This is a genomic window from Pseudomonas sp. 1176_21, assembly GCF_052850635.1.
The window spans coordinates 56,626-168,842 of the sequence record NZ_VXCV01000010.1; the positions used below are offsets into that span (position 1 = coordinate 56,626).

Annotated in this window: 106 protein-coding genes and 1 pseudogene (1 of these 107 running past the window's edge); 35 read left to right on the forward strand and 72 right to left on the reverse strand. The window is 64.7% G+C overall.

The window, feature by feature from the left end:
* The 3 genes from pvdM to FW760_RS20785 all read left to right on the forward strand — a co-directional run.
* Positions 1-202: the final stretch of a pyoverdine-tailoring dipeptidase-like protein PvdM gene (gene pvdM, locus FW760_RS20775; RefSeq protein ID WP_116053421.1), read on the forward strand. Its footprint begins 1,151 nt before the window's first position; only the last 202 of its 1,353 coding nucleotides appear in the window; the start codon falls outside the window, past its left edge; the stop codon is at positions 200-202.
* An 18-nt stretch (positions 203-220) separates the two neighbouring features.
* A complete protein-coding gene (gene pvdN / locus FW760_RS20780; RefSeq protein WP_116053418.1) occupies positions 221-1,504 on the forward strand; it encodes a pyoverdine-tailoring periplasmic protein PvdN in 1,284 nt (427 codons plus the stop codon).
* Between the two features lie 160 nt (positions 1,505-1,664).
* Positions 1,665-2,999: a lysine N(6)-hydroxylase/L-ornithine N(5)-oxygenase family protein gene (locus FW760_RS20785; protein WP_104572292.1), complete on the forward strand. Its 1,335-nt coding sequence runs from the start codon at positions 1,665-1,667 to the stop codon at positions 2,997-2,999.
* A gap of 15 nt (positions 3,000-3,014) precedes the next feature.
* Here the strand turns inward: FW760_RS20785 and FW760_RS20790 are convergent, their stop codons facing one another.
* The 8 genes from FW760_RS20790 to FW760_RS20825 all read right to left on the reverse strand — a co-directional run bounded on the left by FW760_RS20790 (position 3,015) and on the right by FW760_RS20825 (position 9,378).
* Complete coding sequence (locus tag FW760_RS20790; protein WP_116053415.1) at positions 3,015-4,094, reverse strand: DUF1615 domain-containing protein; 1,080 nt, start codon at positions 4,092-4,094, stop codon at positions 3,015-3,017.
* Between the two features lie 63 nt (positions 4,095-4,157).
* Entirely contained in the window at positions 4,158-4,826 is a 669-nt protein-coding gene (locus tag FW760_RS20795) for a hypothetical protein (protein ID WP_104572290.1), read from the reverse strand.
* Positions 4,827-4,904: 78 nt separating this feature from the next.
* Positions 4,905-5,399 carry a DUF1543 domain-containing protein gene (locus FW760_RS20800; RefSeq protein WP_116053412.1) on the reverse strand — a complete coding sequence of 165 codons (495 nt, stop codon included), beginning with the start codon at positions 5,397-5,399 and terminating at the stop codon, positions 4,905-4,907.
* 13 nt (positions 5,400-5,412) lie between these two features.
* The gene (locus tag FW760_RS20805) at positions 5,413-5,964 is read right to left on the reverse strand and encodes a hydrolase (RefSeq protein WP_446443935.1); all 552 of its coding nucleotides are present in this window, start codon (positions 5,962-5,964) and stop codon (positions 5,413-5,415) included.
* Between the two features lie 117 nt (positions 5,965-6,081).
* Positions 6,082-6,801: a thioesterase II family protein gene (locus FW760_RS20810; RefSeq protein WP_043863047.1), complete on the reverse strand. Its 720-nt coding sequence runs from the start codon at positions 6,799-6,801 to the stop codon at positions 6,082-6,084.
* Positions 6,802-6,811: 10 nt separating this feature from the next.
* Positions 6,812-7,036: an MbtH family protein gene (locus FW760_RS20815; RefSeq protein ID WP_043863048.1), complete on the reverse strand. Its 225-nt coding sequence runs from the start codon at positions 7,034-7,036 to the stop codon at positions 6,812-6,814.
* Positions 7,037-7,158: 122 nt separating this feature from the next.
* Complete coding sequence (locus tag FW760_RS20820; RefSeq protein WP_054915704.1) at positions 7,159-8,505, reverse strand: endonuclease/exonuclease/phosphatase family protein; 1,347 nt, start codon at positions 8,503-8,505, stop codon at positions 7,159-7,161.
* A gap of 18 nt (positions 8,506-8,523) precedes the next feature.
* Complete coding sequence (locus tag FW760_RS20825) at positions 8,524-9,378, reverse strand: hypothetical protein (protein WP_116053409.1); 855 nt, start codon at positions 9,376-9,378, stop codon at positions 8,524-8,526.
* A 247-nt stretch (positions 9,379-9,625) separates the two neighbouring features.
* On the opposite strand from FW760_RS20825, the gene FW760_RS20830 reads away from it, so the two are divergent.
* The 4 genes from FW760_RS20830 (at position 9,626) to FW760_RS20845 (ending at position 14,068) form a co-directional block, all read left to right on the forward strand.
* Entirely contained in the window at positions 9,626-10,240 is a 615-nt protein-coding gene (locus tag FW760_RS20830; RefSeq protein WP_043863051.1) for a LysE family transporter, read from the forward strand.
* Positions 10,241-10,301: 61 nt separating this feature from the next.
* Positions 10,302-11,312 (forward strand): ABC transporter substrate-binding protein, encoded by a 1,011-nt coding sequence (locus tag FW760_RS20835; RefSeq protein ID WP_116053406.1) that lies wholly within the window; start codon positions 10,302-10,304, stop codon positions 11,310-11,312.
* Positions 11,309-12,154 (forward strand): ABC transporter permease, encoded by an 846-nt coding sequence (locus FW760_RS20840; RefSeq protein WP_043863053.1) that lies wholly within the window; start codon positions 11,309-11,311, stop codon positions 12,152-12,154. Before FW760_RS20835 ends, FW760_RS20840 begins: the two co-directional genes overlap by 4 nt.
* A gap of 240 nt (positions 12,155-12,394) precedes the next feature.
* Positions 12,395-14,068, forward strand: coding sequence for an ABC-F family ATP-binding cassette domain-containing protein (locus tag FW760_RS20845; protein WP_116053400.1), 1,674 nt, complete (start codon positions 12,395-12,397; stop codon positions 14,066-14,068).
* Here FW760_RS20845 and FW760_RS20850 read toward each other — a convergent pair.
* Positions 13,979-14,509 (reverse strand): cysteine hydrolase family protein, encoded by a 531-nt coding sequence (locus tag FW760_RS20850; protein WP_043863055.1) that lies wholly within the window; start codon positions 14,507-14,509, stop codon positions 13,979-13,981. The genes FW760_RS20845 and FW760_RS20850 overlap by 90 nt on opposite strands.
* A 375-nt stretch (positions 14,510-14,884) precedes the next feature.
* Between FW760_RS20850 and FW760_RS20855 the strand changes: the two genes are divergently transcribed.
* From FW760_RS20855 to FW760_RS20865, 3 genes are all read left to right on the forward strand, one after another.
* The gene (locus tag FW760_RS20855; RefSeq protein WP_043863056.1) at positions 14,885-15,904 is read left to right on the forward strand and encodes a branched-chain amino acid aminotransferase; all 1,020 of its coding nucleotides are present in this window, start codon (positions 14,885-14,887) and stop codon (positions 15,902-15,904) included.
* A gap of 170 nt (positions 15,905-16,074) precedes the next feature.
* The gene (locus FW760_RS20860) at positions 16,075-16,755 is read left to right on the forward strand and encodes a response regulator transcription factor (RefSeq protein ID WP_043863057.1); all 681 of its coding nucleotides are present in this window, start codon (positions 16,075-16,077) and stop codon (positions 16,753-16,755) included.
* Positions 16,733-18,121: a sensor histidine kinase gene (locus tag FW760_RS20865; RefSeq protein ID WP_054915700.1), complete on the forward strand. Its 1,389-nt coding sequence runs from the start codon at positions 16,733-16,735 to the stop codon at positions 18,119-18,121. Before FW760_RS20860 ends, FW760_RS20865 begins: the two co-directional genes overlap by 23 nt.
* Positions 18,122-18,224: 103 nt before the next feature.
* On the opposite strand, the gene cysS is transcribed toward FW760_RS20865, so the two are convergent.
* Both cysS and FW760_RS20875 read right to left on the reverse strand, forming a co-directional pair.
* On the reverse strand, positions 18,225-19,607 hold the full coding sequence (cysS, locus tag FW760_RS20870) for a cysteine--tRNA ligase (RefSeq protein WP_043863059.1): 1,383 nt from the start codon (positions 19,605-19,607) through the stop codon (positions 18,225-18,227).
* Positions 19,608-19,617: 10 nt separating this feature from the next.
* Positions 19,618-21,321, reverse strand: a complete 1,704-nt coding sequence (locus FW760_RS20875; protein ID WP_043863060.1) for a glutamine--tRNA ligase/YqeY domain fusion protein — start codon at positions 21,319-21,321, stop codon at positions 19,618-19,620.
* 236 nt (positions 21,322-21,557) lie between these two features.
* On the opposite strand from FW760_RS20875, the gene FW760_RS20880 reads away from it, so the two are divergent.
* Positions 21,558-22,061: a peptidylprolyl isomerase gene (locus FW760_RS20880; protein ID WP_043863061.1), complete on the forward strand. Its 504-nt coding sequence runs from the start codon at positions 21,558-21,560 to the stop codon at positions 22,059-22,061.
* Positions 22,058-22,780, forward strand: coding sequence for a UDP-2,3-diacylglucosamine diphosphatase (lpxH, locus tag FW760_RS20885; RefSeq protein ID WP_043863062.1), 723 nt, complete (start codon positions 22,058-22,060; stop codon positions 22,778-22,780). Before FW760_RS20880 ends, lpxH begins: the two co-directional genes overlap by 4 nt.
* 127 nt (positions 22,781-22,907) lie before the next feature.
* Here the strand turns inward: lpxH and FW760_RS20890 are convergent, their stop codons facing one another.
* The 5 genes from FW760_RS20890 to miaE form a co-directional block, all read right to left on the reverse strand.
* Positions 22,908-24,437, reverse strand: coding sequence for a DHA2 family efflux MFS transporter permease subunit (locus FW760_RS20890; protein ID WP_043863063.1), 1,530 nt, complete (start codon positions 24,435-24,437; stop codon positions 22,908-22,910).
* Positions 24,434-25,636 (reverse strand): HlyD family secretion protein, encoded by a 1,203-nt coding sequence (locus tag FW760_RS20895; RefSeq protein WP_043863064.1) that lies wholly within the window; start codon positions 25,634-25,636, stop codon positions 24,434-24,436. Before FW760_RS20895 ends, FW760_RS20890 begins: the two co-directional genes overlap by 4 nt.
* A gap of 18 nt (positions 25,637-25,654) precedes the next feature.
* A complete protein-coding gene (locus tag FW760_RS20900; protein WP_088515681.1) occupies positions 25,655-27,121 on the reverse strand; it encodes an efflux transporter outer membrane subunit in 1,467 nt (488 codons plus the stop codon).
* Positions 27,118-27,591, reverse strand: coding sequence for a MarR family winged helix-turn-helix transcriptional regulator (locus FW760_RS20905; protein WP_116053394.1), 474 nt, complete (start codon positions 27,589-27,591; stop codon positions 27,118-27,120). The genes FW760_RS20900 and FW760_RS20905 overlap by 4 nt, the downstream gene beginning before the upstream one ends.
* A gap of 190 nt (positions 27,592-27,781) precedes the next feature.
* Complete coding sequence (gene miaE / locus FW760_RS20910) at positions 27,782-28,387, reverse strand: tRNA-(ms[2]io[6]A)-hydroxylase (RefSeq protein WP_043863067.1); 606 nt, start codon at positions 28,385-28,387, stop codon at positions 27,782-27,784.
* Between the two features lie 159 nt (positions 28,388-28,546).
* On the opposite strand from miaE, the gene FW760_RS20915 reads away from it, so the two are divergent.
* A complete protein-coding gene (locus FW760_RS20915) occupies positions 28,547-29,413 on the forward strand; it encodes a universal stress protein (protein ID WP_043863068.1) in 867 nt (288 codons plus the stop codon).
* Positions 29,414-29,497: 84 nt separating this feature from the next.
* Here FW760_RS20915 and FW760_RS20920 read toward each other — a convergent pair whose 3' ends face one another.
* Positions 29,498-29,965 carry a DUF1289 domain-containing protein gene (locus FW760_RS20920; protein ID WP_043863069.1) on the reverse strand — a complete coding sequence of 156 codons (468 nt, stop codon included), beginning with the start codon at positions 29,963-29,965 and terminating at the stop codon, positions 29,498-29,500.
* A 406-nt stretch (positions 29,966-30,371) separates the two neighbouring features.
* On the opposite strand from FW760_RS20920, the gene acnB reads away from it, so the two are divergent.
* A complete protein-coding gene (gene acnB, locus FW760_RS20925; RefSeq protein WP_054915695.1) occupies positions 30,372-32,981 on the forward strand; it encodes a bifunctional aconitate hydratase 2/2-methylisocitrate dehydratase in 2,610 nt (869 codons plus the stop codon).
* A gap of 71 nt (positions 32,982-33,052) precedes the next feature.
* Here acnB and prpD read toward each other — a convergent pair whose 3' ends face one another.
* The 6 genes from prpD to FW760_RS20955 form a co-directional block, all read right to left on the reverse strand.
* Positions 33,053-34,537: a 2-methylcitrate dehydratase gene (gene prpD / locus FW760_RS20930; protein WP_116053392.1), complete on the reverse strand. Its 1,485-nt coding sequence runs from the start codon at positions 34,535-34,537 to the stop codon at positions 33,053-33,055.
* Positions 34,538-34,588: 51 nt separating this feature from the next.
* On the reverse strand, positions 34,589-35,779 hold the full coding sequence (prpF, locus tag FW760_RS20935) for a 2-methylaconitate cis-trans isomerase PrpF (protein WP_104572282.1): 1,191 nt from the start codon (positions 35,777-35,779) through the stop codon (positions 34,589-34,591).
* 148 nt (positions 35,780-35,927) lie between these two features.
* Entirely contained in the window at positions 35,928-38,516 is a 2,589-nt protein-coding gene (acnD, locus tag FW760_RS20940) for a Fe/S-dependent 2-methylisocitrate dehydratase AcnD (RefSeq protein ID WP_116053389.1), read from the reverse strand.
* 193 nt (positions 38,517-38,709) lie between these two features.
* Positions 38,710-39,837: a bifunctional 2-methylcitrate synthase/citrate synthase gene (gene prpC / locus FW760_RS20945; protein WP_043863074.1), complete on the reverse strand. Its 1,128-nt coding sequence runs from the start codon at positions 39,835-39,837 to the stop codon at positions 38,710-38,712.
* Between the two features lie 56 nt (positions 39,838-39,893).
* Complete coding sequence (gene prpB, locus FW760_RS20950; protein WP_043863075.1) at positions 39,894-40,784, reverse strand: methylisocitrate lyase; 891 nt, start codon at positions 40,782-40,784, stop codon at positions 39,894-39,896.
* Positions 40,781-41,497 (reverse strand): GntR family transcriptional regulator, encoded by a 717-nt coding sequence (locus FW760_RS20955; RefSeq protein WP_043863076.1) that lies wholly within the window; start codon positions 41,495-41,497, stop codon positions 40,781-40,783. The genes prpB and FW760_RS20955 overlap by 4 nt, the downstream gene beginning before the upstream one ends.
* Before the next feature lie 210 nt (positions 41,498-41,707).
* Between FW760_RS20955 and rloA the strand changes: the two genes are divergently transcribed.
* The 4 genes from rloA (at position 41,708) to pabB (ending at position 46,214) form a co-directional block, all read left to right on the forward strand.
* Entirely contained in the window at positions 41,708-42,244 is a 537-nt protein-coding gene (gene rloA / locus FW760_RS20960; protein WP_043863077.1) for a retropepsin-like aspartic peptidase RloA, read from the forward strand.
* Between the two features lie 5 nt (positions 42,245-42,249).
* Complete coding sequence (gene rloB, locus FW760_RS20965) at positions 42,250-43,782, forward strand: osmotic stress tolerance membrane protein RloB (RefSeq protein ID WP_043863078.1); 1,533 nt, start codon at positions 42,250-42,252, stop codon at positions 43,780-43,782.
* Complete coding sequence (locus FW760_RS20970) at positions 43,782-44,762, forward strand: alpha-L-glutamate ligase-like protein (protein WP_043863079.1); 981 nt, start codon at positions 43,782-43,784, stop codon at positions 44,760-44,762. Before rloB ends, FW760_RS20970 begins: the two co-directional genes overlap by 1 nt.
* Positions 44,763-44,870: 108 nt before the next feature.
* The gene (pabB, locus tag FW760_RS20975; RefSeq protein ID WP_116053386.1) at positions 44,871-46,214 is read left to right on the forward strand and encodes an aminodeoxychorismate synthase component I; all 1,344 of its coding nucleotides are present in this window, start codon (positions 44,871-44,873) and stop codon (positions 46,212-46,214) included.
* Positions 46,215-46,279: 65 nt separating this feature from the next.
* Here pabB and thrH read toward each other — a convergent pair whose 3' ends face one another.
* Positions 46,280-46,897, reverse strand: a complete 618-nt coding sequence (gene thrH / locus FW760_RS20980) for a bifunctional phosphoserine phosphatase/homoserine phosphotransferase ThrH (protein WP_043863081.1) — start codon at positions 46,895-46,897, stop codon at positions 46,280-46,282.
* A gap of 128 nt (positions 46,898-47,025) precedes the next feature.
* Between thrH and FW760_RS20985 the strand changes: the two genes are divergently transcribed.
* The gene (locus FW760_RS20985; protein WP_116053384.1) at positions 47,026-47,760 is read left to right on the forward strand and encodes a phosphoadenylyl-sulfate reductase; all 735 of its coding nucleotides are present in this window, start codon (positions 47,026-47,028) and stop codon (positions 47,758-47,760) included.
* Between the two features lie 156 nt (positions 47,761-47,916).
* On the opposite strand, the gene cysB is transcribed toward FW760_RS20985, so the two are convergent.
* The 3 genes from cysB to FW760_RS21000 all read right to left on the reverse strand — a co-directional run bounded on the left by cysB (position 47,917) and on the right by FW760_RS21000 (position 50,513).
* Entirely contained in the window at positions 47,917-48,891 is a 975-nt protein-coding gene (gene cysB, locus FW760_RS20990) for an HTH-type transcriptional regulator CysB (RefSeq protein WP_043863083.1), read from the reverse strand.
* A gap of 124 nt (positions 48,892-49,015) precedes the next feature.
* Complete coding sequence (locus tag FW760_RS20995) at positions 49,016-49,513, reverse strand: universal stress protein (protein ID WP_043863084.1); 498 nt, start codon at positions 49,511-49,513, stop codon at positions 49,016-49,018.
* Between the two features lie 91 nt (positions 49,514-49,604).
* Positions 49,605-50,513: a 5'-nucleotidase gene (locus FW760_RS21000; RefSeq protein WP_043863085.1), complete on the reverse strand. Its 909-nt coding sequence runs from the start codon at positions 50,511-50,513 to the stop codon at positions 49,605-49,607.
* 283 nt (positions 50,514-50,796) lie between these two features.
* Between FW760_RS21000 and FW760_RS21005 the strand changes: the two genes are divergently transcribed.
* A complete protein-coding gene (locus FW760_RS21005; RefSeq protein ID WP_043863086.1) occupies positions 50,797-51,873 on the forward strand; it encodes a 3-deoxy-7-phosphoheptulonate synthase in 1,077 nt (358 codons plus the stop codon).
* A gap of 64 nt (positions 51,874-51,937) precedes the next feature.
* Here FW760_RS21005 and FW760_RS21010 read toward each other — a convergent pair whose 3' ends face one another.
* Entirely contained in the window at positions 51,938-52,219 is a 282-nt protein-coding gene (locus tag FW760_RS21010; protein ID WP_043863087.1) for a GNAT family N-acetyltransferase, read from the reverse strand.
* A 509-nt stretch (positions 52,220-52,728) separates the two neighbouring features.
* On the opposite strand from FW760_RS21010, the gene oprI reads away from it, so the two are divergent.
* Positions 52,729-52,980, forward strand: coding sequence for an outer membrane lipoprotei OprI (oprI, locus tag FW760_RS21015; protein WP_037058464.1), 252 nt, complete (start codon positions 52,729-52,731; stop codon positions 52,978-52,980).
* A 122-nt stretch (positions 52,981-53,102) separates the two neighbouring features.
* On the opposite strand, the gene FW760_RS21020 is transcribed toward oprI, so the two are convergent.
* The 3 genes from FW760_RS21020 to FW760_RS21030 all read right to left on the reverse strand — a co-directional run bounded on the left by FW760_RS21020 (position 53,103) and on the right by FW760_RS21030 (position 55,137).
* Positions 53,103-54,074, reverse strand: coding sequence for a L,D-transpeptidase family protein (locus tag FW760_RS21020; protein ID WP_043863088.1), 972 nt, complete (start codon positions 54,072-54,074; stop codon positions 53,103-53,105).
* 113 nt (positions 54,075-54,187) lie between these two features.
* The gene (locus tag FW760_RS21025; RefSeq protein ID WP_043863089.1) at positions 54,188-54,475 is read right to left on the reverse strand and encodes a hypothetical protein; all 288 of its coding nucleotides are present in this window, start codon (positions 54,473-54,475) and stop codon (positions 54,188-54,190) included.
* 56 nt (positions 54,476-54,531) lie between these two features.
* Positions 54,532-55,137, reverse strand: a complete 606-nt coding sequence (locus FW760_RS21030) for an arylesterase (RefSeq protein WP_043863090.1) — start codon at positions 55,135-55,137, stop codon at positions 54,532-54,534.
* 10 nt (positions 55,138-55,147) lie between these two features.
* Here FW760_RS21030 and FW760_RS21035 point away from each other — a divergent pair, with 10 nt between their 5' ends.
* From FW760_RS21035 to greB, 3 genes are read left to right on the forward strand one after another with little or no spacing between them, the layout of a single operon-like run.
* Entirely contained in the window at positions 55,148-55,831 is a 684-nt protein-coding gene (locus tag FW760_RS21035) for an ABC transporter ATP-binding protein (protein WP_043863091.1), read from the forward strand.
* Positions 55,832-58,339, forward strand: coding sequence for an ABC transporter permease (locus FW760_RS21040; RefSeq protein WP_116053381.1), 2,508 nt, complete (start codon positions 55,832-55,834; stop codon positions 58,337-58,339).
* 36 nt (positions 58,340-58,375) lie between these two features.
* Positions 58,376-58,873 carry a transcription elongation factor GreB gene (greB, locus tag FW760_RS21045; RefSeq protein WP_043863093.1) on the forward strand — a complete coding sequence of 166 codons (498 nt, stop codon included), beginning with the start codon at positions 58,376-58,378 and terminating at the stop codon, positions 58,871-58,873.
* 4 nt (positions 58,874-58,877) lie between these two features.
* On the opposite strand, the gene FW760_RS21050 is transcribed toward greB, so the two are convergent.
* The 3 genes from FW760_RS21050 to FW760_RS21060 all read right to left on the reverse strand — a co-directional run bounded on the left by FW760_RS21050 (position 58,878) and on the right by FW760_RS21060 (position 61,507).
* A complete protein-coding gene (locus FW760_RS21050) occupies positions 58,878-59,186 on the reverse strand; it encodes a hypothetical protein (RefSeq protein ID WP_054915688.1) in 309 nt (102 codons plus the stop codon).
* A 361-nt stretch (positions 59,187-59,547) separates the two neighbouring features.
* Entirely contained in the window at positions 59,548-59,979 is a 432-nt protein-coding gene (locus tag FW760_RS21055) for a DoxX family protein (RefSeq protein WP_043863095.1), read from the reverse strand.
* A gap of 106 nt (positions 59,980-60,085) precedes the next feature.
* Positions 60,086-61,507: a transglycosylase SLT domain-containing protein gene (locus FW760_RS21060; RefSeq protein ID WP_043863096.1), complete on the reverse strand. Its 1,422-nt coding sequence runs from the start codon at positions 61,505-61,507 to the stop codon at positions 60,086-60,088.
* A 164-nt stretch (positions 61,508-61,671) separates the two neighbouring features.
* Between FW760_RS21060 and FW760_RS21065 the strand changes: the two genes are divergently transcribed.
* The 3 genes from FW760_RS21065 (at position 61,672) to FW760_RS21075 (ending at position 64,334) form a co-directional block, all read left to right on the forward strand.
* Entirely contained in the window at positions 61,672-62,478 is an 807-nt protein-coding gene (locus FW760_RS21065; RefSeq protein ID WP_446443936.1) for a TatD family hydrolase, read from the forward strand.
* 86 nt (positions 62,479-62,564) lie between these two features.
* Positions 62,565-64,043: a methyl-accepting chemotaxis protein gene (locus tag FW760_RS21070; protein ID WP_054915686.1), complete on the forward strand. Its 1,479-nt coding sequence runs from the start codon at positions 62,565-62,567 to the stop codon at positions 64,041-64,043.
* Positions 64,044-64,127: 84 nt separating this feature from the next.
* Positions 64,128-64,334: a hypothetical protein gene (locus tag FW760_RS21075; protein WP_052504289.1), complete on the forward strand. Its 207-nt coding sequence runs from the start codon at positions 64,128-64,130 to the stop codon at positions 64,332-64,334.
* Between the two features lies 1 nt (position 64,335).
* Here the strand turns inward: FW760_RS21075 and FW760_RS21080 are convergent, their stop codons facing one another.
* From FW760_RS21080 to FW760_RS21090, 3 genes are all read right to left on the reverse strand, one after another.
* Positions 64,336-65,139, reverse strand: a complete 804-nt coding sequence (locus FW760_RS21080) for an acyl-CoA thioesterase (RefSeq protein ID WP_043863099.1) — start codon at positions 65,137-65,139, stop codon at positions 64,336-64,338.
* 84 nt (positions 65,140-65,223) lie between these two features.
* Positions 65,224-65,991, reverse strand: a complete 768-nt coding sequence (locus FW760_RS21085) for a CHAD domain-containing protein (protein ID WP_043863100.1) — start codon at positions 65,989-65,991, stop codon at positions 65,224-65,226.
* A gap of 14 nt (positions 65,992-66,005) precedes the next feature.
* Entirely contained in the window at positions 66,006-66,284 is a 279-nt protein-coding gene (locus FW760_RS21090) for a hypothetical protein (protein WP_043863101.1), read from the reverse strand.
* Between the two features lie 160 nt (positions 66,285-66,444).
* Between FW760_RS21090 and FW760_RS21095 the strand changes: the two genes are divergently transcribed.
* Positions 66,445-67,464, forward strand: coding sequence for a patatin-like phospholipase family protein (locus FW760_RS21095; protein ID WP_078480475.1), 1,020 nt, complete (start codon positions 66,445-66,447; stop codon positions 67,462-67,464).
* 16 nt (positions 67,465-67,480) lie between these two features.
* Here FW760_RS21095 and FW760_RS21100 read toward each other — a convergent pair whose 3' ends face one another.
* The 15 genes from FW760_RS21100 to FW760_RS21170 form a co-directional block, all read right to left on the reverse strand.
* Complete coding sequence (locus FW760_RS21100; protein WP_043863103.1) at positions 67,481-68,179, reverse strand: response regulator; 699 nt, start codon at positions 68,177-68,179, stop codon at positions 67,481-67,483.
* Positions 68,176-70,830 (reverse strand): sensor histidine kinase, encoded by a 2,655-nt coding sequence (locus FW760_RS21105; RefSeq protein WP_043863104.1) that lies wholly within the window; start codon positions 70,828-70,830, stop codon positions 68,176-68,178. The genes FW760_RS21100 and FW760_RS21105 overlap by 4 nt, the downstream gene beginning before the upstream one ends.
* 15 nt (positions 70,831-70,845) lie before the next feature.
* Complete coding sequence (gene kdpC / locus FW760_RS21110; protein ID WP_054915735.1) at positions 70,846-71,406, reverse strand: potassium-transporting ATPase subunit KdpC; 561 nt, start codon at positions 71,404-71,406, stop codon at positions 70,846-70,848.
* 14 nt (positions 71,407-71,420) lie between these two features.
* A complete protein-coding gene (gene kdpB / locus FW760_RS21115) occupies positions 71,421-73,472 on the reverse strand; it encodes a potassium-transporting ATPase subunit KdpB (protein WP_043863105.1) in 2,052 nt (683 codons plus the stop codon).
* A 10-nt stretch (positions 73,473-73,482) separates the two neighbouring features.
* Positions 73,483-75,177, reverse strand: a complete 1,695-nt coding sequence (kdpA, locus tag FW760_RS21120) for a potassium-transporting ATPase subunit KdpA (protein WP_054915683.1) — start codon at positions 75,175-75,177, stop codon at positions 73,483-73,485.
* Between the two features lie 8 nt (positions 75,178-75,185).
* Complete coding sequence (kdpF, locus tag FW760_RS21125) at positions 75,186-75,275, reverse strand: K(+)-transporting ATPase subunit F (protein ID WP_043863107.1); 90 nt, start codon at positions 75,273-75,275, stop codon at positions 75,186-75,188.
* 193 nt (positions 75,276-75,468) lie between these two features.
* Complete coding sequence (locus FW760_RS21130; protein WP_043863108.1) at positions 75,469-76,521, reverse strand: AI-2E family transporter; 1,053 nt, start codon at positions 76,519-76,521, stop codon at positions 75,469-75,471.
* An 11-nt stretch (positions 76,522-76,532) separates the two neighbouring features.
* Entirely contained in the window at positions 76,533-77,342 is an 810-nt protein-coding gene (locus tag FW760_RS21135) for a DUF4892 domain-containing protein (protein ID WP_116053364.1), read from the reverse strand.
* A 115-nt stretch (positions 77,343-77,457) separates the two neighbouring features.
* A complete protein-coding gene (locus FW760_RS21140) occupies positions 77,458-78,309 on the reverse strand; it encodes an alpha/beta hydrolase (protein WP_058541868.1) in 852 nt (283 codons plus the stop codon).
* Positions 78,306-79,100, reverse strand: a complete 795-nt coding sequence (locus FW760_RS21145) for an alpha/beta fold hydrolase (RefSeq protein WP_054915681.1) — start codon at positions 79,098-79,100, stop codon at positions 78,306-78,308. Before FW760_RS21145 ends, FW760_RS21140 begins: the two co-directional genes overlap by 4 nt.
* Positions 79,101-79,192: 92 nt before the next feature.
* Complete coding sequence (locus FW760_RS21150) at positions 79,193-79,540, reverse strand: hypothetical protein (protein WP_043863112.1); 348 nt, start codon at positions 79,538-79,540, stop codon at positions 79,193-79,195.
* An 81-nt stretch (positions 79,541-79,621) separates the two neighbouring features.
* Positions 79,622-80,065 carry a hotdog fold thioesterase gene (locus FW760_RS21155; protein WP_043863113.1) on the reverse strand — a complete coding sequence of 148 codons (444 nt, stop codon included), beginning with the start codon at positions 80,063-80,065 and terminating at the stop codon, positions 79,622-79,624.
* 26 nt (positions 80,066-80,091) lie between these two features.
* On the reverse strand, positions 80,092-80,547 hold the full coding sequence (sixA, locus tag FW760_RS21160) for a phosphohistidine phosphatase SixA (protein ID WP_078480469.1): 456 nt from the start codon (positions 80,545-80,547) through the stop codon (positions 80,092-80,094).
* The gene (locus tag FW760_RS21165; protein WP_043863115.1) at positions 80,544-80,891 is read right to left on the reverse strand and encodes a DUF4389 domain-containing protein; all 348 of its coding nucleotides are present in this window, start codon (positions 80,889-80,891) and stop codon (positions 80,544-80,546) included. The genes sixA and FW760_RS21165 overlap by 4 nt, the downstream gene beginning before the upstream one ends.
* Positions 80,892-80,907: 16 nt before the next feature.
* The gene (locus tag FW760_RS21170) at positions 80,908-81,933 is read right to left on the reverse strand and encodes an NAD(P)H-dependent glycerol-3-phosphate dehydrogenase (RefSeq protein ID WP_043863116.1); all 1,026 of its coding nucleotides are present in this window, start codon (positions 81,931-81,933) and stop codon (positions 80,908-80,910) included.
* 170 nt (positions 81,934-82,103) lie between these two features.
* Between FW760_RS21170 and FW760_RS21175 the strand changes: the two genes are divergently transcribed.
* The 5 genes from FW760_RS21175 to fabB all read left to right on the forward strand — a co-directional run bounded on the left by FW760_RS21175 (position 82,104) and on the right by fabB (position 88,983).
* On the forward strand, positions 82,104-84,215 hold the full coding sequence (locus FW760_RS21175; RefSeq protein ID WP_278929799.1) for a TonB-dependent receptor plug domain-containing protein: 2,112 nt from the start codon (positions 82,104-82,106) through the stop codon (positions 84,213-84,215).
* Positions 84,215-85,108 carry an ABC transporter substrate-binding protein gene (locus FW760_RS21180; RefSeq protein ID WP_043863118.1) on the forward strand — a complete coding sequence of 298 codons (894 nt, stop codon included), beginning with the start codon at positions 84,215-84,217 and terminating at the stop codon, positions 85,106-85,108. The genes FW760_RS21175 and FW760_RS21180 overlap by 1 nt, the downstream gene beginning before the upstream one ends.
* Complete coding sequence (locus FW760_RS21185; protein ID WP_116053358.1) at positions 85,105-87,030, forward strand: ATP-binding protein; 1,926 nt, start codon at positions 85,105-85,107, stop codon at positions 87,028-87,030. The genes FW760_RS21180 and FW760_RS21185 overlap by 4 nt, the downstream gene beginning before the upstream one ends.
* A gap of 205 nt (positions 87,031-87,235) precedes the next feature.
* Positions 87,236-87,751, forward strand: coding sequence for a 3-hydroxyacyl-[acyl-carrier-protein] dehydratase FabA (gene fabA / locus FW760_RS21190; protein WP_043863120.1), 516 nt, complete (start codon positions 87,236-87,238; stop codon positions 87,749-87,751).
* A gap of 11 nt (positions 87,752-87,762) precedes the next feature.
* On the forward strand, positions 87,763-88,983 hold the full coding sequence (gene fabB / locus FW760_RS21195) for a beta-ketoacyl-ACP synthase I (protein ID WP_054915677.1): 1,221 nt from the start codon (positions 87,763-87,765) through the stop codon (positions 88,981-88,983).
* A 141-nt stretch (positions 88,984-89,124) separates the two neighbouring features.
* On the opposite strand, the gene FW760_RS21200 is transcribed toward fabB, so the two are convergent.
* The 4 genes and pseudogenes from FW760_RS21200 to FW760_RS21215 all read right to left on the reverse strand — a co-directional run bounded on the left by FW760_RS21200 (position 89,125) and on the right by FW760_RS21215 (position 92,419).
* Positions 89,125-90,201, reverse strand: a complete 1,077-nt coding sequence (locus tag FW760_RS21200; protein WP_445009203.1) for a methyl-accepting chemotaxis protein — start codon at positions 90,199-90,201, stop codon at positions 89,125-89,127.
* 75 nt (positions 90,202-90,276) lie between these two features.
* Positions 90,277-90,750, reverse strand: a pseudogene (locus tag FW760_RS21205) (MCP four helix bundle domain-containing protein); the annotation flags it as partial.
* Positions 90,751-90,890: 140 nt separating this feature from the next.
* A complete protein-coding gene (locus FW760_RS21210; protein ID WP_078480459.1) occupies positions 90,891-91,355 on the reverse strand; it encodes a DUF3859 domain-containing protein in 465 nt (154 codons plus the stop codon).
* Between the two features lie 59 nt (positions 91,356-91,414).
* On the reverse strand, positions 91,415-92,419 hold the full coding sequence (locus FW760_RS21215) for an amidohydrolase family protein (protein WP_043863124.1): 1,005 nt from the start codon (positions 92,417-92,419) through the stop codon (positions 91,415-91,417).
* 113 nt (positions 92,420-92,532) lie between these two features.
* Between FW760_RS21215 and FW760_RS21220 the strand changes: the two genes are divergently transcribed.
* Positions 92,533-93,393, forward strand: coding sequence for a pirin family protein (locus tag FW760_RS21220; protein WP_054915674.1), 861 nt, complete (start codon positions 92,533-92,535; stop codon positions 93,391-93,393).
* A gap of 60 nt (positions 93,394-93,453) precedes the next feature.
* Here FW760_RS21220 and FW760_RS21225 read toward each other — a convergent pair whose 3' ends face one another.
* The 4 genes from FW760_RS21225 to FW760_RS21240 form a co-directional block, all read right to left on the reverse strand.
* Positions 93,454-94,179: a dienelactone hydrolase family protein gene (locus FW760_RS21225; RefSeq protein WP_116053355.1), complete on the reverse strand. Its 726-nt coding sequence runs from the start codon at positions 94,177-94,179 to the stop codon at positions 93,454-93,456.
* Between the two features lie 56 nt (positions 94,180-94,235).
* Positions 94,236-96,140, reverse strand: a complete 1,905-nt coding sequence (htpG, locus tag FW760_RS21230; protein ID WP_043863127.1) for a molecular chaperone HtpG — start codon at positions 96,138-96,140, stop codon at positions 94,236-94,238.
* A 109-nt stretch (positions 96,141-96,249) separates the two neighbouring features.
* The gene (locus FW760_RS21235; RefSeq protein ID WP_043863128.1) at positions 96,250-96,711 is read right to left on the reverse strand and encodes a PaaI family thioesterase; all 462 of its coding nucleotides are present in this window, start codon (positions 96,709-96,711) and stop codon (positions 96,250-96,252) included.
* On the reverse strand, positions 96,708-97,166 hold the full coding sequence (locus tag FW760_RS21240) for a PaaI family thioesterase (RefSeq protein WP_116053352.1): 459 nt from the start codon (positions 97,164-97,166) through the stop codon (positions 96,708-96,710). Before FW760_RS21240 ends, FW760_RS21235 begins: the two co-directional genes overlap by 4 nt.
* Before the next feature lie 177 nt (positions 97,167-97,343).
* Between FW760_RS21240 and FW760_RS21245 the strand changes: the two genes are divergently transcribed.
* On the forward strand, positions 97,344-97,625 hold the full coding sequence (locus FW760_RS21245; RefSeq protein WP_043863130.1) for a hypothetical protein: 282 nt from the start codon (positions 97,344-97,346) through the stop codon (positions 97,623-97,625).
* 49 nt (positions 97,626-97,674) lie between these two features.
* Here FW760_RS21245 and FW760_RS21250 read toward each other — a convergent pair whose 3' ends face one another.
* The 12 genes from FW760_RS21250 to sdhC all read right to left on the reverse strand — a co-directional run bounded on the left by FW760_RS21250 (position 97,675) and on the right by sdhC (position 111,990).
* Positions 97,675-98,076: an MAPEG family protein gene (locus tag FW760_RS21250; protein WP_054915670.1), complete on the reverse strand. Its 402-nt coding sequence runs from the start codon at positions 98,074-98,076 to the stop codon at positions 97,675-97,677.
* Positions 98,073-98,813, reverse strand: coding sequence for a DUF599 domain-containing protein (locus FW760_RS21255; RefSeq protein WP_054915669.1), 741 nt, complete (start codon positions 98,811-98,813; stop codon positions 98,073-98,075). The genes FW760_RS21250 and FW760_RS21255 overlap by 4 nt, the downstream gene beginning before the upstream one ends.
* Positions 98,814-98,991: 178 nt before the next feature.
* Positions 98,992-100,305: a branched-chain amino acid transport system II carrier protein gene (brnQ, locus tag FW760_RS21260; protein ID WP_043863133.1), complete on the reverse strand. Its 1,314-nt coding sequence runs from the start codon at positions 100,303-100,305 to the stop codon at positions 98,992-98,994.
* Between the two features lie 351 nt (positions 100,306-100,656).
* Positions 100,657-101,541 carry a succinate--CoA ligase subunit alpha gene (gene sucD / locus FW760_RS21265; protein WP_038613108.1) on the reverse strand — a complete coding sequence of 295 codons (885 nt, stop codon included), beginning with the start codon at positions 101,539-101,541 and terminating at the stop codon, positions 100,657-100,659.
* Positions 101,541-102,707 carry an ADP-forming succinate--CoA ligase subunit beta gene (gene sucC, locus FW760_RS21270; RefSeq protein ID WP_043863134.1) on the reverse strand — a complete coding sequence of 389 codons (1,167 nt, stop codon included), beginning with the start codon at positions 102,705-102,707 and terminating at the stop codon, positions 101,541-101,543. The genes sucD and sucC overlap by 1 nt, the downstream gene beginning before the upstream one ends.
* A 175-nt stretch (positions 102,708-102,882) precedes the next feature.
* Complete coding sequence (gene lpdA, locus FW760_RS21275) at positions 102,883-104,319, reverse strand: dihydrolipoyl dehydrogenase (RefSeq protein WP_043863135.1); 1,437 nt, start codon at positions 104,317-104,319, stop codon at positions 102,883-102,885.
* Between the two features lie 94 nt (positions 104,320-104,413).
* Positions 104,414-105,631 carry a 2-oxoglutarate dehydrogenase complex dihydrolipoyllysine-residue succinyltransferase gene (gene odhB / locus FW760_RS21280; RefSeq protein WP_043863136.1) on the reverse strand — a complete coding sequence of 406 codons (1,218 nt, stop codon included), beginning with the start codon at positions 105,629-105,631 and terminating at the stop codon, positions 104,414-104,416.
* A 42-nt stretch (positions 105,632-105,673) separates the two neighbouring features.
* Positions 105,674-108,505 (reverse strand): 2-oxoglutarate dehydrogenase E1 component, encoded by a 2,832-nt coding sequence (locus FW760_RS21285; RefSeq protein WP_043863137.1) that lies wholly within the window; start codon positions 108,503-108,505, stop codon positions 105,674-105,676.
* Positions 108,506-108,749: 244 nt separating this feature from the next.
* Positions 108,750-109,454, reverse strand: a complete 705-nt coding sequence (locus tag FW760_RS21290) for a succinate dehydrogenase iron-sulfur subunit (RefSeq protein ID WP_043863138.1) — start codon at positions 109,452-109,454, stop codon at positions 108,750-108,752.
* An 11-nt stretch (positions 109,455-109,465) separates the two neighbouring features.
* Entirely contained in the window at positions 109,466-111,238 is a 1,773-nt protein-coding gene (gene sdhA, locus FW760_RS21295; protein WP_043863139.1) for a succinate dehydrogenase flavoprotein subunit, read from the reverse strand.
* A gap of 3 nt (positions 111,239-111,241) precedes the next feature.
* Complete coding sequence (sdhD, locus tag FW760_RS21300; protein WP_043863140.1) at positions 111,242-111,610, reverse strand: succinate dehydrogenase, hydrophobic membrane anchor protein; 369 nt, start codon at positions 111,608-111,610, stop codon at positions 111,242-111,244.
* Positions 111,604-111,990, reverse strand: coding sequence for a succinate dehydrogenase, cytochrome b556 subunit (sdhC, locus tag FW760_RS21305; protein ID WP_088515660.1), 387 nt, complete (start codon positions 111,988-111,990; stop codon positions 111,604-111,606). The genes sdhD and sdhC overlap by 7 nt, the downstream gene beginning before the upstream one ends.
* Positions 111,991-112,217: the final 227 nt, after the last annotated feature.

Consider the following 112,217-nt stretch of genomic DNA (forward strand, 5'->3'; position numbering starts at 1 on the left):
TGTGGGCATCAGCTCGGACTTTAACGACGGTGGCGGCCTGGACGGCTGGAAGGACGCCAGCGAAACCCGCAACGTGACTGCCGAACTGCTCAGCCGCGGCTACTCCGAAGCAGACATCGCCAAGCTGTGGGGTGGCAACTTCCTGCGCGTGTGGGCCCAGGTGCAGAAAGCCGCACAACCCGTTGCCACGCTAGCCCCCTGACCCTTATCGAGCGCCGACATGACCGACCGTCGTACATTCCTCAAGCAGGCCGGGGTACTTGCCGCCAGCCTGCCGCTAGGCACCAGCCTGCTGCCTGCCGCCCAGGCGGCCCCTACCGCGCAGCTAAACGGCCCGGACAAATGGCGAAACCTGCGTCAACTGTTCCCGCTGGACCCGAATGTGGCCCACTTCGCCAACTTCCTGGTCACCGCCCACCCCAGGCCGGTACAGGAGGCCATCGATCGGTTTCGTGCCGAAGTCGATCTCAATCCCGCCGAGCAGATGGACTGGGAAAGCCAGAACGAGTGGAAGCGTGAAGGCGAAGTGCGCAACTGGGCGGCCCGTTATCTGGAGGTCAAGCCCCGCCAGATCGCCCTTACCGGCAGTACCACCGAAGGGCTGGGCATGATCTACGGTGGCTTGCAGGTGGGCCCCGGGCAAGAGATCCTGACCACCGAGCACGAGCATTACTCCACGCATAAATGCCTGGCCTTCCGCCACCAGCGCCAGGGCACGTCCGTGCGCAAACTGCGCCTGTTCGAGCAGCCCTGGCAGGTGTCCACCGACCAGGTGCTGAGCACAATCGACCAGAATATCCGCCCCAACACCCGCGTGCTCGGCATGACCTGGGTGCACTCGGGCAGCGGGGTCAAGTTGCCGGTGGGCGAGATCGGCGCTCTGGTGCGCCGCCACAATCGCGAACGCAGCGAGCAGGACCGCATCCTGTATGTGATCGACGGCGTGCACGGGTTCGGCGTGGACAACCAGCACTTCGACGACTTCAACTGCGACTATTTCATCGCTGGCACCCACAAGTGGATGTTCGGTCCGCGGGGTACGGGAATCATCTGCGCCGCCTCGGAAAAAATGCAGCATCTGGTGCCCACCTTCGCGACCTTCTCCGAGGATGAGGACTTCGCCACCATCATGACCCCCGGGGGCTACCACGCCTTCGAGCATCGATGGGCACTGGGCAAGGCCTTCGAACTGCACCTGCAACTGGGCAAGGCGCAGGTGCAGGCACGCATCCACCAGCTCAACACCGCGCTCAAACAGCGCCTGCTCGAACACAAGGCGATCGAGCTGGTGACACCGTTGAGCACCGAGTACTCCGCCGGGTTTACTTTCCTGCGCATCAAGGACCACGACGCCCGCGCCGTGGCCGCCCATCTGGTACGCAACCGCGTGATGGTCGATGCCGTCTCCCGCGATGCCGGGCCGGTGATCCGCTTCGCACCCGGCCTGCTCAACGACGAACAGCAGATCGATCGGGCCATGGCCCTGCTGACCCAATACCTCTGACAGAGCCCGTTTCCAGCCCTGCCGCCGGGCGGCAGGGCTCCCTGAAGCAGGGTCAGCGGTAAATTCCAAGCCTCACAGCTCGTTCTATCGGAGTACCTGAGCAGGATCAGGGGCGCAAAAAACTGGCGCCCCACCTCGACCACACACGGGAGCCGCACCCATGAACCAGCCCTCAACATCCGAAACAATCCACGACCTGATCGGCGTCGGCTTCGGCCCCTCCAACCTGGCCCTGGCCATCGCCCTGGAAGAACTCGCCCAGACCAACGGCCATGCCCTCGATGCGCTGTTCATCGACAAGCAGAGCGACTACCGCTGGCACGGCAACACCCTGGCCACCCAGAGCGAACTGCAGATTTCCTTCCTCAAGGACCTGGTGTCCCTGCGCAACCCCACCAGCCCCTACAGCTTCGTCAACTACCTGCACCAGAAGAAGCGCCTGGCCGACTTCATCAACCTGGGCACCTTCTACCCCTGCCGCCTGGAGTACAACGACTACCTGCGCTGGGCCGCCGAGCACTTCGCCACCCAGGCGGTGTATGGCGAGGAGATCCTGCGCGTGGAACCTGAACTGCTGGACGGGCGTATCGACCACCTGCGCGTGATCTCCCGCAGCGCCCAGGGCCATGAACGCCTGCGCCGGGCACGCTCGGTGGTGGTGGGCAGTGGGGGCACGCCGAAGATCCCGCCGGTATTCGCGCCCTTCAAGGACGATCCGCGCGTGTTCCACCACTCCCAGTACCTGAACAGCCTGGAACAACTGCCGTGCACCCAGGGCAAGCCCATGCGTATCGCGATCATCGGCTCGGGGCAAAGCGCCGCCGAGGCCCTGATCGACCTGAACGACAGCTACCCGTCGGTCAAGGCCGACATGATCCTGCGTGGCTCGGCACTCAAGCCGGCCGATGACAGCCCGTTCGTCAACGAGGTCTTCACCCCCGACTACACCGACCTGGTGTTCAACCAACCCCAGGCCGAGCGTGCCAAGCTGATCTCCGAGTACCACAACACCAACTACTCGGTAGTGGACATCGACCTGATCGAACGCATCTACGGCATGCTCTACCGTCAGAAAGTCGCCCATCAGTACCGTCACGCCGTTCTGTGCCGACGCAACATCGAGGCCGCCGTCAGCACCGACAAGGGCATCGAGCTGACCCTGCGCGACCTGGCCACCGGCATTCAGCAGACCCACGTGTACGACGCGGTGATTCTTGCCACCGGCTATGAGCGCCGCTCCCATCGCGAGCTGCTGGCGCCACTGCAACAGCACCTCAAGGACTTCGAAGTGGACCGCGACTATCGCGTGCTGGCCAGCCCGGAGCTCAACGCGGCGGTCTACCTGCAGGGCTTCTGCGAAGCGTCACACGGCCTGAGCGATACCCTGCTGTCGGTACTGCCGGTGCGCGCAGCCGAGATCGGCCAGTCGCTGTACCAGAGCCTGGGCCAGCGCGCCAGCAACGCCCGCGCCAGCGCGACCCTGGCCAGCGCCTGAGCCTGCCCCGTGCTATCAGCGCTGCATGCAGCGCCGATAGCGCTCATCCACCCGTTTGGCAAACCATGCCGTGGTCAGCTTTCGGGTGATCTTGGGGCTCTTGAGTTCGATGCCTGGCAACTGCGCCCGCGGCAACGGCTTGCCCGCAGCCGCCTCGGCCAGTGCATACACCCGCTGATACAGCCGCGTGCGCTCGAATGCCAGGCTGTCCCCCTCCTCCAGCTGACTGCGAATGGTCGGGTTGCGCAGGCCGAGCCTGTCACCCAGGCGCCGTACCGCCTGTTCGGTGGCACCCGGAAAAATCGCCCCTGGCGCGATCAGGTCGCCATCCAGCGCCAGTTCCACGCCCGACGCCTGGCTGACCGCATGCTGGAACGCCGCGTTGCGGCTTGCGTACCAGCCTGCATTGAAGTCGGCAAACCGATACAGCGGCTGCTCGTAGCTGGCTGGGTAACCCAGCAGATGGGCGATGCCGAAATACAGCCCGCCGCGCCGAGTGAACACTTCCTGGCGCAGGGTGCCGCTGTAGGCATAGGGGTAGTCCTGGGCGTGGCGTTCGGCGAACGCGATGCTGACCTGCATCGGCCCCCCAGTGCGCACCGGGTTCAGGTCGCCGAGCAAGGTACGCCCAAGCGGCAGCGAACCGATCAGGTCGTCGAACAGTGCACTCAGCTGCTTCTCGCTGCGCACCGCCGCCAGTCGCTGGCTGTAGGTTCTGCCATCGGGCGAGTGGGTTTGCAGCGCGGCCTCCACCAGCCGCTGCGGTACATGCAGACGCGCCGCACGCCGGTCGATCTCGACGCGGGCAATGCGCCCCAGGCCGGGCACCTGCGGGTCGGTCTGGTAGGTCGACTCCTGCTCGGTCACCGCCAGCACCGCGCACAGGTTGCTGCGGCTGGGGTCGAGCTTCTGTGCGGCAAACGCCGTCTGAATGTCCGCCGCCCACCCTTCACGGTCGCCAGTGGCGGCTGGCATCAGTGCAACCACCGTGGCGCGCACCTGGGCCGGCGTGGCCTGTTGCGCTCCACGCTGGCCGGCGCACCCCTGCAACAGCAGCGCCAGCGTGGCCAGCACCATCCATCCGCGTAAAGGCATACAGCCCCCGGCTATCGGTCGAGGGCCCCACAGTACACAGCCGGGGCCGGCCCGTGCAAACCGTCAGCAGCCCGGCTTGGTCAACTCGGTGCCGATGGTGACCGCATTGACCTTGACCTTGTCGAAGCTGGCCTGCGCAACTTCATCGAAGGTGCGCTCGCAGTTGAAGCGGGTGTCCACCACAAAGTCGTCACCCTTGGCCTTCTGCATGGCCTCGCTCCAGTGACCGGCCGCCGCGCTGGCCTCATCATCCACCAGCACCACCTCCAGCAGCACTTCGGTAAACCCCACTGCCCGCGGTCCTTGCCAGAGCGCGTACACCGACGGGTCGGCGGCATTGCCGCACATGCTCAGGCAACTGGCGTAGAACTCCAGCCCGCCTCCCGAAGACCTGGCCATTGCACCAAACGTCAGGGGCTGCGCGGGCGGCGGCGCAAAGTCGCCGATGAACGTGCTCAGGTCTGCCTTGCAGGTGGGCGAGAGCTCCATGCGCAGCTCGCTGACCGTGCCGCCGCCGGCCGTGGCGGTGATTTCGCAGCCTTGCACCTTGTAAGTATGGGTGTCGCCGAACGAGGTACGCGCAACACCGGCTACCGACTCGAAGAAACGCAGGTTGGTGCCCAGCATCTCGCCATTGAACACCTGGGCCACCGTGGCCTGGGCCAGGGCCAGATTCGGCAGAGCGCTGAGGGTGAGTGCGCAGCAGAAGCCAGACAGTGCACGTGAACGCATCGGAACATCCTGTAAGGGCAGAAAATGAAGCGCGTACTGTAATCCAGGCTAACGGCAAATAGCCATCAAGCTCGCCCATCAGCCCAGCACGATGTAGTCGCTGCGCTGCACCAGCGGGGCATGCTCGCCTGCAATCAGGCGCACGTATCGGCCACCGAGCTGGTCGATGGCGATACAGTCATCCACGTCCATCACTGCATCGGTGTGCGCCTGGCTCCAGTGACGTGCCATGCGTTGCCTGCCGATGGCCTTGGCCTGGGCCTTGCTGGTGGCCACCACCAACAGGTACTGGTGCGCCTCGCCGAACGCACCGGGCTCATAGCCGCCCAGGTTGATGAAATACAGACGTGGCTCGCCGGCAGCCGGCTGCATGTCCGACCAGTGCAGCTTGTAGCCGTCGACCCCGTCGACCTCCAGCCAGGAATCGATATGCACGCCCCTGGCGCTGCCGAACCATTGCTCGCGCAATTGCGGGTAGGCCGCTTCGAGGGTCGGGGCCACCACGAACACCACATCGTGCACTTCGATGCGGGCCCGGGGGTGTTTGCCCCCCAGCATCACCACGAACAACATGATCCGCCCACCCTCAAGGTTGCTCGCCAACCAGGAAGGTCTTGCTGATGTGGCGAAATTTCTCGTGGCCGGCGCTGCCCAGCAGCTCGAACACCACCATCTCGCGGGTCACGATCTGCGCGCCGGCATCACGCATGCGCTGCAGGCCGGCGCTCTTGCTGGGCAGGCTGCGGCTGTCGCAGGCGTCCTCCACCACGAACACCTGCCTGCCCAGCGCCAGCAGGCCGAGCACTGTCTGCAGCACGCACACGTGGGTTTCCATGCCGCACACAATCACCTGGTGGCGGGCCAGCAGGCTGGCGGGCAGGCAGTCGGCAGCCACGCAGGAAAAGTGCACCTTTTCCACCACCTCGGCAGCGGGCGCCGCCTCGAGCAGCGCACCGACGGTGTGCCCGAGGCCCTTGGGATATTGTTCGGAAATCACCGTGGGCAACCCCAGTTCGGCCGTCGCCGCCAGCAACCAGCGGGTGCGGGCCAGCGTGCCGGCAGGGTCGCTGACCGCGCCGATGAGTTTTTCCTGAACGTCGATGACCAGCAGCGTGGCCTGGGTAGGGTCGATCAGCATTGCGTGCGCTCCATGGCGGGCGCCGGGGCGATGGGTGTCACCGCCAGGCGGCTTGCGGACAGAAACCCGGGCAGCGCGATGGCTGCCCGGGCCCGGTCGGATGCTACCACGCGAGGCTCATGCGGTCAGGCGGTGCGGCTCCAGGGCCTGGCTGAGCACGCCCAGCACCTGCTCTTCATGCTCATGGATGAAGAAGTGCCCGCCGGGGAAGAGCGCCAGCGAGAAATCACCCTGGCTCTCCTGACGCCAGGCCAGCAACTGTTCCTGGGTCGCGCGATCCTCCTCGCCCCCGAGCACATGCAGCGGGCAACGCAGTGCCGGGCGCTGCCGATAGGCGTAGCGTCCGCACAACAGAAAGTCTGCGCGCAACACCGGCAGGGTCAGGCTCATCAGTTCCTCGTTGCCCAGCACTTCCTCCGAAGTACCGCCCAGGGTGCGCAACTCTTCGATCAGTTGCGGGTCGCTCTTGGGTTCGCGCCAGCTTTCATCGTCGTAGCCTTCTCGACGGGTCGGCGCCGCCGTACCGCTGGCAAACAATGCCACCGGCGGCGGGCAGCCCAGCGCCTGCAGCTCGTGCACCAGCTCGAACGCCAGCAGCGCCCCCAGGCTGTGCCCCAGCACCGCGTAGGGCTGGTGGGCGACAAGGCTCTGTTCGGCGGCCAGTTGCCGGGCCAGGGCCTGCATGTCGGTGTACAACGGCTCGCCAAGGCGTGCACCCCGCCCTGGCAGCTCCACCGGGCGCACGTTCAACCAGGCGGGCACCTTGCGCCGCCAGCGGCTGAAGACCATGGCGCTGGCACCCGAGTACGGCAGGCACAACAGGGTCAGTGACGACACGTGCCGCCCCTCACTGCGCCGCAGCGGTTTCGGCCATCTTCTGGCGCAGGCTCAGCGGGCGCATGTCGGTCCATACCTCATCGATGTACGCCAGGCACTCAGCCTTCAAACCGCTCTTGCCGACGGTGCGCCAGCCGTTGGGGATAGCCTTGTAGTCCGGCCAGATGGAGTACTGTTCCTCGTGGTTGACCACAACCTGGAACACGATATCGTCGCGATCGAATACGGAAGTCATTGCCTGTCTCCTTGGTTGAATGAGGCTCGTGGCGCGGGAGGCGTACGGGCGCTACTGGAGGAGACGAAGCGGCGTGCGGATAAATTAGCGACGCTGGGAAAATCCCGCGGCACCTGCCGGCGCTAGCAGTTGAAGGTCAGGTTGTAATGCACCGAGCGGTGGTCCGATGCCCCCGGCGCAGAGACGTTCCCCGGCGCCGGCACCTGCGAGGTGCCATTGGTCACCGCATAGTCCAGCATGTTGCTCGGCGCCACGCTGGGGTGGGTACTGCCGCCCGCCAGCTCGATACGGGCGATGTCTTCGGGCGACACCCAGTTGCCACGCGTCGGCACCGGGGGAGTGGTCGGTCGCGGATCGCGGTTGAAATCCCCCAGCAGCGCGAACGGCGTATCGGTGTGCCAGCTGATCTCCCTCAACATGCGCGCGGCGTTGACGCCCCCGCCGGAAATGGCATGCAGGTTGAAGATCGCCAGCTCCGGCGTGTTGCCCGCCAGCGCTCGTCGCCTCACACGCACCCCCATGGCCGGGCGGTAAAGGGGCGGGCCCGCCACCGGCAATTGCCCGTCCGAGATGATGGCCAGTTGGCTGACCATGAACTCGCCGGGGTCAGGCATCACGATCGCCAGGTTCACCCGCAACCGCTGCACATCGAGGAAGTAGATCAGGTAGCGCTCGGGCCGGCTGCGGGTGCCGGCCTGCCAGCTGTAGACATGGATGTCGTGGTGACTGCCGAACTGGTCGGCCACCCGTTCGGTGCGGCTGAACACCGCAGAATGCGGGGCAACGCCGACCTCCTGCAGAACCACCACATCGTTGCTGCGCAACAGCGGCAGGACCCCGGTCAACCATTTGCTCTCGGTGCTGACCGATGCGCCCTGCAGGTTCCAGGTGGCCACCCGTATCGGCACCTCAGTGCGCGCGCTGCGACCTATTTCGATCTGTGCCGAGGGCCCTGCAGTGTTCAATCGGCTGTGGTAGTAATCACGAATGCGCCCATGCAGGCGAATGTGCGCATGCCACGGGCCGAAGATGGCCATGACCCCGTGCTGGAGCATGCGCAAGGGGTCGCCAGGATCCAGCAGGTGTGGCCCCTGTACGCTCCTTAGGCCATTCATGACCAGGGCATGGTGCACACGGTAGAGCCCGATCATCACGCCATGACGATACAGCCCTGGCGAGGCCTGAAGATGCTGCAACACCGTGGTGTCGCTGTACCAGCGGCGCAACAGGGTGGTCATGCATGCCCCATAGCCGGCCTGTGCCTCATGGTTGCTGCTGCGTATCAGGCGTGCCGAAACGATGTAGTTCAGGTAGACCAGGGTATGCACGCAGTCCCGGGGCCTGGCGGCGGCGAGCAGCGCCACCGCGTCCATGAACACCACGTCGACCTGCTCTTCGAACGCAACGGCCGGCATGTCGGGCACCAGGTTGTTGTCGATGTACAGGCCAATGACACGGTCAACGGGCATGGGAACACCTCCACCGGGTCAGGCCTTCTGGAACAGCGCAAACAGCTCGCCATCGAGCACGCCCAGCCCCACCCGCTCGGTAGCGGCCAGGTTGCTGCTGACCGTTGCCGGGCTGAGGGCATTGCCGTCATAGGCGTATTGATAGAGCGCGCGACCGTCGGCATTGGCAATGCTGCGGGTGAAGGCGAGTTTGAGCAGCCCCGCGTGAACCGTCACACCCGGCATGAACGGGTAGGCCTGCTCGATGAACACCCGTGGCTCTGTCCAGGCCTGCTTGCCGTCGTACTTCACCAACAGGGTCCGACCATCGCCATCCTTGTAGAACAGGTGGATCAGGCCCTGGTAGACAATGGCGATCGGGTCGTCGGGGGTGGTCACCGCTACCCCCCTGGCCCTGAGCACCGGGCCATTGCCCCAGTTTTCCAGGTCTTCACTGCTCAGGCACTCGATCTGCCTCGTGTGGCCGTGCCGATAGAAGGCGTGCAACCGCCCTTGAAACTCCACCAGCGACGGCGAGCCGTGCATGGGCTGACTCAACGTCATGGGCTCGAACCCCATGAGCGTGTCGTTGTAGGAGGCCAGGGTGTATTCACCCTGGTCATCGCTTCGAAACGCATGGACCTTGTCCTTGAACACAAACAGCGCCAGTGACCTGCTCGGGGTCACCATCAGTGGCAGCACCGTCGGCGTCGTCCATACGTCGATGCCACTCACTTTCGCGACGAATTCGGCCACGTTGCCGTCGGCGTTGTAGGCGCAATAGAGCACGCCCCGGTGTACGACTACCCGGCAACCGCCAGCCACAGGCTGCGACTCGGTAGGGAAAGCACGGTTGAAGATGCCGTGCACGTTGGCTGCGTAACAAAGTTGCATCGCCTGCTCCAGAGGTACAAAGAGCCCCCAGTAGAACAGCGCAGCCCGGCCGGATCAGCCGGGCAAAGCCCAGCGTGTACGTGAGAAACCGGAAGTTGCACGGGCCCGGGTGTGACCTGCCGGGCTGGCAGCAGGCGCACATCGCTGTGCGATTGTTCGGGCCAGATGCACAACACGGGGTTCGCACCGGCGCAGCGCAGGCGTATCGTATGCACTCGAATCCTGATAGGTAACACGGAGTTTCCCCATGCTTGGCGTAACGGACTACGGTGCCTTCGTGATTGCCTTCCTGGTGCTGCTGGCGATCCCGGGGCCGGGCAATTTCGCGCTGATCACTGCCACCGGCAAGGGCGGCATCAAAGGCGGCCTGGGCGCCACCTTCGGCGTCATCCTGGGTGACCAGGTGCTGTTGTGGCTGGCCGTGGCCGGTGTGGCAGCGCTGCTCACCACCTACCCGGCAGCGTTCCATACCGTGCAATGGCTGGGTGCAGCGTACCTGGCCTACCTGGGCCTGCGCATGGCCCTGGCCAAACCCGGCAGCACGCCGGTACGGCCGATGAAGTCCAAGCACTACCTGCGCCAGACCATGATGATCACCCTGCTCAACCCCAAGGCGATCATGTTCTACATGGCGTTCTTTCCGCTGTTCGTCGACCCGGTCCGGCATCAGGGCTTCGTGACGTTCGGCTTCATGGCGGTGACCATTGCCGTGCTGACCTTCCTGTATGGCCTGGTGGCCGTGCTGCTGACCCACAACCTGGCCGCCCGCCTGCGCGCCAACCCCAAGGTCTCGAACCTGCTCGAACGCCTGGCCGGCATGTGCCTGGTGGGCTTCAGCATCAAGTTGGCGGTACTGCGCTAAACCCCTGGCGCGGGTCTACTACACTTGCCTGACCTTGAAGCGGCGCGGCAAGTGAGACGACATGAAGCGACTGACACAATTGATCGGCGGCGCCCTGCTGGCACTGGGCCTAGCCTCCCAGAGCCTGGCGGCGCCCGCTGCGGCCCCCATCCACTTTGGCGACATCGCCTGGGAAAGCGGCAGCCTGACCACGCAACTGCTGCGCTTTATCGTCGAGAAAGGCTACGGCTACCCCACCGACACCCTGCCCGGCAGCACCGTGAGCATGGAGGTGGCGCTGGCGCGCAACGACATCCAGGTGATCGCCGAGGAATGGGCTGGCCGCAGCCCGGCCTGGACCAGGGCCGAGCAGGCCGGCCAGGTGTTCAGCATCGGGGACACGGTCAAGGGCGCCGACGAAGGCTGGTACGTGCCCGCCTACGTGATCAAGGGCGATGAACAGCGCGGCCTCAAGGCACTGGCCCCGGACTTGCGTTCCGTCCAGGACCTCAAGCGCCATGCCCCACTGTTCAAGGACCCCGAGTCACCCGACAAGGGCCGCTTTCTCAACAGCCCCAGCGGCTGGACCTCCGAGACCGTCAACAGCCAGAAGCTCAAGGCCTACGGGCTGGACGGGCAGTACGTGAACTTTCGCAGCGGCTCGGGCGCGGCGCTGGACGCCGAAATCACCTCCGCCATCCGCCGTGGCAAGCCGGTGCTGTTCTACTACTGGTCGCCCACCCCGCTGATGGGCCGCTACGAGCTGGTGCGCCTTGAAGAGCCGCCATTCGACGCCCAGGCCTGGGCCACCCTCACCGACCCCAGCAACCCCGAGCCCAAAGGCACCCGCTCGCTGCCGGCCAGGCTGTCGATCGGCGTATCGGCGCCGTTTCGCCAGCAATACCCGGAGCTGGTGGCATTCTTCGCCAAGGTCGATCTGCCGATCGCCACCCTCAACAGCGCCCTGGCAACGATGAGCGAGCAGCGCCAGGCACCGGACGCTGCAGCGCAGGCCTTTCTGAAGGCGAACCCGAGCATCTGGAAGGCCTGGCTGCCCGCCGAGGTGGCGACCAGGGTCGAGTCGGCCCTGTGAGTACGGGCTTTCCCGAGGCGCTGCACGTTTCGTTCGCAGACAGCGTCAATCGCTTCGTCGACTGGCTGGTGCTGGCCTACGGCGACCAGCTTCGGGCGGTCTCGGACGGCCTGCTGCAACTGCTGGTAGGGTTGGAAAACCTGCTGCGCGCCACGCCGTGGTGGTTGCTGCTGGCGCTGGTGGCACTGCTGACCTGGCACGCCACGCGCAGTGTGCGGCGGGCGCTGCTGCTGAGCGGCCTGCTGTTTCTGATCGGGGTGGTCGGCCTGTGGGACAAGCTGCTGCAGACCTGCGCGCTGGTGCTGGTGAGTACCGGCCTGTGCCTCCTGATCGGCATTCCGTTCGGCATTTTGCTGGCCAGCCGGCCACTGGCGCGCCGGTTGCTGATGCCGGTGCTGGACGTGATGCAGACCCTGCCCAGTTTCGTGTACCTGATCCCGGTGCTGATGCTGTTCGGGCTGGGCAAGGTGCCGGCGATCTTCGCCACCCTGGTGTATGCCCTGCCGCCGCTGGTACGCCTCACCGAACTGGGCCTGTCGCAGGTGGACCCGTCGCTGACCCAGGCCGCCCAGGGGCTGGGCGCCAACCGCTGGCAGCGCTTGCGCCGGGTGGCGTTGCCGTTGGCGCTGCCGAGCATCCTGGCCGGCCTGAACCAGTCGGTGATGATGGCGCTGTCGATGGTGGTGGTGGCCTCGATGATCGGCGCGCGCGGCCTGGGTGAGGACGTGCTGGCCGGCATCCAGACACTGAACGTGGGCAAGGGGGTCGAGGCCGGGCTGGCCATCGTTGCGCTGGCGATCGTGATCGACCGCATCACCCAGGCGTATGGCAAGCCGCGTTAAACCTGCTGTAGCCAGACAAACGGACAATCGGCAGTGTCCATGCTCATCGCGAATTGCGCAGCCGCGAGCGGTGCTGAAAAGATGGCCCTCTTTACCTGCGCCAGATCCCCCCTTAGACTACAGGCCTTTTCCCGCATCCCGAGGTATTCGTCCAATGCGCCATTGATGCCACCGTCGTTTCAGACGGCCCGTCTTCAGCCCCGTCACCGGGGGAAGCACCAGGCATCCTTGGAGGTTCGCATGACGAACACGTCATCCCTGACGCTGGACAGCGTCACCTATGCACTGCCAGACGGCAGGCTGCTGTTTTCCAACCTCACCGAACGTTTCGACCAGCGTCGCACCGGCCTTGTGGGGCGTAACGGCGTGGGCAAATCCATACTCGCACGCCTGATGGCCGGTCAGCTCGAGCCCAGCGATGGCCGCTGCCTGCGCCAGGGGCGCGTGCACTACCTCGCTCAACAGCCGATCACCTCCCGCACCACGGTCGCCGACCTGGCCCAGGTACGCCAGGTGATAGAAGCGCTCCAACGCATCGAGGCTGGCAGTACCGCCGCGAGCGACTTCGAGACTGTCGGCGAACGCTGGAACATACGCGAGCAACTGCACAGCCACCTGGCCCGCGAGCAGCTCGGCATGCTGCGCTGGGATCGCCCCGCCGAAACGCTGAGCGGCGGCCAGGCCATGCGCGTGGCACTGCTGGGTGCGTTTCTCGGCGACGCCGACTACCTGATTCTCGACGAGCCCACCAACCACCTGGACGCCCCCAGCCGCGCCGCCCTGATGATCATGCTCGAACGCTGGAGCAAGGGGCTGCTGGTCATCAGCCACGACCGCACGCTGCTCGCCAGCATGCAGCGCATCGTCGAGCTGTCGCCCTCGGGCCTGCACAGCTACGGGGGCGACTACAGCGCATTCACCGCTTGCAAGGCCCGCGACACCGAACTGGCCGAGCGCAATCTCGAACGCTTGAAGCTCGAACGCCAGCGCCAGGCCCGCGACCTGCAGCGTCAACACGAGCGCCTCGAACGCCACCAGGCCAGGGCCGGCCACGAGGCCAAGCACAGCAACCAGGCGAAGATCCTGCTCGACCGTCAACAGCAACGCAGCGAGGCCACCGCAGGCAGGCAGCAGCGCAACCACCTGGCCACGCGCCAGGCCATGGACACCCAGGTGCGTGAAGCCGCTCAACGCCTGGACCCGCAGCAGCCGGTGGTACTGCACGCGCCGGCACGTCAGTTGCCGCCAGGCAGCCAGATCGCCTGGCTGCGTGACCTTGAGCTACCCCACATCGAGCATCCGCACGCGCTCGACCTGGTGCTGTACGTCGGCCAGCGCCTTGCCCTCACCGGCGCCAACGGCAGCGGCAAATCCACGTTGCTCAAGGTGCTGGCCGGGCAACTGCCGCCTAGAAAGGGTGAATGCGAGACCCGCGCCAGCGTGGCGTACCTGGACCAGCAGTGCAGCCTGCTCGACCCGAGCGTATGCGTGCTGGAGCATGTGCGCGAGGCGTGCCGTGAACTCGACCAGAGCAGCGTGCGCACCCGATTGGCGCAACTGGGCCTGGATGCAGACCGCATCACCCTGCCCAGCGGCCTGCTCAGTGGCGGCGAACGGCTCAAGGCAGCGCTGGCCGCGGTACTCTACAGCGACCAGCCAGCGCAATTGCTGTTGCTCGACGAACCCAGCAACCACCTCGACCTGCCATCGTTGCAGGCCCTGGAACAGATGCTCTGCCAGTATCAGGGGACCCTGCTGGTGGCGTCCCATGACCTGGTGTTCCTGCAACACCTGCAGTTGCAGGGGCAGCTGTGCATGCCGCAATCAGAACTGCACGGCTTCGGTGACGCACAAGGTGGCAAAACCACTGCCCAGGGTGAGGTTGTGATGGGCGACGATGGCCTCGGCGCCTAGGCCGGGGGTATCCATGCAGGTGTGCGCGTCGCTGACCAGTACCGGGCGCACGCCCAGCTCGGCAGCAACGCGGCAATTGGTATCGACGCAGTACTGGGTTTTCATGCCGACCACCACCAGTTCTTCAACGCCCGCCTGCTGCAGCCACTCACGCAGCGGCGTGTTCCAGAAGGCACTGGGCCGGAACTTGTCGAACACACGGTCGTATTGCTCGTCTACCTCCAGCGCCGGGAGCAGTTGCCAGGGTGTGCTGCCGGCCTCGATCGGCGAACCCTGCGGGCCGGTGTGGCGCGCGACGAATATCGGCGCCCGTGCCGCCCGTGCGGTGCCGATCAGGCGGTTGATGTTGGCCAGTATCCGCTCGCCCTGCCAGGGCTGTTCGGGGCCATGGAACAGGCCGACCTGCATATCCAGAATCAGTAACGCGCGCCGTACGGGCATGGTGTCTCTCCTTAAGATGCCAGCCGGACGCGCCAACCAAAAGGCCCCGTCCATTGCTGGCGGGGCCTTGGGTGACCTGCTGCGTTCGCTTTACACAGCCACCCATCGCCCGCCGATGGCGATCGTGGTGGTGCGGGTCGAGGTCAACAGGTCGATACTCATGTCACGCACAATGCTCCACGAGCCCTGCGTCGGTCAAGCCCATGGCGGCGCGACCACTCACGCTCGTCACGCCGGACCTGAAGCGCTGGCGGCCGGGCACCGGCGCAATCGGCATCTGCCCGTTTCCGATCTGCACGGGATGTATTATCGTGGCTGCTTGCGCAATATGCGTGGCCTGACCATACAGGCATTTGCCAACCGATCGAGGGTGCCATGAGTAACGAGAGCATTAACTGGGACAAGCTGGGCTTTGACTACATCAAGACCGACAAGCGCTACCTTTCCTACTTCCGTGATGGCGAGTGGGACAAGGGCACCCTGACCGAAGACAACGTACTGCACATCAGCGAAGGCTCCACCGCGCTGCACTACGGCCAGCAATGCTTCGAAGGCATGAAGGCCTACCGCTGCAAGGATGGCTCGATCAACCTGTTCCGCCCCGACCAGAACGCCCTGCGCATGCAGCGCAGCTGCGATCGCCTGCTGATGCCGCGGGTGCCGACCGAACAGTTCATCGAGGCCTGCAAGCAGGTGGTCCAGGCCAACGAACGCTTCGTACCGCCGCACGGCAAGGGCGCCCTGTACCTGCGTCCGTTCGTGATCGGCGTGGGTGACAACATCGGCGTACGCACCGCGCCGGAGTTCATCTTCTCGATCTTCGCCATCCCGGTTGGCTCGTACTTCAAGGGCGGCATGACCCCGCACAAGTTCCTGATCTCCGATTTCGACCGTGCCGCGCCCCAGGGCACCGGCGCCGCCAAGGTCGGTGGCAACTACGCAGCCAGCTTGCAACCAGGCTATGAGGCCAAGAAGGCCGGCTTTGCCGACTGCATCTACCTCGACCCGCTGACCCACAGCAAGATCGAGGAAGTGGGTTCGGCCAACTTCTTCGGCATCACCGCCAACAACGAGTTCGTGACCCCGAAATCCGCCTCGGTGCTGCCGGGCATCACCCGCCTGTCGCTGATGCAACTGGCCGAATCGCGCCTGGGCCTGAAGGTGATCGAGGGCGACGTGCTGATCAACCAGCTGGACCGCTTCATCGAAGCCGGTGCCTGCGGCACCGCTGCGGTGATCACCCCGATCGGCGGCATCCAGTACAACGGCAAGCTGCACGTGTTCCACAGCGAGACCGAAGTCGGTCCGGTGACCCAGAAGCTCTACGCCGAGCTGACCGGTATCCAGAGCGGTGACGTCGAAGCGCCAGCGGGCTGGATCGTCAAGGTCGCCTGAATGCATCGCGGGTCAAGCCCGCTCCCACAGGTTCATCGCAACCCTGTGGGAGCGGGCTCGACCCGTGACTGGCTGCCCAGCAGCCCTTTTTCAAGATGAATTTTTCTTTAACCCGGGCACCGCCTATTCTTTGGCACAATCGAGTCTCCACACGCCGCCCAGGTAAGAGCATGCCCCGCGTACTGACTATCGAAGACGATGCCGTCACCGGCCAGGAAATCGTCGCCGAACTCTCCAGCCACGGCCTTGAGGTCGACTGGGCCGACAACGGTCGTGAAGGCCTGGCCAAGGCAATCGCCGGCGGCTATGACCTGATCACCCTCGACCGCATGCTGCCCGAAGTCGACGGCCTGACCATCGTCACCACCCTGCGCAACCTCAAGATCGCCACGCCGATCCTGATGATCAGCGCCCTCTCCGATGTCGACGAACGCGTGCGCGGCCTGCGCGCCGGTGGTGACGACTACCTGACCAAGCCGTTTGCCTCCGACGAGATGGCGGCGCGCGTGGAAGTGCTGCTGCGCCGCAACAGCGTGCCGATGGCCCAGACCCGCCTGCAGGTCGCCGACCTGGAGCTGGACCTGATAAGCCACGAGGCCCGGCGCGGCGAGCAGACCCTCAACCTGCTGCCCACCGAGTACAAGCTGCTGGAATTCCTGATGCGCCACGCCGGCCAGGTCATCACCCGCATGATGATCTTCGAGGAAGTCTGGGGGTACCACTTCGACCCCGGCACCAACCTGATCGACGTGCACATCGGGCGTCTGCGCAAGAAGATCGACGCCGCCGGGCAAACCCCGCTGATTCGCACCGTGCGGGGCTCCGGCTATGCCATTGCCGAACCCGTCTAAGGGCTGGAGTTCGTCCACCAGCCGCCTGCTGGCGCTGTACAGCTTTCTGTTCGTGGCCTGGAGCAGCATCCTCATGGGGGTGCTGTACTTCGAGGTGTCCGGCTACCTGAACAAGCTCACCCGCCATTCCCTGTTGCAGCGCCAGCATCTGTTCGCACACATGAGCGGCAAGCAGCTCGACGACGCCCTGATCGCCAGCCAGGCCTTCGACGAACGCAGCTTCGATGCCTACGGGCTGTTCGACGCGCAGTTCAACCCACTGGGCGGGCAGATCCGCCAGATCCCGCCCGAGCTGGGCCTGGATGGAAGGATCCACGAGCTCAGCCGCTGCCTGGATGCCGATGACCCGCGCATGCCAAAAGACAGCTGTGATGCCGTAGCGCTCAAGGTGCGCGATGGCCGCTGGCTGGTGCTGGTACGCGACAACGGTTCGCTGTTCGTGGTCACGCGGATCATTCTGCATGCGTTGCTGTGGGGGCTGTCGCTGACCATCATTCCCGGCATCGCCGGCTGGTACCTGCTGCGTCGCCGCCCGCTCAAGCGCATAAGGGCGATCCAGGCCAGTGCCGAGCTGATCGTGGCCGGCGACCTCACCCACCGTCTGCCGCTGTCGTCACGCCGTGACGAACTGGACATGCTGGCAGCCATCGTCAACGCCATGCTCGACCGCATCGAGCGGCTGATGCATGAGGTCAAAGGCGTGTGCGACAACATTGCCCACGACCTGCGCACCCCGCTGACGCGCCTGCGGGCCCAGCTGTACCGGATCCGCCAGCAGGTCGGCGACGACTCGATCCAGGCCGACCAGATGGACCAGGCCATCAGCGAAACCGACACCCTGATGGCGCGTTTTCGCGGGTTGCTGCGCATCAGCGAACTGGAAGACCGCCAGCGCCGTGCCGGCTTCGTCGAACTGGACCCGCGTGCCCTGCTGGTGGAGCTGCATGACTTCTACCTGCCGCTGGCCGAGGACGGCGAAATTCGCCTGACCCTGGTGCTGCCCGACCAGTTGCCGGCGCTCAAGGGCGACCGCGAGCTGCTGTTCGAGGCCCTGGCCAACCTGCTGGGCAATGCCATCAAGTTCACCCCGGCCGGTGGTCAGGTGCGGATGCGAGCCCGTGAAGACGCCCAGGGCGTGCTGATCGAGGTGGAGGACAGCGGGCCGGGGATTCCGGCGGACGAGCGCGAGGCCGTGCTCAAGCGGTTCTACCGCAGCGAGGAAGGTCATCGGCACAACGGGTTCGGGCTGGGGCTTTCGATCGTTGCAGCGATCGTCGACCTGCATGGGTTTGAGCTGGAGGTAGGAGACAGCGAATTGGGCGGGGCGCGGCTGGTGTTGCAGTGTCGGCCGAAGGTGGCCAGTTAGGGCCTCATCGCGGGTCGAGCCCGCTCCCACAGGTTGATCACTGATCTAGAGCACAGTGATCAACCTGTGGGAGCGGGCTCGACCCGCGATGAGGGCAGCGCGATCAGTCAGCCAGGCGCCAGGTCGTCGTGCCCTTGCCGTCTTCCAGCACCACGCCCATGGCGGTCAGCTGGTCGCGGATGCGGTCCGATTCGGCCCAGTTCTTGTCGGTACGTGCCTGCAGACGCGCCTGGATCAACGCCTCCACTTCAGCCGCATCGACCTTGCCTTCGGCGCCCGCCTGCAGGAAGTCGTCGGCCTCCAGCTGCAACACGCCCAGCAGTTCGGCCAGCTCGCGCAAGCGGCCCGCCAGGCCAGCGGCCACCTCAGGCTCGGCCTCGCGCACGCGGTTGATCTCGCGCACCAGGTCGAACAGCACCGCACAGGCTTCAGGCGTGCCGAAGTCGTCGTTCATGGCCGCGGCAAAACGCTCGACATACGCCTCGCCACCTTGCGCGGCCACGCGCGGCAAGCCGCGCAGCGCATGGTAGAAGCGTTCCAGCGCGCCCTTGGCTTCGCGCAGGCTGTCCTCGGAGTAGTTGATCGAGCTGCGGTAGTGGCTCGACACCAGCAGGTAGCGCACCACCTCCGGGTGATACTTGTCGAGCACGTCGCGAATGGTGAAGAAGTTGTTCAACGACTTGGACATCTTCTCGCCATTGATACGGATCATGCCGCAATGCATCCACGCCTTGGCGTACTGCTTGCCGGTGGCCGCCTCGCTCTGGGCAATCTCGTTCTCGTGGTGCGGGAACTCCAGGTCGTTGCCGCCACCGTGAATGTCGAAGCTCTCGCCCAGGCAGCAGGTCGACATCACCGAGCACTCGATGTGCCAGCCCGGACGGCCCGGGCCCCACGGCGATTCCCAGCTCGGCTCGCCGGGCTTGACGCCCTTCCACAGCACGAAGTCGAGCGGGTCCTGCTTGGCCTCGTCGACCTCGATGCGGGCACCGATGCGCAGGTCTTCGATCTTCTTGCGCGACAGCTTGCCGTAGCCGACGAACTTGCCGACGCGGTAGTACACGTCGCCGTTGCCCGGCGCGTAGGCATAACCCTTGTCGATCAGGGTCTGGATCATCGCGTGCATGCCGGCGATGTGGTCGGTGGCACGCGGCTCCTGGTCCGGCGGCAGGATGTTCAGACGGCGCTCGTCCTCGTGCATCGCGTCGATCATGCGCGCGGTCAGCGCTTCGAACGATTCGCCGTTCTGGTTGGCGCGGTTGATGATCTTGTCGTCGATGTCGGTGATGTTGCGCACATAGGTCAGGTCGTAGCCGCTGTAGCGCAGCCAGCGCGTGACCAGGTCGAACGCGACCATGCTGCGCCCATGGCCCAGGTGGCAGAAGTCGTACACGGTCATGCCGCACACGTACATGCGAACCTTGTTGCCATCGAGCGGAACGAAAACTTCCTTGGTCTTGCTCAGGGTGTTGTAGATGCTTAGCACGTAGAGTTCCTTAGCTGCCCCACGAATCGCGCAGGGTCACGGTGCGGTTGAACACCGGCTTACCCGGCGTGGAGTCTTTCAGGTCGACGCAGAAGTAGCCTTCGCGCTCGAACTGGAAGCGGTCTTCGGGCTGGGCCTGGCCCAGCGAAGGTTCCGCACGACAACCGCTCAGCACCTGCAGCGAATCGGGATTGATGTTGTCAAGGAAGCTGCCGCCGTCGTCGGTCTTCTCGGGGTTGGCCGAACGGAACAGGCGGTCATACAGACGTACTTCGCACTCGACGCTGGCCGCGGCCGGCACCCAGTGGATCACACCCTTGACCTTGCGGCCCTCGGGGTTCTTGCCCAGGGTGTCGGGGTCGTACGAGCAGCGCAGCTCGACGATGTTGCCCTCGGCATCCTTGATCGCCTCGTCGGCGCGGATCACGTAGCTGCCACGCAGGCGCACTTCACCGGCCGGCTCCAGGCGCTTGTAGCCCTTGGGCGGCTCTTCCATGAAGTCGTCGCGGTCGATGTAGATCTCGCGGGCGAACGGCAGTGCACGCACGCCCATGTCTTCCTTGGGGTGACGCGGCAGTTCGAGCTGCTCGACCTGGCCTTCGGGGTAGTTGGTGATGACTACCTTCAGCGGGCGCAGTACGCACATGGCCCGTGGCGCGGTGCGGTCCAGGTCGTCACGGATGCTGAATTCGAGCATCGACATGTCGACCACGCCGTCGGAACGGTTGGTGCCGACCATCTCGCAGAAATTGCGGATAGACGCCGGGGTGTAGCCACGACGGCGGAAGCCCGACAGCGTGGACATGCGCGGGTCGTCCCAGCCCTGTACGTGCTGCTCGTCCACCAGTTGCTTGAGCTTGCGCTTGCTGGTGATGGTGTAGTTCAGGTTCAGGCGGCTGAACTCGTACTGGCGCGGCTTGCACGGCACCGGCAGGTGGTCGAGGAACCACTCGTACAACGGACGATGGCTTTCGAACTCCAGGGTGCAGATCGAGTGGGTGATGCCCTCGATGGCGTCCGACTGGCCATGGGTGAAGTCGTAGATCGGGTAGATGCACCAGGTGTCGCCGGTCTGGTGATGATGGGCATGGCGGATGCGGTACAGGATCGGGTCGCGCAGGTTCATGTTCGGCGAGGCCATGTCGATCTTGGCGCGCAGCACGCGCTCGCCATCCTGGAACTCGCCGGCCTTCATGCGCGCGAACAGGTCGAGGTTTTCCTCGACGCTGCGCTCGCGGAACGGGCTGTTCTTGCCCGGCTCGGTCAGGTTGCCGCGGTACTCGCGGGCCTGCTCCGGGGTCAGGTCGCACACATAGGCATTGCCCGACTTGATCAGGTCGACCGCCCACGCGTGCAACTGCTCGAAGTACTGCGAGGCATAGCGCACCGGGCCGGTCCACTCGAAGCCCAGCCACTTGACGTCACGCTGGATGGCGTCGATGTACTCCTGGTCCTCTTTGGCCGGGTTGGTGTCATCGAAGCGCAGGTGACAGGCACCGCCGAATTCCTGGGCCAGGCCGAAGTTCACGCAGATCGACTTGGCGTGACCAATGTGCAGGTAGCCGTTGGGCTCCGGCGGGAAACGGGTGACGATGCTGGTGTGCTTGCCCGAATCCAGGTCGGCCTGCACGATCGGACGCAGGAAGTTCACAGGGACGGCGGGCGCGCCTTTGGCAGCGGCGTTGGGAGCGTTGTCAGCGGTGGGCTTGCTCATAGGATCCTTGAAATACCGGTACACGGCCCGGGTAGGCCGACTGAATCAAAGCGCTTATCATAGCCCAAGCGCCCGAGCTGCCGACAGGGCAGCGCCGACAAACTGGCGCTATATTCGGCTGGCCGGGCAAAAAAACTGCCGTGACGTGCGTATCGTGGCCTGTAAACTGTGCGTCAGGGTTACTACGCGATCCTGCGCACCCATTTCTTGAATGCCTGAAAAGCGAGAATTTGAGCATGACCCAAGTCAAACTGACCACCAATCACGGTGACATCGTCATCGAGCTGAACGCCGAGAAAGCCCCGATCACCGTGGCCAACTTCATCGAGTACGTCAAAGCCGGTCACTACGAGAACACCGTGTTCCACCGCGTCATCGGCAACTTCATGATCCAGGGCGGCGGTTTCGAGCCGGGCATGAAAGAGAAGAAAGACAAGCGCCCGAGCATCCAGAACGAAGCCGACAACGGCCTGAGCAACGACAAGTACACCATCGCCATGGCCCGTACCATGGAGCCGCATTCGGCCTCGGCGCAGTTCTTCATCAACGTCGCCGACAACAGCTTCCTCAACCACAGCGGCAAGAACGTGCAGGGCTGGGGTTATGCGGTGTTCGGCAAAGTCACCGAAGGCACCGACGTGGTCGACAAGATCAAGGCCGTTGCCACCGGTTCCAAAGCCGGCCACCAGGACGTGCCAGCCGAAGACGTGATCATCGAGAAAGCCGAGATCATTGGGTGATACTGCTGATCTCCGATCTGCACCTGCAAGAAGAACGCCCGGACATTACCCGGGCGTTTCTTGATCTGCTGGCCACCCGTGCCCGCAGCGCGCAAGCGCTGTACATTCTCGGGGACTTTTTCGAGGCCTGGATCGGCGACGATGCCATGACGCCCTACCAGGCGTCGATCTGCCAGGCCTTGCGTGCGCTGAGCGACACGGGCACCCAGGTGTTCCTGATGCACGGCAACCGCGACTTCCTCATCGGCCAGGCGTTCTGCAAGGCCGCAGGCGCCACCCTGCTACCCGACCCCAGCGTGGTCGAGCTGGGCGGCGAGCCGGTGCTGCTGATGCATGGCGACAGCCTGTGCACCCGTGACGAAGGCTACATGAAGCTGCGCCGTTACCTGCGCAACCCCGTGAGCCTGTGGGTGCTGCGCCACCTGCCGTTGCGCACGCGGCACAAGCTTGCGCGCAAGCTGCGCAGCGAAAGCCGCGCGCAGACGCGCATGAAGGCCAATGACATTGTCGATGTGACGCCCGAGGAGGTACCGCGGGTGATGCAACAGCATGGCGTGCGCACCCTGGTGCATGGGCACACCCATCGCCCGGCGATCCACAAGCTGATGGTGGGCGATGCGCCGGCGCGGCGTATCGTGCTGGGCGACTGGGATCGCCAGGGGTGGGCGCTGCAGGTGGATGAACAAGGGTTCCAGCTGGCACCCTTCGACTTTGCCTGAAGGCCGTGCGGGCCCTATCGCGGGTCAAGCCCGCTCCCACAGGTAGATCATTGCTCTGATGATCATTGATGTACCTGTGGGAGCGGGCTTGACCCGCGATGTCAGCGCAGCGCGCTGACGCTGTGCCTCAGTGCCCCGCCGATGCCGGCCCGGCCTTGGCCGCGAACGGCGGCTTGGCCAGCCACACCAGCAGCACCAGCCCGACGAACACCCAGCCCATCAACGTGAAGTAATCCACCGTCGACATCATGTACGCCTGGCTGTTGAGCATCTGCTCCAGCTGCGCATACGACTGCCCGTTCGCCCCGCCCAGGTGGCCGAGCATGTCACGGGTGGCCGGCTCATAGGTACTGATGCTTTCGCTCAGGTACGCATGGTGCTGGTCGGCCCGGCGAATCCAGATCCAGGTGGTCAGCGACGCGGCAAAGCTGCCGCCCAGGGTCCGCAGGAAGGTCGCCAGCCCCGAGCCGTCGGCGATCTGCTGCGGCGGCAGGTCCGAAAGCAGGATGCTCAAGGTGGGCATGAAGAACAGCGCCACGCCGATACCCATGAACAGCTGCACCAGGGCGATGTGCTGGAAGTCCACCTCGTTGGTGAACCCTGCCCGCATGAAGCAGCTGGCACCGATTGCCACGAACGCCAGCCCCGCCAGCACACGCAGGTCGAACTTGTGCGCGTACTTGCCCACGAACGGCGACATCAGCACCGGCAGCAGGCCGATCGGCGCCACCGCCAGCCCCGCCCAGGTGGCGGTGTAGCCCATCTGGGTCTGCAGCCATTGCGGCAGGATCAGGTTGATGCCGAAGAATCCCGCATACCCGCCCACCAGCACGATGGTGCCGATGCGAAAGTTGCGGTGGGCGAACAGGCGCAGGTTCACCACCGGGTGCTTGTCGGTCAGTTCCCAGATGATGAACACCGCCAGGAACACCACCGAAATCAGGCTGCCGATGACGATGAAACTGGATTCGAACCAGTCCAGGTCATTGCCCTTGTCGAGCACGATCTGCAATGCCCCCACCCCGACGATCAGGCTCAGCAGCCCGATGTAGTCCATCGGCTGGCGGCTGGTGCTCACCGGCCGGGTACGCATCTGCTGACGCACCACGGCGGCGGCGAACAGGCCGATCGGTACGTTGATGAAGAAGATCCACGGCCAGCTGTAGCTGTCGGTGATCCAGCCACCGAGTATCGGCCCGGCAATCGGCGCCACCACCGTGACCATCGCCAGCAGCGCCAGGGCCATACCCCGCTTGGCCGGGGGGTACACCGCAATCAGCAGGGTCTGGGTCATGGGGTACAACGGCCCGGCCACCACGCCCTGCAACACGCGAAAGCCGACCAGCTCGGGCATCGATTGCGAGATACCGCACAGGAACGACGCCAGCACGAACAGCAGCGTGGCCCAGATGAACAGCTTCACCTCGCCGAAGCGCCGGCTCAGCCAGCCGGTCAGCGGCAAGGCTATCGCGTTGCTCACCGCGAACGAGGTGATGACCCAGGTGCCCTGCTCCGAACTCACCCCCAGGTTGCCGGAGATGGTAGGCAGGGCGACGTTGGCGATGGTGGTGTCGAGCACCTGCATGAACGTCGCCAGCGACAGGCCGATGGTGGTCAGCAGCAGGCTTGGCGGGGTGAACGAAGCCTGCCCGCTCATCGCTGCGCAGTCTTGCCGCTGGCGGCGCTGTTGTCATGGATCAGGCGCGCGATCAGGGTATCGGCCTCCACCAGCTGGCGGTCGTACACCTGGGTGGCGAACGAGGCTTTCTGCGGCGGCTGTTGCGCCAGCACCGGGCCGCTCTGGTCGTGCAGGTCGACGTCGACCTGGGTCGACAGGCCGATCCGCAGTGGGTGTTCGGCCAGTTGCTCGGGGTTGATGTGGATCCGCACAGGCACGCGCTGGACGATCTTGATCCAGTTGCCGGTGGCGTTCTGCGCCGGCAGCAGGGCGAAGGCGCTGCCGGTACCGGCGCCCAGGCTGTCGATGGTGCCGCTGTACTTCACGTCGCTGCCGTACAGGTCGGCAACGATGTCCACCGGCTGACCGATACGCATGTTGCGCAGCTGGGTTTCCTTGAAGTTGGCGTCGATCCACAGCTGATCCAGCGGAATCACCGCCATGGTCGCGGTGCCCGGCTGCAGGCGCTGGCCCAGTTGCACCGTGCGCTTGGCCACATAACCGGTGACCGGCGCCACCAGGGTGGTGCGGGCATTGTCCAGGTAGGCCTGGCGCAGGTCGGCGGCGGCAGCCTGCACTTCGGGGTGCGAGGAGACCACGGTGTCGTCGACCAGCGCGGTGGTGGTGTTGAGCTGCTGCTGGGCATTGCTCAGCGCGCTTTGTGCCGATGCCAGGTCGTCACGGGCGTGGGACAGCTCCTCCTGCGAGATCGCCCCGCCGGCGGCCAGGGTCTTGCGTCGGTTGTAGTTTTCCTGGGCCTTCTGCAGCTCGGCCTTGCGCGCCGCCACCTGGGCCTTCTGCCCGTCGACGTTGCTGTAAAGCCCACGCACCTGGCGCACGGCGCGGGCCAGCTTGGCCTCGGCGCTCTGCAGGCCGACCTCGGTGTCGCTCGGGTCGAACTGGATCAGCACCTGGCCGGCGTGCACCAGGTCGCCATCGTCGGCGCCGATGCTGGTGACGGTGCCGGTGACCAGCGGGGTGATTTCCACCACGTTGCCGTTCACATAGGCGTCGTCGGTGTTTTCGCTCCAGCGCCCGTAGAGCTCGTGCCAGGCCCACACACCGGCGCCAAGCACGAGTACGAGCACCAGCAGCCCGAGCAGCAGCGTCTTGCGCTTGCGCTGATTGTTGAGGTCCTGCTCGGTAGGGGCAGTGTCCGGGGAGGATGCAGTGGCCATGAGAAATACCTTGGCGTTTTATTGATTGCGGGAAGTCGAGGGCAATGCGGCGGCCTGGGTGTCGGCCTGGTAGCCGCCCCCCAGCGCCTGCATCAACTGGATCGACAGGTCGATCTGTTCGGCGTTCAGTTCGGCCAGCTGACGCTGCGACTGCAGCAGCTGCTGTTCGATGCTCAGCACATCCAGGTAGTTGCCGATGCCGGAGCCATAGCGCTGCATCACGGTGTCGTAGGACTGCTGGGCGATGTCGGTGGCACGTTGCTTGGCTGCAATCTGCTGGCCCAGTGCATGCAGCTGGTCGATGCTGTCGCTGACCTCGCCCAGTGCACGCACCAGGCTCTTGTTGTATTGCGCCACGGCCAGGTCGTAGTCGGCATCACGGGCATCGAGGTCGGCGCGCAGGCGCCCGCCGTCGAAAATCGGCAGCGACACGGTCGGTGCGATGTTGAAGAAGCGGCTCGGCGCGCCGAAGATCGCATCGCCCAGCAGTGCCTGGGTGCCGGCGGCGGCGCTCAGGTTGAGGTTGGGGTAGAAGCGTGTCTTGCTCGCATCGATCGACTTGCTCGCCGCCTCGACCCGCCAGCGCGCGGCCACCAGGTCCGGACGCCGGCCCAGCAACTCGGCCGGCAGCACCGAGGGCAGCGCCACCGCAGCAGGCTTGAGCACATTGGGGCGAGCGATCTGCTGGCCACGGTCGGGGCCCTTGCCCAGCAGCACCGCCAGCGCGATCTGCGCGCTGCGCAGCTGCTTCTGGGCATTGATGGCCTGCTCCTGGGAGCTGGCCTCCAGGCTTTCGGTCTGCTGCAGCTGGTACTGGCTGTCGATACCCGAGGCCAGCCGGCGCTGGCTGAGTTCGAGCATCTGGCGGGTACGCTTGAGGTCTTCCTGGGTCAGGTCGTTGACGATGTGCGCCTGGCCCAGCTGGCTGTAGGCACGGGCAACGTCGGCGGCCAGGGTCAGTTGTGCGGCCTGGCGGTCCACCTCGGCGGCACGGGCCTGGCCCAGGGCGGCTTCCCAGGCATCGCGTTGCCCACCCCAGAGATCGAAGGTGTAGTTGAAGGTCGCGCTCAGGCTGCGCAGGGTGGAGTAGCTGCCGCCCTGCCCCGTCGGGTCCTGGTCACGGGCCAGGCGCGAGCGGCTGACCCCGGCGCTGGCATCCAGCGTGGGCATGCGCTCGGCGTCGGCAGCGTAGGCCGCGGCGCTGGCCTGATGGGCACGGGCGCTGGCAACCTGCATGTCGGGGCTGTCGCGCAAGGCCTCGCCGATCAGGCTGTCCAGTTGCGGGTCGCCAAGGCGGGTCCACCAGTCGCCCTTGGGCCAGGCCGCAGGCGACAGGGCTACGCCGCCGAGGGTCTTGCCAGCCTGCAGGTCGGCGGCGCCGAGGCGCCGGCCCTGGGTATCGAGGCCACTGTAGTTGGCGCAACCGGCCAGGCTCAGGGCAAGCACCAGCAGGCTTGCACCGGCACGCAGGGCTCGTGGTTTCATTGGGCCTCCACGCGCAGAGCGGTGACGGCATCGCCGGCCGCCAGCAGCACCTTGGTCAGGATCTTTTCCAGGGTCTTGAGCTCGTGCGGGGCCAGCACGCCAACCAGCTCGTTCATCGCCGAGGCACCGATCTGGGGCAACTGGCCGGCCAGCACATCGCCATCGGCGGTGAGCTCCAGGCGTACCTGGCGGCGGTCCTGCGGGCAGCGGCTGCGGGCGATCAGGCCCTTCTGCTCCAGACGATCGAGCATGCGCGTCATCGACCCGCTGTCCAGGCTGAGGAAACGGCACAGTTCGGCGGGGGTATCGACCCCGTACTGGGACACGATGATCAGCACCTTGAACTGCGCGGCGGTGACGCCGAAGTCCTGCAGGTGGCTGTCCAGAATGCGGTCCTTCACCAGTGCGGCGCGCCCCAGGAGCATGCCGATGGTGCAGGACTGGAAGTTTTCGGGAGTGAAGTGCTGCATGAAGGGAGATACCTGCTTAGGCAGTGGATGCCGCAGATATTACTGCTCAGGCAGCGAATGGCCAAGCATTAATTAGCTTGCTTTCTATTTTGTCGACAAAAGGAGGTATTGCGGCGCCCGTATCGCGGGCCAAGCCCGCTCCCACAGGATGGGTCATCAGCCTGTGGGCGCGGGCTTGGCCCGCGATGCTTCAGGCCGGCACGCCGCTATGGAAGCGAAACTCCACGTCCGGCGTGGTGATCAGTTCGGCTTCCACCTCGCGCACCCGCTCCACGGTGCGCTCCACATCCGCCGCCTCGCCATACTGATACGCCAGCTTCAGGTACCCCTGGTAATGGCGCGCCTCGCTCTTGAGCAGCCCGTGGTAGAACTTGCCCAGTTCCTCGTCCAGGTGCGGCACCACCGCAGCAAAGCGCTCGCAGCTGCGCGCCTCGATGAACGCGCCGACCACCAGCGTGTCCACCAGCTTCACCGGCTCGTGCGCGCGCACCACCTTGCGCAGCCCCGAGGCATAGCGCCCTGCCGACAATGGGCGCAAGGCCACCTTGCGCTTCTTCATCAGGCGCAGCACCTGCTCGTGATGCACCAGCTCCTCGCGGGCCAGGCGCGACATCATGTTGATCAGGTCGACATGCGTGTTGTACTTGGCAATCAGGCTCAGCGCCGTGCTGGCGGCCTTGAACTCGCAGTTCTTGTGGTCGATCAGCATCGTCTCCTGGTCGGCCAGGGCGGCATCGACCCAGGCATCCGGGGTGCGGCAGGCGAGGAAGGCTTCGATTTCGGGAATAAGGGACATAGGCTCACAAACGGGCATGGGGTGTCGACAAGACCGGCGATTATACCGGCGGCAGTGGCGATCACCAGTGACTATGCTTGATGCATATCAACATCCACCGCATCCGGGGCGCCGACTATAGTCAGGCATCGCATGCCATTGTCGAAGGAGTTCTCCCTCATGCTTTTAGAAGTTCGCAGCATCCTGGTGGTGCTCGACCCCGACCACGCCCACAGCAAGGCCCTGACCCGCGCCAAGCTGATCGCCGGCGTCACCAAGGCACGCCTGCACCTGCTGATGTGCGACAAGAAGCAGGACCACAGTGCCCTGCTCAGCCTGCTCGCCAGCCAGTTGCACGACGATGGCTACGACAATGTCACCTATGAGCAGGCCTGGCACGACACCCTGCACGAGTCGATCATCGACGTGCAGAAAGCCGAAGGCTGTGAGCTGGTGATCAAGGAACACCGGCCGGAAAACGCGCTGAAGAAGTTCCTGCTGACGCCTTCGGACTGGAAACTGCTGCGCCAGTGCCCGTGCGCGGTGCTGATGGTCAAGACCGAGCGCCCCTGGACCGGTGGCGTGATTCTGGCGGCGGTGGACGTGGGCAACGACGATCAGGAGCATCGCAAGCTGCACGCCAGCATCATCGACCACGGCTATGCCATTGCCAGCGTTGCCAAGGGCAACCTGCACGTGATCAGCGCCCACCCCTCGCCCATGCTCTCGGCGGCGGACCCGGTGTACCAGCTCAAGGACACCATCGAGAAGAAGTACCGCGACGAATGCGCTGCGTTCCAGGCCGAATTCGATATCGCCGACGATCGCCTGCATGTGGCCGAAGGCCCGGCGGACGTGCTGATTCCGCACACGGCTAAAAAGTACGAAGCCGTGGTGACGGTGATGGGTACGGTGGGGCGTAGCGGGATTACCGGTGCGCTGATCGGCAACACCGCCGAGGTGGTGCTCGATTCGCTGGAATGCGATGTGCTGGTGCTCAAGACCGAGGACCAGGTGAAGCACCTGGACGAGCTGGCCAGAGGCTGAAGACCCCATCGCGGGTCAAGCCCGCGCCCACAGGGTAAGCGGTGATCCAGTGGGCGCGGGCGTGACCTGCGATGGGAACACCGCTTAACCCAGCGCATCCTTGAGAAAGCCCGGCGCGATGTAGCGCTGATAGTGCGCCTCGGACAACAGAAAGAATTCCCGATCGATGGCATCGCGCAGCTCGGGCAGCTCCCAGTCGCGAAACTCCGGCAGCAGCACCATCCCGTACGCTTCCAGCTCGCGAATCACCCGCGCGCCCCGCGCAATCAGCTGATAAGCCCAGCAATACTCGGACTGATGCGGCACGAATCGAATCTTGCGCAGCTCCAGCTGGCCGCGCAGCTTGTCGGCGTCGAACACCTCCAGCTTGGCCGCCATCACCTGCACCAGCAGGTGTTCCAGGCGCAGCCACACCGCACGCTTTTCATCGTCGTTGTAGCCGTTCCAGTGGATCACCTCATGGTGAAAACGCTTGCACCCGCGACACACCAGGTCCCCGTAAACCGTGGAACACAGGCCGACACAAGGCGTTTTTATTGACTGATTGGACATGAAAGATTCAACGGCATGGCGATGGAACAGACGGCCATGTTAGCCCTTTGTCTAACGGGGGTCACGCCGTAAAGTCGTTGCAATCGCCTTACCTTTGGCGCGTTTTTACCGTAGAATCACCCGGCCTTTTTAAGGCAGCAATGTCCGTTAGAAGCTGTTTTCAAAGCGTCACGAGCACAGTTGATCCGGTAGAACGGCGTTGGCTCGGGGTATTCGACCATCGAATGCACCGCGCCAGCCCTCATCAGCCTCCGTTCTACAGGCGTAAAACTTTGAAAGCAGCTTCTGTAAGGATGTCCTGCAACCCTGGCTACGCGGCTCAAAAAGCCGTATTGCGCATGGGTGCCGGCCATTCTGGATGAGCGTCCCGGACACCCATTTGGGACCACTGATGAGGGTAATAACTGTGCTTGAAGCCTACCGCAAACACATCGAAGAGCGTGCCGCCCAGGGTATCGTGCCCCAGCCGCTTAACGCCGAACAAACCGCAGGCCTGGTCGAGCTGCTGAAGAATCCCCCCGCTGGCGAAGAAGCCGTCCTCGTCGACCTGATCACCAACCGCGTACCACCAGGAGTGGACGAAGCCGCCTACGTCAAGGCCGGTTTCCTGTCGGCGGTCGCCAAGGGCGAAGCCACCTCCCCGCTGATCAGCAAGCAGCGCGCCGTTGAACTGCTGGGCACCATGCAGGGCGGCTACAACATCGCCACCCTGGTCGAGCTGCTGGACGACGCCGAACTGGCCGCCGTTGCCGCCGAACAGCTCAAGCACACCCTGCTGATGTTCGACGCCTTTCACGACGTGGCCGAAAAAGCCAAGAACGGCAACGTTCACGCCAAGGCGGTACTGCAGTCCTGGGCTGACGGCGAGTGGTTCAAGAAGCGTCCGACCCTGGCCGACAAGATCAGCCTGCGCGTCTTCAAGGTCACCGGCGAAACCAACACCGACGACCTGTCCCCTGCCCCGGACGCCTGGTCGCGCCCTGACATCCCGCTGCACGCCCTGGCCATGCTGAAAATGGCCCGCGACGGCATCGTGCCGGACGTGCAAGGCGCCATCGGCCCGATGAAGCAGATCGAGCAGATGCGCAACGAAGGCTTCCCGATCGCCTACGTCGGTGACGTGGTCGGTACCGGTTCCTCGCGTAAATCGGCGACCAACTCGGTGCTGTGGTTCTTCGGCGACGACATCCCTTACGTGCCGAACAAGCGCGCTGGCGGTTTCTGCTTCGGCTCCAAGATCGCCCCGATCTTCTACAACACCATGGAAGACGCCGGCGCCCTGCCGATCGAATTCGACGTGTCGAACATCCACATGGGCGACGTGATCGACCTGTACCCGCACGCCGGCAAGGTGTGCAAGCACGGTACCGACGAAGTCATCACCACCTTCGAGATGAAAACCCCCGTGCTGCTGGACGAAGTCCGCGCCGGTGGTCGTATCCCGCTGATCGTCGGCCGTGGCCTGACCGAGAAGGCGCGCGCCGAGCTGGGCCTGGGCCCGACCGACCTGTTCAAGCTGCCTGAAGCACCTGTCGACACCGGCAAGGGCTACACCCTGGCCCAGAAGATGGTCGGCAAGGCCTGCGGCCTGCCAGTGGGCAAGGGCGTTCGTCCTGGCACCTACTGCGAACCGAAGATGACCACCGTCGGCTCCCAGGACACCACCGGTCCGATGACCCGTGACGAACTGAAAGACCTGGCGTGCCTGGGCTTCTCGGCCGACCTGGTCATGCAGTCGTTCTGCCACACCGCGGCCTATCCGAAGCCGATCGACGTGACCACCCACCACACCCTGCCGGATTTCATCCGCACCCGTGGCGGCGTGTCCCTGCGTCCAGGCGACGGCATCATCCACAGCTGGCTGAACCGCATGCTGCTGCCGGACACCGTCGGTACCGGTGGTGACTCGCACACCCGTTTCCCGATCGGCATCTCGTTCCCGGCCGGTTCCGGCCTGGTCGCCTTCGCCGCTGCCACTGGCGTGATGCCACTGGACATGCCGGAGTCGGTACTGGTGCGCTTCAAGGGCAAGCTGAACCCAGGCATCACCCTGCGTGACCTGGTTCACGCCATCCCTTACTACGGCATCCAGAAAGGCCTGCTGACCGTCGAGAAGAAAGGCAAGATCAACGCCTTCTCCGGCCGCATCCTGGAAATCGAAGGCCTGGACGACCTGACCGTGGAACAGGCATTCGAACTGTCCGACGCCTCGGCCGAACGTTCGGCTGCCGGTTGCACCATCAAGCTGCCTGAAAAAGCCATTGCCGAGTACCTGAAGTCGAACATCACCCTGCTGCGCTGGATGATCAGCGAAGGCTACGGCGATGCGCGCACCATGGAGCGCCGTGCACAGGCGATGGAAGCCTGGCTGGCCAAGCCCGAGCTGCTGTCGGCCGACGCCGATGCCGAGTACGCCGAAGTCATCGAGATCGACCTGGCCGATATCAAGGAGCCGGTTCTCTGCGCTCCTAACGACCCGGACGACGCTCGCCTGCTGTCCAGCGTCCAGGGCCAGAAGATCGACGAAGTGTTCATCGGTTCGTGCATGACCAACATCGGTCACTTCCGCGCTGCCGGCAAGCTGCTGGACAAGGTCAAGGGTCAGCTGCCAACCCGTCTGTGGCTGTCGCCGCCGACCAAGATGGACGCTCACCAGCTGACCGAGGAAGGCTACTACGGCATCTACGGCAAGGCTGGCGCGCGCATGGAAATGCCGGGCTGCTCGCTGTGCATGGGTAACCAGGCACGCGTAGAGCCGAACTCGACCGTTGTGTCGACGTCGACCCGTAACTTCCCGAACCGTCTGGGCGATGGTGCCAACGTGTTCCTGGCCTCCGCCGAGCTGGCTGCCGTTGCCTCGATCCTGGGCAAGCTGCCAACCGTCGAGGAGTACATGGAGTACGCGGCGAATATCGACAGCATGGCTGCCGACATCTACCGCTACCTGAGCTTCGACCAGATCGCCGAGTTCCGTGAAGCCGCTGCGAACGCCAATATCCCTGTCGTTCAAGCGTAAGCTGACTTAGCGTGAAAAGAAGCCCCGCCAATTGGCGGGGCTTTTTGTTGTCTTCTGAAAAGCTTCGCCCCTCAGATCACGAACAGATCCATGAACCGATGCACCGCCGTCGCCTCAAGCCTCGCCTGATCCTTGCACAGCGCAAGGATCTCGGCCGAACGCTGCGCAGTAAACCGCGTCGCCAGGTTGGCCTTGAACTTGTCCTCCAGCAGCGGGATGCCCTGGGCGCGCCGGCGCCGGTGCCCGATGGGGTACTCCACCACCACCTGTTCGGTGCTCGAGCCGTCGGTGAAGAACACCTGCACCGCGTTGGCGATCGAGCGCTTGTCGGCCTCCAGGTACTCGCGACTGAAACGCGGGTCTTCGACGATCACCATCTTCTCGCGCAAGCGGTCGATGGTCGGGTGCGCCGCATGGAAATCATCTTCGTAATGCTCGGCCACCAGGTTGCCGAAGATCAGCGGCACCGCCGTCATGTACTGCAGGCAGTGGTCCCGGTCCGCCGCGTTGGCCAGCGTGCCGACCTTGGAAATGATGCGAATCGCCGACTCATGGGTGGTGATCACGATGCGCTCGATTTCATTCAGGCGATTGCGCACCTGCGGATGCAGGGTCACCGCCGCCTCGCAGGCGGTCTGCGCATGGAACTCGGCCGGGAAGCTGATCTTGAACAGTATGTTCTCCATCACGTAGCTGCCGAACGGCTGCGACAGGCTGAACTCGCGCCTGCCCTCGGGCTTGAGCGCCAGGTCCTTGTTGGTATGGCTGAACAGCACGTCATAGAAGCCCCACTGCGGCGCGGTGAGCACGCCGGGGATGCCCATCTCGCCGCGCAGGGCGATGTCCGCCAGGCGCACCCCGCGACTCGACGCATCACCGGCCGCCCACGACTTGCGCGAGCCGGCATTGGGGGCATGGCGGTAGGTGCGCAGCGCCTGGCCATCGACGAAGGCCTGGGACAGGGCCGCCAGCAACTGCTCGCGATTGGCGCCCATGAGCCGGGCGCACACCGCCGTGGATGCGACCTTGACCAGCAGCACGTGGTCCAGGCCCACCCGGTTGAAAGCGTTTTCCAGCGCGAGCACGCCCTGGATCTCGTGGGCCATGATCATGGCCTCGAGCACCGTGTGCAGGGTCAGCGGCGGGTCGCCGTTGGCCACGCGCTTTTGCGAGAGGTGGTCGGCCACCGCGAGGATGCCGCCGAGGTTGTCGGAGGGGTGACCCCATTCTGCGGCCAGCCAGGTATCGTTGTAGTCCAGCCAGCGCACGATGCAGCCGATGTCCCAGGCCGCCTTGACCGGGTCGAGGCGGTACGCGGTGCCGGGCACCCGCGCGCCATGGGGCACCACGGTACCCTCCACCAGCGGCCCCAGGTGCTTGGTGCACTCGGGAAAGCGCAGCGCCAGCAGGCCGCAACCCAGGGTGTCCATCAGGCAGTTGCGCGCCGTGTCCAGCGCCTCCCCCGGCTCGGCCCTGAAGTGCAGGACATAGTCGGCAATGTCCTGCAGGACCCGGTCGTAGTCGGGACGGTCGTTCAGGTCAACATTGGCACTCATTGTCGTCTCTCTGTTCACATGGGGTGAAAGGAGAGCCGAGCACCGCTGCCTCTAGAAGGTATCGCCAGGTACGCGTACCCAACCCTCCATCAGCACGCGAGCGCTGCGGCTCATGATTGCTTTGGTAACGGTCCAGTCGCCATTCACCTGGCGCGCCTCGGCGCCCACGCGCAAGGTGCCCGAGGGGTGACCGAAACGCACGGCGCTGCGCTCGCCGCCACCGGCAGCAAGGTTGACCAGGGTGCCGGGGATGGCCGCAGCGGTGCCGATGGCCACCGCTGCCGTACCCATCATGGCGTGGTGCAGCTTGCCCATCGACAACGCACGCACCAGCAGGTCGATATCGCTCGCTGCCACGGTCTTGCCGCTGGAGGACTGGTAGTCGGCCGGCGGTGCCACGAACGCCACCTTGGGCGTGTGCTGGCGCTGCGCGGCCTGCTCGACGTGCTCGATCAGGCCCATATGCACGGCGCCGTGGGCACGGATGGTTTCGAAACGCGCCAGGGCCTCGGGGTCGCCGTTGATTGCGTCCTGCAGCTCGGTGCCGGTGTAGCCCAGGGCCTGGGCGTCGATGAAGATGGTCGGGATGCCGGCGTTGATCAGGGTTGCCTTGAAGGTGCCGACACCGGGCACCACCAGGTCGTCGACCAGGTTGCCGGTGGGGAACATCGAGCCGCCCGCGCCGTCTTCGTCGGCGGCCGGGTCGAGGAATTCGAGCTGCACCTCGGCGGCGGGAAAGGTCACGCCGTCGAGTTCGAAGTCGCCGGTTTCCTGCACTTCGCCTTCGGTGATCGGTACGTGGGCGATGATGGTCTTGCCGATGTTGGCCTGCCAGATGCGCACCACAGCCACACCATTGCGCGGGATGCGACTGGCGTCGACCAGGCCGGCGCTGATGGCGAACGAGCCGACTGCCGCCGAGAGGTTGCCGCAGTTGCCGCTCCAGTCGACGAAGGCCTTGTCGATGGCGACCTGGCCGAACAGGTAGTCGACGTCGTGCCCGGGCTTGATGCTGCGCGACAGGATGACCGTCTTGCTGGTGCTGGAGGTGGCCCCGCCCATGCCGTCGATCTGCTTGCCGTAGGGGTCGGGGCTGCCGATAACCCGCAGCAGCAGCGCATCGCGCGCGGCGCCGGGGAGCTGGGCGGCTTCGGGCAGGTCTTCGAGGTTGAAGAACACGCCTTTGCTGGTGCCGCCACGGATGTAGGTGGCGGGGATTCTGATCTGGGGTACGTGTGGCATGGAAATCTTGTCCTGTAATGTGATCGAGCCACCTGCTCTGTGGGAGCGGGCTCGACCCGCGATGCAAGCGATGCGGTTACAGCCAGTACCGCGTCGCCTGCATCGCGGGTCAAGCCCGCTCCCACTAGGGCGAGGCAAGCTGAGTCTTTTATGCCACCGACGACTCGAGGAAGTCCTGGGCAAAGCGCTGCAGTACACCGCCCGCCTCGTAGATCGACACCTCTTCCGCCGTGTCCAGACGGCAGGTCACCGGCACCTCCAGGCGCTCGCCGTCACGCCGCGTGATCACCAGGGTCAAGGTGGCCCGCGGTGTCCGCTGCCCCACCACGTCATAGGTCTCGCTGCCATCGATACCCAGGGTCTTGCGGTCGGTGCCCGGCTTGAACTCCAGAGGCAACACGCCCATGCCCACCAGGTTGGTACGGTGGATACGCTCGAAGCCCTCGGCCACGATGGCCTCGACACCGGCCAGGCGCACGCCCTTGGCCGCCCAGTCGCGTGACGAGCCCTGGCCATAGTCGGCACCGGCCACGATGATCAGCGGCTGCTTGCGCTGCATGTAGGTCTCGATGGCCTCCCACATGCGCGTCACCTTGCCCTCCGGCTCGATACGCGCCAGCGAACCCTGCTTGACCTTGCCGTTCTCCTGCACCATCTCGTTGAACAGCTTGGGGTTGGCGAAGGTCGCGCGCTGCGCGGTCAGGTGGTCGCCACGGTGGGTGGCGTAGGAGTTGAAGTCCTCTTCGGGCAGGCCCATCTTCGCCAGGTACTCGCCTGCGGCGCTGTCGAGCATGATCGCGTTGGACGGCGACAGGTGGTCGGTGGTGATGTTGTCCGGCAGCACCGCCAGCGGGCGCATGCCCTTGAGCGAGCGCTCGCCTGCCAGCGCGCCTTCCCAGTACGGCGGGCGACGGATGTAGGTGCTCGTGGCGCGCCAGTCGTACAGCGGGTCGACCTTGGGTCCGGTGTCTTCGTGCACGGCGAACATCGGGATGTACACCTGGCGGAACTGCTCCGGCTTGACCGCAGCCTTGACCACTGCATCGATCTCTTCGTCGCTGGGCCAGATGTCCTTGAGGCGGATTTCCTTGCCGTCCACCACGGCCAGCACGTCCTTCTCGATATCGAAACGGATGGTGCCGGCAATGGCGTAGGCCACCACCAGCGGCGGCGAGGCCAGGAAGGCCTGCTTGGCATACGGATGGATACGCCCGTCGAAGTTGCGGTTGCCCGACAGCACGGCGGTGGCGTACAGGTCGCGGTCGATGATTTCCTGCTGGATCACCGGGTCCAGAGCGCCGGACATGCCGTTGCAGGTGGTGCAGGCAAACGCCACGATGCCGAAGCCCAGCTGCTCCAGTTCATCCTCCAGGCCCGCCTCTTTGAGGTACAGGGCCACGGTCTTGGAGCCTGGCGCCAGCGACGACTTGACCCACGGCTTGCGCGTCAGCCCCAGCCTGTTGGCATTGCGCGCCAGCAGCCCGGCAGCGATCACGTTGCGCGGGTTGCTGGTGTTGGTGCAGCTGGTGATGGCAGCGATGATCACCGCGCCGTCAGGCATCTGCCCCGGCACCTCTTCCCATTGCCCGGCAATGCCCCTGGCAGCCAGCTCGCTGGTGGCCACCCGCGCATGCGGGTTGGACGGGCCGGCCATGTTGCGTACCACGCTCGACAGGTCGAACTGCAGGCCACGCTCGTATTCGGCATTGACCAGGCTGTCGGACCACAGGCCGGCGACCTTGGCGTAGGTTTCCACCAGCTTGACCTGGGCGTCTTCACGACCGGTGAGCTTGAGGTAATCGATGGTCTGCTGGTCGATGGAGAACATCGCCGCCGTCGCGCCGTATTCGGGGGCCATGTTGGAGATGGTCGCGCGATCGCCCAGGGTCAGCGCACGGGCGCCCTCGCCGTAGAACTCGAGGTAGGCGCCTACCACCTTGGCCTTGCGCAGGAACTCGGTGAGCGCCAGCACCACGTCGGTGGCGGTGATGCCTGGCTGCGGCTTGCCGGTGAGCTGCACGCCGACGATTTCCGGCAGGCGCATCCAGGACGCACGACCCAGCATCACGTTCTCGGCCTCCAGGCCGCCGACGCCGATGGCGATCACGCCCAGGGCATCCACGTGGGGGGTGTGGCTGTCGGTACCGACGCAGGTATCGGGATAGGCCACGCCCTGCTCGGCGTGGATCACCGGCGACATCTTCTCCAGGTTGATCTGGTGCATGATGCCGTTGCCGGGCTGGATCACATCGACGTTCTTGAACGCCTTCTTGGTCCAGTTGATGAAGTGGAAGCGGTCTTCGTTGCGACGGTCTTCGATGGCGCGGTTCTTCTCGAACGCCTGCGGGTCGAAGCCACCGCACTCCACGGCCAGCGAGTGGTCGACGATCAGTTGCACCGGCACCACCGGGTTGACCTGGGCCGGGTCGCCGCCCTTGTCGGCGATGGCGTCACGCAGGCCGGCAAGGTCAACCAGTGCGGTCTGGCCAAGGATGTCATGGCACACCACGCGGGCCGGGTACCAGGGGAAGTCGAGGTCGCGCTTGCGCTCGATCAGTTGGCTGAGCGAGGCATCGAGGGTTGCCGGGTCGCAGCGGCGCACCAGGTTTTCGGCCAGTACGCGGGAGGTATAGGGCAGCTTGTCGTAGGCGCCGGGGCTGATGGCGTCGATGGCGGCGCGGGCGTCGAAGTAGTCGAGCGTGGTGCCCGGCAGGTGCTTGCGAAATTCAGTATTCATGGACGCGGGACTCAATCACGGATAAGTCGGCGGTGCGCAGTCCCCCTGATGGCATACCCCGCCCCCTGTGGGAGCGGGCTCGACCCGCGATGGCATCGGCGCGGTATCAGCTACTGCGCGCAGCGGCTATCGCGGGGCAAGCCCGCTCCCACCAGGTTCGGCAGGGCCATATCAAAGGTACTGCACGCCAGTCTCAGCGTTGTTCGATTGGCACGAACTTGCGCTGTTCGACGCCGGTGTATTCGGCGCTCGGGCGGATGATGCGGTTGTTGGCACGCTGCTCGAACACATGCGCCGCCCAGCCGGTCAGGCGCGAGCAGACGAAGATCGGGGTGAACAGCTTGGTCGGGATACCCATGAAGTGGTAGGCCGAGGCATGGTAGAAGTCGGCATTGGGGAACAGTTTCTTCTGCTCCCACATGGTCTTGTCGATGGCTTCGGACACCGGGTACAGCACGGTGTCGCCCACCTCGTCGGCGAGCTTCTTCGCCCAGCCCTTGATCACTTCGTTGCGCGGGTCGGACTCCTTGTAGATGGCATGCCCGAAGCCCATGATCTTGTCCTTGCGCTCGAGCATGCCGAGGGTGCCGGCAACGGCTTCCTGCGGGGTCTTGAAGCGCTCGATCATTTCCATCGCGGCCTCGTTGGCACCACCGTGCAGCGGCCCGCGCAGCGAGCCGATGGCCGCCGTCACGCACGAGTACAGGTCCGACAGGGTCGAGGCACACACCCGGGCAGTGAAGGTCGAGGCGTTGAATTCGTGCTCGGCGTACAGGATCAGCGAAACGTTCATCACCTTGACGTGCAGCTCGCTCGGCTTCTTGCCGTGCAGCAGGTGCAGGAAGTGCCCGCCCAGGGTGTCTTCGTCGCTGGTGCAGTCGATGCGCACGCCATGGTGGCTGAAGCGGTACCAGTAGCACATGGCCGCCGGGAACAGCGCCAGCAGGCGGTCGGTCTTCTCGTGCTGCAGGCCGAAGTTGAGCTCCGGCTCCAGGGTGCCGAGCACCGAGGAGGCGGTACGCATCACATCCATCGGGTGGGCGGTGACCGGAATGCGCTCGAGCACTTCCTTGAGCGCCTGGGGCAGGTCGCGCAGCGCCTTGAGCTGGTGCTGGTACTCGCTCAGCTCGGCCTGGGTCGGCAGCTCGCCGTACAGCAGCAGGTAGGCGACCTCTTCGAACAGCGCGTGCTCGGCCAGGTCGCGAACGTCATAGCCACGGTAGGTCAGGCCGGCGCCGGCCTGGCCCACGGTCGACAGTGCGGTTTGCCCGGCCACCTGACCACGCAGGCCGGCACCACTGAGTACTTTTGCTTCGGCCATTGGTTTTCTCCACTTTTGAATTTGTTATGGGAATCGGCTAATTGCGGTGTGCTGGTTCAGCTCTTCTTCTGAGCGAACAGTGCGTCGAGCTTCTGCTCGAACACGTGGTAGTCGATGGCATCGTAAAGCTCCATGCGAGTCTGCATGGTGTCGATGACGTTTTTCTGCGTGCCGTCGCGGCGCAGCGCGGTGTAGACGTTCTCGGCCGCCTTGTTCATGGCGCGGAACGCCGACAGCGGATACAGCGCCAGCGACACGTCGGCCGAGGCCAGCTCTTCGGTGGTGTACAGCGGCGTGGCGCCGAATTCGGTGATGTTGGCCAGGATCGGCGCCTTCACGCGATTGGCGAAGGTCTTGTACATCGACAGCTCGGTGATGGCCTCGGGGAAGATCATGTCGGCACCGGCCTCGATGCACGCCGCAGCGCGATCCAGCGCGGCCTCCAGGCCTTCTACCGCCAGGGCGTCGGTACGCGCCATGATCACGAAGCTGTCGTCGGTACGCGCGTCCACGGCCGCCTTGATGCGGTCGACCATCTCCTGTTGCGAGACGATTTCCTTGTTCGGACGATGGCCGCAGCGCTTGGCGCCCACCTGGTCCTCGATATGAATGGCGGCGGCACCGAACTTGATCATCGAGCGGACCGTGCGCGCCACGTTGAACGCCGACGAACCGAACCCGGTGTCCACGTCCACCAGCAGCGGCAGGTCGCACACGTCGGTGATGCGGCGCACGTCGGTCAGCACGTCATCCAGGCCGGTGATGCCCAGGTCGGGCAGGCCCAGCGAGCCTGCCGCCACACCGCCACCGGAGAGGTAGATGGCCTTGAACCCGGCGCGCTTGGCCAGCAGCGCATGGTTGGCATTGATGGCGCCGACGACCTGCAGCGGGTGCTCGGCGGCGACTGCATCGCGAAAACGCTGGCCGGGACTGCTTTTCTGACTCATGACTCACCTCGTGGGCTAGGGGCGGTGGCGTCTTTGTAATGACGCTCGATATTGCGCTTGGATGCGCCGATGTGGCGGCGCATCAGTAATTCGGCCAGCTCGCCGTCACGGTCGGCGATGGCATCGAGAATCCGGTGGTGTTCGGCGAACGCCTGGTGCGGGCGGTTGGGCGTGGCGGAGAACTGGATGCGGTACATGCGCACCAGCTGGTACAGCTCGCCGCACAGCATCTGCACCAGAGTGCGGTTGCCGCTGCCCTGGATGATGCGGTAGTGGAAGTCGAAGTCGCCCTCCTGCTGGTAGTAGCCCACCCCGGCCTGGAACGCGGCATCACGCTCATGGGTGTCGAGCACCCGGCGCAACTCGTCGATCTCGGCTACGCTCATGCGTTGGGCAGCCAGGCGGCAGGCCATGCCCTCGAGGGACTCGCGAATCTCGTACAGCTCGATCAGCTCGGCATGGCTCAGCGACACCACCCGCGCCCCTACGTGCGGCACCCGTACCAGCAGGCGCTGGCCTTCCAGGCGGTGGATGGCCTCGCGCAGCGGGCCGCGGCTGATGCCGTAGGTACGCGCCAGCTCCGGCTCGGAGATCTTGCTGCCGGGGGCGATCTCGCCCTTGACGATCGCGGCCTGGATGCGCCGGAAGACGTTTTCGGAAAGCGTCTCCGAATCTTCCTGAAGGGGGGCGGAGGCTTGGGCTGCATCCAGCATATTGTCGACACCTTGAAAATCTGTAGGGCCAAAACTAGCTAATTAAGCCACCCCAGTCAAAGACAAATTCAATATTGTCGACAATCGTCTAAGAACGAACTTCGTGTCTGTCGGTGTTGTCTGACTCCAGCCGCTGGCATCGACACACCAGCGTGGTAGAATGCCGCCGCCTCTGAGGGGGCAAACCCCCACAGCATCGCGTCAGGATTTATGAGACTCACACCCTTTCTACTGTTACTCAGCCTCTGTGGGCTGCCTGCCCTGAGCCAGGCGGCAGACAAGACTGTCTATGGCCTCAATGAATATGCCCGCCTTGTCGATATCGACCTCGAGGTTGCGGCCAAGCTCGACACCGGGGCCAAGACCGCCTCGCTGAGCGCGCGCGATATCAAGCGCTTCAAGCGCAACGGCGAATCGTGGGTGCGCTTCTATCTGGCAATTGACGCAGCCCATTCGCATCCGATAGAACGACCACTGGCTCGTGTCAGCAAGATCAAGCGACGCGCCGGTGACTACAACCCGGACGAAGGCAAGGCCTATACCTCCCGCCCGGTGATCGCGCTGAATATCTGCATGGGTACGGCCCTGCGCAGCATCGAAGTGAACCTGACCGACCGCAGTGCCTTCCAGTACCCGCTACTGATCGGCTCCGAGGCGCTCAAGCACTTCGACGCGCTGGTCGACCCAAGCCTTAAATACGCTGCCGGCAAACCTGCCTGCGCCACTGACGCTCATACCGCAGAGTAATTTCGATGCGCTCTCTTACCCTTCATCTGAAAGTCCTGATCACCCTCCTGGTGTTGCTGGGTGTGTCGATCACGGCGTACCAGATCTTCATGCTCGGCATCCCGGTGACCGAAGACGAAACCGACGACCTGTGGAACATCGATGCCAAGGTCGAGTTCGTCGCCAGCCCCAAGGACCCGATCAAGATCCAGATGTTCGTGCCGCCATTGAGCAACGACTACGTCAGCCTCAATGAGAGCTTCATCTCCAACAACTACGGCGTGAGCGTCAACCGTGTCGATGGCAACCGCAAGGTGACCTGGTCGGCGCGGCGCGCCAAGGGCAACCAGACCCTCTACTACCGCCTGGTACTGACCAAGCGCTACAGCAGCGAAAAGGTCAAGATCAAGGGCCCGACCTTCCGTGACAGCCAGCCGGTCGAAGGGCCGGAGAAGATCGCCGCCGAAGCGTTGATGGCACCTATCCGCCAGCACTCGGCCGACGTCGAGACCTTCGTCAGCGAGACCATCAAGCGGGTCAACAACCCCAACGACGACAACGTCAAGCTGCTGCTGGCCGGCGATGCTTCTTCGCTGAACAAGGCCAAGGTCATCGACCTGCTGCTGTCGATCGCCCACGTACCGGTGGAGAAGGTGCACACCATCCGCCTGCTGGCCGACCAGCCGCAGAGCCCGGAACTGTGGCTGCGCAGCTTCAACGGCAACGACTGGCTGTACTTCAACCCGGACACCGGCGAGCAGGGCCTGCCGGCCGACCGCCTGCTGTGGTGGACCGGCGATGATCCGCTGATCACCGTCGATGGCGGCAAGAAGGTCAACGTCAGCTTCAGCCTGAACAACAGCGAGATGAACGCCATCCGCCTGGCCAAGCTGACCGACGAGAACACCGACGCCGACTTCCTCGAATACTCGCTGTACGGCCTGCCGCTGCAGACCCAGCAGACCTTCATGATCATGGTGATGATCCCGATCGGCGTGCTGGTGATCCTGGTGCTGCGCAACCTGATCGGCCTGCAGACCCTGGGTACCTTCACCCCGGTGCTGATCGCCCTGGCCTTCCGTGAGACCCAGCTGGGCTTCGGTATCGCCCTGTTCACGGTGATCACCGCGCTGGGCCTGACCCTGCGCTCCTACCTCGAACACCTGAAGCTGCAGATGCTGCCGCGCCTGTCGGTGGTACTGACCTTCGTGGTGGTGCTGATCGCGGCCATCAGCCTGTTCAGCCACAAGCTGGGCCTGGAGCGCGGGCTGTCGGTGGCACTGTTCCCGATGGTGATTCTGACCATGACCATCGAGCGCCTGTCGATCACCTGGGAGGAACGCGGCGGCGGCCATGCCATGAAAGTCGCCATCGGCACCCTGTTCGCCGCCTCGGTCGCGCACCTGCTGATGAGCGTGCCCGAACTGGTGTACTTCGTGTTCACCTTCCCGGCGGTGCTGCTGATTCTGGTGGGCTTCATGCTGGCGATGGGTCGCTACCGCGGCTACCGCCTGACGGAGCTGGTGCGCTTCAAGGCCTTCGTGAAGGCTGACGCCTGATGTTCGGCCTATGGAAAACCTGGAAGGCCTTGGAAGCCCGGGGCATCATGGGTATCAACCGGCGCAACGCGGACTACGTGCTCAAGTACAACAAGCGCAACCTGTACCCGATCGTCGACGACAAGATCATCACCAAGGAGCGGGCGATCAAGGCCGGCATCCACGTGCCGGAAATGTACGGGGTGATCTCCACCGAAAAGGACATCGACAAGCTCGACGAGATCATCGGCGGGCGCAGCGATTTCGTCATCAAGCCGGCGCAGGGCGCCGGTGGTGACGGCATCCTGGTGATCGCCGACCGCTTCGAGAACCGCTACCGCACGGTGTCCGGCAAGATCATCACCCACGAGGAAATCGAGCACCAGGTGTCGAGCATCCTCACCGGGCTGTACTCACTGGGTGGCCATCGCGACCGCGCGCTGATCGAGTACCGGGTAACCCCGGACCAGATCTTCAAGAGCATCAGCTACGAAGGCGTACCGGACATCCGCATCATCGTGCTCATGGGCTACCCGGTCATGGCCATGCTGCGCCTGCCCACGCGCCAGTCAGGCGGCAAGGCCAACCTGCACCAGGGCGCCATCGGCGTGGGTGTGGACCTGGCGACCGGCCTGACCCTGCGCGGTACCTGGCTGAACAACATCATCAGCAAGCACCCCGACACCACCAATGCGGTGGACGGCGTGCAACTGCCCAACTGGGACGGCTTCATGAAGCTGGCCGCCGGCTGCTATGAACTGTGCGGCCTGGGCTACATCGGCGTGGACATGGTGCTGGACCAGGACAAGGGCCCGCTGATCCTGGAACTCAACGCCCGCCCCGGCCTGAACATCCAGATCGCCAACGATTGCGGCCTGACCCTGCGCACCCACGCCGTCGAGGCGCACCTTGAGGAACTGGCCAGCAATGGCATCAAGGAAAGCGTCGAAGAGCGCGTGCGCTTCGCCCAGGAACTGTTCGGCCACATCCCGGCGCAGTAATCTGCCACCGCCCTGGCGCAGCAGCGCACAGGGCGGTCGCCGATCCGCTAGGAGCATCGCCTGCACAGGACTACAATGCTCGCCCCGCCTCGACAGCTGTTCACCCGAATGCCGACCTGCACACTTCACCCCCTGCCCTACCAGGCCGACCCGGCCGCCTACTTTGCCCGTATCCGCCAGGCACCTGGCGCCGTGCTGCTCGACAGCGCGCGGCCTGGCGCCGTGCGTGGGCGCTTCGACCTGCTCAGCGCCTGGCCACTGTGCACGCTGACCCCGGACGCCGAGGAAGACGGCCAGCACTACCTGCAGCGCCTGCGCGAGCAACTGGCCGGGCTTGGGCGCGCGCACTTGCCGGCAGGTGTCGAGCTGCCGTTCGCCGGCGGCCTGATCGGCTACCTGAGCTACGACTTCGGCCGGCGCCTGGAGCGCCTGCCCGCCATTGCCTGCGACGACCTGGGTCTGGGTGACGCAAGCCTGGGGCTGTATGCCTGGGCACTGATCAGCGACCATCAGCTGCAGCGCAGCCAGCTGGTGTTTCATCCGGCGCTGCCCGCCACCGAACGCGAGCGCCTGGTGGCACTGTTCGAGCACGACGCCCCGACGGCAGCCGGCGCATTCAGGCTTGCTGCGCCAATGCGCGGCGACCTCGCAGCCGAGGATTACCGTCAGGCGTTCGAGCGGGTGCAGCAGTACATCCATGCCGGCGACTGCTACCAGATCAACCTTACCCAACGCTTTCGCGCACCCTGCCAGGGCGACCCGTGGGCGGCCTACCAGGCGCTGCGGGCTGCCTGCCCTACGCCCTTCTCCGGCTATCAGGTACTGGCCGATGGCAGCGCGCTGCTGAGCTTCTCGCCCGAGCGCTTCATCAGGGTCAGCCAGGGCGAGGTCGAAACCCGCCCGATCAAGGGCACCCGTGCGCGCAGCAGCGACCCCGTGCAGGATGCCGCCAATGCTGCCGAGCTGCTGGCCAGCACCAAGGACCGCGCCGAGAACCTGATGATCGTGGACCTGCTGCGCAACGACCTGGGGCGCAGCTGCGCTACCGGCTCGGTGCAGGTGCCGGAGCTGTTCAGCCTGGAGAGCTACCCCAACGTGCACCACATGGTCAGCAGCGTGACCGGACGCCTGGCACCGGGCAAGGATGCGCTGGACCTGATAGCCGGCAGCTTCCCCGGCGGCTCGATCACCGGGGCGCCGAAGATTCGGGCGATGCAGATCATCGACGAACTGGAGCCGAGCCGACGTGCACTGTATTGCGGCTCGCTGCTGTATGTGGACGTGCGCGGGGAGATGGACAGCTCGATCACCATCCGCAGCCTGCTGGTGAAGGACGGCCAGGTGTGCTGCTGGGGAGGCGGTGCGGTGGTGGCGGACTCGCAGTGGGAGGCGGAGTACGAGGAGTCGATCACCAAGGTCAGGGTGTTGCTCCAGACCCTGCAGGGCCTCTAGAACGCTTCGCCGGCAAGGCCGGCTCCTACAGCGTGCAGGAGCCGGCCTTGCCGGCGAAGGCGGTATTACAGGCTCAACGACCTGTTCGAGGCCTTGATGAACTCTTTCTTCAGCGCCTCGAAATCATGCACCGCCGGGAACTGCGGGAACTCGCGAATCACGTTTTCCGGCGCATGGAACAGGATGCCTGCATCCGCCTCGCCCAGCATGGTGGTGTCGTTGTACGAGTCACCCGCCGCGATCACCCGGTAGTACAGGCTCTTGAATGCCAGCACCGACTGGCGCTTGGGGTCTTTCTGGCGCAGTTGGTAGCCGGTCACACGATCGCTCTGGTCGGTGATCAGGCGGTGGCACAGCAAGGTCGGGAAACCCAACTGGCGCATCAGCGGCTGCGAGAATTCGTAGAAGGTGTCGGACAGGATCACCACCTGGAAACGCTCGCGCAACCAGTCCACGAACTCGATGGCGCCGTCCAGCGGCTTGAGCGTGGCAATCACTGCCTGGATGTCGGAGAGCTTGAGGCCATGCTCATCCAGGATGCGCAGGCGCTGCTTCATCAGCACGTCGTAATCGGGAATGTCGCGGGTGGTGGCCCGCAACGATTCGATTCCGGTTTTTTCCGCAAAGGCGATCCAGATCTCCGGGACCAGTACACCTTCCAGGTCGAGACAGGCAATTTCCACAGCTCACTCCTCGAACAACGCTAAAAATGGAAGGCGCACTCTACAGGCGCGCCGTCTAACCCGGCAATTTTTGTTAACATTCGCCCATTACGAGCGCCAAGCGCCATTCAATGACCGGAAGCCGCCTGATGAGCCAACCCTTCGACGTCGCCGCCCTCGCCGCGACCTATGCCAACAAGTCCCCGCAGGACATCCTCAAGCTCGCCTTCGAACACTTCGGCGACGACCTGTGGATCTCCTTCAGTGGCGCCGAAGACGTGGTGCTGGTGGACATGGCCTGGAAGCTGAACAAGAACCTCAAGGTGTTCAGCCTCGACACCGGCCGCCTGCATCCGGAAACCTACCGGTTCATCGATCAGGTGCGCGAGCAGTACAAGCTGCCGATCGAGATCCTTTCCCCCGATCGCAGTGCACTCGACCCCTTCGTGAAGGAAAAGGGCCTGTTCAGCTTCTACAAGGACGGCCACGGCGAATGCTGCGGCATCCGCAAGATCGAGCCGCTGCGCCGCAAGCTGAGCACCGTCAGCGCCTGGGCCACCGGCCAGCGCCGCGACCAGAGCCCGGGCACCCGCAGCCAGGTGGCCGCGCTGGAAATCGACAGCGCCTTCTCCACCCCCGAGCGCACCCTGTACAAGTTCAACCCGTTGGCGCAGATGAGCAGCGAAGAGGTGTGGGGCTATATCCGCATGCTCGAACTGCCCTACAACAGCCTGCATGAACGCGGCTTCATCAGCATCGGCTGCGAACCCTGCACGCGCCCGGTACTGCCCAACCAGCACGAGCGCGAAGGCCGCTGGTGGTGGGAGGAGTCGACTCAGAAGGAATGCGGGCTGCACGCCGGCAACCTGATTACCAAGGGCTGAACATGCACACCCTGAGCGCAGCACCTGGCCCCACCTGCCAGACATTGCGTCAGCAGTAAGGGCATCGCGGCCAGTGGCTGGGCTACCTGCTCGCGGGGCTATCTGCAGGAGCGCCTTCAGGCCACCGTGCTGGCGGCCTGAAGGCACTGCAAGGGCTTAGTGCACTGGCAGTTCGACGCCAGCGAACAGCTCTTCGAGTTCCTGCTTGTTGTGGCACTGGATGGCCTTGGCCATGACTTCGCGGGTCAGGTGGGGCGCGAACTTCTCGATGAAGTCGCACATGAAACCACGCAGGAAGGTGCCACGACGGAAACCGATCTTGGTGATGCTGGACTCGAACAGCTCACTGGCATCGAGCACCACCAGGTCGTTGTCGAGCTTGGTGTCCACCGCCATCTTGGCCACGATGCCCACGCCCAGGCCCAGGCGCACGTAAGTCTTGATCACGTCGGCATCGGCCGCGGTGAACACCACCTTGGGGGTCAGGCCGCGATGGCTGAAGGCTTCGTCGAGCTTGGAGCGGCCAGTGAAGCCGAACACATAGGTCACGATCGGGTATTCGGCCAACGCCTCCAGGGTGAGCTTGGGCAGCTTGGTCAGGGGGTGACCCTGCGGCACCACCACGCAACGATTCCAGCGGTAGCACGGCATCATCACCAGATCACCGAACAGCTCCAGGGCCTCGGTGGCGATGGCGAAGTCGACGGTACCGTCAGCCGCCATCTCGGCGATCTGCATCGGCGAGCCCTGGTGCATGTGCAGCGCCACTTCAGGGTATTGCTTGATGAACGAACTGATCACCGGCGGCAGGGCGTAGCGTGCCTGGGTGTGGGTGGTGGCGATCGACAGGGTGCCCTTTTTCTCGTTGGAGAATTCCTGGGCGATCTGCTTGATGCTCTCGACCTTGCGCAGAATCTCGCCGGCGGTGGTGATGATGCGCTCACCTGCCGGGGTCACGCGGGTCAGGTGCTTGCCGCTGCGGGCGAACACTTCCACACCCAGCTCGTCTTCCAACAGGCGAATCTGCTTGCTGATCCCCGGCTGGGAGGTATACAGGCTCTGCGCTGTCGCGGAGACGTTGAGGTCGTGGTGCGCCACTTCCCAGATGTAGCGCAATTGTTGAAGCTTCATAGGTATCCCTCAAATCAACTGGGCGTCACCGGCAGCAGCGACGAGTTATAACTATATTAGTGGTTTGAAGAATAAATCTAGAACTATTTCTTCAGCTTTCTTACAACGTCCTACACCGCCTCCCCTATGACTTGCGCCGCCCCAGGTACTGCGCCAGGGGCACCATGTACACAGGCACCGGCGACAGCTGAAGGACGCGTACCGCCGTGCGCCCCAAGGGGATCTCGCTACCGGCGCCCTGGCTGTGGCTGCCGACGATCAGCAGGTCGACGCTCAGGCGCTGGGCCTGCTCCAGGATCACGTCGGCCGGGTCGCCCTGGCGTACCCGCACCGCGCGGATCAGCGCCAGGTCTTCCTTCTCGCCCAGTTCATCCTGAAAGTTCTCCAGCACCCGCTGTTCGATGTTCGCCATCACGGTATTGAGCGCCCGACCGCGCATATGGGACAGGGTATGTTCATCAAGGTAGCTTTCCAGCAGCGATTCGGCGAACTGGCCCATCGGTTCCACGGCATGGACCACGTACAGTTCGGCGCTGAAGCTGCGTGCCAGCGCCAGCGCGTGTTGCATGACATAAGGGGAGTAACAACCGAGGTCGGTGGCACACAGCATCGAACGGATCATTTGACCTCCTAGCTGCCGATACGGCAGGGCAAGGTTCAGCTTAGCAGCGCCAAAACGACGCGCAGAGCCGTCCGGCGCCCTGCCAGGCGGCCTAGCCGGGGGTACGTTCGTTGCTGATGCCGTGGGGCACATGGCCGGTGGCGACCACTGCACTGGCGCGTTCGCAGTGCCCTGCCTGGTCGTCGAAGAACACATCGGCCGCGAACGCCTCGAGAAACGCCGACTTGTCCAGGCCGCCGAGAAACAGCGACTCGTCCAGGCGAATGTCCCATTCGCGCAAGGTGCGGATGACCCGCTCGTGGGCCGGCGCCGAGCGCGCCGTCACCAGTGCGGTGCGAATCGGACAGGCGCCACTGGGGAACTCTTTCTGCAGCACGTTGAGCGCCGCCAGGAAGGCCTTGAACGGCCCGCCGCGCAGCGGCTCGCGGGCCGACTCGCGCTCGCTGGCCTGGAACGCCTCCAGGCCGCCGAGCTGATAGACGCGCTCGGACTCGTCGGAAAACACCACTGCATCGCCATCGAAGGCGATACGCAGCTCCGCGCTGGCCGCACGCCGTGCCCCGCCGGAAAGGATGGTGGCAGCGGCAAAGCCGGCGTCCAGTGCGCGGCGCACATCTTCTGCATCGGTGGACAGAAACAGGTGGCAACCAAAGGCGGCCAGGTACGGATACGGACTGCGCCCGCCAACGAAGGCTGCCCGCGAGATACCCAGACCATAATGCTCGATGGAATTGAACACCCGCAGCCCGGTGTCGGCGCTGTTGCGTGACACCAGCACCACCTCGACCCGGGCCTGGCCGAGGCTGGCGTTGAGGCCCAGCAGCTTTTCCACCAACGGGAACGCATCACCCGGTTGCAGGTATTCGTCTTCGTGCTCGATCTGGTACTGGCGGTAGGCTTCGACACCCTCGGCCAGGAACAGCCGATGGCTCTCGCTGAGGTCGAACAGTGCCCGTGATGAAATGGCTACCACCAGTTTGTCGCCAAGGCCTTTGCTCATCGCCGCTCTGCTCCGCACTGCCCTGCATCGGGCGCCATAAGGTCAAACAATCGACACACTATCAGGCCGGGCGCTGCCGCCCGCAACCTGCGAGCGTGTCGGGTGACGGCACTTTTGATCAGAAAACCCCATACCAATGGGCCAAAGCGGCAGGAAAGCGGGCCCTGCCCATTGTCGAATCACGGTGTAACGCGCTAAGGTTCGGCACCCCGCCGCGTTCAATCATGCTGCTCCGCCGCGCGGGTAGCTGGCGGCCGGCACCCGTGACCTGACGAGTAACACGATGGCTGATTTACCGATCGACGACCTTAACGTTGCCTCCAACGAGACCTTGATCACCCCCGATCAGCTCAAGAAGGACATTCCACTCAGCGCCACCGCCCTGCAGACCGTGACCGCGGGCCGCGAAGTGGTACGCAATATCCTCGACGGCAAGGACCACCGCCTGTTCGTGGTGATCGGCCCCTGCTCGATCCATGACCTCAAGGCCGCACACGAATACGCCGAGCGCCTGAAGGTGCTGGCGGCCGAAGTCGCCGACACCCTGTACCTGGTGATGCGCGTGTATTTCGAGAAGCCGCGCACCACGGTGGGCTGGAAGGGCCTGATCAACGACCCGTACCTGGATGACTCGTTCAAGATCCAGGACGGCCTGCACATCGGTCGCCAACTGCTGCTGGATCTGGCGGAAATGGGCCTGCCCACCGCCACCGAAGCCCTCGACCCGATCTCCCCGCAGTACCTGCAGGACCTGATCAGCTGGTCGGCGATCGGCGCGCGCACCACCGAATCCCAGACCCACCGCGAGATGGCCTCGGGCCTGTCTTCGGCCGTCGGCTTCAAGAACGGTACGGACGGCGGCCTGACCGTGGCGATCAACGCACTGCAATCGGTTTCCAGCCCGCACCGTTTCCTGGGCATCAACCAGGAAGGTGGCGTATCCATCGTCACCACCAAGGGCAACGCCTACGGTCACGTGGTGCTGCGCGGCGGCAACGGCAAGCCCAACTATGATTCGGTCAGCGTCGCCCTGTGCGAGCAGGCCCTGGCCAAGGCCAGGATCAAGCCGAACATCATGGTCGACTGCAGCCACGCCAATTCCAACAAGGACCCGGCCCTGCAACCGCTGGTGATGGACAACGTGGCCAACCAGATCCTCGAAGGCAACGAGTCGATCATCGGCCTGATGGTCGAAAGCCACCTCAACTGGGGCTGCCAGGCCATCCCCAAGGACCTTGCCGAACTGCAGTACGGCGTGTCGATCACCGATGCCTGCATCGACTGGGAAGCCACCGAGAAGTCCGTGCGCAGCATGCGCGCCAAGCTCAAGGACGTGTTGCCCAAGCGCAACCGCGGCTGAAAGCCATCAACGAAAACGCCGGGCAATGCCCGGCGTTTTCGTTTTCAACAGGGTGTCAGCAGGCTCAGGCCTTGTTGGAATGCTTTTGATGACGTTCCATGTAGCGCTCGACATAGGAGCACGAGGGGATCACGGTGTAGCCCATGTCCTCGGCATAGGCGAGGGCCTTTTCGGTCAGCGCCGCAGCGATGCCTCGCCCACGCAGCGCATTGGGCACGAACGTGCGGTAGATATCCAATGTCTGCTTACCCAGGTCCATGTAGGTCAGGTAGGCACGATGACCGTCCACATTGGTCTCGAACTGATGACCAGCCTGGTCATGGTGGATGGACAACGCCTCGCTCATCACTACTCCTCGCGGGTCTTCTCGTCAGACCCTTACCTTACCGATGTTTGTCCGGCGAAGGAACCTCTACGCCACCCCGTGCCCGTTTGGACAGCGAGAACAGCCTGGTTGTTCTCTGGCAACTGAGCACCTACAAATAGTAGGCGCCCAGTGCACAGATGCTCAAGGTACTTGATCGTAAAAAACCTGCACTTGCAGCATGCGAACACGGCAGCGAGCCACACTGCCAACAGTAGCCGGATGATGTAGTGGTAAGACGAACAATGACACTTGGAGTCACTTTTAGTTCACTACAAAGACGCATTTACAGCGGTGTTTCAGCGCCGCTACAAAAGCACCTGCATTCTTTTCACACCCCCGCCGGGGCGGCCTGCGCAACCGCGCAATTTTTTTCCGGTTCTTGCGCTCGGTCAGTTTACTTACTACAAGTAATGGGTACTATGTACGCCGGCCAGTTTCTCTTTGTTGAGAGATGGCTCTTTAATAGAAAGTCCTTGAAGGGGAACACGATGAACAACGTTCTGAAATTCTCTGCTCTGGCTCTGGCCGCAGTACTGGCCACCGGTTGCAGCAGCGTCTCCAAAGAAACCGAAGCCCGTCTGACTGCAACCGAAGACGCAGCAGCCCGTGCACAAGCTCGTGCCGATGAAGCCTACCGCAAGGCTGATGACGCTCTGGCCGCCGCTCAGAAAGCTCAGCAAACTGCTGACGAAGCTAACGAGCGCGCTCTGCGTATGCTGGAAAAAGCCAGCCGCAAGTAATAATCCTTCGGGATTGTTAAAAAGCCGACCCACCTGTGGGTCGGCTTTTTTATTGCCTGCAGAACCGTCCTGCGCAAACGACGAGGCCCGCATGAAGCGGGCCTCGTGCAAACACGGGCGGGTTACTGCATTTCGAGCGGAACGCTCGATACCATCGGCGCACTGGCGTCACCCGGCACCGCGATCTCTACCGGGATACCATCTTCGGCCGCCACCACGTCACGCACCATGTCCCAGTTCATGCGCAGGTTGTTGGCCAGGTCTTCGCGCTTGAGCAGGGCATTGATCACTGCCGTGTGCTTGTCGACCACCGACGGGTCGCCCTTGTCATCCAGCGGGGTATGCGCCTCGAGGTAGACCTTGCCACCACTGAGGCCGAACTTGTACGGCTCGTTGATGATACGCACCGAAGTCCCCACCGGTGCCATGCTCGCCAGTTGCAGCACGTTGTTGTTGAGCATGCGGAAACAGCCATGGCTGGTACGCATTCCGATGCCGAACTTCTTGTTGGAACCGTGGATCAGGTAGCCCGGTACGCCCAGGGTGAACTTGAACGGGCCCAGCGGGTTGTCCGGGCCGGCCGGCACCACGTTGGGCAACGGATCACCGTCGGCGGCGTGCTCGGCCTTGATCGAGGCCGGTGGGGTCCAGGTCGGGTTCGGCGTCTTGGCCGTGACCTTGGTGTTGGCAATAGGCGAACCCCAGCCTTCGCGGCCGATGCCCAGCGGGAAGGTGTGCACCACGTTCTCGCCTTTGGGGTAGTAGTACAGGCGGTACTCGGCAAGGTTGATCACGATGCCTTCGCGCGGGCCCGGCGGCAGGATGAAACGGGTCGGCAGCACGATCTCGGTGCCGGCGCCTGGCAGCCAGGGGTCCACGCCCGGGTTGGCCGCGACCATTTCCAGGTAGCCAAGGTCGTTGGCGGTACCGATGTCGGCGAAGGTGTCCTCATACTTGGCCTTGATCACCTGGACCTGGCCGATGACATCCTCGCCCGGCGGCGGCAGGGGGAACTCCAGAGCGGCAACAGGGCCCGCCGCCAGCAGGGCGGCCAGGGACAGGCAACGGGTGACGGCGGGAAAGCGCGGCAACATCCGGGAAATCCTTCGCTAATTCAGGTGGGTCAAGCGGGCAATTGTACACCGCCCCCCGCGGGATCGGGAGGCATCCGGGCACAGAACCCTTGCCAAACGTAAAAGATCCGACGTCAGGCCTGCAGCTCGGGCCATACCGGACGCGTGCCGCGCCGCTGCGCCTCGAGGATCGCCCGGCACAGGCGGCACAGGCGCTGGTCACGGTAGATGCTGCGTTCCACACCCGACCAGCGCGGTTGCGCCGGCAACAGGGTGCCACACAGGGTACGGTCGACGGAGCCGCCCAGTTCGAGTTGGCGGGCGATCAGGTGGACGCGACTCTCCTGGCAGGCGAACAGGTCAAGCTGTTCGTCAGGCTCGATCAATTGATAGGCATACAGGGACCAGGCGGGACGCGGCATCGGGGGCTCCAAATCGGGGGCGCAACATTAGCCGAAAGCCGATCAGTATAAAAGCGTCAAAGCAGCGGTTTTATTGATGGCCAGGCATTTTCCAGCAACTGCGCCTGGGCGCCCTGCCCCGGATGGATGCCATCGGCCTGCATCAGCTCGGGCACGCCACCTACCCCTTCGAGAAAGAACGGCACCAGCGGCACGTCCTTTTCCTTGCCAAGATCGGCATACACCTGTGCGAACGCATCGGTGTAGCGCTTGCCATAGTTGGGTGGCAGGCGCATGCCCAGCAGCAGCACCCTGGCACCGGCATCACGGGAGCGATCGATCATCGAGGCAAGATTTTGTTGCAATTGCGCCGGTGCCTGCCCGCGCAGCCCGTCATTGCCGCCCAGCTCCACCACCACCAGGCTGGGCTTGTGCTCTGCAAGCAGCGCAGGCAGCCGCGCCTGGCCCCCGGCACTGGTGTCGCCACTGATCGAGGCATTGACCACCTTGTCATCGAAACCCTCGGCCTTGAGCCGCTGTTCGAGCAGGGCAACCCACCCCTGACGGGTATCCAGGCCAAAAGCGGCACTGATACTATCCCCAACGATCAACACCGTTCCTGCCGATGCGCCCTGGGCCATGCACAGCAAGGCCAGGCCTGCACTCAATAACCACACTCGCATTGGATTCTCCATGGGCCCCAGCATCTTGACTGCGCGCAACCTTAGCAAAGTGGTCCCCAGCGCGGAAGGCGACCTGACCATCCTGCACGAACTGAGCCTGGAATTGAAACAGGGCGACAGCCTGGCCATTGTCGGCGCCTCCGGCTCGGGCAAGTCCACCCTGCTCGGCCTGCTGGCCGGCCTCGACCTGCCCAGTGCAGGCTCGGTGACACTGGCCGGGCACGACCTGGGCCCGCTCGACGAAGACCAGCGCGCCCAGGTCCGCGCCGAGCATGTCGGCTTCGTGTTCCAGTCGTTCCAGCTGCTCGACAGCCTCAATGCCCTTGAGAACGTGATGCTGCCCCTGGAGCTGGACGGACGCCGCGATGCCCGCGAACACGCCCGCAGCCTGCTCGAACGGGTCGGCCTGGGCCAGCGCCTGAGCCATTCGCCACGCCAGTTGTCCGGCGGCGAGCAGCAGCGGGTGGCAATTGCCCGCGCCTTTGCCGCCGAGCCTGCGGTGCTGTTCGCCGACGAGCCCACCGGCAACCTCGACAGCCACACCGGTGAACGCATCAGCGACCTGCTGTTCGAACTGAACAAGGAACGCGGCACCACCCTCGTCCTGGTCACCCACGATGAACGCCTGGCGCACCGCTGCGGCCGGCTGATTCGCCTGGAAGCCGGCCACCTGGTCACCCCGCTGGAGCCCTAGATGGCACACCTGTCGTTTCTGCGCCTGCCGAGCCTGGCGTTGCGTCAACTGATGCGCGATGCACGCGCCGGCGAACTGCGCGTGCTGTTCTTCGCCCTGCTGGTGGCCGTGGCCGCCAGCACCGCCATCGGCTACTTCGGCGCCCGCCTGAACGGCGCCATGCTGCTGCGTGCCACCGAGTTCCTTGGCGCCGACCTGGTGTTGCAGGGCAGCGCCCCGGCCACCCCGGAACAGATCCGCAACGGCGAGCAGCTGGGCCTGGCCCATGCGAAAGTGGTCGAGTTCTCCAGCGTGATCGCCACCGACAACGGCATCCAGCTCTCCAGTGTCAAGGCTGCCGGCACGGGTTACCCGCTGCGCGGGGAGCTGCGCAGTGCCGCCGAGGCCTACGGGCCGGAGGTGGCCGGCGGTGGTCCGGCGCCGGGCGAAGCCTGGGTCGAGTCGCGCCTGCTGGCGGCGCTGAACCTCAAGATCGGTGACAGCGTCGACGTGGGCATGAAGACCCTGCGCCTGAGCCGCGTGCTGACCTATGAGCCGGACCGCGCCGGCAACTTCTACAGCCTCACCCCGCGGGTGCTGATGAACCTCGCCGACCTGGATGCCACCGGCGTGGTGCAGCCCGGCAGCCGGGTCACCTACCGCGACCTGTGGCGCGGCGAGCCCCAGGCCCTGGCAAGCTACACCCAGGCTACCAAGGCGGGGCTTGCCGCCCACCAGCAACTGCGCGACTCGCGTGACGGCAACCAGCAGATCGGCGGTGCACTGGGCAAGGCCGAACGCTACCTGAACATGGCCAGCCTGGTGGCGGTGCTGCTGGCCGGCGTGGCCGTGGCGCTGTCGGCCAGCCGTTTTGCCATGCGCCGCTTCGATGCCAGCGCCCTGCTGCGCTGCCTGGGCCTGTCCCGACGCCAGGCGCTGAGCCTGTTCTGCCTGCAACTGGCGATTTTGGGCAGCGTGGCAGCCCTGGGGGGCGCACTGCTCGGCTGGCTGGCGCAACTGGGCCTGTTCGCCCTGCTGCAGGGCCTGCTGCCTTCGCAGGTGCCGCCAGGTGGCATCGCCCCGGCCCTGGCCGGGATCGCCACCGGGCTGGTGGCGCTGGCCGGCTTCGCCCTGCCGCCATTGGCAGCGCTGGGCCGGGTGCCGCCGCTGCGGGTACTGCGCCGCGACCTGCTGCCGGTGCCGGCAAGCACCTGGCTGGTGTATGGCGCAGCGCTGTTGGCCCTGGGCCTCATCATGTGGCGCCTGAGCCTGGACCTGCTGCTGACCTTCGCCCTGCTCGGCGGTGGTCTGGTGGCCGCGCTGGTGCTGGGCGGTCTGCTGCTGCTCGGCCTGCGCAGCCTGCGCCGGCTGCTGGCCGGCGCCCCGCTGGCCTGGCGCCTGGGCCTGGGGCAACTGCTCAAGCATCCGCTGGCGGCGGCAGGCCAGTCGCTGGCCTTCGGCATGATCCTGCTGGCCATGGCCCTGATCGCCCTGCTGCGCACCGAGCTGCTCGACACCTGGCAGAACCAGCTGCCCAAGGATGCTCCCAACTATTTCGTGCTCAACATCCTGCCGGACGACAAGGACACCTTCGCCCAGCGCCTGAACGAATTCTCGGTCCATGCCGCGCCGTTGTTCCCGGTGATTCCCGGGCGCCTGACGCTCATCAATGGCGAGCCGGTGCGCGAGATCGTCAGCAAGGAATCCACCGGTGACCGCGCCGTCCAGCGCGACCTGAGCCTGACCTGGGCCGCCGACCTGCCCCAGGGCAACACCTTGAGCGCCGGCCAGTGGTGGCAGGCACAGCCAACGGCCGATGCCTTGCCCGGCGTGTCGGTGGAGGCGCAGCTGGCCGAGAGCCTCAAGCTCAAGCTGGGCGACACCCTGACCTTCAGCATCGGTGGCCTGGAGCGCCAGGTACAGGTCAGCAGCCTGCGCACGGTCAACTGGGACAGCTTCCAGCCCAACTTCTACATGATCTTCCAGCCCGGCACCCTGCAGGACCTGCCGACCACCTATCTCACCAGCTTCTACCTGGCCCCAGGCCACGACCAGCAGGTGGTGGCCCTGTCGCGAGCGTTCCCGGCAGCCACCATCCTGCAGGTCGATGCGCTGCTGGAGCAGTTGCGCAGCATCCTGGCCCAGGTGACCCTGGCGGTACAGTATGTGCTGCTGTTCGTGCTGGCGGCGGGCCTGGCCGTGTTGTTCGCCGGGCTGCAGGCCACCCTGGACGAGCGCATCCACCAGGGTGCGCTGCTGCGGGCACTGGGCGCCAGCCGCAGCCTGCTGGTCAAGGCCCGGCGCATCGAGTTCGGCCTGCTGGGCGCTGCCAGCGGCCTGCTCGCGGCGCTGGGCACCGAACTGATCAGCCTGCTGCTGTACCGCTACGCATTCGACCTGCACTGGAGCCCGCACCCGTGGCTGCTGCTGTTGCCGGTGATCGGTGCGTTGCTGGTGGGGGGTGCGGGGGTATTCGGCACGCGCCGGGCGCTCAATGCCAGCCCGCTGACAGTGCTTCGCGAGGGCTGATAGACTCGGCGGCTACCTACCAGAGCCTGGAAGCCCATGAGCCGATACCGCCCGCCCCGCACTGCCGGCACCGCACTGATCACCCCACAGGGCGAGGCGCGCATGCGCGCCGAGCTGCATGAACTGTGGCATGTGCGCAGGCCCCAGGTGACCCAGTCGGTCAGTGAGGCAGCAGCGCAAGGTGACCGTTCGGAAAACGCCGAGTACACCTACGGCAAGAAGATGCTGCGCGAAATCGACAGCCGCGTGCGCTTCCTGACCAAGCGCCTGGAAAACCTGAAAGTGGTGAGCGAACGGCCCAGCGACCCGAACAAGGTGTACTTCGGGGCCTGGGTCACGGTCGAGAACGAAGACGGCGAACAATCGCGCTACCGCATCGTCGGGCCCGACGAGCTGGACTTGAAACTGGGCCTGATCAGCATCGATTCGCCCCTGGCCCGCGCCCTGATCGGCAAGGCGCTGGACGCTGAAGTGCGGGTGCAGACACCGACTGGCGAACAGACGGTGTACATCGTCGAGATCGAGTACCCCTGAGCGATCAGGCGCGGGTGATCAAGCCCTGGCGGGCGACGCGGGTCAGGTGGTGGATCACTTCGGCGGCATCGGCCCTCGAGGGCGCCTGCACCACGGCCAGGTCGAAACGGTCGTTGCCGAACCGGGCGAGGGTTTCGCAGGAGTCGGCGAACTGGATCAGGAACGCCGTGGCGCGGCCTTTGGGGCGGGGCCAGCCATCGAGGTAGCGCAGCAGGGTCGGCTGGTGTTTGCCGCTCAGCAGAATGCGCGGCGTGCGAGCCGCCTGGCTGGTAGGGAGAGGGGTGAGGCAAACGCTGGTACGTGGGCAACTCATGGTGTACTTCTCTGTGCCTCGCAGATCCCGCTGGGCTGCGGTGCGAGGCGTCACCGAACCAGCGCTTTAGCGGTATTCGGACGACCTGCTGGTGGTCTTCCTGCGCCCCGCAAGTAGCTGTTTAAATCGGCGCAAGCCAGCATCCTAGAGAAGCGCCGGCCCGGCTGTCAACAATGCCATCGTCTGATAAACGACCCGGACGCCGGAAAAACAAGCGAGTTTCTCGCATTCGACGGCGACGCCGGTTCCTGCACCTGTCGGCGCCCCTGAAGGCGCCTGCGTTGCCGCAGAAGCAAGCAGCCGGGTCGGGCACAAAAAAGGGCCTGCAATGCAGGCCCTTTTTGTGCCACAACGCCAAGGCTCACTTGGCGATCATGCGGTCCACCGACGCCCTGCCCGCCCCTTCCACCAGTACCGCAATCGCGCCACCCAGCAGCGCCAGGGCGAACTCATAGCCGTTGTTGGCCATGAACAGACCGTTGCCGATGTGCACCGAGAAAATCGCCACCAGCAGCAACCCCACCAGCGCCAGGGCCGCCGGGCGTGCCAGCAGGCCGATGACCAGTGCCAGCCCGCCGAAGAACTCGGCACCACCGGACAGCGCCGCCATCAGTGTCGGCGGGGTCAGCCCCAGGCTTTCCATGTACTGCGCGGTGCCTGCCAGCCCGCCGCCACCAAACAGGCCGAACAGCTTCTGCGAGCCATGGGCCATGAAGATGATGCCGATGAAGATGCGCAGTACGGTAATGCCCCAGCCGGCGCGGGTGAACAATACGGAGTTGATGGCGTTCATGCTGTCTTCCTTAAGCGATGCAGGTGTGTGGTAGAGGTCGCCATCTTAATCATATTTTCAAATGTTAAAATCGCGATTATCTGCACATACAAATCGTAATATTCGATTACTTGCGTGAGGCCACTTTTCGTCCCCGGGCTTCCAGCGCGTCGCGTTCGCGGTCGAATGCCAGAAAGTACTTGTTGACGCTATTAACATAGCTGACCGGCCCCATTCCCACCTGCTCGAGCGCCACACGCTCTACCTGAAAGAACCACTGGTTGGGGTTCAGGCCGCGTCGCCGCGCCTCGGCCCGCATGGCCTGAACCCGCTCCGGCCCCAGGTTGTAGCCGGCCAGCACGAACGCCATGCGCTCGCGTTCGTTGAGCTGGTTGCTGGAAAAGAACTTGCGCCGGATCAGTGCCAGGTAGCGCGCGCTGGCCTGTACATTGCCATCGACATTGGCGATATCGCTGATCCCCACCCGCTGCGCCGCACCGGGGGTGATCTGCATCAGCCCATGGGCGCCACCTGCGCCCCTGGCCGCCGGGTCGAGGGCCGACTCCTTGAACGCCAGTGCCGCCAGGTTCAGCCAGTCCAGGTTCTGGGCCTGGGCGTGACGCTGCAGCACCGGCCGCAGTTTTTCCAGGCGCTGGCGGTTGGCCTGGGCCAGCGGGTAATGCACCTTGTACAGGCGCCGGTAGATACGCTCGAACGCCACATCCTGATCGGCCGGGGCGTGATACCCCTTGAGGAAGCGATCGACACTGGCGTGCAGCATCGCCGCGTCGCGGCGCACGTACCAATGCATCGCCTCGGGCTGGGCCAGCTGCACCTTGCGCTGCACCAGCAGCTTGGGCATCACCTGCGCCCAGCGCCGGGCAATCGGCTGTTCGACCACGGTCAGGTGGAAGATGCCGGCCTGCACCATTTCCAGCACATCCTCCACCGCAAGGCTGGGGTCCGCCCATTCCACCTTGAGCGGCGCCAGCTTGCGCAGGGCCAGGCGCTGGTTGATTTCGTGGAGGGTATCGCCTGCCGCACTCGAACTGGTCAGGGTCACGGTGCGGCCGGCAAGCTGCTCGACGCGCTGGTAGGTCCGTTCGCCCTTGCGCCCCACCAGCACCAGCGGCACATTCTCCAGCACCGGGTCGCTGGCCATCACCCCGCGGGTGGAACTCAAATCGATCAGCTCGCCGGGCGCCACCAGATCGCCCTCGCCACGCTGCAATGCGCCAATCAACTGGTCCTTGGCCTTGGGGATGATCTTCAGGCGGATCTGCTGACCGTCACGGGCACGCCCGTTGAGGTAGTGCTCGAAGGCGATCAGCCGATGGTATTCGATGCCCACCGGCTGGCCCTTGACCTCGCCGGAGCTGTTGCGGCTCTGGTTGACCAGCACGCGCAACACCCGGCTTTCACGGATCTGCGCCAGGTCGCGCACCTTGGCCGCAGGCACCGCCTGCTGCGGGCCAGGCAGGCGTGCGTGGGCCGGGCCGGCGCACAGCAGGCCCACACACAGCAAAAAAAGCCAAAGTGATCGCGTCATCCGGTCTCCGGCAAAGGGCCGCGATTGAGTATTTGACGCCATAATGAGCGGTCGGTCCGTGACAATTGACCGCAAAAGACCGCGACAACTTCTTGAAGTTCTTGGCGTTATTGGTATTTTTCGGCGCTGCCAAGCGCTTTTGCCGCACAACCTGAGGTAGCACCATGCAACTCATCGACATCGGCGTCAATCTGACCAACCCAAGTTTCGACGGCAAGCACGAGGCCATCTTGCAGCGTGCCGAGGCCGCCGGGGTGCATCAGATGCTGGTGACCGGTACCAGCCTAGCCGGCAGCGAAGCCGCGCTACACCTGTGCGAGCAACTCGACCCGCAGGCCCGGCGCCTGTTCAGCACGGCCGGTGTACACCCCCACGATGCCAGCAGCTGGAACAGCGACACCGCGCGCCATCTGCGCGCGCTGCTCGAACAGCCACGGGTGCACGCGGTGGGTGAATGCGGGCTGGACTTCAACCGCGACTTCTCGCCGCGCCCGCAACAGGAAAAGGCCCTGGAAGAACAACTGGCGCTGGCGGTGCAGCTGCAGATACCGGTGTTTCTGCACGAGCGTGATGCCAACGAACGCCTGTTGCAGATTCTCAAGGACTACCGCGACCGCCTGCCCGCCGCCGTGGTGCACTGCTTTACCGGCGAGCGCAGCGCCCTGTTCAGCTACCTGGACCTGGACCTGCACATCGGCATCACCGGCTGGATCTGCGACGAACGTCGCGGTACCCACCTGCACCCGCTGGTTGCCAGCATCCCCACTGGCCGCCTGATGCTGGAGAGCGACGCCCCCTACCTGCTGCCCCGGACCCTGCGCCCCAAACCCAAAAGCGGTCGCAACGAACCGGCCTACCTGCCCGAAGTGCTGCGCGAAGTGGCCCTGCACCGCGGCGAGACACCCGAGCAAGTGGCTGCGCACACCAGCGACTGCGCCCGGCGCTTCTTCGGGCTCCCCGACATAGTTTGACGCATATCAAGATTTGTCTTTGAATTGGCTGGCACACTGATGGCACCTTGCCAAATTGTTTCCGCTCAATCAGAGAAGACCTATCCATGGGTGCCTGGCTCAGCAATATCTCACTGAAGTACAAGTTCTGGGCGGTGAACGCAGTCGCCTTCGTCACAACCCTGTTCGTGGTGCTGTATGCGGTGCACCTGGAAACCCGCGCCAGGGCCGAGACGGCCCAGGCCCGGGTGCAATCCGAAGCCCGCCTGCTGGCCGCCTGGCCCGCCGGCCAGGCCTTGCCGCAGAACGCCACCTGGGTCAGCTTCACACCCGGGCAGGCGCCCACCTTCGATGGCCAGGCGTTGCCGGCCCTGGCCACTGCCCAGGGCTGGGTCGAGCTGAACGGCATGCCGCTGCTGGGCAGCGACCCGCTGATCGGTGCGCAGGTCATCCAGCGCGATGGCCAGCAGATCGCGGTACTGGCCCAGGCCCCGAGCATGGCGCAGGTGTTCACCGACCGCTTCGTCAACTATGCGGTGTGCGTACTGATCCTGATGCTGGCCATGCTGTGCGCCTCGCAGTTGCTGATCCGCTTCCTGCTCAGCCAGCTCAACATCCTCAAGGACGTGATGCTGCACGTCGAGAAGACCGGTGACCTGTCGGCACGGGTGCCGCTGTCCTGCGGCGACGAGATCGGCCAGATGGCCAGCGCCTTCAACGCCATGCAGACCACCTACCACCGCGTGGTCAACACCGTGGCGCGAACTGCCGCGCAGCTGGATGCCGGCGCCGCGCGCCTGGCCGCCAGCATGAACGAGGTGCGCCACGGCATGCTCGGCCAGCAGAGCGAAACCGACCAGGCCGCCACCGCCATCAACGAAATGACCGCCACCGTCTACCACATCGCCCAGCATGCCGGCGCCACACGCGACCTGTCGCAAAGCGCCGACACCCTGGCCGGCAGCGGCAAGGACGTGGTCAGCCGCGTGCAGTCGTCGATCTCGGGGCTCTCCACCGGCGTGCAGCAGACGGCCGAGATGATTCGTCAACTGGCCGAGGACAGCCAGAAGATCAACAGCGTGGTCGGGGTGATTCACAGCATCGCCGAACAGACCAACCTGCTGGCCCTCAACGCGGCGATCGAGGCGGCCCGTGCCGGCGACCTGGGCCGCGGTTTCGCGGTGGTGGCGGACGAGGTGCGCAACCTGGCCAAGCGCGTGCAGAGCTCCACCGACGAAATCACCACCATGGTCTCTGCCCTGCAGGCCGGCACCCGCGATGCGGTGGAGTTCATGACCGAGAGCTCGTTCAAGGCCGACGACTGCGTCAAGCAGGCCCAGGAAGCCGGCGAGGCCCTGGCGGAGATCACCGGCGCGGTGGCGCAGATGCGCGAGAGCAATACCCAGATCGCCGTGGCGGCCGAACAGCAGAGCCAGGTGGCCGAAGAGATGAACCGCGCAGTGGTGAGCATCCGCGACGTGACCGAAGAGACCGTGCAGCAGACCGTCGACTCGGCCACCACCAGCAGCGAACTGGCCACCCTGGCCGGCGAGCTGAACAAGGCCATCGGTCAACTCAAGCTATAAACGCGATAGCCGCGCGCAATTGGCCCCCTGGCGGGGGCCAAACTACGCTTGGGTTATCCGTTTTGCACCTTGAGGAGAACCGTGATGAACAAGCACCTGTTTCACCTGCCCCACTGGCATCACGCCCCTCGTACCCCCACCAACATCGCGCTGCAGCTGATTGCGCTGCCGCTGCTGGCCATCGGCGCGCTGCTGGTCTTGAGCGGCGCGCTCGACGCCGACCTGGGCACCCTGGCCGTCGGCGTCATCGGCCTGCTGGCCGGTGTGGCGGTGGAGCGCCAGCGCCAGTGATTCAGGCGAACACGGTCACCGTCTGGCGGCTGATGGCAAGCAAATCACCGGCTCCGTTCCACAAGGCGGCCGCCACATGGCCGTAGCCGTCACGCGCGTAGTCGATCTGGGCGCAGTACTGGCACCAGTCCAGGGTGGTCAGGCTGGCCACCGGCTGCACGAACTCGATGGTCCAGGTCAGGGTGCTGCCGGCAGCGGGCTTGCTCAGGTGCGGCATCAACGCCGGTGGCCAGGCATCGACCAGCGCCAGCAGGTGGGCTTCGGTCACCGGCTCCTCGACCACATCCTCACCGCGCAGGCGCACCCAGCCGCCCATCTCGCGTGACCGGCTACCGCTGAACGGCAAGCCGCCAATGCCCCAGCGCATGGCCAGGTGGCGAATGAACTCGGGGGTCACGCCCTTGATGAAGGGCAACTCGGGGCTGGACTCGGCAAGGCTTTTCATCGGCACCGGCGCCAGCCCTGACACCTGCACCACCGAATCGCGCCCGGCACCGAAACTGCCCTGCACCAGGGTCACCACCTGGCCATTCTGTACCGCGCGCCCCAGCAGCGAGCTGACCGCCTTGCCGTCACGCAACAGCTCCACCTCGAAACTGATCGGCACCCCAGGCTCGGCCGGCCCTACGAAGGTGATGGCCAGCGAGCGCACCGGACGGTCCGGGGCGACCTTGGCGTGCATGGCCTCGTACACCAGCGCCGCCATCAGCCCGCCGAAACAGGCACGCCCCTGGGCCCATTCGGCCGGGATGGTCACCGCCTGGGGCTGCAGGCGCACGGCGGTGAGCAGTTGGGAAAAATTCATCGGGACCTCGACCAGTGGGCAAATGTGGCGATGTTAACCAGCCGCCGCGCCGCGCACAGGCCGCATTTGCGCCAAACACGCGACTTATCGACGTTGGATTTCGCTCAGCAGTGTCTCCAGCGTGCGGTCGGCACGTTGCTCGGCCGCCGCCTGTTGCGCCTGCCAGTGCGCCACGCAGGGCGCCAGGCCAGGCTGCTGCTCGGCCTGCAACAGCCACTGCAACAGGTCGTGCCAGTCGCCCAGATCGCCCTGGGCGCGCTTGAGCCCGCGGCGCAGGGCCGGGCGCAGGCGTTCGAGCTGTGGATAGGCCTCGGCGCCATAGCGCACCCGCTTGATCAGCAGGCGCAGGCGGTGGCGGTCGTGCGCCGGGTCGTTCATGGCAGCCTGCAGGTTGCGCCACTGCTTGTGCAGGCGCTTGCCCACCCGCGCCTCCAGGCGGCGTACCAGGCCCTGGCGCTGGGCCGCGCGCAGGAACATCGGGAAGGCATCGATGATCGCCAGCAGCCGCGCAAGCTCGGCGCTGGCCGCCACCCGGGCAAAGGTGCGGGCCGGGTCGCCAAGCTGCTGGCGGGCCACCTCGGGCAGCCCGCGTTCGAGCAACTGCGCGGCCAGCACCTCGCGATCGCGCAGCGGCGTGGTCAGGCGCCCCAGCTCGGCGGCAGCATCCTCCAGCTTGTCCACCCCCGGCAGCCCGCGCAGGGGCCGCAGCAGGCTGCGCAGGCGACGCACGCTGGTACGCAGGTCATGCAGCGCCTCACTGTCGGTATTGGCCGCCAGGCGCGCCTGGCAGGCCAGCAGGCGCACGTGCAGGGTCAGCACCTGGGCGATCACATGGTCGAGCATTGCCGACATGGCCTGGTCCTCCCTCAGCGCCCGGCGCGCGATTCACGGATGTAGAAGCGTGCCTTCTCGGCCTTGTTGCTGCAGCCTTCGAAGGCTTCGAACTGCTGCTGGGTCTTGGCGCCGGTCAGCAGCGACAGGGCCTTGGAATAGCTGACCGTGCCGGCGAAGCCCTCGGCCTTGGCCAGGTCCAGCTCCTTCCAGGCCGAATCCAGCTGATTGGCGCAGCTGTCCCGGTACGCCGTCTTGCCGGCGCAGCCGCTCAGTACCAGGGCAATCAGGGGCAGGCAGATCCAGGCTTTCATCGGTGTTACCTCAAAAGGAAAATGTTCGGGGTGGCACTTCGACGGCACGCACGCTGAAAAGTGCCCTGCTCAGCGTAGCCCAGCGCTTGTCACGATTGAAGCACAGCCCTGAATGGGTGCATTGTTAGGCCCACGAGCAGAACAGCCGCAAGGAACGACCATGAGCAAACGCGTAGCACTGGTGCTGGGGTCGGGGGGCGCCCGAGGGTATGCACACATCGGCGTGATCGAGGAGCTGGAGCGGCGCGGCTACGACATCGCCTGCATTGCCGGCTGTTCGATGGGCGCAGTGATCGGCGGCATCTACGCCGCCGGCAAGCTCGACGACTACCGACGCTGGATCGAGAGCCTGGATTACCTGGATGTGCTGCGCCTGGTGGACGTGAGTTTCAGGCTGGGCGCGATTCGCGGCGAGAAGGTGTTCGGGCAGATCCGCAAGATCGTCGGCGAGGTCAACATCGAGAACCTGCGCATCCCCTACACCGCAGTGGCGGCCGACCTCACCAACCAGCAGGAGATCTGGTTCCAGGAAGGCTGCCTGCACCAGGCCATGCGCGCCTCGGCGGCGATCCCCAGCCTGTTCACCCCGGTGGTGCAGGGCAACCGCATGCTGGTCGATGGCGGCATCCTCAACCCGTTGCCGATCATCCCGGTGGTGTCCAGCCACTGCGACCTGATCGTGGCGGTGAACCTCAACTCCACCAACCAGAAGCATTACCAGTTGCCGGTGATCGAGCGGCCGGCGGCGTTCAAGTTGCGCTTCGACAACCTGATCAACTCGCTGGGCTCGCACCTGCCGTTCCGGCGCAAGGCCGCCGAAGGGCTGATCCGCATCGAGCAGGCGGCGCCCAACCCGTGGCTCAGCGATGCGGCCGAGCCCGAGGCGCAGCAGCCCTCGGCGGCGCCCGAGACTGACGGCGCGCCGAAATCGGCGGCCGGTTCGTTCATTGTCGACAACGTGGGCCCGGCTTCGCTGCTGGACCTGATCAACCAGAGCTTCGAGGTGATGCAGACGTCGCTGGCGCAGTACAAGATCGCCGGCTACCCGCCGGATGTACTGATCAACGTGCCCAAGCGGGTGTGCCGGTTCTTCGAGTTCTACAAGGCGCCGGAGCTGATCGCGCTGGGACGCGAGATTGCACGCGATACGCTGGACAACTATGAGGCCGAAAGGCGCTAGGCCGGCGAAGAGGCCCTCAAGCCTGCTCCGGCCCGATCAACCGATACCCCACCCCCGGCTCGGTCACGATGAACCGCGGCGCCGTCGGGTCGTCCCCCAGTTTCTGCCGCACATGCGCCACCACGATGCGCAGGTAGTGGCTGTCCTCCACATGGGTGGGGCCCCAGATATCCTTGAGCAACTGCTGCTGGGTGATCACCCGCCCCGGGTGACGCGCCAGTTGCGCCAGCAACGCATACTCCTTGCGGGTCAGCGCCACCTCCTCGCCCGCCAGCGTCACGCGCCGGTAGGCAAGGTCCACGGTCAACGGGCCGAAGCGCGGTGCCGACTCTTCGGCCACCGCCTGGGGCACCTGGCGCAGCAATGCGCGCACCCGCGCCAGAAACTCCTGGATGCCGAACGGCTTGGTCACGTAGTCATTGGCCCCGCCGTCCAGCGCCTCGACCTTCTGCACTTCGCTGGCCCGCACCGACAAGACCAGCACCGGCACCTGGCTCCATTCGCGCAGTTCGCGCAACACCTGCTGCCCGTCCATGTCGGGCAACCCCAGGTCGAGCACCACCAGCTCCGGCCGACCCAGCGCCGCCTGGCTCAGGCCCTCGGCACCGGTGCCCGCCTCCAGCACCTTGTAGCCCTGCGAGCCAAGGCTGATGCGCAGGAACTTGCGGATCTGCGGTTCGTCGTCGATGACCAGCACGGTCGCGGTCTGGCTCATGGGGTCTCGCTGTCCAGTTCAGGTTGGGCCGGAAGCGGCAAGCATAGTGTGATGCAGGTGCCACGGCCATCGATGCCGTCCTCTACACGGATCTGCCCGCCATGGGCGCCGATCATGCCCTGGCAGATCGCCAGCCCCAGCCCCGTGCCCTGCCCGCCCCGGTCCCCGCGCGCAGCGGTGTAGAACATGTCGAAGATGCGCGCCCGGTCCTGCGGCGCAATCCCCGGGCCCTCGTCGGCTACGGCCAGGCACAGCTGCTCGCCTTCCACACTCACCCGCAGTTCGAGGCGCCCGTGGGCCGGCGAGAAGCGTGCCGCGTTCTCCAGCACATTGATCAGGGCCTGCTCGATCAGTGCGGCATGCACGAACAGCAGCGGCAGCTCTGCCGGCACCTCGGTGCGCAACTGCAACGGGGCCAGCACCACGCGCAGGCGGCTCAGGGCGCTGCCGACGATGTCGGTCGGCGCCACCCAGTCCCGCGCGAGCTTGAGCCCGCCATGCCCCAGGCGGGTCATGTCGAGCAGGTTCTGGATGTAACGGTCCAGGCGCTCGGCCTCGTCGCGGGTGCCTTCGAGCAGCTCGCGACGGTCGTGCTGACTGATTGCCTCACCCAGTGCCAGCAGGCTGTCGATGCTGCCGCGCATGGCAGTCAACGGGGTGCGCAGGTCGTGGGACACCGAGGCCAGCAAGGCACTGCGCAACTGTTCGGTTTCGCCGTGCAGGCGCGCCGCCTCCAGCTGATCGGCCAGCCGCGCCCGGGCCAGGGCCTGGGCCAATGGCTGGCTGAGGGCCTTGAGCAGGCGCCGGCGCTGGGCCGTCAGCACCTGGCCCTCGCGCGGGCGTACCCCCAGCAGGGCCAGCGGGCCTTCCTCCACCGACAGCGGCCACCACCACCAGCGCCCGTTGGGCAAGGTGTCGCTGCCAAGGCCGGCGGCCTGGTCATGCTGCCAGGCCCAGTCGGCGGCCGCCCGCTCGGTGTCGTTGAACTGCAGGGCACCGCCGCTGGCCACCTGCAGGCGACCTTCGGCATCGCGTTCGAGCAGGCACATCTGCACGTCCGTCCAGCCCTCCAGGTGGTGGCTGGCGGCATTGAACACCGCCTGGCGGTCGGTGGCCGCGGTCAGCCGGCGGGTCAGGTCCAGCAATTGGCCGGTCTGCTCCTGGGTTTCGCGCAGCGCCTGCAACTGACGCCGCTGGCGCGCCGCCAGGTTGCCGGTCAGGGCGGCCATCAGCAGAAAGAACACCAGGGTCAGCACGTCCTCCTCGCGCTGGATGCTCAGCGAGAAATTCGGCGGTATGAACAGAAAGTCGTAGGCCAGAAACGACAGCGCGGCGCACACCAGCGCCGGGCCCAAGCTGCTGCGCACCGCCACCAGCAGCACTGCTGCCAGAAACACCAGCGAGATGTTGGGCAGCGCCAGCACCCCGGCCACGCCCCAGGCCAGTGCACTGGCCAGCACGGTGGCAAGCAGCGCCAGCAGGTAGTGGCGCCAGGCCCAGGCTCGCGCCACCGGCGCGCTGACCGGTTCTGGCTGTGCGTCGCGGTCGAGCACGTTGATTTCCAGCCCGTGGGCCTCGCGCAACAGGCGCGCCGCCACACCGGCACCGAACCAGCGCCGACGCAGCCGATCACGCGACTGGCCCACCAGCACCAGGCTCGCACGCCGCTCCAGCGCATGCTGGATCAAGGTGTTGGCCACCTCGCCGGCGCGCAGCACCACCACTTCGCCGCCCAGCCGCTCGGCCAGCTGCTGGGCGGCCTGCAGGCGCTGGCGTGCGGTTTCGTCGCGCAGGCGGCCGTTGTCCACGTGCACCAGGCTCCAGGGCAGGTGGCGGCGCTGTGCCACGCGGCTGGCATGACGTACCAGGCGCTCGGCCTGGGCATCGCCATCCACCCCCACCAGCAGGCGCCCACGCAGCGCCGGCGCATCCTGGCCCAGGCTGCGGTAGCCGTGGGCGAGGTCGGCATCGACCTGGGCGGCGGCGGTCTGCATCGCCAGCTCGCGCAGGGCCGTCAGGTTGGTCTGGGTGAAGAACGCATCGATCGCCGCCCGCGCCTGCTCCGGCACGTACACCTTGCCGTCGCGCAGGCGTTCGAGCAGCTCGCGCGGCGGCAGGTCGATCAGCACCAGTTCGAAGGCTTCCTGCAGCACCCAGTCGGGCAGCGTTTCGCGCACCTGCACGCCGGTGATGCCGCGCACATGGTCATTGAGGCTTTCCAGGTGCTGCACGTTGACCGTGGTGTACACGTCGATACCGGCCGACAGCAGCTCCTGCACGTCCTGCCAACGCTTGGCGTGGCGGCTGCCGGGTGCGTTGCTGTGGGCCAGCTCGTCCACCAGCGCCAGTTGCGGGGCGGCCTTGAGCAGGCCGTCCAGGTCCATTTCCTCCAACTGCACGCCACGGTACTCGGAGCGCACCAGCGGCTGTTGCGGCAAACCGCCCAGCAGCGCCTCGGTTTCGCTGCGCCCATGGGTTTCGACGATGCCCGCCAGCACCCTCACCCCCTGGCGCAACTGCGCATGGGCGGCCTGCAGCATGGCGTAGGTCTTGCCTACGCCGGGCGCTGCGCCCAGGAACACCTTGAGCCGGCCGCGCCCCTCGCGCGGCAACTCGGCCAACAACGCATCGGCGCGTTCAGAATCACTCATGGTCGACACACGTCCTTATTTCGAAGCAGGTGCGAGCTGGTCGAGGGCCGCATTCAGGGCCAGGATATTGACCACCGGCGGCCCCACCAGTGGGTGCAGGGTGGACTGCTCCACCAGGGCTTGCAAGGTGGGCAGCGGCAATTGCCGCGCCGCTGCCACCCGCGCCAGCTGATAGGCCACGGCTGCTGGCGGCAGGTGCGGGTCCAGGCCGCTGCCGGAGGTGGTCAGCAGCGCCAGCGGCACCGGGCCTTGTGCCGGCACATACAGCGCCTGGGCCTGCTCGCCCACGCGTTTGGCCAACGCCGGGTTGCTCGGCGCCAGGTTGCTGGCACCGCTGGACACCGTGGCATAGTCGGCCGCCGAGGGCCGCGGCTGAAACCAGCCCGCGCCACTGAACGGCTGGGCCAGCAGGCGCGAGCCGCGCACCTGGCCACTGTCGTCGCGCAGCAGGCTGCCGTTGGCCTGCTCGGGGAACGCCACCTGGGCGACCCCGGTGACCACCAGCGGGTACACCGCGCCGGTGATCAGGGTCATCAGCACAATCAGGCTCAGGGCCGGGCGTACTAGCGTCGTCATGTTCATCTCCCAGTTCACACAAGGTGCAGCGCATTGAGCGCCAGATCGATCAGCTTGATCCCCACGAACGGCACCAGCAGCCCGCCCAGACCGTAGATCAGCAGGTTGCGCCGCAGCAGGTGGGCAGCGCTGGCGGCCTGCACCCGTACCCCGCGCAGCGCCAGCGGGATCAGCACCACGATGATCAGCGCGTTGAACACGATCGCCGAGACGATGGCGCTCTGCGGGCTGGCCAGTTGCATCAGGTTGAGCACGCCCAGCTGCGGGTAGATCGCAGCGAACAGCGCCGGCAGGATGGCGAAGTACTTGGCCACGTCGTTGGCAATGGAAAAGGTGGTGAGCGCGCCACGGGTCACCAGCAGCTCCTTGCCCACCTGTACCACATCCAGCAACTTGGTCGGGTCGCTGTCCAGGTCGACCATGTTGGCCGCCTCGCGGGCCGCCTGGGTGCCGTCATTCATGGCCATGCCGACATCCGCCTGGGCCAGCGCCGGGGCGTCGTTGGCGCCGTCGCCGCACATGGCTACCAGGCGCCCGTCGTTCTGTTCCTGGCGAATGCGTGCCAGCTTCTTCTCCGGCGTGGCCTCGGCCAGCACGTCGTCGACCCCGGCCTCGGCGGCAATCGCCGCCGCGGTCAGCGGGTTGTCGCCGGTCACCATCACGGTGCGAATGCCCAGTTTGCGCAGCTCGGCGAAGCGCTCGCGAATGCCGGGCTTGACCACGTCCTTGAGGTGGATAACGCCCAGCAGGCGTTTGTCCACGCACACCAGCAACGGTGTACCGCCGCTCTGGGCAATGCGGTCGACTTCACGGGCCAGGGCGGCCGGCAGGTCCAGGCGCTGCATGCCGACGAACGCCAGTACCGAATCCACCGCGCCCTTGCGGTAGCGCTGGGCGCCGAAGTCGACGCCCGACAGGCGGGTTTCGGCGCTGAAGGCCACCGGCACCAGGTGTGCAGCGTCGGGTGGGGTGAAGTCATGCAACTGGCGCAGGTAGTCGACGATCGACTTGCCTTCGGCGGTGTCGTCGGCCAGCGAGGCCAGCAAGGCGCCCTCGCCCAGCTCGCGGGCAGTGATGCCGGGGGCGGCGTGCACCGCACTGCAACGGCGGTTGCCGAAGGTGATGGTGCCGGTCTTGTCCAGCAGCAGCACGTGCACATCGCCGGCCGCTTCCACTGCACGCCCCGAACGGGCAATCACGTTGAGCCGCACCAGGCGGTCCATGCCGGCGATGCCGATGGCCGACAGCAGGCCGCCGATGGTGGTGGGGATCAGGGTCACCAGCAAGGCCACCAGAAACACCATCGGGATGCTGCCGCCGGCAAAGTGCGCGAAGGGCTGCAGCGTGACCACTACCACCAGGAAGATCAGCGTCAGGCCGATCAGCAGGATGTCCAGGGCCACCTCGTTGGGCGTCTTCTGGCGTTTGGCGCCCTCGACCAGGGCGATCATGCGGTCCAGGGTCGACTCGCCCGGGTTGCTGGTGATCTGCACCAGCAGCCAGTCGGACACCAGCCGGGTGTTGCCGGTGACCGCAGAGCGGTCGCCGCCAGACTCGCGGATCACCGGTGCGGACTCGCCGGTGATCGCCGCCTCGTTGACCGCGGCGATCCCTTCGATCACCTCGCCGTCACCGGGGATCATCTCCCCGGCATCCACACGCACCACATCGCCTTTGCGCAGGTCACTGGCCGGCACCACCTCGAACTCGCCCGAGGCCATGCGCCGCCGCGCGTTCAGGCCCTGGCTGCCGGCCTTGAGGCTGTCGGCGCGGGCCTTGCCACGGCCTTCGGCCAGGGCCTCGGCGAAGTTGGCGAACAGCACGGTGAACCACAGCCACACGGCGATCTGCACCGATACGCCGGTGGGTACGTCGCTGGGCAGCAGGCACAGCAGGGTGGTGAAGATAGCGGTCAGTTCCACCACCAGCATCACCGGGGCGCGCTTGAGCTGGCGCGGGTCGAGCTTGACGAATGCCTGCACCAGGGCCGGACGCCAGAGCGCGGCGAAGGTGGTGCGGGCAGTGGCGGACGGGGCCGCCTTCACTTCGGAAACAGGCAGGTTCATGGTCGGCTCCTCACAAGCCCAGGCTCAGGTATTCAGCAACCGGGCCCAGGGCCAGGGCCGGCAGGAAGGTCAGGCCACCGATCAGCAGGATGGTCACCAGCAACAGCGTGACGAACAGCGGGCCATGGGTCGGGAAGCTGTTCTGGCCCACCGGCGCGCTCTTCTTCAGCGCCAGGCTGCCGGCCAGGGCCAGCACCGGCAGGATGTAGCCGAAGCGCCCGATCAACATACCCAGGCCGATCATCAGGTTGTGGAAGGTGGTGTTGGCGCCCAGCCCGGCAAACGCCGAGCCGTTATTGGCACTGGCCGAGGTGTAGGCGTACAGCAACTGGCTGAAGCCGTGCGGGCCCGGGTTGCTGACCGCGGCGGCAGGCCCCGGCAGGCTGGTGGCCAGCGCGCCGAGCACCAACACGCCCACCGGCATCACCAGCAGCGTGGCGACCAGTAGTTGCACCTCGCGGGCCTGCAGCTTCTTGCCCAGGTATTCAGGGGTACGACCGATCATCAGCCCGGCCAGGAACACCGCGATCAGCACGTTGAGCAGCATGCCGTAGAGCCCGGCGCCGACGCCGCCGAAAATCACCTCGCCGACCATCATGTTGACCAGCGCGACCATGCCGCTGAGCGGGTTGAGGCTGTCGTGCATGTTGTTCACCGAGCCGTTGGAGGCCGCGGTGGTGGTCACGCTCCAGAGCACGCTGGCGGTGGTGCCGAAGCGGCTCTCCTTGCCTTCCAGGGGGGCGGTCTGTTCCACCAGCGGGCTGTTCAGGGTGGGGTTGGGCTGGTACTCCGACCACAGCGCGGTGGCGCCGCCGATCACGAACAGCGCAAGCATGCAGGCGATGATCGCGCGGCTCTGGCGCAGGTCCTTGACGTAGTGGCCGAAGGTGAACACCAGGGCCACCGGAATCAGGATGATCGAGGCCACCTCGAACAGGTTGCTCCAGGCGCTGGGGTTCTCGAACGGGTGCGCCGAGTTCACCCCGAAAAAGCCGCCGCCGTTGGTGCCCAGCTGCTTGATCGCGATCTGGCTGGCAGCCGGGCCCAGCGGGATCACCTGGTCGGCGCCCTGCAGGGTCAGTGCATGCACATAATCGGTGAAGGTCTGCGGCACGCCCTGCCATACCAGCAGCAGCGCCAGCAGCAGGCACAGCGGCAGCAGCCCGTAGAGGGTGGCGCGGGTCATGTCGACCCAGAAGTTGCCCAGGGTGCTGGCCGAGCGTCGGGCAATGCCACGACACAACGCGACCAGCACGGCAAGGCCGGTGGCGGCGCTGACGAAGTTCTGCACGGTGAGGCCGAGCATCTGGCTCAGGTAGCTGAGCGAGGCTTCGCCGCTGTAGGACTGCCAGTTGGTGTTGGTCATGAAGCTGACGGCGGTGTTGAACGCCAGCGACCACTCCTGGCCGGGCAGGTGCTGCGGGTTCAGCGGCAGGTGCCCTTGCAGCAGCAATACGGCAAACAGCAGCCCGAAGCCTGCAAGGTTGAAGGCAAGCAGCGCCAGGGCGTACGTCTTCCAGCTCTGCTCGGTGGCAGGGTCGACCCCGGCCAGCCGGTAGCAGCCTCGCTCCACCGGCCCCAGCAGCGGGCTCAGCCAGGTGCGCTGGCCTTCCATCACCTTGTAGTAGAAGCGGCCCAGCCAGGGCGCCGGCAGCAGCACCAGGGCGAAAAAGGCCAGCAGCAATGCGTAATCGTAACTGTGCATGGCTGCTCCTAACCGCGATCGGCGCGCAGCAGCGCGGCCATCAGGTACACAAACAACGCCACTGCCAGCAGCAGTGACACCCCGTCCAGAATGCTCATGAAGAATCTCCGTCCCGCGGCACGGTGCCGCTGACGGTGATTGTCGGGAGGGGGGGCGTAAAGGGGCGAGAGGGCTAGCGAGGGTTGGGTATAAAGAATGCGTAAAGAGAGCGAATCGGCATGGCTGGGACGCCCCGTTGGCCGGCAGGGCCGGCGCCTGGCAAGGGCGGCCCGGCCAGCCAGGCCGGTGCGATCAGGCCCGCGGCGGGTGCTGCGGCTCGCTGCGGGTCCAGTCCAGCAGCAGGCTGTAGGCCACCGCCAGCAGCGTGGGGCCGATGAACAGGCCGATGAAGCCGAACGCCAGCAACCCGCCAAACACCCCCAGCAGCACGATCACCAGCGGCAGGTTGCCGCCCCGGCTGATCAGGTAGGGCTTGAGCACGTTGTCCACGCCACTGATGATGAACGTGCCCCAGATCCCCAGGAACACCGCCATGCCGTACTGGCCCTGCCACGCCAGCCATGCGGTGGCCGGCACCCAGGCCAGCGGCGGCCCCATTGGGATCAGGCTGAGCAGGAAGGTCACCAGGCCCAGCACCAGCGCGCCCGGCACCCCGGCGATCAGGAAGCCGATCAGCGCCAGCAGGGCTTGCGCCGCTGCGGTGCCGATCACGCCGTTGACCACCCGTTGCACGGTGCCAGCCACCAGGTCCAGGTAGTATTCGGCGCGCTCGCCGATCAGGCGGTTCAGCAGGCGCAGCACGAAGGCCGACAGCCGCGGCCCGTCACGGTAGAAGAAGAACACGAACACCAGGCTCAGGGTCAGTTCGAGAATCCCGCCGCCGATCTGCGCACTGCGGGCCAGCAACCAGTTGCCCACCTGCCCCAGGTGTGGCTTGATCGCCGCCAGCATGGCCGCGCCCTGCTGGTCGAGGGTGTCCCAGAAGCCGACCAGGCGCTCCCCCACGAAGGGTATGCCGCCCAGCCAGGCCGGCGCATCGGGCAGGCCGTCGACCTGCACGTCGCGCACGAACGCGGTGGCATCACGAATATGGTCGGCCAGGTTGAAGCCCAGCCACACCAGCGGCAATGCCACCAGCAGCATCCACACGCCCGTCAGTACGCTCGCCGCGAGGGTTTCGCGCCCGCCGAGCACGCGCGTGAGCAGGCGCATCAGCGGCCAGCTGGCATAGGCCAGGATCGCCCCCCACAGCAGCGCGGAAATGAACGGGGCCATGACCCACAGACCGGCCCCCAGCAGGCCGATAAGGATGATCTGTACCAGCAGGCGATCGTTGTTGAGCATAGCGGCCCCGGTCAGCGGATCAGTTCGACATGCAGCCCGGCAGCCGGCTGCGTACCCACTTCAAGCCGTGCTGCGCGCACCCCGGCCTTGACCAGTTGCTCGCGCCAGGCCTCGGCCTGGGCGCCGGTCAGGGTCACACGCAAGGTACTGTTCAGGTTGAGGCTGCGCGACAGCAGGTTGACCCAGGCCGGCTGCGGTTCGCCCTTGAGGTCGGCATAGTCGAGCTTGCCGGTGCTCAGCAGTTCGCGCTGCACGGTGGCCGGCGTGGGCAACACCTCGCCCAGCGGTGCGTTGGCCACGAACTCCTCGACATGCAGGTACGCGCGCCGATTGCCCTTGGTGATGCTGTACAGCGCAACCAGGGTGTCGCTGGAGGCGCCGGAGCGGCGCAACAGAATGAACGCCTGCTGATTGTCGGCACCGGTCAGGTTGAATCGCCCGGCCAGCTGCGCCGACCACAGGCTGCTTTCACCGCAGTCCTGCCCCTGGCACCAGAACAGCGGATAGCCACCTGCGGTCTGCAAGGCTTCGCGGGCGGCGGTAAAGGCTTCGTTGGCACTGCGCTCGGCCGGCAGCTGGTAGGTGGCATAGCTGACCTTGCCGCGGCCCTCGACCTTGCCCTCCATGCGTATCACATTGCTGATCTTGCGCAGCGAACCGAGGGGGTACACCCGCTCCTGTTCCTGCTCCAGTTCCTGCGCACTGGTCTGGCCCACTACCTTGGCATCCACCGGAATCGGCAGTTGATCGGCCATCAGTGGCGTGCTGGCAAGCACGGCCAGGCCGGCAAGGCCTGTTCGAATCAGACGCGAAATACTCATTGGCGGGCCATGGCGCTAAGGGCCTCGATGGCGAAAAAAGGTGCAACGGTGTCGCGCTTGGTCATGGTTGTCTCCCTGTTCAACCCGCCAAGCCTCGACAGTTGCCCGCCGCAAGTCAAGAAATGGCAAAGAAGCGATTGAAACAGTCTGCAACAAGGCTGGCGCCCGACTCGTCGTTCAGGTGCAGGTGATGCCCGCCCGGCAGCTGTTCCAGCTTGAAGGGTAGCTGCTCGAGCAGGGTGGTGTTGCGCGCCAGCATGCCGTCGGCGGCCACCACCAGTTGGGTCGGACAGGCGATGCGGCGCACGAAGGTCAGCGCCTGTTCTTCGCTCATGCGCAGCGGCGACGGCAGGGTCAGGCGGCTGTCGCTGCGCCAAGTGTAGCCACCCGGCACCGGCATCAGGCCGCGCTGGGCCAGCAGCTCGGCGGCCTCGCGGGTGACCGCGACCATGCCCTGCATGCGCGCCTGCACCGCCAGCTCCAGGGTCGGGTAGACGGTCTTGCCCTTGCCGCCCTGGCGCAACTGCGCCTGCAAGGCCATGCCCATGCGCTCGGCCGTGTCCTGGGGGCCGGCGCCGGGCGGAATCACCCCGTCGATCAGCGCCAGGCGGGTGACCCGCTCGGGCAAGGCACCGGCCAGGATCACCGAGATGATCGCCCCCAGCGAGTGCCCGAGCAGGGCAAACCGTTGCCAGCCCAGTTGCTCGGCTACCCGCAGCACGTCGTGGGCGTAGTCCCACAGCGCGTAGCCGGCGCCCACCGGCCGATGGTCTGAATAGCCATGCCCGGCCAGGTCCAGTGCCACGATGCGCAGCCCATGCAGCCGGGGCGCCAGGCGCGCGAAGGTGTTGGCGTTGTCGAGCCAGCCATGCAGGGCGATTACCGGGATGCCCTGCTGCGGGCCGAACAGGTGCGCTGCCAGTTCGATGTGCCCCAGGTTCAGGCGCACTTCCTCCACGCCACTCATTGCACCGCCTCCTGCCAGCGATCGAACAGGCCCTTGATCAGGCTCGCGGTGTCATGCGGGCGCTCCAGCGGAAACATGTGCCCGCCCGGCAGGCTGTGGAACTCGCCCCTGGGCATGCTGCGCACGGCATACGCGTGGTGGCGGCGTACCACGCGGCTCTGGCTGCCACGCACCATCGCCAGCGGCAGCGTCAGCTGGCGGGCCGGGCCGGGGCTTACGTGGGGCAGGCTGCGATAGATGCTGATCTCGGTGGCCGGGTCGAAGCGCAGGCGCAACTGCTCGCCCTCGTCCTGCAGGCCATGTTCCAGATAAGCCTCGAAGCAGTCGGGGTCGAACTGTCGAAACAGCGCCTTGCCGGTGAAGTAGGCCCGGGCGCTCTCGCGGTCGGCGAACGCCTCGCGGCGTCCCAGGGTGCGGCCGGCCGGGGTGATGCGGTCAATGAAGCCAAAGCGCTTGGCCAGCTGGATCAGCCACTCGTCGGCTCGGGTCAGCACCGGCGAATCGAGCATCACCACCCCACGGTAGTACTGCGGGCAGCGCATCGCCGCGTGCAGGTGCAGCACCCCGCCCAGCGAGTGCCCTACCCCCCACACCGGCTCGGGCTGCTGCTCCAGGTGATGGATCAGTTCATCGACCAGGTTCTGCCAGTTGTCGTTGACCGGAAAGCGCGGGTCGTGCGCGTGCTGCGGCAGGTGGGTGACGTGATAATCGGGGGCCAGCGCAGCGAACAGCTTGCCGTAGGTGGCCGAGGGGAAGCCGTTGGCATGGGCGAAGAAGATCTGCTGCGTCATGGTCGCCTGTCCGCGAAGGGGAATCGGGCCATTTTCCCCGCCGCAGCAACACCCGGCAACATCCGTACAGGCCAGGGAGCACGACGATCAGGTCAATTCGCGTCGAAGCTGGCAATCGAACGGCGCAGGCAGGCCTGCAGGTACAGCAACTGGTACTCGAGCGCATCACGTGCCTTGCGCTTGTGCTCGCGGCTCAGTTCGGCCCGGCGCAGTGCCAGGCAGGTGGCCTGCAACTGATGCCCCATCAGGCGGCCCGTCTCGCGCAATTGCCTGAGCTCGCGCAGCCCCTCCAGGCGTCGCATCAACTCGTCGAGCTTGGCCTCGGCACTGTCCTTGAGCACGTTGTACTCGGCAAAATCCAGCGCCTGGGCACGCTCGACCTGGCGCACGATGTCGTAGAAGTAGGCCGAGCCTGCCATTTCCGGATCCGGTGTGTTCATCGCCAAACTCCTGTTCGCGCCCCCGATGGGTCCTGGGGGCACGCTAGCAAGGCAGCGCATGGGCAACAACTGGTAGAAATATCAGGTCGCCGGTGGGTTGTCGCCCAGCGCGATGACGGCGATGGTCAGGCGCGAGATGCAGTTGAGCTTGCCGTCTTCGGTGCTCAGGCGGATGTCCCACACATGGGTGCTGCGGCCAATGTGCACGGGCCGGGCAGTGGCCGTGACGCGCCCGCTGCGCACACCGCGCAGGTGGTTGGCGTTGATCTCCAGGCCCACGCAATAGAAGCGCGTGGTGTCGATACACAGGTAGCTGGCCATGGAGCCGACGCTCTCGGCCAGCACCACCGAGGCGCCGCCGTGCAGCAGGCCGAACGGCTGGTGGGTGCGCTGGTCGACGACCATGCTGGCGCTCAGGGAGTCGTCGGTGAAGCCTTCGAAGCGAATATCCAGCACTTCGCCGATGGTGCCTTTCTGGCGGGCGTTGAGCTGGTCGATATCGGGTTGGGTTTTCCAGAGGCTCATGCAGCATTCCTTGTCGTGGTTGGCGATCAGGTGGGAGTGAGACTGCGCAGTGTCATCAGCCCGGCCAGGGGGTGGTCGCCGTCGAGTTCGGCCAGGCTGGCGGTGCCCATGGGTGCGGGGTCCTTGCGGTGGCCATGTTCGAGCAGGCACACCAGCGTGCCCACCAGCGGTTGATGGCTGACCAGCAGCACCTGCTCCACCCCCAGCCTGTCCAGCTCGGCGATGACCTGCTGCGGGTCGCTTTCGGGGGTGAGCCAGGGCACGGTCTGCACCGGCTTGTCCAAACCCAGCGCCTCGTGGACCAGCGCAGCGGTCTGCTGCGCGCGTACATAGGGGCTGGCCAGGATCACCTGCGGCGCGCAGCCGAGCAACTGGGCGGCACTGCGCAGCACCTGCTCGCGACCGTGGGCGGTCAGCCGGCGTTCGGCGTCGCTGTTGGCGCGGGGCTCGGCTTCACCGTGGCGCAGTACCCACAGCCTCACAGCTTGGGCTCTTCGTCACGCGCCGGGTGTGGCGCAGGCGGCACGCTGTGGGCGGCTTCGCCTTCCGGCGCGCGCGGGGTGGGCCAGTCGGCGAACGGCCAGGGCTTCTGGTCGGTGTGGAAACTGCCGAAGCGACCGATCTGGGCCAGAAACTGGCTCAGGCTGTCGCCGAAGTTCATCAGGCTGGCACTGGGTGCGCCGTAGATCAGCCGGTACACCAGTTGCACCACCACCAGGCCACCCAGCAGCAGCTCGGCCAGTTGCCATACCAGTAGGAACACCAGCATCCACAGCACACGCAAGATGATCGATTCGCGCTGCGCCTGTTTTGGGGACTCGTTCATGCCCTGCTCCTGTAATTCAGTTGAAACCGCTGGTGGAAATGAAGTCGACGTCGGTTTTCGGCTCGCCGCGCATCAGCAGCTCGATCACCTGGCTCAGGGTCCGGCCTTCGAACAGGATGGCATGCAGGCCGGCTACCAGCGGCATGTACACCTGCACTTGCTCGGCCTTGGCCTTGAGCACCTTGAGGGTGTTGACCCCTTCGGCCACCTCGCCCAGGCGGTTTACCGCCTCGTCCAGGCTCAGCCCCTGGCCCAGGGCATGGCCGACCTGGTAGTTGCGGCTCTTGGGCGAAGAGCAGGTGACGATCAGGTCGCCGACACCGGCCAGGCCCAGGAACGTCATCGGGTTGGCGCCCTGGCTGACCGCGAAGCGGGTCATCTCGGCCAGCGCGCGGGTGATCAGCATGCTCTTGGTGTTCTCGCCCATGCCCAGCGCCACCGCCATGCCGGCGATGATGGCATAGACGTTCTTCAGGGCGCCGCCCAGCTCGACGCCAAAGCGGTCGTTGCTGGCATAGACACGGAAGGTACGCCCGTGCAGCACGGCCTGGACCCGCTGGCACAGCTGCTCGTCCTCGCTGGCGACCACGGTGGCGGTCAGCGCGTGCTCGGCGACCTCGCGGGCCAGGTTGGGCCCGGAGAGCACGCCGATGCGCGCCTGTGGGGCGATCTCTTCGAGAATCTGGCTCATCAGCTTGAAGGTGTGCGCCTCGATGCCCTTGGTCAGGCTCACCAGCAGCTTGTTGCTCAGCAGCTCGGCATGGGGCGCCAGCACGCTGCGCAGGGCGCTGGACGGCAAGGCGACGAAGATCAGCTCGCAGGCCTGCAGGGTGGCCAGCAGGTCGTTGACCGGCTCGACGCCCGGGTGGATCTTCACGCCCTTGAGGTAGCGCGGGTTTTCGCGGTTGTTGCGCATGGCCTCGGCTTGCTCGGGGTCGCGCATCCACTGCCGTACCTCGACACCATTCTCGGCCAGCAGGTTCGCCACGGCGGTACCAAAGCTCCCGCCTCCAAGAACTGCAACAGGCTGCTGTTCAGTCATATCCAATCCGTTAAAACCAATAAAGTGGCGACCCCCGCATTATACGGAGGGTTAAGGCCACGGCCAGCGCCAGATGTGCGATTGGACCGCAGCAATGCGGGTTTGATCGCTGGAAAAAGCCGGCTACTCGGTTAACATGCCCGCTCGATACCCGCCATCAAGGCCGCGCCGTGCATCTTGGCCCTCCCCCCTCGCGCCCGCTGGTTCTGCTGACTGCCCTGCTGGGCGGTCCGGCGGTGGCGGACGACCTGTTCGTCGACAGCCAGGCGCTGCCGCAGATCCTGACCGCCACCCGCCTCAGGCAGTCGCCGGCGGCGGTGCCCGGCAGCATGAGCGTGCTCGACAGTGAGCTGATCCGCGCCAGCGGCGCGCGCAACGTACCCGAACTGCTACGCCTGGTGCCCGGCATGATGGTCGGCTACGGCGCGGGCAACCAGCCGGCGGCCAACTACCACGGCAGCAGCGTCAACGATGCGCGGCGCATGCAGGTGCTGGTCGATGGCCGTTCGGTGTACCGCGCGGGGCTGGCGACGGTGGACTGGGGCGATATCCCGCTGGCACTGGAGGATATCGAGCGCATCGAGGTGTTCCGCGGGCCCAACACCGTCAGCTATGGCGCCAATGCACTGATGGCGGTGGTCAACATCCTCACCCGCAGCCCGGCCGACAGCCATGGCACGCGGCTCAAGGTGATCCGCGGCCAGCGCGGCATCGACGACTGGTACGCCAGCCAGGGCCTGGGCTGGGAAGGCGGCGACCTGCGCCTGTCGCTGTCGGGCCAGCAGGACGACGGCTTTGACCACAACGCGCAGGGCCAGCACTACCGCGATGGCCGCCGCCTGACCCGCCTGAGCCTGAGCGCCAGCCATGCGCTGAACGCCGAGCAGAGCCTGGACTGGCAGTTTTCCGCCAAGGAAGGCAGCGAGCAGCGCCCCTATGCCTATACCCCGGTGTTCCCCGGCGTTAGCGGCGCAGGGGCGAACGCCGACGTGAATGCCAAGGACTACGCCGCCTCGGTACGCTGGAACATCGACCTGGACCCGCGGCACAGCCTGTACCTGCAGGGTTCGGCGCTGCACTGGGATCGCCAGCAGGTGTGGAGCGCGTGCGATGCGGCCATCGCCTTCAGCCCGCAACTGGCGCAGCTGTGGCGGCTCAACCCGGGCTATACCGAACGCCTGGCCCGCAACATCGACGCGCCGATTCCTCCCGGCAGCGACCAGGAGCAGGCGCTGGCCCGCGAGGTCCGCCAGCAGTGGCACAACGGCGGTGCCAACCCGGTGTGCGGCGACATCGACCAGAGTACCCGCGAAAGCCGCCTGGACCTGGAGCTGCAGGACACCCTGAGCCTGAGCGACAGCCTGCGCCTGGTCAGCGGAATCGCCTACCGCTACGACCGGGCCGACTCGAAGACCTACTACGATGGCAGCCTCGACGACACCACCTGGCGCCTGTTCGGCCAGCTCGAGTGGCGCGCCGACGAACACTGGATCGTGCAGGGCGGCGCGATGTTCGAGGATACCCGGCTGGCGGGCAGCTCGCTGGCCCCGCGCCTGGCCGTGAACTACCTGATCACCCCGCGCCACGGCCTGCGTGCGGTGTACTCGGAGGCGGTACGCTCGCCGGACATGTTCGAGAACAACGTCAACTGGAGCTACCGCGTCGACAACCTGCGCCCGGCCGCCTTCGGCCAGCGCCACGCCGAGTACTTCGTCACCACCCGCGGCCCGGGCGACCTCGACCAGGAACGCATGCGCTCGCAGGAGCTGGGCTACAACGGCTTTTTCAGCGAAATCGGCCTGAGCCTGGACATCAAGCTGTTCCATGACCAGCTCACCGGCATGGTCAGCGAACCGCTGCGCAACAACCGGCCCATCGCCAGCAACGCCAACAAGGCGCGTTTCACCGGCAGCGAGGCGCAACTGGACTGGCAACTGCGCAGTGCCGACCGCCTGCGCCTGACCTACGCCTATGTCGATGCCTGGGCCAGCAACCCCGATGACCGCCACCTCAGCGCACGCAACAGCGGCTCGGCCGGCTGGCTGCGCGACTGGGGCCGAGGCTGGTCGAGCGCAGTGTTCTACTACGGCGACGACGCCCTCAACCAGTACCGCTTCGAGCGTGTCGACCTGCGCGTGGCCAGGCGCATCCCCATCCGCAACGCCAGCCTCGAGCTGGCCGGGATGCTTCAGCAACGCCTGGATGACGAGCCCACCAGCAACTGGCAGAACCGCTACGACAGCCGGCAGGTGCTGTACCTGAGCGCGGAGCTGGAATTCTGATGCGCCTGCTGCACGCTTGCCTGGTGCTGATGCTGGCGTGGCCGCTGAGCGCACTGGCGGCCGCAGACATTCTGGTTACCGCCGCCCAGGGCAATGCAGGCGTGCGCGACTTCGTCACCGCCCTGCGCGCGCAGCGCCCCACCGATCACGTGCGCTTCACCGCCGTGTCAGAACTGCCTGCCGGGCACAGGCTCAAGCCGGGCACGCGCCTGATTCTGCTCGACCTGGCCGCACTGGACTGGCGCCTGAAACAGGCCGAAGGCCCGCCGACGCTGGCCTTGCGGGTCAGCCGGGTACAGGCCAGCCGGCACCTGGGCGACCGACGCCCGTCCTACCTGAGCCTGCTGTGGAGCGACCCGCCGCCCGCGCGTCAGTTGCGCCTGGCCCACTACCTGCTGCCCCAGGCCAGGCGCATTGGTGTGCTATATACCGAGAACAGCCGGTTCCTGCTCGACGAGCTGCGCCAGGCGGCCAAGGCGCTGCGCCTTGAGATCATCGCCCAGGCCTGGCCCGACCCGCGTGACAATCGGCCGCTGCAGGCCGTGCTCAAAAACAGCGATGTGCTACTGGGCCTGGACGACCCACTGCTGTACAACGCCACCACGGCCAAGCACCTGCTGCTGAGCAGCTATGCACGCCAGGTCCCGCTGATCGGTCCGAATGCCGGGTTCGTGCGCGCCGGCGGGCTGGCCAGTACCCTGAGCGACCAGCATGACTGGCTGGCGGTGCTCGACCGCCTGCTCGACCAGCCGCCGGCGGCCTGGCCGCGGACGTTGTACCCCGAGCGATTTCGCGTGGCCGGCAACCAGCAGGTGGCCCGAGCCCTGGGCATCGAGGCGATAGACCCGGTGGCCGCACAGCAGGCCGTGGCCGCAGGAGAGAAGCACCGATGAAAAAACTGACCTGGGACATCAGTACCCGCACCCAGATCATCAGCCTGGGGCCGGCCCTGCTGCTGACGTTGCTGCTGATCAGCTTCTTCACCTTCGTGCGCATCCAGGACTTGCGCCAGGAGCTCAACCATACCGGCCAGCTGATCGCCAACCAGCTGGCACCGGCCTCGGAATACGGGGTCATTTCGGGCAATGACGAAGTGCTCGAGAGCCTGATGCGCGCCACCCTGACCATCCCGCATGTGCGCTTTCTCGAAGTGCAGGACAGCGAAAACCACATCCTGGTGTATGTCGAGCAGGCCGACGAGCACGAGAACCGCCCCCAGCAGGTCGAGGTGTTCCAGGCGCCTATCCGCCTGCAGCGGATCTTTCTGGACAGCGATTTCCTGCACAACGGTGGCTCGGCCTCGACCCGCAAGGACGATTACCTGGGCCGGGTGATCGTGGGCATGTCCGATGACGCCTTCAACCAGCGCCAGCAGGAAATCGTGATCAAGGCCGCGATCCTGGCCCTGTTCGCCCTGCTGTTCACCTTCATCCTCGCACGGCGCCTGGCGCGCAGCCTGTCGCGTCCGATCAGCGACATGGGGCACGCGGTCAAGGCGATCCAGAAAGGCGACTTCAATGCGCCGCTGCCGGTGGTCGACGACAGCGAGCTGGGCCACCTGGCCCGCCACATCAACAACCTGGCCAGCGGCCTGGCACAGGCCAGCCACGAGCAGCAACAGGCCATCGCCCAGCTGATCCAGGCCCGCGAGGAAGCGGAACAGGCGAACAAGGCCAAGTCGGACTTCCTGGCGATGATGAGCCACGAGCTGCGCACCCCCATGAACGGGGTGCTGGGCATGCTGCAACTGCTGCAGACCACCGCGCTGAGCGAAGAACAGAGCGAGTACGCGGCCGTGGCCAGCGAGTCCACCGGCCATCTGCTCAAGGTGATCAACGACATCCTCGACTTCTCGCGGATCGAGCGCACGACGCTGGAGCTGGAGCACATCGAGTTCAACCTGGCCGAGCTGCTGGGCAGTTGCACGCAGTCGTTCCAGCATGTCGCCCAGCAGCGCGGATTGCTGCTGCTGGCGCCACTGCCGCCGGGCATGGAACAGTTGCGCGTGGCCGGCGACCCGACCCGCATCCGCCAGGTGCTGGTGAACCTGATCGGCAACGCGCTGAAGTTCACCGAACACGGCAGCGTGCAGATCGAACCGCGCTGGCAGGTACTGGACCGACAACTGATCTGGTTCACCTGTGCGGTGCGCGATACCGGCATCGGTATCGACAGCGAGCGCCTGGAAACCATGTTCGTTGCCTTCCAGCAGGCCGACAGTTCTATTTCACGACGTTACGGCGGTACCGGCCTGGGGCTGTCTATCGCCCGCACCCTGACCGAGCGCATGGGCGGCACGCTGCGTGCCGAAAGCCGTGAAGGCAGGGGCTCGACCTTTACCCTGGAAATGCCGCTGGCGCTATGCATGCAGCAGAACCCCACGCTGCCTGCGCCCAGGGCCGACAACAGTGACCCTGGCCAGGGCCGACGCATCCTGCTGGTGGAGGACAACCCGGTGAACCAGGCCGTGACCCAGGCCATGCTGCGCAGCCTGGGGTTCGAGGTGTGCGTGGCCGCCGATGGCGCCCAGGCGGTGGCGCTGGCCAGCCGCCAGCGCTTTGCCGCCACGCTGATGGATTGCCGCCTGCCGGTCATCGACGGCTACGAGGCCACCCGGCGCATCCGCCAGATCCCCCATGCCGCAGCCATGCCGATCATCGCCCTGACTGCCAACGCGCTGCAGGGCGATCGCGAACGCTGCCTGGCCGCCGGCATGAACGACTACCTGACCAAGCCGTTCAAACGCATTGATCTGCAGCAGATTCTGCAACGCTGGCTGCCCGCACAGGCATCTGTGACTGGCGATAAATGCTAAAGTGCGGCAGTCTTACAGACTGAACCGGGCCCTTGCCGGGCTTGTCATAAAAATTTCAGTGCACAAGTGTACATCTTCGTCCCCTGTGCTGTGACTTTCACTACAACGCAATAGTCTATGTGTAGGCTGCCGCCCCAAGCCTGAGGCTTTTGGGTCGGTCGGGAAGATCTACCCCGTGCCGCACGGTGACTATTGAGGAGCTCGCATGACCAAACAAAACGCCTTTACCCGGGAAGACCTGCTGCGCTGCAGTCGCGGTGAGCTGTTCGGCCCAGGTAACGCGCAACTGCCCGCCCCTAACATGCTGATGGTGGATCGCATCACGCACATCAGCCAAGAGGGTGGCAAGTACGGCAAAGGTGAGTTGGTCGCCGAGCTGGATATCAGTCCAGACCTGTGGTTCTTCGCCTGCCATTTCGAAGGCGACCCGGTGATGCCAGGCTGCCTGGGCCTGGATGCCATGTGGCAGCTGGTCGGATTCTTCCTGGGCTGGCAAGGCCTGCCAGGCCGTGGCCGGGCCCTGGGTTCGGGCGAAGTGAAGTTCTTCGGTCAGGTACTGCCGACCGCCAAGAAAGTCACCTATAACATCCACATCAAGCGCGTCCTGAAAGGCAAGCTGAACATGGCCATCGCCGATGGCTCGGTCAGCGTCGACGGCCGCGAGATCTACACCGCCGAAGGCCTTCGGGTCGGTGTATTTACCTCCACTGAAAATTTCTAAGGGTTATTCGCATGCGCCGCGTCGTAATCACAGGTCTGGGCATCGTATCGTGCCTGGGCAATGACAAAGAGACCGTCTCCGAAAACCTGCGTAAAAGCCGTCCGGGCATCCGTTTCAACCCGGAATACAAGGAAATGGGGCTGCGCAGCCAGGTTTCCGGTTCCATCGACCTCAACCTCGAAGAGCTGATCGACCGCAAGGTCTATCGCTTCGTCGGCCACGCAGCCGCCTACGCCTACCTGGCGATGCAGGACGCGATCAAGGACTCGGGCCTGAGCGAAGAGCAGGTGTCCAACCCGCGCACCGGTCTGATCGCCGGTTCCGGCGGCGCCTCGACCCTGAACCAGATGGAAGCGCTGGACATCCTGCGCGAAAAAGGCGTCAAGCGCGTCGGCCCATACCGCGTTACCCGCACCATGAGCAGCACCGTGTCGGCGTGCCTGGCCACCCCGTTCAAGATCAAGGGCCTGAACTACTCCATCGCCTCGGCGTGCGCCACCAGCGCGCACTGCATCGGTACCGCGATGGAACAGATCCAGATGGGCAAGCAGGACGTGGTGTTCGCCGGTGGCGGTGAAGAAGAGCACTGGAGCCAGTCGTTCCTGTTCGACGCCATGGGCGCACTGTCCAGCAAGCGCAACGACACCCCGGAAAAAGCCTCGCGCGCCTACGATGCCGACCGTGACGGTTTCGTCATCGCCGGCGGTGGCGGCATGGTAGTGGTCGAGGAGCTGGAGCACGCTCTGGCCCGTGGCGCGAAGATCTACGCCGAAATCGTTGGCTACGGCGCGACCTCCGACGGTTACGACATGGTTGCCCCAAGTGGCGAAGGCGCGATCCGCTGCATGCAGCAGGCGCTGTCCACCGTCGACACCCCGATCGACTACCTGAACACCCACGGCACCTCGACCCCGGTCGGTGACGTTGCCGAAATGAAGGGTGTGCGTGAAGTGTTCGGCGACAAGGCCCCGGCCATCAGCTCCACCAAGAGCCTGTCGGGCCACTCGCTGGGCGCTGCCGGCGTTCACGAGGCGATCTACTGCATGCTGATGATGGAAGGCAACTTCATTGCCGGCTCCGCCAACATCGACGAGCTGGACCCGGAAGTGGCCGACCTGCCAGTTCTGCGCGAAACCCGCGAAAATGCCAAGATCGACACCGTGATGAGCAACAGCTTCGGTTTCGGCGGCACCAATGCCACCCTGGTGCTCAAGCGCTGGGCTGGCAAGTAAGCAAGGGCTCGCCCCTGCTGTAGAAACGCCCCGACTGGTTCGGGGCGTTTTTGTTTGCGGCTTTCGGGGCAATTGGCCGGCAAGGCCGGCTCCTGCAGGGCACGCGATGCCTGTAGGGGCCGGCCTTGCCGGCCAAAGGCGTTACACCGAAAACCTGCCCACCAGCGTATTGAGCTCGATGGCCAGCTGCGACAACGCCTGGCTCGCCGCGCTGGTCTGGTTGGCCCCCGCCGAGCTCTGCAGCGCCAGGTCGCGGATGTTGGTCAGGTTGCGGTCCACCTCCCGCGCCACCTGTGCCTGCTGCTCGGACGCACTGGCGATCACCAGGTTGCGCTCGTTGATCAGGCTGATGGCCGTGGCAATCTCTTCCAGCGCCGTACCCGCCGCATGCGCGCCATCCAGGGTGCCCTGGGCACGCTGGTTGGTCTGCTGCATGCCCTCCACCGCCCGGTCGGTACCCTCCTGGATGCCACCGATCATCTGTTCGATTTCCCGTGTCGACTGCTGGGTACGATGGGCCAGTGCCCGTACCTCGTCGGCCACCACTGCAAAACCGCGCCCGGCGTCCCCCGCCCGGGCCGCCTCGATGGCCGCGTTCAGGGCCAGCAGGTTGGTCTGCTCGGCGATCGAACCGATCACATCCAGCACCTTGGTGATGCCGTGCACCTGCTCGGCCAACTGCCCGACTTCCGCGGCATTGGCGGTAACGCCATCGGCCAGCGCCTCGATCGACGCTACCGTGAGGCGCACCTGCTCGCGCCCCTGACGGGCAATGCGATCGGACTCGGTCGAGGCCTGGGAGGTGGCCACCGCATTGCTCGCCACCTCTTCCACCGCGGCGGTCATCTGGTTCACGGCGGTGGCGGCCTGCTCGATTTCCTGGGTCTGCTGGTGCAGGCCGCGGGTAGCGTCCTCGGTCACTGCGCTGAGCTCTTCGGACGCCGAGGCCAGCTGGTTGGACGAATCGGAAATACGCCCGATGGTATCGCGCAGGCTCTGCTGCATCTGCTTGAGGGCCGCCTGCAAGCGCGCCGGCTCGTCACTGCCCTCCACGTTGATCTGCGGGGTCAGGTCGCCGGTGGCGACCACCTCGGCCACCTGCAGCGATTGCGCCAGCGGGCGCACGATACTGCGGGTCAGGGTCAGCGCCAGCACCACGGTGAGCACCAGTGCGGCCACCAGCAGGCCGACCACCCACACGCGGGCACGCTCATACACCGTGCCGGCAAGCTCGGTGGCCATGTTGGCGTGATGGTTGTTGAGGGCGATCAGCTCGTTGAGGGTGGTGGTGAGCTGATCGGCCAGCTGGTTCATCTCACCGTTGACCAGCGCCACCGCCTCCGTTGTCTGGCCCTGCAGGGCCATCTGCACTACCCGTGCCTGATAGCTCAGGTACTGCTGCTCGAGCTTGAGGTAGCGGTCGAACAGCGCCTGCTCCTCGGGCAATGCAATCAGGGCCTGGTAGCGTTGCTGTTCCTTGCCCAGCTCGCCCTTGATCTGCTCGATGCGTGAATGGGTCTGCTGCTGCGCGGCGTTGTCGCTGTTGAGCAGCAGGCGCAGGGTCAGCGCCCGTATCCGGAACATGTCCTGACTGATCTGCCCCACCGAGATCACACTGGGCAGCCAGTTGCTGTCGACCTGTTCGGACTGCTGGCGCATGCTGCTCATCTGCAGGAGCGAGAAGGCCCCCAATGCAAACACCAGCAACGCTACCAGACCAAACCCCAGACCTGCCCGCGGCGCAATGTTCAAACGTCTCAAGCTCATCTTCCGGTTCCCTCCAAAAGCGCTGCATCGGTCATGCAGCTGACGTGCTTATTAGAAGGTATCGGCCCTTGAGATTTTTGCGTAAGACGAAAAAGTGATATCAAAACGCCTTGTCATTGCGAGCGCAGGCGGCGCATGCCTCATTGCACGATGAAGCGCTGCTCGGCCAGCAGGCGGTCCCCCTGGAACACCATGAAGTGCCACTGGCCCGGTACCACTTCGTGGTGCTCGGTAAATTCATAGGCCATGACATCCTGCGCGGCCCCCGGTACCAGCTTCTGCACCACCTCGAACTTGTCATGGCGCTGGCCGTCGGGGGTGATCACCCCGGGTGTCAGGTACAGCAGCGTCAGGGGCGTGTCTTCGGCCACCTTGCCTTCAAGGCGATAGCGCAGGCCGAATTTGCTGCCAAGACGGGCCGGCACTCGGTCGGTGTGCTCCAGGGTCTGGCTGGTCTGGGTCAATACCCGTTCACCGGGCTGGAAGTCCTGGTGGCGGGTCTGGAACACGCCGTACTCCACCGGCCCCTGCACCCGCACCTCTGCACCGGCCACCGCACTCACCAGCATCAGCGCGGCCAGGGCGCCCAAACGACTCTTCGACATCTGCTCTCCATCAGGTTGATGGCGGCAGGCTATGGGGCTTGCATGACAGGCTGATGACATCAGCGTGACCTGGGCAGTACCGCGAGAAAGTTGTCCTTGGCCACCTTGTGCGCCACGGCCTCGGGCAAGGCATCCAGAAACCGGTCGAACCCGTGCAGTTGCTCGCCCAGGCTGGCGAAGCGGCCGACCACATCGGAACCGAGCATGAAACGTTCGGGGAAGCGCTCCACCAGCGCAACCCATTCGGGCCGTGGCACGCCCTTGTCGTCCAGCAGGTAGGGTTGGAGCACGCTCCACGACAGGTCGATGTACAGGTTCGAATAACGCTCGAGCATGCGCGTCAGGGTCGGCAGCAGAAAGTCCAGCTGGGTCTGGTGGCGGTGAATCTCCATGCTGGTGCCGGCGTGGGCCCAGATGAAACGGGTATCGGGGTGCTCGCGCAGGGGCTGCTCGATCTCTTCCAGGTACAGCGGGTTGCGTTCGCGCTTGGAGGTGATGTTGGAGTGGATCAGCACCGGCATGTCGTGCCTGGCCGCCAGCTGATAGATGAGGCCCAGCGCCTCGTTGTTGGCCCGTGGCGTGTCGCCGCTGGTCAACGCCGTCAGGTCGTCGTGGCGGGTGAATACTTCTCCGATGCCCTGCCACAGGCCGGGAAACAGCTCGAGCATGCGCTCGATATGGGTGGCCGCGTTCTTGTCCACCGGGTTGAAGCCGGTCAGAAACGGGTGAAAGCGCTGGCGCTGCTGCTCGGGCAACTGTTGCAGCGCCGCTGCCACATAGATGTCGGTGGCGCTGTACCAGTAGGCTGCGGCATCATCGCCGGCGTAGTAGCGCGGGCGCTTGGGCTCGTCTTCATGCCATTTCTTGGCCACCGCCACACCCGAGATCATCGACTGATCGATACGCGCCGCATCCATGGCCTTGAGCAACTCGTCCATGCCGGCGCTTTCCTGAAAGAAATCGACATAATGCAGGTGCGCGTCGCTGTAGCGGTACTCCCGCGCCTGGGCCATGCCCGACAGCGTCACCGACAGCAACAGGCACCCCAGCGTCCTGGCCCACATCGCAATCCCCTTGTGCAATTGACCCAGGGTAGACCTGCCGCCGGGCGCAACGGTTCAGCCCGGGCACCGGGCAGGTTATGCTTCCAATTATTTCCATCGCCCTGGTGCCCCTGATGAACCCTCCCCTGGTAATCCGCCCGCGCGCCGAATCCGTCGAAGGCCAACCCATCCTGCGCCCGCTGCCTTCGGCACGGCGGCGTAGCGTCGGGCCGTTCGTGTTCTTCGATCACATGCTGGCGACCGACTACCCGCCCGGGCGTGGCATGGACATTCGCCAGCACCCGCACATCGGCCTGTCCACCCTCACCTACCTGTTCGAAGGCCAGTTGCAGCACAAGGACAGCCTGGGCTCGGATCAGCGCGTGAGTGCCGGCGAGGTGAGCTGGATGACCGCCGGCAGCGCCGTGGCGCATATCGAGCGCACCCCGCCGGAGCTGCTGGGTCAGCCCAAGCGCCTGCACGGGCTGCAGGTGTGGCTGGCCTCGCCGAAGGATCACGAACAGGGGCCGGGGCACTACAGCCATCACCCGGCGGCCAGCTTGCCGAGCAGCGATGCGCTGGGGGTGAGTATCCGCATGATCGCGGGCACGGGGTTTTGCCTGACCTCGCCAGTGCCGGTGTTGTCAGCGACCCTGTATGCCGAGGTGCGCATGCAGGCGGCGAGCACGCTGCTGATTCCCGCCGAACACGCTGAACGGGCGGTTTATGTACTCGACGGTGAGGCGAGCCTTGACGATCAGCCACTGGAGCCGTGCAGCCTGGTGGTGCTGCCCGAAGGCGAAGCGATGAGCCTGTACGCCGACAGCGAATGCCACCTGGTGATCATTGGCGGCGACGCACTGGACGGGCCGCGGCGGATGAACTGGAACTTCGTCGCCAGTGACCCGGCGCTGATCGAGCAGGCACGGGCACGCTGGGCGGCCGGGGATTGGCCGGTGGTACCGGGCGAGATCGGGCGAATCGAGTTGCCTTGAGATTCGCCGGCAAGGCCGGCTCCTGCAGAGGCAGGAGCGGGCTTGCCAGCGAAGAGGCCATCAGGCCTGGAACACTTCCCGCAGCAGGTTGTGCATCGCCTGGAACGCGCGCTTGGACGTCCTGGCGTCGTACTTCATCTTGCCTGGCACGTTCGCTGCGGGGTCGGTGAACGAATGCACCGCACCTCCGTAGCTCACCAGCTGCCAGTCAGCCTTGGCCGCATCCATCTCGGCCTCGAAGGCAGGCAGTTGCTCGCGCGGCACGAGCGGGTCGGCTGCACCGTGCAACACCAGCAACGCTGCCGACACCTTGCCCTCCTGGGCCGGCAGCGGCGTGTCCAGCGTACCGTGGAACGACACCGCAGCGCGCAGACGCTGGTCTTCACGGGCCAGCTCCAGTGCGCAGCAACCGCCGAAGCAGAAGCCGAAGGTGGCCAGCTTGCCCGGCGCAAGCACTGCCTTCGATTGCCCCAGCAACTGATCCAGCGCCGCCTTCATGCGTTTGCGCAGCTCGACCCGATCATTTTTCAGCGGCATCATCGCCGCCCCCGCTTCATCCATGTTGGATGGGCGCAGCGTCTGCCCATACAGGTCAGCCAGCAGCACCACATAGCCCTGGGCCGCCACCTCCCTGGCAATGCGCTCGGCGCCCTCGCCGATGCCCATCCAGTTCGGCGCCATCACCAGGCCCGGCTGTTCCTTGGCGCCGTGGGTATACACCAGGCGGCTTTCGTACACCTTGCCGTCAAGCTTGTACACCAGCGACTCGATCGTCACGTTGCTCATGAACCCCTCCTTGCACAATGAAAAAAGCCCGCCGAAGCGGGCTTTCCTGCAACTGCTTACGCCGACAGTTCGACCAGCAGCTTGTTCAGTCGACGCACATACGCCGCCGGATCCTTGAGGCTGTCGCCCGCCGCCAGGGCGGCCTGATCGAAGAGGATATGCGAGAAGTCGGCGAAACGGTCTTCGCTCTGCTCGTTGTCCAGCTTCTCGATCAGCGGGTGACCCGGGTTGAATTCGAAGATCGGCTTGGAGTCCGGCACCTTCTGCCCGCTGGCTTCGAGGATCTGGCGCATCTGCAGGCCCATGTCCTGTTCACCGATGGCCAGGATCGCCGGCGAATCGGTCAGGCGGTGCGACACGCGCACTTCGCTGACGGTATCGCCCAGCGCGGCTTTCAGACGCTCGACCAGGCCTTCCTTGTCCTTGGCCACTTCTTCCTGAGCCTTCTTGTCCTCCTCGGAGTCCAGCTTGCCCAGGTCCAGGTCGCCACGGGCCACGTCGACGAAGCCCTTGCCGTCGAACTCGCTCAGGTAGCTCATCAGCCACTCGTCGATGCGGTCGGTCAGCAGCAGCACTTCGATGCCTTTCTTGCGGAAGACTTCCAGGTGCGGGCTGTTGCGTACCTGCGCGTAGGACTCGCCGGTGAGGAAGTAGATCTTGTCCTGACCTTCCTTGGCACGTGCCAGGTAGTCGGCCAGGGACACGCTCTGCTCGCCGCTGTCGTCGTGGGTGGAGGCAAAGCGCAGCAGGCCGGCGATCTTCTCCTTGTTGGCGAAGTCTTCCGCCGGGCCTTCCTTGAGCACCTGGCCGAAGTTCTTCCAGAAGCCCTTGTACTGCTCAGGCTCGTTCTTGGCCAGCTTCTCGAGCATGTCCAGCACGCGCTTGGTCAGCGCCGACTTCATCGAATCGATGATCGGGTCTTTCTGCAGAATCTCGCGCGACACGTTCAGCGACAGGTCGTTGGAGTCGACCACACCCTTGATGAAGCGCAGGTACAAGGGCAGGAACGATTCGGCCTGGTCCATCACGAACACGCGCTGCACGTACAGCTTCAGGCCGCGTGGCGCTTCACGCTGGTACAGGTCGAACGGCGCACGGGCCGGCACGTACAGCAGCGAGGTGTACTCCAGCTTGCCTTCGACCTTGTTGTGGCTCCAGGCCAGCGGGTTTTCGAAATCGTGGCCGATGTGCTTGTAGAACTCCTGGTATTCCTCGTCCTTGATCTCGGTACGCGGACGGGTCCACAGCGCGCTGGCACGGTTGACGGTTTCCCACTCCACGGCAGGCTGCTCTTCGCCTTCGGCGGCAGCCGCTTCCTTGGGCAGTTCGATCGGCAGGGCGATATGGTCGGAGTACTTCTTGATGATGTTGCGCAGGCGCCAGCCATCGGCGAATTCGTCTTCACCTTTTTTCAGGTGCAGCACGATGCGCGTACCGCGCTCGGCCTTGTCCACGGTGGCGACTTCGAACTCGCCCTCGCCCTTGGACGACCAGTGCACGCCCTCGCTCGCCGGAGTACCGGCGCGGCGGCTGTAGACATCGACCTGGTCGGCGACGATGAACGCCGAGTAGAAGCCCACACCGAACTGGCCGATCAGGTGCGAGTCTTTCTTCTGGTCACCGGTGAGGTTCTTCATGAAGTCGGCAGTGCCGGACTTGGCGATGGTGCCCAGGTGGGTGATCACGTCATCGCGGTTCATGCCGATGCCGTTGTCTTCCAGGGTGACGGTGTTGGCCGCCTTGTCGAAGCTCACGCGAATCTTCAGGTCGCTGCCGCCCTCGAGCAGCTCGGGCTTGGCCAGGGCTTCGAAGCGCAGTTTGTCGACGGCGTCGGAGGCGTTGGAAATCAATTCGCGAAGGAAGATTTCCTTGTTCGAGTACAGCGAATGGATCATGAGGTGCAGCAGCTGCTTCACCTCGGTCTGGAAGCCCAGGGTTTCTTTTTGAGTTTCCACACTCATGGTCTTCAACACTCCGATCTGATGGCAGTAGTCACTCGGGCCGACGGCCCCCGCGGGGCAGCGTCCGGCCTTTCGTGGCGGGATGAACAGCAGATGGGGGCTGGCATATCTATTTCAAGGGCACGGGCAGTTCTTTGATCTTGAAATGCGCACGGGCCGTGGCGATGGGCTGGTCCGGGTCGCCCTGCCAGGCGGTGATCGCGACGTTGGTCACCCGCCGCCCCTGACGCCACAGCTGGCACCGCGCATAGGTATCGCGGTACAGGCCGGCGCGCAGGTAATCGATGGAAAAGTCGATGATCCTGGGAATGCTCGCGCTTTCGCTGAAAATCAGCAGGTACAGCGCCGCCGACAGTTCCATGAACCCGGCGATCACCCCCCCATGGATCGCCGGCAGCAACGGGTTGCCGATATTGTCGGCACTGGCCGGCAGGCAGAACAGCAGGTCGTCGCCGTCACGGCTGCACTGGATGCCGATCAGGCTGGCGTAGGGGATCAGTTGCAGCAATGGCGCGTAGTTGCCCTGGGCATGCGCCTGGCGCAGCTGTGCATGCACGTCCGCGGGAATCATTGCGCCACCGCCTTGAGCTGCCGGCCGAAGCCCAGGCCGCCCTTGATGTCCTTGCCCAGGCGCATGTAGGTGCCCACCACCTGGGCAATCGGCTCGCCGGGGTCGTCCTGGTAGGCGCAGCCGCGGACGAAGATCACATCGCGGGTGACCCGGTAGCACTGCGCCTGGCCATACACCGCCTTGTCGGCCTGCCCCGGGTGCATGTAGTCGATGCGCAGGTCCAGGGTCGGGCACACCTCGAACTCGGCCAGGGCGCACAGGGTGGCCATGCCCAGCGCAGTGTCCATCAGGGTGGTGATTGCACCGCCATGGATCGCGCCGCTCTGCGGGTTACCCACGATCTGCGGCGAGTACGGCAGGCACAGCGTGATGCCGTCGGCATCGGCACGCTCTACGTGCATCTTCAACAACTGGCAATGGCGCAGCGCCGAAAGAAAACGTTCGGCCTGGACCATCAACGGTGACGGTTCATTCACGGTCAGCTCCTTGTGCAATAACTCAGGTGCTGCATAAGCCTGAGGGAAAGTCTATATGGATCCGGCACTTATATATGTGCAAACGACGCGGAACTTATGTCGCTTACTTGAACTCAGATAATTCAAGCAACTCTATTCCACAAGGAGAAACACCCCATGCGTAAACCCATTGCCTTTGCCGTTATGCTGGCCGCCGCCCTGGGCCTCGCTGCTTGCGATAAAGCCAGCGAAAACAAAGCCCAGGACGCTCAAGAACATGCCGAGCAAGCCCAGAAGAAAATGGACGACGCTCAGGATAAGATGAACGACGCCGCCAAAGAAAACGCCGAAGCCGCCAAAGACAGTGCTGAAGCCGAACAAAAGCGTGCAGAAGAAAACAACCAGGCCGCTCCTGTGACGCCAGCACCAGAAGCCGCCCCGGCAGAACCTGCCAAGTAAGCAACTGCGCTTTAATGAAAAAACCCGACTCAGGTCGGGTTTTTTCATGTCAGGCCAGAAGTTGGCGAAAGGTCGGGCTGAGCATCAGCAACAATGAACAGATCAGCCCGATCGACCAGACCAGGCTGCGCTGCCACGCAAAGTCATACCAATACAGCGGCAGGTAGATGATTCGCGCGATCACGAAGATGATCGCCAGGGTATCGATCAGAAAACCCTGGGTCTGGGTGGTGTGCGCCATCAATACACCTACGGCGAACAACATGAATGCTTCGAAACTGTTCTGGTGCGCCGCCACCGCCCGGGCGCCCATGCCGGTCAGTTGCGCCTGCTGGCTGCGCGGCAGGTGGTTGTCGTAGCTGCCCTGTTGCTTCATCGCACGCGCCACCGGCACCCGCGCCACATAGATCAGCAGTGCGCTGATCAACACACACCAGAACGGAATACTCATGCGACCGGTTCCTTGTTCGGCTCAGGCAATGGCGCCTCTGTAGGGGTATAGACCATCACGTCGAGCACGTCGGAATGAAACTCGCGGCGGTACAGCACCAGTACTACCCCGGTGCTCATCAGCACCAGCAGCCAGGGGCTGATGAACCAGCTGAGCAAGGCCATGCCGAAATAGTACGAGCGCAGCCCGAAGTTGAACTGGTTGGCCGCCAGCGAGATAACCCGCGCCCCGCGCAGAGCGAAGGCCTTGCGCTCCTGCTCGCTGACCTGACGCTCGCCGATCATCGGTGCCGAGCCCACCAGCACGGCGGCGAAGTTGTACTGGCGCATGCACCAGCTGAAGGTGAAGAAGGCGTACACGAACACCATCGCCAGGCATAACAGTTTGATTTCGGACATGCCCTGGGATGTCTGCTGTACCAGCGGCAGGTCGGCCAGCAGCGACCAGGCGCGGTCCGAGGCGCCCAGCACGGTGAGGATACCGGCCAGGATGATCAGGGTGCTGGAGGCGAAGAACGATGCGTTGCGCTCCAGGTTGCCGATCACGCTGGCGTCGGCGATGCGGTTGTCGCGCAGCAGCATGCGGCGCATCCAGTCCTCGCGGTACAGGTGCATGACGCTGGCCAGGCAGGCGGTATCACGGGCCTTCCAGCTGGCGTAGCGGGTGTAGCCGCCCCAGCAGGCAACGAACCAGCAGGCGGCAAACAGGTTGATCAGGTTGTTCTGGATGAAGCTCATGGCGCTCCCGAAGAAATGGCACAGGATGGTGCATTGTCCGCCTTTCGACGCTGCCAGCGGCAAAAAGACACGTGGCCCCGAGACGAAAAAGCCCCGCATCCGAATGGATGCGGGGCTCTTCAGAGGCTGGCCCGGCAGGCGATCATGGCTTGTGGCCCTCGCCTGCCGCGGCCGGCACTCAAGCGACCGCTTCGCGCGGCTTGCCGAGCATGCGGTCAAGCACCACGGCAACAGCCAGCATCGCCACCGAAGGCACCAGCCAGGCCAGGCCCTGCTCGCTCAGCGGCAGGTGCGCCAGCGACTCCGGCAGCCAGCCAGCGAGATTGGCGCCCTTGAGCGCGTCGATCACGCCGAACAGCAGCGACACCGCCATGACCGGGGCCATGATGCGGGTCTGGGAGTTCCACAGGTTGCCGCAGAAACTCAGCGCCACCAGCACGATGCAGGGCGGGTAGATTGCCGTCAGCACCGGGATCGAGAACGCGATCAGCTTGGTCAGGCCCAGGTTCGACACCACCAGCGAGAAGCCGGCCAGCAGCACCACCAGCATACGGTACGACAACGGCAGTACCTGGCTGAAGTACTCGGCGCAGGCGCAGGTCAGGCCCACGGCGGTGACCAGGCAGGCCAGCGCGATCAGTACAGCCAGGAAGCCACTGCCCAGCGAACCGAAAGTGTGCTGTACATAGGCATGCAGCACCGCCGCGCCATTGCTCGCACCGGCGGCGATCTCGTGGCTGCCCGCACCCAGGCGGAACAGGCTGATGTACACCAGCGCCAGGCCGACACCGGCAATCAGGCCGGCGATGATGGCATAGCGGGTGATCAGTTGCGGCGAGTCGACGCCACGCGAGCGGATCGCGTTGACGATGACGATACCGAACACCAGCGCGCCCAGGGTATCCATGGTCAGGTAGCCATTGATGAAGCCCTGGGAGAACGGCGCGGCGACATATTCAGGTTGCGCCACCCCCATGGTGCCGGCCGGCAGCATGAACGCGGCGATGCCCAGCGCGGCCAGCGCGATGATCTTCAGCGGGGCCAGGAAGCGCCCGACGGTATCGAGCAGCTTGCCCGGGTACATGGACACGGCCAGCACCACGGCAAAGTACACCAGGCTATAGATGAACAACGCGGTCGGGCTCTCGCCGGTCAGCGGTGCAACACCTACCTCGAAGGACACGGTCGCGGTACGCGGGGTGGCGAACAGCGGGCCTACGGCCAGGTACGCGGCAGCCGCCAGCAGGCCACCGGCCACCTTGCCGATCGGGCTGCTCAGCGCGTCCATGCCGCCACCGACCTTGGCCAGTGCCACCACGGTGATCACGGGCAGGCCCACGGCAGTGACCAGAAAGCCCAGGGCGGCCAACCAGACGTAGGGGCCCGATTGCAGGCCGACGATAGGCGGGAAAATGATGTTGCCTGCGCCCACGAATAACGCGAACGTCATAAAACCAAGCGCCAGGATGTCCTGGCCTTTCAAGACTTTCATTAAGGAAATACCACACTTCTGAAATCGGGATTTAGAGAGGGACTTCCCCTTGGGTGAGGGAAATGCTGCCTGCCCGGATGGAGCAGACCCGTTTAGCGTGTAGCTCCCTTTTGGGGTGCTGGCACAAAATGAGGGCACAGGTTAACGAATCTGGCCGCAAAACGCACTGCCAGAGGGGTGCTTGTCCGATGAGCGAATATGCATGTCGCGTGGATGACCGACTTTTATGCAAGAACGCGCTGTCTGCTTCGCCGGCAAGGCCGGCCCCTACAGGGGGCAGCGTTGTACACCAGAAAGCACAAAGGCCACCCGAGGGTGGCCTTTGCCGAAGCGTGGAAGGTCAGCCGCAGCTTACTTCTTCACTTCCCAACCGGTCAGCTCGGCCAGGGCCTTGCCGATGTCGGCCAGCGAACGCACGGTTTTTACACCGGCGTCCTGCAGGGCTGCGAACTTCTCGTCTGCAGTACCCTTGCCGCCCGAAATGATGGCGCCAGCATGGCCCATGCGCTTGCCCGCTGGGGCAGTCACACCGGCGATGTAGGAAACCACTGGCTTGGTGACGTTTGCCTTGATGTAGGCAGCCGCTTCTTCTTCAGCCGAACCGCCGATCTCGCCGATCATCACGATCGCCTCGGTCTTCGGGTCTTCCTGGAACAGCTTCAGGATGTCGATGAAGTTCGAACCCGGGATCGGGTCGCCACCGATACCGACGCAGGTGGACTGACCGAAACCGGCGTCAGTGGTCTGCTTCACGGCTTCATAGGTCAGGGTGCCGGAACGCGACACGATACCGACCTTGCCTGGCAAGTGGATGTGACCTGGCATGATGCCGATCTTGCACTCGCCCGGGGTGATGACGCCTGGGCAGTTAGGGCCGATCAGGGTAACACCCAGCTCGTCGCACTTGACCTTGGCATCGAGCATGTCCAGGGTAGGAATGCCTTCGGTGATGCACACGATCAGCTTGATGCCGCCGAACGCTGCTTCCAGGATCGAGTCCTTGCAGAAAGGAGCCGGTACGTAGATGACCGACGCGTCGGCGCCGGTAGCAGCTACTGCTTCTTTCACGGTGTTGAACACCGGCAGGCCCAGGTGAGTGGTGCCGCCTTTGCCTGGGGTCACGCCGCCAACCATCTTGGTGCCGTAGGCGATGGCTTGCTCGGAGTGGAAGGTACCCTGCGAGCCGGTGAAGCCCTGGCAGATGACTTTGGTGTCTTTATTGATCAGGACGCTCATTACTTGCCCTCCGCAGCTTTGACAACTTGTTGAGCAGCGTCGGTCAGGCTGGTTGCCGCAATGATGTTCAAACCGCTTTCTGCCAGTACTTTGGCGCCCAGTTCAGCGTTGTTGCCTTCCAGACGAACAACAACCGGCACTTTAACGCCAACTTCTTTCACTGCACCGATGATGCCTTCGGCAATCATGTCGCAACGAACGATGCCGCCGAAGATGTTGACCAGTACGGCCGCGACATTGCTGTCGGACAGGATGATCTTGAACGCTTCGGTCACGCGCTCTTTGGTAGCGCCACCACCTACGTCGAGGAAGTTGGCTGGCTTGCCGCCGTGCAGGTTGACGATGTCCATGGTACCCATGGCCAGGCCGGCACCGTTGACCATGCAGCCGATGTTGCCTTCCAGGGCCACGTAGTTCAGCTCGAAGCTGGCAGCGTGGGCTTCACGAGGATCGTCCTGCGACGGGTCGTGGAAGGTTTTCAGCTTGGGCTGACGGTACATGGCGTTGGCGTCGATGTTGATCTTGGCATCGAGGCAGTGCAGATCGCCGTCGGCCTTGATCACCAGCGGGTTCACTTCCAGCAGTGCCAGGTCGTGCTCTTTGAACAGCTTGGCCAGACCGACGAAGATCTTGGCGAACTGAGCAACCTGCTTGCCTTCCAGACCCAGCTGGAATGCCAGCTCGCGACCCTGGAATGGCTGAGCGCCAACCAGTGGATCGATAGTGGCCTTGATGATTTTTTCCGGAGTGTCGTGAGCGACTTTCTCGATGTCCACGCCACCTTCGGTGGAGGCCATGAACACGATACGACGGCTCGAACGGTCAACGACAGCGCCCAGGTACAGCTCTTTAGCGATATCAGTGCACGATTCAACCAGGATCTTGGTGACTGGCTGACCATTGGCATCGGTCTGGTAGGTAACCAGACGCTTGCCCAACCACTGGGCAGCGAACGCCTTGGCGTCTTCTTTGCTGCGAACCAGCTTTACGCCGCCCGCTTTACCGCGACCACCGGCGTGAACCTGGGCTTTTACAACCCACTCGGTGCCACCGATCTTGTCGCAGGCTTCTGCTGCAGCTTCAGGGGTGTCGACTGCGAAACCCTTGGAAACTGGCAGGCCGTATTCAGCGAACAGCTGCTTACCCTGATACTCGTGAAGATTCATGCTTTTTACCGTCTTCGTTAGGTACTGCGCTTCGGCGCTGCGCTCCTGTGGAGTGCCGCGCCACCTGTGACCGCTTGCCCCCGGTATGCTCCGGGAGTTCGAGTCCGGCGGACTTTCCGCGGTGAGCCATGCACGCAAGACTCACGACGGGCCGTCCGCCGTGGTTTCTTATTGTTTAACGCTTCTTGCGGTTGGCTACGTGGATGGCACCGCCATTCACGGCCAGAGCGGCTTCGTGCAGCGCTTCAGACAAGGTCGGATGGGAGAAGACCATCATGCCCAGGTCTTCGGCGCTGGAGCCGAATTCCATTGCGATTGCACCCTGCTGCACCAGTTCGGCAGCGCTTGGGCCAATGACGTGTACACCCAGAACGCGGTCGGTCTTGGCATCGGCGATGACCTTGACGAAACCACCGGTGTCGTTGGCCGCCATCGCACGGCCGCTGGCCGCGAACGGGAAGGTGCCCACGTTAACCTCAACGCCTTCAGCCTTCAAGGCTTGCTCGGTTTTACCGACCCAGGCCATTTCCGGGTGGGTGTAGATAACCGATGGGATCAGGTCGTAGTTCATCTGGGCCTTGTGGCCCTTGATGCGCTCGACGACCATGATGCCCTCTTCCGAGGCCTTGTGCGCCAGCATCATGCCACGTACCACGTCACCGATGGCGTAGACGCCCGGTACGCTGGTAGCGCAGTAGTCGTCAACGAACACGAAACCGCGCTCGTCGATGGTCACGCCGCTGTCGGCAGCCAGCAGGTCGGTGGTCACAGGGCGACGGCCGACTGCAACGATCAGCCTGTCGAAGGTGATCTTCTGCTCGCCGTTGGCGTCGGTGTAGGTCACTTCGACTTCGTCGCCGTTGACCTTCGAGCCGGTCACGCGAGCGCCCAGCTTGATGTCCAGACCTTGCTTGGTCAGGGTCTTCAGGCCTTCCTTGGCAACAGCGGTGTCGGCTGCCATCAGGAAGGTGTCCAGGGCTTCGAGCACGGTCACCTGGGCACCCAGGCGCGACCATACCGAACCCAGCTCCAGGCCGATGACGCCGGCGCCGATCACGCCCAGACGTTTTGGCACGGTCTGGAATTCCAGGGCGCCGGTGGAGTCGACGATGACTTTCTGGTCGACCGGAGCCGGCGGAATGTCGATCGGACGCGAACCGGAGGCCAGGATCACGTTTTCGGCTTCGATGATTTCGGTGCTGCCGTCAGGCTTGGTGACTTCGACTTTCTTGCCGGCCAGCAGTTTGCCGTGGCCCTGGATCGAAGTGACGCCGTTGGCCTTGAACAGGGTGGCAACGCCGCCGGTCAGGTTCTTGACGATGCCAGCCTTGCGACCAACCATCGCAGCCACGTCCATCTTCACTTCGCCAGTGGAGATGCCGTGCACGTTGAAGCTCTCTTTGGCTTCCTTGTACTTCCAGGAGCTGTCCAGCAGCGCCTTGGACGGAATGCAACCCACGTTCAGGCAGGTACCGCCGAGGGCCAGTTTGCCTTCGCCGTCAACGTACTTCTCGATACAGGCAGTGCTCAGGCCGAGCTGGGCAGCCTTGATCGCGGCTACATAGCCGCCAGGACCTGCACCAATCACTACCACGTCGAATTTCTGGGTCATAAAAGATTCCTTTTAGCGTCAAGCGGCAAGCTGCAGGCGGCAAGGCGAACACGCTTCTGCTCGAAGCTTGTCGCTTGCAGCCTGCAGCTGTTTATCAGATGTCCAGCAGCAGACGAGCCGGGTCTTCCAGCAGGTTCTTGATGGTCACCAGGAACGTCACGGCTTCTTTGCCATCGATCAGGCGGTGATCGTAGGACAGTGCCAGGTACATCATCGGACGGATCACGACCTGGCCGTTGACGGCCATCGGACGCTGGATGATGTTGTGCATGCCCAGGATTGCAGCCTGCGGCGGGTTGACGATCGGGGTCGACATCATCGAACCGAAGGTACCACCGTTGGTGATGGTGAAGGTACCGCCGGTCATCTCGTCGATCGACAGTTTGCCGTCACGGGCCTTCTTGCCGAAGGTGGCGATGCCGCCTTCGATTTCGGCCAGGCTCATCTGCTCGGCGTTACGCAGTACCGGTACCACCAGGCCGCGGTCGCTGGACACGGCAACACCGATGTCGGCGTAGCCGTGGTAGACGATGTCGCTGCCGTCGATCGAGGCGTTGACGGCCGGGAAGCGTTTCAGCGCTTCGGTGGCAGCCTTGACGAAGAACGACATGAAGCCCAGGCGCACGCCGTTGTGGGACTTCTCGAACAGGTCCTTGTACTTCGAACGCAGTGCCATGACTTCGGTCATGTCGACTTCGTTGAAGGTGGTCAGCATCGCCATGTTCGACTGTGCTTCGACCAGACGCTTGGCCACGGTGGCACGCACGCGGGTCATCGGCACACGCTTCTCGGTACGGTCGCCAGTGGCGACAACCGGGGCAGCGGCAGCAGCGGCCGGCTTGGCAGCAGCGGCAGCCGGAGCGGCCTTCTTGTTGGCGACGGCAGCGACGACGTCTTCCTTGGTGATGCGACCGCCTTTACCGGTGCCAGCGACGCTGGCCAGGTCGATGGCGTTTTCTTCGGCCAGCTTGCGTGCGGCAGGCGCAGCAATCGGGTCGTCTTCGCCAGCGTCGGCCGCAGCAGCAGCCTGGGCAGGTGCGGCGGCAGCGGCGGCCGGAGCAGCAGCTGGTGCAGCGCCTTCATTGATCGAACCCAGCACTTCGTCGGACAGCACGGTCTCGCCTTCGCCCTTGACGATGTCGCCCAGCACGCCATCGGCGGTGGCCAGCACTTCCAGGACGACCTTGTCGGTCTCGATGTCGACGATCAGCTCGTCACGCTTGACGGCTTCGCCCGGTTTCTTGTGCCAGGTGGCAACGGTGCCATCGGCAACCGATTCCGGGAAAGTAGGGGCTTTGATCTCGATAGCCATTATCAGTGGTTCCTTAAATTCGGTTTCTGGTGCGCGATGGCATTAAACGGTGAAGGCAGCTTGCAGCAGTTTTTCCTGCTGTTCGGCGTGCATCGAAGCGTAACCACAGGCAGGTGCTGCCGAGGCGTCACGACCGGCGTACTCAAGGACCAGGTCCTTGTTGTGACGGCTCAGGATGCGACGCATGTGGTGCTGGCTGCTGTACCACGCGCCCTGGTTCATCGGCTCTTCCTGACACCACACCACGTCCTTCAGACCGGTGTAAGGCGCAAGGATTTCAACCAGATCGTCTTCAGGGAACGGATACAGTTGCTCGATACGCACGATAGCGATGTCTTCACGGCCTTCGGCACGGCGTTTTTCCAGCAGATCGTAGTAGACCTTGCCGCTGCACAGCACCAGGCGCGTCACCTTGGCCGGATCGAGGCTGTCGATTTCCGGAATGACGGTCTGGAACGAGCCTTCGGCCAGTTCTTCCAGGGTCGAGATGGCCAGCTTGTGGCGCAGCAGCGACTTGGGTGTCAGCACGATCAGCGGCTTGCGCAGCGGACGGATGACCTGACGACGCAGCAGGTGGTAGATCTGAGCCGGCGTGGTCGGTACGCAGACCTGAACGTTGTGCTCGGCACACAGTTGCAGGTAACGCTCCAGACGCGCCGAGGAGTGCTCAGGCCCCTGCCCTTCATAACCGTGTGGCAGCAGCATGGTCAGACCGCACAGACGGCCCCACTTGTGCTCGCCGCTGGTGATGAACTGGTCGACAACCACCTGGGCACCGTTGGCGAAGTCGCCGAACTGGGCTTCCCAGATCACCAGCGCATTGGGCTGGGTGGTCGAGTAGCCGTATTCGAACGCCAGTACCGCCTCTTCGGACAGGAACGAATCGTACAGGTCGAAACGTGGCTGGCCCGGGAACAGGTTCTGCAGCGGGATATAGGTGCTGGCGTCCTTCTGGTTGTGCAACACCGCATGGCGGTGAGAGAAGGTGCCGCGACCGATATCCTGACCCGTCATGCGGATCGGGTGACCTTCGAAGGCCAGGGTGGCGTACGCCATGGTTTCGGCGTAACCCCAGTTGATCGGCAAGCCACCGGCCTGCATCTTCTGGCGATCCTCGTAGATCTTCGAGACCTGGCGCTGAACCACGAAGCCTTCCGGCAGCTCCAGCAACTTGGCCGAGAGCTCCTGCAGGGTCTTGAGGTCGAAGCGGGTGTCGTGACGCGCGGTCCAGGCGTGGCCCAGGTATGGACGCCAGTCGACGAACAGCTCCTTGTTCGGCTCCTTGACCAGGCTTTTCACAACATGCAGGCCGTTGTCCAGCGCATTGCGGTACTCGTCGACCTTGGCCTGGACGCGCTCGGCATCCAGACGACCGGCCTGGGTCAGCGCATCGGCGTACAGCTCACGGGTGGTGCGCTGCTTGCTGATCTGCTGGTACATCAGCGGCTGGGTGCCGTTCGGCTCGTCGGCCTCGTTGTGGCCGCGACGACGGTAGCAGACCAGGTCGATGACCACGTCACGCTTGAACTGCATGCGGTAGTCGACCGCCAGCTGGGTCACGAACAGCACCGCTTCCGGATCGTCGCCGTTGACGTGCAGGATCGGCGCCTGGATCATCTTGGCGACGTCGGTGCAGTACTCGGTGGAACGCGAGTCCAGCGGGTTGCTGATGGTGAAACCAACCTGGTTGTTGATCACGATGTGCACGGTGCCGCCGGTCTTGAAACCGCGGGTCTGCGACATCTGGAAGGTTTCCATGACCACGCCCTGGCCAGCGAAGGCCGCGTCGCCGTGGATCGAGATCGGCAGTACCTTGTCGCCAACGCTGTCGTTGCGGCGGTCCTGACGGGCACGCACCGAACCTTCCACCACTGGCGAGACGATTTCCAGGTGCGAAGGGTTGAACGCCATGGCCAGGTGAACTTCACCGCCGGCGGTCATCACGTTGGACGAGAAGCCCTGGTGATACTTCACGTCACCGGAACCCAGCTCGACCTTCTTCTTGCCTTCGAACTCGTCGAACAGCTCGCGCGGGTTCTTGCCGAAGGTGTTGACCAGTACGTTCAGGCGACCACGGTGGGCCATGCCGATCACGACTTCCTTGGTACCGTAGGAACCGGAGCGCTGGATCAGCTCGTCCAGCATCGGAATCAGGCTTTCGCCGCCTTCCAGGCCGAAACGTTTGGTGCCCGGGTATTTGGTACCCAGGTATTTCTCCAGGCCTTCTGCCGCGGTAACGCGCTCGAGCAGGTGGCTCTGGATGTCTGCGGAAAATTCAGGACGCCCACGCACGCTCTCCAGACGCTGCTGGAACCAGCTGCGCTGCTCGGAGTCGACGATGTGGGTGAACTCGGCGCCGATGGTGCGGCAATATGTCTGCTGCAACGCCTCGAAGATTTCGCGTAGGCTCGCTTCCTCTTTGCCGATGAACAGGTCGCCGGCACGGAAGGTCGTATCAAGATCGGCATTGGTCAAGCCGTAATGATTGATCGACAGGTCTACTGGCGCAGGGCGCTGCCACAACCCCAGGGGGTCGAGCTTCGCGGCTTGGTGGCCGCGCATACGGTAGGCCTGGATCAGTCGCAGCACTTCAACCTGCTTCTTCTCGTGTTCACTGCTCACGCTACCGGCGGAAACCGGTTGGGCGCGGCGCTGGTTCTTTGCCAGCAGTACGAAATGGTCGCGGATCGTCGAGTGCGATACATCGGTGGCAGTGCTGCCTTCGGCGGGCAACTTCTGAAAGTAAGTGCGCCACTCTTCTGGCACAGCGTTAGGGTCGTGCAGGTAGAGCTCGTAGAGCTCTTCCACATAGGCAGCGTTACCACCTGAAAGGTGGGCGCTGTTCCACATGCGCTGCATCACGCTTTCTTGCATGCTTGGTCACCCTCGGTTAGGGGCCTCGATCGGCAAGAACCACAGCAAGCTGAGTTGAGTCCGTATGCAGCGACTGAACCAAGCCACCGAGAGTTCCGCAGATTTACCGGGTACCAGCCCGGACGCCCCTGCTGGTCTCATATCTTCATAGGTAAAAGCTCGGGCTTTTGGCCTTTGCTCAAGTTGCACCTCGGTGCGGGCAAGGGCCCGCACTTCGGTGTGCTACGGGTACAACACTTTTGAATCAGGTGCCGCTTTGCAGCAGCATGTTACGTACGTGGCCGATTGCCTTGGTCGGGTTCAGACCTTTGGGGCAAACGTTTACGCAGTTCATGATCCCGCGGCAGCGGAATACGCTGAACGGGTCATCCAGGGACGCCAGGCGCTCCTGGGTCTTGGTGTCACGGCTATCGGCCAGGAAGCGATAAGCTTGAAGCAGAGCGGCCGGGCCCAGGAACTTGTCCGGGTTCCACCAGAACGACGGGCAGGAAGTCGAGCAGCAAGCGCACAGGATGCACTCGTACAGACCGTCCAGCTTCTCGCGCTCTTCCGGGGACTGCAGGCGTTCGATCGCCGGCGCCGGGGTATCGTTCTGCAGGAACGGCTTCACCTTCTCGTACTGCTTGTAGAAGATGCTCATATCAACGACCAGGTCACGGATGACCGGCAGGCCGGGCAGCGGACGCACGACCAGCTTGTTCTTCTTCACCACCGCCGACAGCGGGGTGATGCAGGCCAGGCCGTTCTTGCCGTTGATGTTCATGCCATCGGAACCGCACACGCCTTCGCGGCACGAACGACGATAGGAGAAACCTTCGTCCTGTTCCTTGATCAGTGCCAGCACATCCAGAACCATCAGGTCCTTGCCGCCGGTATCGACTTCGAACACCTGGGTCTTAGGTGCCGAGTCGGTGTCGGGGTTGTAGCGATAAACTTCGACTTTCAACATAGTGGCCACCCTTAGTAAGTCCGGACTTTAGGCTCGAACGTCGGAACGGTTTTCGGCGAGAAGTTGACTGCACGCTTGGCAACCCGCTTTTCACCCGGGAAGTACAGGGTGTGGCACAGCCAGTTTTCGTCGTCACGGTCTTCGAAGTCTTCACGGGCATGGGCACCGCGGGACTCTTTGCGCACTTCAGCAGCGATTGCAGTGGCTTCAGCGACTTCCAGCAGGTTCTGCAGCTCCAGCGCTTCGATACGCGCGGTGTTGAAGGCCTGGGACTTGTCGTTGATCTTGACGTTGGCGATACGCTCGCGCAGGCCAGCCAGCTGTTCGATACCCTTCTGCATGTATTCGCCGGTGCGGAACACGCCGAAGTAGTTCTGCATGCAGCTTTGCAGCTCGCGACGCAGGGTTGCCACGTCTTCGCCGTCGGTACGCTCGTTGAGCTTGTTCAGACGGTTCAGCGCGACTTCCACGTCGGTGTCGCTGGCGTCGCGGTATTCGATACCGTCGCTCAGGGCCTTTTCCAGGTGCAAGCCGGCCGCACGGCCGAACACCACCAGGTCGAGCAGCGAGTTGCCGCCCAGGCGATTGGCGCCGTGAACCGATACGCAAGCCACTTCACCGACCGCGAACAGCCCTTCGATGATGGTGTCTTCGCCGTCGGCGTTCTGCGAGATCGCCTGGCCATGAATGTTGGTGGCAACGCCGCCCATCATGTAGTGGCAGGTTGGAACGACGGGTACGGGTGCAACGACCGGGTCGACGTGCGCGAAGGTCTTGGACAGCTCGCAGATGCCTGGCAGGCGGCTGTGCAGCACTTCCTCGCCCAGGTGGTCGAGCTTGAGCATCACGTGGTCGCCGTTCGGGCCACAGCCGTTGCCGGCGATGATCTCTTTGACCATGGAGCGGGCCACAACGTCGCGACCGGCGAGGTCCTTGGCGTTTGGCGCGTAGCGCTCCATGAAACGCTCGCCGTGCTTGTTGATCAGGTAACCACCTTCACCACGGCAGCCTTCGGTAACCAGTACACCTGCGCCGGCGATGCCGGTCGGGTGGAACTGCCACATCTCGATGTCCTGCACCGGCACGCCGGCACGCAGGGCCATGCCGATACCGTCGCCGGTATTGATCAGGGCGTTGGTGGTGGAGGCGTAGATACGCCCTGCACCGCCGGTGGCCAGTACGGTGGCCTTGGCGCGAATGTAGACGGTCTCGCCGGTTTCGATGCAGATCGCGATCACGCCGACGAAGGCGCCGTCCTGGTTCTTGACCAGGTCAACCGCGTACCACTCGTTGAGGAAGGTGGTGCCGGCTTTCAGGTTGCCCTGATAGAGGGTGTGCAGCAGCGCGTGACCGGTACGGTCGGAAGCGGCGCAGGTACGGGCGGCCTGGCCACCTTTACCGTAGTCCTTGGACTGGCCACCGAACGGACGCTGGTAGATACGGCCGGTTTCGGTACGCGAGAACGGCAGACCCATGTGGTCCAGCTCGAACACCGCAGCCGGGCCTTCCTGACACATGTATTCGATAGCGTCCTGGTCACCGATGTAGTCGGAACCCTTGACGGTATCGTACATGTGCCAGCGCCAGTCATCGTTCGGGTCGGCCGAAGCGATGGCGCAGGTGATGCCACCCTGGGCCGATACGGTGTGCGAACGGGTCGGGAACACCTTGGTGATCACGGCGGTCTTGTGGCCGCCTTGAGCCAGCTGCAGCGCAGCGCGCATGCCGGCACCGCCACCACCAATGATGATGGCGTCGAAGGAAATCGTTGGAATGTTAGCCATGAATCAGATACCCCAGAGAATCTGCACACCCCAGACGAAGTACGCGAACATCGCGACACCACATACCGCCTGGAACAGGAAACGAACTGCAGTCGCCGACTTGCCCAGCGCCATCGGCGTCAGGTAGTCGGTGGCAATGGTCCACATGCCGACCCAGGCGTGAGCGCCCAGGGCAACGAGGGCCAGCAGACTGAAGATCCGCATCGCGTTATGGGAGAACAGGGCGTGCCACTGGGCATAGTCGATGCCAGGGTGCGCCACCAGGTAGCCGATCAGAAAAATGAAGTAAGCCGCGAGAACGACCGCAGAAACGCGCTGCGCCATCCAGTCATAGAGGCCCGAACGCGACAGGTTCGTGACATTAGTTACCATATCCAAACTCCCGCCAGAACGATCACCACCACGGAAATGGCGATAACGATTTTCGAGCCCAGTTTGCCGCCTTCCAGCGTCTCACCGATGCCCATGTCCATAATCAGATGGCGCACACCGGCAACCAGGTGATACAGCAAGGCGGACAGAAGGCCCCACGCCACGAATTTGGCCAGCGGACTGGTCAGGCATGCCTTCACCTCGGCAAAACCTTCCTCGGAACTCAGGGATTGGCTCAATGCGTACAGCATGATGCCCAGGCCCAGAAAGAGGATGATGCCGGAAACACGGTGAAGAAATGACGTAACGCCGGTAATGGGGAGTTTGATGGTCCTTAGGTCTAGGTTTACAGGTCGTTGGCTTTTCACGGCTTTTTTCACACTGAAGAGCCCCTAGCAAGCAGGGCAAAGTTGTTGGTAAGTGTACTGGTCAGGTACCCACCACCCAGGGAGTGACGACCCCAGAAAAGCGGGCTTTAAAGCCCCTGGCGGTCGGGTGCCGAGTATAGACAGTTAGGCTACTAATGACAACGTGAAGCCCTAGCCCAAATAGCGCATTGCCTTTGGCGAACAAAAGGCGTAAACGGGCCGCAATTTCGCGGAAAAAC

What these genes read in the sequence shown, in the direction of transcription:
- pvdN (WP_116053418.1), top strand. Translation starts at nt 221, where the DNA reads ATGACCGACCGTCGTACATTCCTCAAGCAGGCCGGGGTACTTGCCGCC.
- FW760_RS20785 (WP_104572292.1), top strand. Translation starts at nt 1,665, where the DNA reads ATGAACCAGCCCTCAACATCCGAAACAATCCACGACCTGATCGGCGTC.
- FW760_RS20790 (WP_116053415.1), bottom strand. Translation starts at nt 4,094, where the DNA reads ATGCCTTTACGCGGATGGATGGTGCTGGCCACGCTGGCGCTGCTGTTG.
- FW760_RS20795 (WP_104572290.1), bottom strand. Translation starts at nt 4,826, where the DNA reads ATGCGTTCACGTGCACTGTCTGGCTTCTGCTGCGCACTCACCCTCAGC.
- FW760_RS20800 (WP_116053412.1), bottom strand. Translation starts at nt 5,399, where the DNA reads ATGTTGTTCGTGGTGATGCTGGGGGGCAAACACCCCCGGGCCCGCATC.
- FW760_RS20805 (WP_446443935.1), bottom strand. Translation starts at nt 5,964, where the DNA reads ATGCTGATCGACCCTACCCAGGCCACGCTGCTGGTCATCGACGTTCAG.
- FW760_RS20815 (WP_043863048.1), bottom strand. Translation starts at nt 7,036, where the DNA reads ATGACTTCCGTATTCGATCGCGACGATATCGTGTTCCAGGTTGTGGTC.
- FW760_RS20820 (WP_054915704.1), bottom strand. Translation starts at nt 8,505, where the DNA reads ATGCCCGTTGACCGTGTCATTGGCCTGTACATCGACAACAACCTGGTG.
- FW760_RS20825 (WP_116053409.1), bottom strand. Translation starts at nt 9,378, where the DNA reads ATGCAACTTTGTTACGCAGCCAACGTGCACGGCATCTTCAACCGTGCT.
- FW760_RS20830 (WP_043863051.1), top strand. Translation starts at nt 9,626, where the DNA reads ATGCTTGGCGTAACGGACTACGGTGCCTTCGTGATTGCCTTCCTGGTG.
- FW760_RS20835 (WP_116053406.1), top strand. Translation starts at nt 10,302, where the DNA reads ATGAAGCGACTGACACAATTGATCGGCGGCGCCCTGCTGGCACTGGGC.
- FW760_RS20845 (WP_116053400.1), top strand. Translation starts at nt 12,395, where the DNA reads ATGACGAACACGTCATCCCTGACGCTGGACAGCGTCACCTATGCACTG.
- FW760_RS20850 (WP_043863055.1), bottom strand. Translation starts at nt 14,509, where the DNA reads ATGCCCGTACGGCGCGCGTTACTGATTCTGGATATGCAGGTCGGCCTG.
- FW760_RS20855 (WP_043863056.1), top strand. Translation starts at nt 14,885, where the DNA reads ATGAGTAACGAGAGCATTAACTGGGACAAGCTGGGCTTTGACTACATC.
- FW760_RS20860 (WP_043863057.1), top strand. Translation starts at nt 16,075, where the DNA reads ATGCCCCGCGTACTGACTATCGAAGACGATGCCGTCACCGGCCAGGAA.
- FW760_RS20865 (WP_054915700.1), top strand. Translation starts at nt 16,733, where the DNA reads ATGCCATTGCCGAACCCGTCTAAGGGCTGGAGTTCGTCCACCAGCCGC.
- FW760_RS20875 (WP_043863060.1), bottom strand. Translation starts at nt 21,321, where the DNA reads ATGAGCAAGCCCACCGCTGACAACGCTCCCAACGCCGCTGCCAAAGGC.
- FW760_RS20880 (WP_043863061.1), top strand. Translation starts at nt 21,558, where the DNA reads ATGACCCAAGTCAAACTGACCACCAATCACGGTGACATCGTCATCGAG.
- FW760_RS20890 (WP_043863063.1), bottom strand. Translation starts at nt 24,437, where the DNA reads ATGAGCGGGCAGGCTTCGTTCACCCCGCCAAGCCTGCTGCTGACCACC.
- FW760_RS20895 (WP_043863064.1), bottom strand. Translation starts at nt 25,636, where the DNA reads ATGGCCACTGCATCCTCCCCGGACACTGCCCCTACCGAGCAGGACCTC.
- FW760_RS20900 (WP_088515681.1), bottom strand. Translation starts at nt 27,121, where the DNA reads ATGAAACCACGAGCCCTGCGTGCCGGTGCAAGCCTGCTGGTGCTTGCC.
- FW760_RS20905 (WP_116053394.1), bottom strand. Translation starts at nt 27,591, where the DNA reads ATGCAGCACTTCACTCCCGAAAACTTCCAGTCCTGCACCATCGGCATG.
- miaE (WP_043863067.1), bottom strand. Translation starts at nt 28,387, where the DNA reads ATGTCCCTTATTCCCGAAATCGAAGCCTTCCTCGCCTGCCGCACCCCG.
- FW760_RS20915 (WP_043863068.1), top strand. Translation starts at nt 28,547, where the DNA reads ATGCTTTTAGAAGTTCGCAGCATCCTGGTGGTGCTCGACCCCGACCAC.
- FW760_RS20920 (WP_043863069.1), bottom strand. Translation starts at nt 29,965, where the DNA reads ATGTCCAATCAGTCAATAAAAACGCCTTGTGTCGGCCTGTGTTCCACG.
- prpD (WP_116053392.1), bottom strand. Translation starts at nt 34,537, where the DNA reads ATGAGTGCCAATGTTGACCTGAACGACCGTCCCGACTACGACCGGGTC.
- prpF (WP_104572282.1), bottom strand. Translation starts at nt 35,779, where the DNA reads ATGCCACACGTACCCCAGATCAGAATCCCCGCCACCTACATCCGTGGC.
- acnD (WP_116053389.1), bottom strand. Translation starts at nt 38,516, where the DNA reads ATGAATACTGAATTTCGCAAGCACCTGCCGGGCACCACGCTCGACTAC.
- prpC (WP_043863074.1), bottom strand. Translation starts at nt 39,837, where the DNA reads ATGGCCGAAGCAAAAGTACTCAGTGGTGCCGGCCTGCGTGGTCAGGTG.
- prpB (WP_043863075.1), bottom strand. Translation starts at nt 40,784, where the DNA reads ATGAGTCAGAAAAGCAGTCCCGGCCAGCGTTTTCGCGATGCAGTCGCC.
- FW760_RS20955 (WP_043863076.1), bottom strand. Translation starts at nt 41,497, where the DNA reads ATGCTGGATGCAGCCCAAGCCTCCGCCCCCCTTCAGGAAGATTCGGAG.
- rloA (WP_043863077.1), top strand. Translation starts at nt 41,708, where the DNA reads ATGAGACTCACACCCTTTCTACTGTTACTCAGCCTCTGTGGGCTGCCT.
- rloB (WP_043863078.1), top strand. Translation starts at nt 42,250, where the DNA reads ATGCGCTCTCTTACCCTTCATCTGAAAGTCCTGATCACCCTCCTGGTG.
- FW760_RS20970 (WP_043863079.1), top strand. Translation starts at nt 43,782, where the DNA reads ATGTTCGGCCTATGGAAAACCTGGAAGGCCTTGGAAGCCCGGGGCATC.
- pabB (WP_116053386.1), top strand. Translation starts at nt 44,871, where the DNA reads ATGCCGACCTGCACACTTCACCCCCTGCCCTACCAGGCCGACCCGGCC.
- FW760_RS20985 (WP_116053384.1), top strand. Translation starts at nt 47,026, where the DNA reads ATGAGCCAACCCTTCGACGTCGCCGCCCTCGCCGCGACCTATGCCAAC.
- cysB (WP_043863083.1), bottom strand. Translation starts at nt 48,891, where the DNA reads ATGAAGCTTCAACAATTGCGCTACATCTGGGAAGTGGCGCACCACGAC.
- FW760_RS20995 (WP_043863084.1), bottom strand. Translation starts at nt 49,513, where the DNA reads ATGATCCGTTCGATGCTGTGTGCCACCGACCTCGGTTGTTACTCCCCT.
- FW760_RS21000 (WP_043863085.1), bottom strand. Translation starts at nt 50,513, where the DNA reads ATGAGCAAAGGCCTTGGCGACAAACTGGTGGTAGCCATTTCATCACGG.
- FW760_RS21005 (WP_043863086.1), top strand. Translation starts at nt 50,797, where the DNA reads ATGGCTGATTTACCGATCGACGACCTTAACGTTGCCTCCAACGAGACC.
- FW760_RS21010 (WP_043863087.1), bottom strand. Translation starts at nt 52,219, where the DNA reads ATGAGCGAGGCGTTGTCCATCCACCATGACCAGGCTGGTCATCAGTTC.
- oprI (WP_037058464.1), top strand. Translation starts at nt 52,729, where the DNA reads ATGAACAACGTTCTGAAATTCTCTGCTCTGGCTCTGGCCGCAGTACTG.
- FW760_RS21020 (WP_043863088.1), bottom strand. Translation starts at nt 54,074, where the DNA reads ATGTTGCCGCGCTTTCCCGCCGTCACCCGTTGCCTGTCCCTGGCCGCC.
- FW760_RS21025 (WP_043863089.1), bottom strand. Translation starts at nt 54,475, where the DNA reads ATGCCGCGTCCCGCCTGGTCCCTGTATGCCTATCAATTGATCGAGCCT.
- FW760_RS21030 (WP_043863090.1), bottom strand. Translation starts at nt 55,137, where the DNA reads ATGCGAGTGTGGTTATTGAGTGCAGGCCTGGCCTTGCTGTGCATGGCC.
- FW760_RS21035 (WP_043863091.1), top strand. Translation starts at nt 55,148, where the DNA reads ATGGGCCCCAGCATCTTGACTGCGCGCAACCTTAGCAAAGTGGTCCCC.
- FW760_RS21040 (WP_116053381.1), top strand. Translation starts at nt 55,832, where the DNA reads ATGGCACACCTGTCGTTTCTGCGCCTGCCGAGCCTGGCGTTGCGTCAA.
- greB (WP_043863093.1), top strand. Translation starts at nt 58,376, where the DNA reads ATGAGCCGATACCGCCCGCCCCGCACTGCCGGCACCGCACTGATCACC.
- FW760_RS21050 (WP_054915688.1), bottom strand. Translation starts at nt 59,186, where the DNA reads ATGAGTTGCCCACGTACCAGCGTTTGCCTCACCCCTCTCCCTACCAGC.
- FW760_RS21055 (WP_043863095.1), bottom strand. Translation starts at nt 59,979, where the DNA reads ATGAACGCCATCAACTCCGTATTGTTCACCCGCGCCGGCTGGGGCATT.
- FW760_RS21060 (WP_043863096.1), bottom strand. Translation starts at nt 61,507, where the DNA reads ATGACGCGATCACTTTGGCTTTTTTTGCTGTGTGTGGGCCTGCTGTGC.
- FW760_RS21065 (WP_446443936.1), top strand. Translation starts at nt 61,672, where the DNA reads ATGCAACTCATCGACATCGGCGTCAATCTGACCAACCCAAGTTTCGAC.
- FW760_RS21070 (WP_054915686.1), top strand. Translation starts at nt 62,565, where the DNA reads ATGGGTGCCTGGCTCAGCAATATCTCACTGAAGTACAAGTTCTGGGCG.
- FW760_RS21075 (WP_052504289.1), top strand. Translation starts at nt 64,128, where the DNA reads ATGAACAAGCACCTGTTTCACCTGCCCCACTGGCATCACGCCCCTCGT.
- FW760_RS21080 (WP_043863099.1), bottom strand. Translation starts at nt 65,139, where the DNA reads ATGAATTTTTCCCAACTGCTCACCGCCGTGCGCCTGCAGCCCCAGGCG.
- FW760_RS21085 (WP_043863100.1), bottom strand. Translation starts at nt 65,991, where the DNA reads ATGTCGGCAATGCTCGACCATGTGATCGCCCAGGTGCTGACCCTGCAC.
- FW760_RS21090 (WP_043863101.1), bottom strand. Translation starts at nt 66,284, where the DNA reads ATGAAAGCCTGGATCTGCCTGCCCCTGATTGCCCTGGTACTGAGCGGC.
- FW760_RS21095 (WP_078480475.1), top strand. Translation starts at nt 66,445, where the DNA reads ATGAGCAAACGCGTAGCACTGGTGCTGGGGTCGGGGGGCGCCCGAGGG.
- FW760_RS21100 (WP_043863103.1), bottom strand. Translation starts at nt 68,179, where the DNA reads ATGAGCCAGACCGCGACCGTGCTGGTCATCGACGACGAACCGCAGATC.
- FW760_RS21105 (WP_043863104.1), bottom strand. Translation starts at nt 70,830, where the DNA reads ATGAGTGATTCTGAACGCGCCGATGCGTTGTTGGCCGAGTTGCCGCGC.
- kdpC (WP_054915735.1), bottom strand. Translation starts at nt 71,406, where the DNA reads ATGACGACGCTAGTACGCCCGGCCCTGAGCCTGATTGTGCTGATGACC.
- kdpB (WP_043863105.1), bottom strand. Translation starts at nt 73,472, where the DNA reads ATGAACCTGCCTGTTTCCGAAGTGAAGGCGGCCCCGTCCGCCACTGCC.
- kdpA (WP_054915683.1), bottom strand. Translation starts at nt 75,177, where the DNA reads ATGCACAGTTACGATTACGCATTGCTGCTGGCCTTTTTCGCCCTGGTG.
- kdpF (WP_043863107.1), bottom strand. Translation starts at nt 75,275, where the DNA reads ATGAGCATTCTGGACGGGGTGTCACTGCTGCTGGCAGTGGCGTTGTTT.
- FW760_RS21130 (WP_043863108.1), bottom strand. Translation starts at nt 76,521, where the DNA reads ATGCTCAACAACGATCGCCTGCTGGTACAGATCATCCTTATCGGCCTG.
- FW760_RS21135 (WP_116053364.1), bottom strand. Translation starts at nt 77,342, where the DNA reads ATGAGTATTTCGCGTCTGATTCGAACAGGCCTTGCCGGCCTGGCCGTG.
- FW760_RS21140 (WP_058541868.1), bottom strand. Translation starts at nt 78,309, where the DNA reads ATGAGTGGCGTGGAGGAAGTGCGCCTGAACCTGGGGCACATCGAACTG.
- FW760_RS21145 (WP_054915681.1), bottom strand. Translation starts at nt 79,100, where the DNA reads ATGACGCAGCAGATCTTCTTCGCCCATGCCAACGGCTTCCCCTCGGCC.
- FW760_RS21150 (WP_043863112.1), bottom strand. Translation starts at nt 79,540, where the DNA reads ATGAACACACCGGATCCGGAAATGGCAGGCTCGGCCTACTTCTACGAC.
- FW760_RS21155 (WP_043863113.1), bottom strand. Translation starts at nt 80,065, where the DNA reads ATGAGCCTCTGGAAAACCCAACCCGATATCGACCAGCTCAACGCCCGC.
- FW760_RS21165 (WP_043863115.1), bottom strand. Translation starts at nt 80,891, where the DNA reads ATGAACGAGTCCCCAAAACAGGCGCAGCGCGAATCGATCATCTTGCGT.
- FW760_RS21170 (WP_043863116.1), bottom strand. Translation starts at nt 81,933, where the DNA reads ATGACTGAACAGCAGCCTGTTGCAGTTCTTGGAGGCGGGAGCTTTGGT.
- FW760_RS21180 (WP_043863118.1), top strand. Translation starts at nt 84,215, where the DNA reads ATGCGCCTGCTGCACGCTTGCCTGGTGCTGATGCTGGCGTGGCCGCTG.
- FW760_RS21185 (WP_116053358.1), top strand. Translation starts at nt 85,105, where the DNA reads ATGAAAAAACTGACCTGGGACATCAGTACCCGCACCCAGATCATCAGC.
- fabA (WP_043863120.1), top strand. Translation starts at nt 87,236, where the DNA reads ATGACCAAACAAAACGCCTTTACCCGGGAAGACCTGCTGCGCTGCAGT.
- fabB (WP_054915677.1), top strand. Translation starts at nt 87,763, where the DNA reads ATGCGCCGCGTCGTAATCACAGGTCTGGGCATCGTATCGTGCCTGGGC.
- FW760_RS21210 (WP_078480459.1), bottom strand. Translation starts at nt 91,355, where the DNA reads ATGTCGAAGAGTCGTTTGGGCGCCCTGGCCGCGCTGATGCTGGTGAGT.
- FW760_RS21215 (WP_043863124.1), bottom strand. Translation starts at nt 92,419, where the DNA reads ATGTGGGCCAGGACGCTGGGGTGCCTGTTGCTGTCGGTGACGCTGTCG.
- FW760_RS21220 (WP_054915674.1), top strand. Translation starts at nt 92,533, where the DNA reads ATGAACCCTCCCCTGGTAATCCGCCCGCGCGCCGAATCCGTCGAAGGC.
- FW760_RS21225 (WP_116053355.1), bottom strand. Translation starts at nt 94,179, where the DNA reads ATGAGCAACGTGACGATCGAGTCGCTGGTGTACAAGCTTGACGGCAAG.
- htpG (WP_043863127.1), bottom strand. Translation starts at nt 96,140, where the DNA reads ATGAGTGTGGAAACTCAAAAAGAAACCCTGGGCTTCCAGACCGAGGTG.
- FW760_RS21235 (WP_043863128.1), bottom strand. Translation starts at nt 96,711, where the DNA reads ATGATTCCCGCGGACGTGCATGCACAGCTGCGCCAGGCGCATGCCCAG.
- FW760_RS21240 (WP_116053352.1), bottom strand. Translation starts at nt 97,166, where the DNA reads ATGGTCCAGGCCGAACGTTTTCTTTCGGCGCTGCGCCATTGCCAGTTG.
- FW760_RS21245 (WP_043863130.1), top strand. Translation starts at nt 97,344, where the DNA reads ATGCGTAAACCCATTGCCTTTGCCGTTATGCTGGCCGCCGCCCTGGGC.
- FW760_RS21250 (WP_054915670.1), bottom strand. Translation starts at nt 98,076, where the DNA reads ATGAGTATTCCGTTCTGGTGTGTGTTGATCAGCGCACTGCTGATCTAT.
- FW760_RS21255 (WP_054915669.1), bottom strand. Translation starts at nt 98,813, where the DNA reads ATGAGCTTCATCCAGAACAACCTGATCAACCTGTTTGCCGCCTGCTGG.
- brnQ (WP_043863133.1), bottom strand. Translation starts at nt 100,305, where the DNA reads ATGAAAGTCTTGAAAGGCCAGGACATCCTGGCGCTTGGTTTTATGACG.
- sucD (WP_038613108.1), bottom strand. Translation starts at nt 101,541, where the DNA reads ATGAGCGTCCTGATCAATAAAGACACCAAAGTCATCTGCCAGGGCTTC.
- sucC (WP_043863134.1), bottom strand. Translation starts at nt 102,707, where the DNA reads ATGAATCTTCACGAGTATCAGGGTAAGCAGCTGTTCGCTGAATACGGC.
- lpdA (WP_043863135.1), bottom strand. Translation starts at nt 104,319, where the DNA reads ATGACCCAGAAATTCGACGTGGTAGTGATTGGTGCAGGTCCTGGCGGC.
- odhB (WP_043863136.1), bottom strand. Translation starts at nt 105,631, where the DNA reads ATGGCTATCGAGATCAAAGCCCCTACTTTCCCGGAATCGGTTGCCGAT.
- FW760_RS21285 (WP_043863137.1), bottom strand. Translation starts at nt 108,505, where the DNA reads ATGCAAGAAAGCGTGATGCAGCGCATGTGGAACAGCGCCCACCTTTCA.
- FW760_RS21290 (WP_043863138.1), bottom strand. Translation starts at nt 109,454, where the DNA reads ATGTTGAAAGTCGAAGTTTATCGCTACAACCCCGACACCGACTCGGCA.
- sdhA (WP_043863139.1), bottom strand. Translation starts at nt 111,238, where the DNA reads ATGGCTAACATTCCAACGATTTCCTTCGACGCCATCATCATTGGTGGT.
- sdhD (WP_043863140.1), bottom strand. Translation starts at nt 111,610, where the DNA reads ATGGTAACTAATGTCACGAACCTGTCGCGTTCGGGCCTCTATGACTGG.